Raw genomic sequence first — 112,712 nt, forward strand, 5'->3', positions numbered from 1 at the left:
TTCACGATTCCCGACGGGGACGGACCGCTGGTGGTGGTGTGCCCGTCGACCGCCGCCTCCGGCAGCGATCAGCTCACCCCCGTCGCCCTGGCGGCGCTGGCCGCCCTGGGGCGCCGACGGCCGCTGCGCGTGGTCTATTCGGCACTGGAGCCGCCCCCCGCCACGGCCGAGCAGCCGGTCGGCCTGGTCGCCGGACTGGGCCGGCAGGATCTGCTGCTGGCCCGTGCCGACCTGGTGATCTGCGGGGGCGGTCACGGCTTGCTCGCCAAGGCGCTCTCGGCGGGGGTGCCGGTGGTGACCGTGCCCGGTGGGGGAGACCAGTGGGAGCTGGCGTGCCGGGTCCAGCGGAGCGGGGCCGGCGAACTCGTCCGCCCAGTGACCCGCGACGGGCTGGAAGCGGCGGTACGCGCCGTGCTCGACGGCGGCGAGCACGCCGCGGCGGCCGCCGCGATCGCCGGCACCGCCCGGCAGGTGTGTGACCCGGTGGCCACCGCGCACCGACTGCTGGACCGGCGATCGGTGGATCAGAGACTGGTGGACCGGCGACGGGGGGAGGACGCATGCGGCTGACCGAGTTCACCGAACTCATGCACACCACCTTCGGCCAGCGCACGGCCGATGCCATGCTGCTGGACCACGCGATCCTGGACCTGGGCAGTCGCACCGGGGCGCAGGCGATCGAAGAAGGCGTCGACCCGCGCCGCGTGTGGCGGGCCCTGTGCCGGGATTTCGAGGTTCCGCCCGAGCGCTGGTAGCGCATCCGGCGTGTCGACTTGCACTCGAACACGTGTTCGCTGATGCTTGTAGGGAACCGAACGGGACTCCGCAGCGTCGAATATTCACCGGAGAAGCCGGCCGGTACGGATTTGTCGGAGGGTGCTCGTACGTTGTCGACATCACCGGCACGCAGAGGAACGAGGAAGACCATGGCACTGTCAGCGGATCGCGAGAAGGCGCTCGATGTGGCGCTCGCGCAGATCGAGAAGAACTACGGCAAGGGTTCGGTCATGCGGCTGGGCGAGGACGACCGTCCGCCCATGGAGGTGATCCCCACCGGATCGGTCGCCCTGGACATCGCGCTCGGCGTGGGCGGCCTGCCCCGCGGCCGCGTCGTCGAGATCTACGGTCCGGAGTCGTCGGGCAAGACCACCGTCGCCCTGCACGCGGTCGCCAGTGCGCAGGCCGCCGGCGGCGTCGCGGCGTTCATCGACGCCGAGCACGCCCTGGATCCCGAATACGCGGCCAAGCTGGGCGTCGACGTCGACGCGCTGCTGGTCTCGCAGCCGGACACCGGTGAGCAGGCCCTGGAGATCGCCGACATGCTGATCCGCTCGGGCGCCCTGGACATCCTCGTCATCGACTCGGTGGCGGCACTGGTGCCCAAGGCGGAGATCGAAGGCGAGATGGGCGACAGCCACGTCGGGCTGCAGGCCCGGCTAATGAGTCAGGCGCTGCGCAAGATGACCTCGGGCTTGAACAACTCCAACACCACCGCGATCTTCATCAACCAGCTGCGCGAGAAGATCGGTGTCATGTTCGGCTCCCCGGAGACCACCACCGGCGGCAAGGCGCTGAAGTTCTACGCGTCGGTCCGGCTGGACGTGCGCCGCATCGAGACGCTGAAGGACGGGACGGATGCCGTGGGCAACCGCACCCGTGTGAAGGTGGTCAAGAACAAGGTGGCCCCGCCGTTCAAGCAGGCCGAGTTCGACATCCTGTACGGCCACGGCATCAGCCGTGAGGGCTCGCTGATCGACATCGGCGTCGCCGAGGGCTTCATCCGCAAGTCCGGCTCGTGGTTCACCTACGAGGGCGACCAGCTGGGCCAGGGCAAGGAGAACGCCCGCAAGTTCCTGCTGGAGAACCCGGACATCGCCGCCGAGGTGGAACTGAAGATCAAGAGCAAGCTGGGCATCGGACCGAACCTGGCCGACCTGGACGAGCCGGTGCCGGCGCCGGTCGACTTCTAGCTCCGTGTCCGACGCGACGGGCCCGTCCGCCTGGGATGCCGCACTGCGGCTGCTGGGGGTGCGGGCCCGCAGTCGTGCCGAGATCGCCGACCGGCTGACCCGCCGCGGCTTCGACCCCGAGACGATCGACGGCGTCCTGGAGCGCCTGGAGGCCTCCGGGCTGATCGACGACGGCGACTTCGCGCAGCAGTGGGTGCGGTCCCGGCACGCGCACTCCGGTCGCGGCCGGCTGGCGCTGCGGCGGGAACTGCGTACCAAGGGCGTCGCCGACCACCTGATCGACGACGCCCTGGCCGAGATCGAGCCCGAGGACGAACGCGCTCAGGGCGCCGCGCTGGCGGCGAAGAAGCTCGCGACGTCCTCCCTGGACCTGAACGACGCCGCCGACCGGGCGAAGGCCTACCGCCGTCTGAGCGGGGCGCTCGGCCGCCGCGGCTTCCCGCCGGACGTGATCTCGTCGGTGGTGAGCCAGGCCCTGCGCGAGGCGCGCTGAGCCGCCGGTCCACCAGCGCCCCGCCGCGTCAGAAGCGGCGGTCGTCGTGGTTGGGTCGGAGCGGATGCCCGGTACCGCTGAAGCCCGGCACGTTCTCGGCGGCCTTGAGGTCGGCGACGTCCGGGTCGGGCGCGTCGGTCTTGCGCCGGCCACCGCGCAGCCGCAGCTCCAGGTAGTTCGCCAGCCCGGTGAGGCAGAAGTTGATCACGATCATGATCGCGGCCACCACCAGCAGCGACGGCAGATAGTTGCCGAAGTACGAGCCCACCTTCATACCGGAGCGGACCACCTCGATGTAGCCGATGGCGTAACCGAGGGCGCTGTCCTTCAGTGCGATGACCATCTGGGCGACCAGCGCCGGCAGCATGGCGGTGACCGCCTGCGGCAGCAGCACCAGCCACATGGTCTGCGACTTGCGCAGACCGATCGACTGGGCGGCCTCGGTCTGCCCGCGGGGCAGCGACTGGATGCCGGCGCGGAGGATCTCGGCGAGCACCGACGCGTTGTAGATGGTGAGGCTGAAGACCACCGCGGCGAAGGCCAGCTGCGACGACGGGAACAGCGCGTACGCCGCGAACAGGAAGTACATGAAGTAGATCAGGATCAGCACCGGGATGGCGCGGAAGCCCTCCACCAGGATCGTGCACGGCACCCGGACCCAGGCGTGATCGGAGAGTCGTCCGATACCCAGGAGGGTGCCCACCACGATCGCCAGCACGATCGACAGCGCGGCGGCCTTGATGGTGCCCCACAGACCGGGCAGGAGCCAGGTGGTCCAGGTGGTCCACTGGATGAAGGGCTCCCACTTCTCGCCGGTCAGCTGACCGTTGCCGGCCAGCACGGCGATCACCCAGGCCAGCAGCGCGATCACGGCGACGCCGAAGACCACGGCCAAGAGACGATTGCGCAGCCGCGCCCGCGGGCCGGGGGCGTCGTAGAGAACTGTTGCCTGCGTGCTCATCGCTTGACCGCCCAGCGCTTAGCCGCCCAGCCGAAGAGTGCGCCTTCGGCGAGCGTGATGATCATGAATCCGATCGCGAACACGGCGAAGATCGCCAGGATCTGATCGGAGTAGTTCTCCAGTTCCTCCTTCATCAGCAGGGCGGCCTCACCCACACCGATCACCGACGCGATCGTGGTGTTCTTGGTGAGGGCGATCAACACCGATCCCATCGGCGCGATCACCGCCCGCAGTGCCTGCGGCAGCACCACCAGACCGAAGGTCTGCGGGAAGTTCAGGCCGATGGAACGGGCCGCCTCGGCCTGTCCCAGCGGCACCGTGTTGAAACCGGCGCGCAGCGTCTCGCACACGAACGTCGAGGTGTACAAGATGAAGCCGAGCACCGCGAGCCGGAAGTTGTTGTTGGCGATGAAGTCCGAATTGTCCTGCGCGAGGGTCAGTCCCAGGTTCTGGTACAGCCCGACCGAGCACAGCAGGATGATCAGCGTGAGCGGGGTGTTGCGGACCACGTTGACGTAGCCGGTGGCGAACCAGCGCATCACCGGGACGGGGGACACCTTCATACCCGCCAGCAGCACGCCCCAGATGAGGGAGCCGATCGCGGACCAGAAGGTCAGCTGGATGGTGAGCCAGAAGGCGGGCCACAACTGCGGCCCCATCTCCTGCCAGAGGTCGCTCATCTACTTCGCTCCTTCCGGGCACGGGGTGGGCTCGGCGTCGAGGAAGCTGAGGTCACCGGGGTTCGGGGTGAACACGTACTGGGAGCCGGGCGCGTCGGCGCGGGCGACCATCTCGTCGACGGTCTGATCGCCGAGTTCGGCGCGCAGACTCTGTTCCCAGGGGGACTGGCTCTGCCCGGCGGGCACGGTCATCATCTCCCGCAGCGCCTCGTTGACCTTCACGACCGCCTCCGGATAGTCCTTGGCCATGCCGATGCCGTAGTACTCGGTGGAGAACGGGGTGCCGGCGGTCTTCCACGCGTCGTTGACGCAGATGTCGACCGGATAGGTCATCGGGACCAGCCGGAACTCGTCCGGCCACCGGTTGGAGTAGCCGGCCAGGATCACCTCGTCGGTGGTCATCGCGTCGACCTTGTCGCGGCGCAGGGCCTCGACGCACGACGAGTAGGAGTCGTACTCCTGCAGCTGCACGTCCGGCAGCAGGTTCTTCACGTTCTGGGCCGGGGTGGAGCCGGCCACCGAGCACAGCTTCTTGCCGTTCAGGTCGGTCAGCGAGGTGATGTCCTCGTCGTCGTCACGGACCAGCAGCCCCTGATAGGTGACCAGGTAGGGACCCGCGAAGTCGACGTCCTTCATCCGGTTGGTGGTGATGGAGTAGGTCGCGGCGATGGTGTCGACCTCGCCGTTGCGGATGAAGGTCTCGCGCTGGGCCGACGGCGTCTCCTTCCAAGTGACGTCCGGGTGCGGGACGCCCAATCGGTCGGCGATCTGGTTCACCACGAAGGTCGACACCGTCGCATCGAAGCCGGTGATGTCGCCGCCCGGGTTCTGCAGGCCGAGTCCGGGCTGGTCGAACTTGGTGCCCAGCGTGACGTGACCGCCGCGGATGTCGGCGATCAGGTCCCGCGGACCGGAATCGCCACAAGCGGTGAGCAGCCCGGCCAGCAGGGCGAGGGCGCCAACCAGGCCGGCGAGGCGCGCCGCGCGGCGGCGGCCCGGGGCCGGGCGTCCGGGAGTGGGGGAGGTGCGGGCCGCCATCTCAGTGGCCCAGGATCTTGGAGAGGAAGTCGCGGGCGCGGTCGGACTCCGGACGGGAGAAGAAGCTCTCCGGGTCGGTGTCCTCCACCAGTTCGCCGTCGGCCATGAACAGGATCCGGTCGGCGGCCTTGCGGGCGAAGCCCATCTCGTGGGTCACCACCACCATCGTCATGCCCTCACGCGCCAGCGAGACCATCACGTCGAGCACCTCGCTGACCATCTCCGGGTCCAGGGCGGAGGTGGGCTCGTCGAACAGCATCACCCGCGGGGCCATGGCCAGTGAGCGGGCGATCGCCACGCGCTGCTGCTGGCCGCCGGACAGCTGGGCCGGGTACTTGTCCTTCTGCGACTCGACACCGACGCGCTCGAGCAGTTCGACGGCGCGCGCAGTGGCCTCGTCCTTCTTCAGCTTGCGGACCTTGATCGGCCCCAGCGTCACGTTCTCCAGGATCGTTTTGTGGGCGAACAGGTTGAACGACTGGAAGACCATGCCCACATCCGAGCGCAGCCGCGCGAGATCGCGGCCCTCGGCAGGAAGCAGTTCACCACCGATCCGGATCTCGCCGGTGTCGACCGGCTCGAGCCGGTTGATGGTGCGGCACAGGGTCGACTTGCCGGAGCCTGACGGCCCCAGGACGACGACCACCTGGCCTTTCGGGATCTCGAGATCGATGTCCTTGAGCACGTGCAGGTCGCCGTAGTGCTTCTGCACGCCCGTCATGGCGATCATGGGGGGCTCGGTCGGTGCTGTCATGCGCAGAACTCTAGTGCGCGGCGGACGGTCTGTCGGAGATTCCCCCGCGGGGCGGCGGATCGATTTGCCCCGGGCCGTACCCTGGAGGCGTGAGTAGTGCCCTGCAACAGGATGCCCCGACACAGGTCGGAGCCGCCCAGCGCTCCTATTCGGTGCGCACCTACGGCTGTCAGATGAACGTCCACGATTCCGAGCGCATCGCCGGACTGCTGGAGGAGGCCGGCTACGTGCGTGCCGCGCCCGAAGCGGACGCCGATCTGGTGGTCTTCAACACCTGCGCGATCCGGGAGAACGCGGACAACAAGCTGTACGGCAATCTCTCCCATCTCGCTCCGGTCAAGCAGCGGCGACCGGGAATGCAGATCGCCGTCGGCGGCTGCCTCGCGCAGAAGGACAAGGACACGGTGCTGTCGAAGGCGCCGTGGGTGGACGTGGTCTTCGGCACGCACAACATCGGCTCGCTGCCGGTGCTGCTCGAGCGCGCCCGGCACAACGACGCCGCGCAGGTGGAGATCCTCGAGTCGCTGGAGGCCTTCCCGTCGACGCTGCCGGCCAAACGTGAGTCGGCCTACGCCGGCTGGGTCTCGGTGTCGGTGGGCTGCAACAACACCTGCACCTTCTGTATCGTGCCGTCGCTGCGCGGCAAGGAGGTCGATCGCCGTCCGGGTGATGTGCTGGCCGAGGTCCAGGCACTGGTCGACCAGGGCGTTCTGGAGGTGACGCTGCTGGGGCAGAACGTGAACGCCTACGGCATGTCGTTCGCCGATCCGGACACCCCGCGCAATCGTGGCGCGTTCGCCGAACTCCTGCGCGCCTGCGGCCGCATCGAAGGGCTCGAACGGGTCCGGTTCACCTCTCCGCATCCGGCCGAGTTCACCGACGACGTGATCGAGGCGATGGCGCAGACCCCGAACGTCTGCCCGCAGCTGCACATGCCGCTGCAATCCGGCTCGGACAGGGTCCTGCGCGCCATGCGCCGCAGCTACCGCCGCAGCCGGTTCCTCGGCATCGTCGACCGCGTGCGCGCGGCGATGCCCGAGGCCGCGATCACCACGGACATCATCGTCGGCTTCCCGGGGGAGACCGAGGAGGACTTCCAGCAGACACTCGAGGTGGTCGAGGCCGCCCGGTTCTCCAGCGCCTTCACCTTCCAGTACTCGCCGCGCCCGGGCACTCCGGCGGCCACGATGGACGACCAGGTCCCGCCCGACGTGGTGCGCGACCGCTATCAGCGCCTGATCGACCTGCAGGAGCGGATCTGCCTGGAGGCCGGCGAGGAGCTGATCGGCACCGGCGCCGAACTACTGGTGGTGGCCGGCGAGGGCCGCAAGAACTCGGCCACCGGGCGGTTGACCGGGCGCGCACGCGACGGCCGTCTGGTGCACTTCCGGCCCGGAGAGGTCTCCGGGATCCGGCCGGGCGACGTGGTGCACGCCGAGATCACCGGGGCCGCCCCGCACCATCTGGTCGCCGACGGCGGCGTGACCGCACACCGCCGCACCCGGGCCGGCGACGCCTACGAACGGGGCGCGACCCCGACCACCCCGCCGGTCGGCGTGGGACTGGGCCTGCCCTCGCTCGGCCGACAGGAGGCCGCGCCGCCGGTGAGCGCCTGCGGCGGAGGTGCATGCGGATGAGCGAGTCCGACCAGAACGAGTCAGAACATGAGCCTGGCGCCGCGGAGGCGGGCCCGGAGGGGAGTGAGGAACCGATGAGCGAGAAAGCCGGCGGAAACGGCTCGCAGACGCCGTCGACGGCGAGCCAGGACCGGGAGGCCCTGCGCGCCTACGAGAAGGATCTGCGCAAGGCCGAGCGCACGGTCGCCGGCGAGATCGATCCCGGTGCCCGCGCCATGGTGGTGGCGGTGTGTGTGCTGGTGGCGATGGTCTCGCTGCTGCTGCCGCACGCCGGAGATGCCAGCGGCCTGGACGTGCTCAGCATGTCCACCGCCGCGCACGACCAGCGGATCTCGCTGCCCTCGCAGATCTTCGTCTGGCTGCTGGTGGTCTTCGGGATCTTCGCCTCGATGATCGCCCTGCTGACGCGGCGGTGGGTGCTGGCCTGGATCGCACTGTGCGGCTGCGCCGTCGCGTCGGTGGCCGGTGTGCTCGCGATCTGGACACGCAACACCGTCGGCGTCGGCGGCATCGCGCCGCCCAGTGGTCCCGGAGTCGGCCTGATCCTGGGGTGGGTGGTCGCAATCGTGCTGACCTTCCACTGGTCGCGGGTGGTCTGGGCGCGCAGCTCGTACCAGCTGGCTCTGGAGGCCGAGCGGCGGCAGCAGGCCGCCATCGCCGAGGCCTTCCAGCAGGCTCTGCGCGATCGCCGGGACGGAGAATAGCGTTGCGCCCGGCTGCCGCGGCAGCAGCGGTGGTCGCCGTCGTGCTGGCGCTGCTGCCCGCCGGTGCCGCAGGTGCCGCGGACCGCGAGTGGCGGCTGATCGACGTCGAGGACGTCTCCAGCGCGGTGTACACGCAGGGGCTGGCCAGTGATCACACCGGGCTGCTGCACGGCCGCGGCTACACGACCATCGCCCCGGAGGTGGCGGTCGACGGCTGGACGCACATCGGCGACGGCGACCTGCATCGCGGCCGGATGTACGACGCCTACGAACAGCTGGGCTCCGGCCGCAAGCTGTACACGATCACCGCGCCGGACGGGCGCCTGTCGCGCTACTACCACCGGCTGACGCCGGGGGAGCAGGCCAACAACTCTTTCGTCACGGTCAGCCCGTCGGGCCGGCAGCTGGTCAGCGGTGAATGGTTCACCCAGAAGCGCCTGCTGGTCTTCGACAATCCGGTGGGCCGCCCGAGCGGCTCGGCCCTGCCGCTGGCCGGGACCATCACCCTCGACCGCCCGCTGCAGCATGTGCAGAGCTGCGACTTCGTCGACGCCACCCGCCTGGTGTGCGCGGCGGATCTGCCCGATCAGGCGGTCTACTCGGTGCACCTGGACCATCCGCTCGACGACGGCGCACAAGCGCACGGCACCGTCCGCCGCGAGTTCGCGCTGCCCCAGCTCAGCGCCTGCACCGGCGGAGAGTACGAGGCCGAGGGCATCGACTACGACACCAAGCGCCGCGTGCTCAGCGTCGCGGTGATCGACCCGTCGCCGTGCCTGCTGAACACCAAGATCTTCCGGTACTCGCGGCAGCGGTAGCGTTCAGCGGTCGGCGACGGCCGAGGTGGCCGCCGCGGCCCACTCGTTCCACTGGTCGGCCTGCTCGCGCAGTGTCGCGGCCTCGGCGTCCTTGCCCGCGGCCGCGGCCTTCTCCGCCTGCTCGGTGAGCTTGGCGGCGCGTTCGGTGAACTGCGCCGCGCGGGCGAGGGCTTCGGGATCGGTGCGCGACCACGCGGCGTCCTCGGCGTCGCGGATCCGCTTCTCCAGAGCGCGGGCCCGGCCCTCGAGCGCCTGCATCTGGTCGCGCGGCACCTTGCCGATCTCCTCCCAGCGGTCCCGGAAGGACCGGAACGCACGACGTGCGCCCTCGAGATCCCTGGCCGGATCGATCGTCTTCTCCGCCTCGTCGAGCAGCGCCTTCTTGGCCTGGCCGTTCTGGGTGAACTCGGCGTCCCGTTCGGCGTTGACCGCGTTGCGGGCACCGAAGAAGACGTCCTGCGCCGCCTTGAACCGGGCCCACAGGGCGTCGTCGGCGTCGCGCGGTGCGCGGCCGGCCGCCTTCCACTGGGCCATCAGGTCGCGGTAGCGGGCGGAGGTGGCCGCCCAGTCGGTGGACGACGACAACGCCTCGGCCTCGGCGATCAGCTCTTCCTTGCGGTGCTTGACGCCGGCGCGTTCCCGGTCGAGTTCGGCGAAGTGGGCGCCGCGCCGGCGGTTGAAGGCGTCCCGGGCGCGCGAGTACCGCTTCCAGAGGGCGTCGTCGGTCTTGCGATCGACGCCCTTGATGGTCTTCCACTCCTCCAGGATGGCGCGCAGCCGGTCGCCGCTGTTCTTCCAGTGGGTGGACTCGGCGCCGATCTGCTCGGCCTCGGCCGCCAGCTCCTCCTTGCGGGCCAGCGCCGCGGCCTTGGCGGCTTCCCGTTCGGCCTTCACCGTGCCGGAGAGCTCACCGGCGCGGTCGACGATCTGCTGCAGGCGTGCGGTGAGACCGGCGATGTCGCCGATCGCCTGGGCGGTCGGCAGCGATTCGAGCAGATGCTCGGCCGCGGTCCGGGTCTTGCGCGGATCACCGGAACGGGCGTCGAGGCGCTCCTCGAGGATCTCGGTCTCGGTGGCCAGGTCGGCGAACTTGCGGGAGAAGTGGGCCAGGCCCTCCTCCCGGGTACCGGCCTGCCAGGAGCCGATCTGCCGTTCGCCCTCGGGCGTGGACAGCCAGACGGTGCCGTCGTCGTCGATGCGGCCGAAGGCCTCCGGGTCGCCCACATCGACATGGTGGACGGCGACCGGGGGCCGGTGACCGGCTGCCGGTCCGGGGCGCGGACCCGGTCGGGGGCCGGGACGGGGACCGGGTTTGGGAGTCACCGGGCTGGATTCGGCCGGGCTGGATTCGGCCGGGTTCGATTCCGGGAGAGCCGATTCCGCGGGGGGTGACTCCGCCGGGACCGATTCTGCGGGTGTCGGCTCATTCGGGGTGCTCATCGGGGGTCGCCCTTCCATCGTCGCGCCGCGCGTCACGGCTGCCCGAACCCGGCCGGCGCGGGGCACCGGCCGCCGGGTTCAGCGTTTCCGGTGTTCATTCAAACAGTTCCCCGGATCCCGTGGGGCACCGCGCGGACATTGGACTGTGCAGCGGTAGCGTCGGGGACGTGTTGGCTCAGATCGCGGTGATCCCCAGTGCGCCCCTGTCGGTGCCTGAACTGGCCGGTCCCGCTGCCGTCGACACCGAGCCCATGCGGGCTGCGGTGCTGGCTGCCGGACGGGCATTGGCCGCCGCCGCGCCGCGCTGGGTGGCGCTGGGCGTCGCCGACTCGCCGGGCGCGCCGCTCCAGTGCGCCACCACCGGCGACTTCGGCGGCTACGGCGTGCCGGTACCGGTACGTCTGCCGCACCCGGCACCCGCGCACGCCGCCCCGCCGCCGCTGTCGATGCTGCTCGCCGGCTGGCTGGGCGGGCAGGTGAGGCCGCAGCCCGAGTCGATCACGCCGTTCATCGTCGATCCGGCGTCATCCCCGGACGAGTGCCGAGCCGCCGGCGCCGAGGCCGCGTCGGAGGCCGGCTGCCTCGGCGGCAGCGGCGACGTGGGTCTGCTGGTGATCGCCGACGGTGCCACCGCACTGAGCCCCGGTGCCCCCGGCGGAGGGGAACGCGAATCGGCCTGGGTCGTGCAACGCGCCCTCGACGCGGCCGTCGCCGCCGGCGATGCCGCCGGCCTGGCAGCCCTCTCGGTGGCCGAGTGCGCGGACGCCGGGGTCGGCACCCGCGCCGCGTGGCAGGTGCTCTCCGGGATCCTGGCGCGCCGGCCGGCCGCCGAGATCGACGTGACCTATGCGGCGGCACCGTTCGGGGTCGGCTACACCGTGGCGACCCTGTTCCCGGCGCCCCCGGCCCCGGAGACCCGACGGTGACCGCGCGCCCGGCCCCGATCGCGGTGATCGGACCGACCGCGACCGGCAAGTCCGATCTCGCCCTGGACCTGGCGGAAGCCCTGGGCGGTGAGATCGTCAACATCGACGCCATGCAGCAGTACCGCGGCATGGACATCGGCACCGCGAAGCTGCCGCCCGGCGAGCGCCGCGGCATCGCGCACCATCGCCTGGACGTGCTGGACGTCACCGAGACCGCCACCGTCGCCGCCTACAAGGCCGCCGCCGGCGCGGACGTGGAAACCCTGCTCGACGCGGGCACCGTCCCAGTGATCGTCGGCGGCTCGATGATGTACATCCAGGGGCTCCTCGACGACTGGTCGTTCCCGGCCACCGATCCGCAGGTGCGGGCTCGCTACGAGGCCGAGCTGGACCGGATCGGGGCGGCCGCACTGCACGCGCGGCTGGCCGAGGTGGATCCGGTCGCCGCGGCCACCATCCTCGACACCGACGGCCGCCGCATCGTGCGGGCGCTGGAGGTGGTGGAACTGACCGGCGAGCCGTTCGCCGCCTCGGCCCCACAGATCGGCGAGCCGCGCTGGGGCACGAGGATTCTGGCTCTCGACCGGGAGACCTCCGAACTGGACGAGCGCATCGCGGCCCGCACCGACGCGATGTTCGACGCGGGCTTCGTCGACGAGGTGGTCGCACTGTGCGACCGGGGTCTGCGCGCGGGCAAGACGGCCTCCCAGGCGATCGGCTACGCCCACATCCTGGCCCACCTCGATGGCGAGTACGACCTCGCGCAGGCCCGCGAGCTCACGTTCATCGGCACCCGCCGCTATGTGCGGCGGCAACGGTCCTGGTTCCGCCGCGACCATCGGGTGCACTGGCTCGACGCGGCCGCGCCGGACCTGACCGGGCGGGCGCTGGCCGCACTCGAGTCCGGACGCCCCGAGTAGCCTGTGGGCGTGACTACCGCACCGATGCGCTTCGTCAAGGGGCACGGCACCCAGAACGACTTCGTGATCCTGCCCGACCCGGATGTCGCACTGGCCCTGTCCGACGACCTCGTCGTCGCCCTCTGCGACCGGCAGCGCGGGCTCGGTGCCGACGGCCTGCTGCGGGTCGCGCGGGCCGGGGCACTGCGGCGCGCCGGGGTGCTGACCGCCCTGCCGGACGGGGTGAGCGACGACGACTGGTTCATGGACTACCGCAACGCGGACGGATCGATCGCCGAGATGTGCGGCAACGGCGTGCGCGTCTTCGCGCACTACTGCCGGGCCGCGGGCCTGGTGGAGACCGACCGCTTCGTCGTCGGTTCGCGGGCCGGCGGGCGGGCCGTGCAGGTGCACTCCTGGGAACCCAGCGCCGCCGAGGTGACCGTCGAGATGGGGCCGGCACGCCTGGACGGACAGGCCACCACGCTGATCGCCGGCCGCAAGCTCACCGGCGAGGCGGTGGACGTCGGCAATCCGCACCTGGCCTGCGTCGTGGACGGGCTGACCCCCGCGGACCTGGCGGCGCTCGACCTCACGCAGGCTCCGGTGCTGCCGGCCGGGCAGTTCCCGCGCGGGGCCAACGTGGAGCTCCTCACCCCCCTGCAGGACGCCGACGGCGACCTCGACTTCACCGCGCACCTGCGCGTCTTCGAGCGGGGGGTGGGGGAGACGCGGTCGTGCGGCACCGGCCTGGTGGCCGGGGCCGCGGCAGCGCTGCACGGGGTGGGGCGTGGCGAGGGCACCGTCGGGATCACCGTCCCGGGCGGTGCGGTGATCGTGACGATCACGCCGGAGCAGGCCTGGCTGCGCGGACCGTCGCGGCTGGTGGCCCGCGGTGACCTGATCGACGGCTTCCTCGGCGGCTGACTCCCGGCCCTGGATTTCAGCCCCGGAACTCAGCCCCGGAATTCAGCCCCGAGAAAACTCGGGTGCGCGCGGTGGCCCGGATCGGTCATGATGGTTGACATATGACTGAACTGCATCAACTCCCTGATTCCGACGCGACGCCCACGACGGGCGAACTGGCGCTCGACGACCGCGCCTCCCTGCAACGTGTGGCCGGGTTGTCCACCGAGCTCGCCGACGTCACCGAAGTCGAGTACCGGCAGCTGCGACTGGAACGCGTGGTGCTGGTCGGTGTCTGGACCTCGGGCACCGCCGCCGAGGCGAAGGCCAGCATGGCCGAGCTCGCCGCCCTGGCCGAGACGGCCGGCTCCGAGGTGCTCGAGGCGGTGATCCAGCGGCGTTCCCGGCCGGATGCCTCCACCTACCTGGGATCGGGCAAGGCCGAAGAACTCCGTCAGATCGTGGTCGCCACCGGCGCCGACACGGTGATCTGCGACGGCGAGCTCACTCCGGCCCAATTGACCGCGCTCGAGCGGGTGGTCAAGGTCAAGGTGATCGACCGGACCGCCCTGATCCTGGACATCTTCGCCCAGCATGCGACGTCCCGCGAAGGCAAGGCGCAGGTCTCGCTGGCGCAGATGGAGTACATGCTGCCGCGGCTGCGCGGCTGGGGTGAATCGATGTCCCGCCAGGCCGGCGGCCGCGCCGGCAGCAACGGCGGCGTGGGGCTGCGTGGCCCCGGTGAGACCAAGATCGAGACCGATCGGCGTCGCATTCGTGAACGAATGGCCAAGCTGCGCAAAGAGATCCGTGGCATGAAGACCGCCCGCACCGTCAAACGTGCGCAGCGTCGCCGAGGCGGCGTCCCGGCGCTGACCGTGGTGGGCTACACCAACGCCGGCAAGTCGAGCCTGGTGAACGCGATGACCGGATCGGGCGTGCTGGTGCAGGACGCGCTGTTCGCGACCCTGGATCCGACCACGCGCCGCGCCGAACTCGCCGACGGGCACGAGGTGGTCTTCACCGACACCGTCGGCTTCGTCCGGCACCTGCCGACCCAACTGGTGGAGGCGTTCCGGTCGACGCTGGAGGAGGCTCTGCACGCCGACCTGCTGATCCATGTGGTCGACGGCGCCGACGCCTTCCCCGGCAAGCAGATCTCCGCGGTGCGGCAGGTGCTGAGTGACGTCTTCGCCGAGGAGGGGGCCTCTCCGCCGCCGGAACTGCTGGTGATCAACAAGATCGACGCGGTGGATGCCACCCGGATGACCGCTCTCCGCGGGGAGTACCGCGACGCGGTCTTCGTCTCCGCGAAGACGGGGGAGGGAATCGGGGAACTGTTCGGCCGGATCACCGAGTTCGTGGCCGCCGGCGACGTCGAGGCGACGTTGGAGGTGCCCTTCGCGCGCGGCGAGGTGATGGCCCGCCTGCACGCCCACGCCCATGTCCTGGACACAGAGCACACCGCGTCGGGCACCCGGGTCCGGGTCAGCATGCCGGAGGCGATCGCCGCCGAGTACGCCGACCTCGTCGTCGACGGCGACTGACGCCGGCCCGGCGCCGCCGACCGACCCGCGACGTCGCGCCCCACCTGTGATGTCGCGCCGTCACTGGCGGCTCGACACGCCAGGTGGGGCGCGACTCGGTGGGGACGCCGGCCGTGGCCGGTGGTGTGGCTACTCGGCGTCGAGGTCCTTGGCCACCAGATCGGCGATCTGGTCGACCGCGGCCTGATCGTCGCTCTCCACGATCACGGTGGCGCCCAACTCGGCGCCCAGGGTCATGATCATCAGCGCGCTGCCGGCGTCCACCGGCTCGCCGCCCTCGACGGCGAGAGTGACCGGTGTACCGAGGGCGGAGGCGGCTTCGGCGATGATGGTGGCCGGACGGGCGTGCAGGCCGACGGCGGACCCGACGGTCACTGTTTTGCTGGGCATTCTGTGTCCCTTTCAGTCGTGAAGTTCCGTGGCGAGGGTGCCCGGAGACATCTGGATCGAACTTATTACGCTGCGCGGTCTTATGCAGCGATTGACGCCGATGCCGGCTCGGCCGGCGCGGCGGTCCTGACCTGTTTGGCGATCACCACGGCGATGGCCGAGACGGCGGTGCCGGCGGCGAGGGCGATGAGGAACTTCCACCAGGTGCCGTCGGTCGCGAACATCACGAAGACGCCGCCGTGGGGGGCCCGCAGCTGTGCACCGAAGGCCATGCAGAGGCCGCCGGTGACGGCGCCGCCGAGCATCATCGAGGGGATCACGCGCAGCGGATCGGCCGCGGCGAACGGGATCGCCCCCTCGGAGATGAACGAGGCGCCGAGCAGCCACGCGGCCTTGCCGTTCTCCCGCTCCGGCTCGGTGAACAAGCCCGGGCGCAGCACGGTGGAGGCCAGTGCCAGGGCCAGCGGCGGCACCATGCCGGCGGCCATCACCGCGGCCATGATCTCCCACTGGGGCAGACCGGCACCGGCCAAGCCCAGGCCCGCCACCGCGAAGGCGTACGCCGCCTTGTTGATCGGACCGCCCAGGTCGAAACACATCATCAGGCCGAGTACCACGCCGAGGGCGATCTTGGACCCGCCGCTCATGCTGTTGAGGCCGTCGGTCATCGACTCGTTGAGCCAGCCCAGCGGGCCGCCCAGCAGCATGTACATGATCGCGCCGACGATCAGCGAGGCGCACAGCGGCACGATCACCACCGGCATCAGCCCGGCCGCCCAGCGCGGCAGATTCAGCTTGGTGAACCAGAGCGCGACGACACCGGCGATCAGGCCGCCGATCAGGCCGCCGATGAAGCCGGCGCTGACGGCGAGCGAGACGGCGCCGGCGACGAAGCCGGGAGCGATACCGGGGCGGTCGGCGATGGCGAACGAGATGTACCCGGCGAGCACCGGCACCATGAAGGCCATGGCGAGACTGCCGATGGCGAAGAACACCGCGCCCAGATACTGCATGAGTCCGCCCGGTGGGAGATCCCAGAGCGTGTTGTTGAGCGCGTAGAAGGCCGCATCGCTCATGTCGCCGAGACAGCCGCCCGGATACAGCACGGTGCCCTCGTCGAGTTCGGTGGGCACGCAGACCTTCGCGTTCGCGATCTCGTAGCCGCCGAACAGGAATCCGAGCGCCATGAGCAGACCGCCCGCCGCGACGAACGGGATCATGTAGCTCACCCCGGTCAGCAGCGACTGCTTCAGCCGGCCGCCGATGCCGACACCGGAGCCCTCCGACGACGAGGTGTCGCCGCCTCCGGCGGTGCCGGAGACGCGCCTGGCGTTCGGATCGCCGGCCGCGGCGACGGCCTCGGCGATCATGGTGTCCGGTTCGTTGATCGCCCGTTTGACGCCGGATTCGATCACCGGTTTGCCGGCGAAGCGCTCGCGGCCCTTCACCCCGACGTCGGTGGCGAAGATGACCGCCCCGGCTCGGGCGATGTCGGCGGCGGAGAAGGCGGTGGTGCCCGACGAACCCTGCGTCTCCACCAGGTACTCGACCCCGGCGCGATCGGCGGCGAGTTTGAGGGCGTCGGCGGCCATGTAGGTGTGCGCGATACCAGTGGGGCAGGCGGTGATCGCCAGGATCAACTGGCCGCCCGTGCTGCCGTCCTCGGTGCCGTCGCTTTTGGCAGGCTCATCCGCGGTTTTCCCGTCTCCGGTGCTCGCGGCGGCGGCGCCACCGGCGGCGGCCGCCCCTCCGGTCGCAGCGGCCGGTTCAGGGGCCGGGGCGACGGCCTCGCCGACCAGTTCGACGATCGCCTCGGGATCGGGCGCCGAACGCAGAGCGGCCACGAAGTCCGGGCGCACCAGGGCGCGGGCGAGCGCGCTGAGGAGCTTCATGTGCTCGGCGCCGGCGCCGTCCGGGGCGGCGATCAGGAAGACGATGTCGGCGTCGCCGTCGGGAGCGCCGAACGCCACCGGCTTCGACAACCGGGCCATGGCGAGCGAGGCGGTGCCCACCGACGCCACCCGCGCATGCGGGATCGCCAGTCCCCCCGGTAGACCGGTGGGCGACTTGGCCTCGCGCTCGAGGGCGGCTGCGGCCAGCCGGCCCGGGTCGCTGCAGCGGCCCGCGTCGCCCAGGAGCTGCGCGAGGCGGTTGATCACCGCTTCGGCATCGTCACCCGCGTCGGCGTCCAGGAGGACGAGGTCGGGTGTGATGATCGGATCGGACATGGCAGTTCCTTCGCTCCGGAGCGGTCAGGGGAGGGGCCGGACATGGACGCCGGCGAGGTCGAGTTGGGCGGGAGTGGGCGGGGTGGTGCCCGGCAGTGCGGCGGCGGCGGAGCCGTAGGCGACGGCGGTGCGCAGGCAGTCGGCGGGCTCGTCGCCGCGCTGCTCGGCGATCAGGTAGCCGGCCAGTGAGGAGTCCCCGGCGCCCACGGTGCTGCGGACGCTGACCCGCGGCGCCCGGGCGAACCAGGTGCCCTCGGGAGTGGTCAGCAGTGCGCCGGATGCGCCCAGGGTGGTCAAAACGGCTCCACCGGTGCGTTCGGCCAGGGCCGCCGCCGCGGCGGCGGTCGGCTCGGCATCGCCGTCTGCAGCCGCGGCCTCCAGGAAGGCGCCGTCCCCGCCGGTGAGCTCGGCGAGTTCGAAAGCGTTGGGCTTCAGCAGATCCGGGCGTGCGCCGGCCACCGCGCCGAGGGGCGGTCCCGAGGTGTCCACGGCGACCCGCAGCCGGAGCGCGTGCAGGCGTTCGGCCACGGTGGCGTACCAGTCCGCGGGCACCCCGGGCGGCAGGGATCCGCACAGCGCCACCCAGGCGGCGCCGTCTGCGGCACCGGCGATCAGGTCGGTCAGCTGGGCGATCAGGCCAGCGCTGAGCGCCGCACCCGATTCGTTGATCTTGGTGGTGGTCCCGTCCGGCTCGGCGAGGGTCAGGTTGACCCGGACGGGCCCGTCCGCCTCGATCGTCCGGTACGGCAGGTGCACGGCATCGAGCTGCTCCAGCAGGGGATCCCCGGCTCGTGCCGGAAGCAGGGCGAGGGAGGGCAGAGCGGCCTCGGCCACCACCCGGGCGACGTTGATGCCCTTGCCTCCCGGCTGGCTGCGCACGGTGTCCGCGCGCAGCACCTCGCCGCGTTCGAGCGGTCCGGGCAGTTCGATGGTCCGATCCACGCTGGGATTGGCCGTCACGGTCACGATCATGCGATCACCACTTCGATATCGAGCGCTTGGAGTTCGGCGCGCAGGGAGTCGTCGAGCCCGGGATCGGTCACGAGCGCGTCGACGTCGCTGAGTGCGCCGAAGCTGACCAGATCCTCTCGGTTGAACTTCGAGGAGTCGACGAGCAGCACCACCCGGTCCGCGGCCGCGATCATGGCACGCTTGGCGGCCGCCTCATCGGGATCGGGGGTCGACAGTCCGTGGGTGCGGCTCAGACCGTTGGTACCGAGGAAGGCCACCGAGACGCGGAGCCGCCGGAAGGCGTCGACGGTCTCGACGCCGACGGCGGCCTGCGTCTTACCGCGGATCCGTCCGCCGACGAAGGTGACCTCGCAGCGCGGCAGCGTCGACAGGTGGGCCGCGAGGGGGATCGCGTTGGTCACCACGGCCAGGTCGCGATCCGGATCCAGCGCCAGCGCGGCCCGCAGCGTCGTGGTGCCGGCATCGAAGAGCACCGAGCCGCCGGCGGGCGGCAGGAACGCCTGGGCGGCGGCGCCGATGGCGGTCTTCTCGGCGAGCATGGACTGTTCGCGCTCCTGCAGGTCGGGTTCGGCACCGATCGCGGCGACGTCGGGGCGCACGGCCCCGCCGTGGACGCGCACCAGCAGCCCCTGCTGGGCCAGCGACGCGAGGTCGCGGCGCACTGTTTCGCCGGTCACGTCGAAGCGCTCGGCGAGCTCGGTGACCGCGACCCGGCCGCGAGCGCGCACCTCCCCTGCGATGGCCTGTTGGCGTTCCTCCGCGTACACGTCGCCGTCCTGAGTAGAGTCCTCGAATACGGGCACCGGTGTCCCGAACCCCGTTTGGTTACATCTGTGTTTACCTTCGTATATGTTGACACGTCAAGAGAAGTTTGTAATCTCAGTCACATGAGAAAGGTGGAATCGATGGGATCGGCGGAGAACTTCGGGGCATCACGGGTGGTGCACGGCACGCCGGTCGTGCAGGGACTGGCGTACGGGCCGGTGATCCGGCCGGCCGGGATGCCGGAATTCGACATCGACGCCGCGGCCACGGTGGCACCTGACGACCGCGAGGCCGAACAGGAGAAGTTCAGCGCTGCGGCCACCACCGTGGCCGACCGCTTCTCGGCGCGGGCCTCGGCCAGCACTGGTAGTTCCGCCGAGGTCCTGGCGGCGACCGCCTCCCTGGCCAAGGACCGCGCGTGGCTCGGCACCGCGGGCAAACTGATCGCCGACGGCACCCCCGCCGCCGCCGCCACGGTCGAGGCCATCGACCAGATCGCCGCGATGTTCACCAAGCTCGGCGGCCTGATGGCCGAGCGCGTCACCGACCTCAAGGACATCCGCGACCGTGTGGTGGCCGAGCTCCTGGGCATGCCGGAGCCGGGCATCCCCAATCCCGACGAGCCGTCCATCCTGTGTGCCGACGACTTGGCGCCGGCCGACACCGCGGGCCTGGACCCGGCGCGAGTGATCGCCCTGGCCACCCGTCTCGGAGGCCCGTCGAGCCACACGGCGATCATCGCCCGGCAGCTCGGTATCCCGTGCGTGGTGGCCATCGCCGACCTGAACGACATCCCCGCCGGCGCCACCGCCTTCGTCGACGGCGAACGCGGCGTGGTGGGCATCGACCCCGATCCGAAGACCATCACCTCGGCGGTCGCCGAGGCCGGGCGCGTCGCCGAGGCGGCGGCGTCCTGGCGCGGGCCGGGGCAGACGGCCGACGGGCATCGGGTCCTGATCCTGGCCAACGTGGCCGACGGACCTTCGGCCCGGGCCGCCGCCGAGCGCGGGGTCTGCGAGGGTGTCGGGCTGTTCCGCACCGAGCTCGCCTTCCTGGATCGCTCCGACGAACCGTCGGTGGCCGAGCAGACCGACCTCTACCGCTCGGTGATCGACGCCTTCGACGGCGACAAGGTGGTCATCCGGACGCTCGACGCGGGCTCGGACAAGCCGCTCAAGTTCGTCACCCACCCGGACGAGGCGAACCCGGCGATGGGGGTGCGGGGCAACCGCATCATCCTGTCGAATCCGGAGATCCGCGAGCATCAGCTCGACGCGATCGCCGCCGCGGCGAAGGGCACCTCGGCGGTGCCGTGGGTGATGGCCCCGATGATCGCCACCGTGGGCGAGGCCCGCGAGTTCGCGGCGCTGGTGCGTGCGCGTGGTCTGGTGCCCGGAGTGATGGTCGAAGTACCGTCGGCAGCGGTGCAGGCCGACCAGATCCTGGCCGAGGTCGACTTCGTGTCCATCGGCACCAACGACCTCACCCAGTACACGATGGCGGCCGACCGGATGTCGCCCGAACTCGCTTCGCTGACCGATCCGTGGCAGCCCGCGGTGCTGGCCCTGATCGAGCGCGTCGGCGCCGCGGGTGCCGCGCAGTCCAAGCAGGTGGGGGTCTGCGGCGAGGCGGCGGCAGACCCGCTGCTCGCGTGCGTCCTGGTGGGACTCGGCGTCACCTCGCTGTCGTCGGCCCCGGCGGCCGCGCCCGCGGTGGGCGTGAAGCTCGGCGGCGTCACCCTGGATCAGTGTGTGACGGCGGCCAAGGCCGCGGTCGCCGCGGACAGTACGTCCGCGGCGCGCGATGCCGCCCGCACCGTGCTCGGCTGAGAACACTCCCTGCTCGACCACTGACGAACCGACTCCGCTCGATCACCGAAGAAGCCGGTGGTCGAGCGGAGTCGAGACCCGGCCTGGCGGCAGGTCAGATCCGGCGAAGGACGGTCACGACCTTGCCCAGAACGGCGGCGTCGTCGCCCGGAATGGGTTCGAAGTGCTCGTTGTGGGGCATCAGCCAGACGTGGCCGTCGACTCGCTTGAAGGTCTTGACGGTGGCCTCGCCGTCGATCATGGCGGCCACGATGTCGCCGTTCTCGGCGACGTTCTGCTGGCGGACCACCACCCAGTCACCGTCGCAGATGGCGGCGTCGACCATCGATTCGCCGACCACCCGCAGCAGGAACAGCGAGCCTTCGCCGACCAGTTCCTTGGGGAGCGGGAAGACGTCCTCGACGGCCTGCTCGGCCAGCATCGGGCCGCCGGCGGCGATCCGGCCCAGCACCGGCACGAAGGCCGGAGCCGGCTGGCTCGGATCGGCCCGCGTGTCGTCACCGGACGGGGGCGTGCGATGGTCGTCGCGCACATTCACCGCACGCGGACGGTGCGGATCGCGCTTGAGCAGTCCGCGGCGCTCGAGGGTGCGCAGCTGATGGGCCACCGACGAGGTGGAGGTGAGGCCCACCGCTTCGCCGATCTCGCGGATGCTCGGCGGGTAGCCGCGCTCGCGCACCGAGGACCGGATGTACTCGAGAACCTCTCGCTGCCGCTGCGTCAGAGAGGCCTCCAGGGTCGCGGTCGACAGCAGCGGGTCCACGTTCGACGTGTTCTGCGGTCCGTCCTTCATCGAAGGTTCCTTTCCTCGGGGTGATCCCCAATTTAGTCGAGTAGGTCACAGAATTCAAACAATTGTTCGACGTGTCGCGGAGTTTGTCCGACCCGTGGTGTTAACTATCGAACAAGAGTTCATCGAACACACGAGCGATGGGAGTTTCCGATGACCGAACTGCTGACCACCCGGACCGCGGGGGCTGTGCCGACCGTCGACGCACGGGTGATGACCTGCGATGTTCCGGTCATCCGGACCCGGACCGAACGGCCCGCCGGGCGCCCCGCGCCCTCCTGCCGCCCCACGGGGCGCCGCCCGCACACCCGGTCGAACGGGCCGGCGGTGCCCGCACGGACCCCGATGATCACCCAGCGTGTGGACCTTTACGGCGTTCGAACAAGTGCACGCGCCTCGGGGCGCGCGGAGCGCGCCCGTTCGAACACTCCGCGAGTGTCGGTGCGCCGCCGCTGGGTCGCCGGCGTACTCACCGGACTCGGTCTGGCCGTGTTCGTCTCCGTCCTCGGCATGGTCGGCGACGACTACCAGCATGCGGTTCAGCAGACGCCGTCGGCCACCGAGGTGGTGCACGTGCGCAGCGGTGAGTCGCTGTCGTCGGTGGCCGCTCGGATCGCGCCCGATCTGCCCGCCGCCTCGGTGATCGCCACTGTCCGCGATCTCAACGATCTGCAGAGCACCGGCCTCCGGCCGGGGCAGGCGCTCGTCGTGCCCGCCTACCGCTGACCGCAGGTGACGTGCGTGCGCAGGCCGTCGCGGGCGGGCGGGTACGCTGAGAGCATGCGCTGCCCGTTCTGCAAGAACGACGACACTCGAGTGGTTGATTCGCGAGCTTCTGACGACGGCACGGCCATCCGGCGGCGCCGCGCCTGCGCGGAGTGCGGGCGCCGATTCACCACTGTGGAAGCCGCCGTTCTCGCGGTGGTCAAACGCAACGGTGTCACCGAGCCCTTCAGTCGCGAGAAGGTGATGAAGGGCGTGCGCCACGCCTGCCAGGGACGCCAGGTGAACGAGGACGCACTCGCGCAGCTCGCCGAGGCCGTGGAGAACACGGTCCGTGCCTCCGGCTCGGCAGAGGTCCCCAGCAACGAGGTGGGCTTGGCCATCCTGGGGCCGCTCCGCGATCTCGACGAGGTCGCCTACCTCCGGTTCGCGTCGGTCTACCGGTCCTTCGAGTCCGCCGACGACTTCCAGCGTGAGATCGACGATCTCCGCAAAGACCGCAGTCGCGAACCCGTCGGCTGAGGAATCCAGGTACTCCGGGAAGGCCTCCGCGGGAAGGCTTCAGCGGAAGCTTTCGAGTGCTTTGCTCACCCGCTTCTCCGAGATCGGCCCGTCGGTGCCGAGTTGCTGCGCGAACAGGCTGACCCGCAACTCTTCCACCTGCCAGTGCGCGAGCTCGTTGAGAGCGTCCTGCCGATTGGCCGGAACCTGCGCCAGCCGCTGATTCCACCGCGCGATCACCCGGTCCACGGTGTCGAGTGCGGCGGTGTCCCGGGCCGCCGACCCGGGCAGCGATTCCAGGCGTAGCCGGGCAGCGGTCAGATAGCGCGGCAGGTGCTTGAGCCGACTCAGCGGTGTGACGCCGACGAAGCCGTCGAAGACGAGCTCCGCAAGTTGGTCGGCGACGTCGTCGGCCGCGGTCGAGCCGGCATGCTGGTCGATCTCAGCGCGCAATGGGCCGGTCTCGGCCAGCGCCCGGACCGCGTGCGTGAAGTGCTCCGGGGCGGCGGCACGGATCTGTGGGGACAGCCGCTCGGCGAGCTCACGGAACTGGTCGGGGCTGCGGATCGCCGTCACGCCGGGCTCGGTCAAGGCGTCGGCGACCGCACGCCGTGTGCAGTCGGCCAGCAGCGCCTCGGTGTTCGGGTACGGGCTCTGCGAAAGCACCAGCCGTTCGGCGGGTGGAAGGCTTCCGGTGATCTTCTTGCTCAGCGGTCCGACCGACTGCTCCAACAGCACGGCGATGCCGGCGCGCAATCCCGCGTCGCGGGCCGCGATGGTGGTCGCGTCCACCACACGTACGCCGTCACCGGCCGGTCGCAGCGTCGGATACGTGACGACGGGCTGGCCCGCCACCTGCTCTTCGCGCTGGTCGGCCAGTGTGCCGATGCCGTCGGCCGTCCAGCGGCGGTGGACGGGCGCGGCGTTCGGAGCGGTCGACCGGCCGCCGAACTCGCGGCGGAGCTCGTCGAGCCGGTCGGCGCGCCCGACGATCGCGCCACCCGAGTCCGTGACGGCGAAGTGCATGCGCAGGTGCGCGGGCAGCGTGTCGGTGCGGAAATCGCTGGGGGACAGGCTGATGCGGGCGATGTCTCCGAGTTCCCGGGCGAGGGCGGGCAGGAGTGGTTCGGCTCGGGGCTTGATCCGCTCGAGGACCAGGTCGGCGTACTGCTGCGCCGGCGACAGCGACTTGCGCAGTCCCTTGGGCAGGGAGCGGATCAAGGCGGTGGCCAGCTCGCTGCGCAGCCCGGGGACCAGCCAGTCGAATCCGCCCGCGTGCAGGTGTTCGAGCAGGGGCTGCGGGATGAGGACGGTCACGCCGTCGTCGTCGGCGCCGGGGGAGAAGTTGTAGCGCAGTTCCAGCTGCGTCTGTCCCTGTTGCCAGGCGTTGGGGAAGTCGGCGGCAGCGGGACCGGCGGCTACGGCGGGACCGGCCTCGTCGAGGTGGAGCAGGCGCGGGTTGGCGCGGCTCTCCTTCTTCCACCACGAGTCGAAGTGCCGCGCGGACACCACCTTGGCCGGAACCCGGGCGTCGTAGAAGTCGTAGAGGTCGCCGTCGCTGAGCCGGACGTTGCGCCGGGCACGGTTCTCCAGTTCCTCGGCCTCGGCGAGCAGTGCACGGTTGTGGGCGAAGAATTCGTGACCGGTGCGCCAGCGTCCCTCCACCAGGGCGGCCTGCAGGAAGATCGCCCGCGACTCGACCGGATCGATACGCGCATAGTTGACGCGCCGGGCGGCGACCAGCGGGACGCCGTAGAGGCTCACCTTCTCGTTGGCCATCACCGCACCGCGGCGCGACGACCATGCGGGCTCGCTGTAGGTGCGCGTCACCAGGTCGCCGGCGGCCTCTTCCACCCACTCCGGGTCGATCGAGGCGACGGTATGGGCGAAGAGCCGCGAGGTCTCCACCAGTTCGGCGGCCATCACGAAAGCCGGCGGCTTGGAGGCGAGCGGCGAACCGGGGAAGACGGCGAACTTGGTGCCCCGGGTGCCCAGGAAGTCACGGGTGTCGCCCTGGCGGGCACCGATATTGGTGAGCAGACCGGTCAGCAGGCTGCGGTGGACGGCCGCCGGATCGGACGTCGTCTCGGGCACCTCCCAGCCGAGATCGCGGACGGTCCGGCGCAGTTGGCGGTGCAGGTCGAGCCATTCGCGGATGCGCAGATAGTGCAGGAAGCCGCGTTCGCACTCGCGGCGGAACTGGTTGCCCGACAGCGCCGCACGCCGTTCCTGGAGGTGCTCCCAGAGTTTGAGGCGTCCCAGGAACTCCGAGCCGGGCACCGTGTACTGCCGGTGCGCGGCCTGGGCGGCCTCGCGCTTGTCCGAGGGGAGCTCCCGGACGTCGGGCAGCGACAAGGCCGCGGCGATCACCAGGATGTGGTCCAGGCAGCCGTTCTGGCGGCCGGCCACCAACATGCGGGCCAGCCGCGGGTCGACCGGGAGCCGGGCGAGGGCGCGGCCGACCTCGGTGAGACTCGCATCCGCCGAATCGAGTCCGGTGACGGCACCGAGTTCGGACAGCAGCGCCATCCCGTCGGTGATCGCCCGCTTCTCCGGTGGCTGTACGAACGGGAACTCGGCGACGTCACCGAGCCGCAGGGAGAGCATCGACAAGATGACGGCGGCGAGGTTCGCGCGCAGGATCTCCGGGTCGGTGTACTCGGGGCGGGCGTCGAAGTCGTCCTCGGAATAGAGACGTATACAGATGCCGGGGGCCACGCGCCCGCAGCGGCCGGCCCGTTGCCGCGCACTGGCCTGCGAGATCTTCTCGATCGGGAGCCGGGTCACCTTGGTCCGGGTGGAGTACCGCGAGATCCGCGCAGTCCCGGTGTCGATCACGTAGCGGATGCCGGGGACCGTCAGCGAAGTCTCGGCGACGTTGGTGGCCAGCACGATCCGCCGCCCGTCGGACGGAGCGAAGACCTTCTGCTGTTCGGCTACCGACAGTCGGGCGTACAGCGGCACGATCTGTGCCTCGGTGCGGCGCTTGAGCGCATCGGCGGTGTCCCGGATGTCTCGTTCGGTCGGCAGGAAGACCAGGATGTCGCCGCGTTCGTGCGCCCACAGTTCACCGACCGCCGCATCGATGGCGGCGAGTTGGTCGAGGTCGGTGTGGTCCTCGTCATCGGAGACCAGGGGGCGGTAGCGCACCTGCACCGGATAGGTGCGGCCGGATACCTCGAGGATCGGGACCTCGTCGTCCGGGCCGGCGAAATGCCGGGCGAACCGATCCGGCTCGATGGTCGCCGAGGTGATGATCACCTTCAGGTCGGGCCGGCGGGGGAGGAGACGCTTGAGGTAGCCGAGCAGGAAGTCGATGTTGAGGCTGCGTTCGTGGGCCTCGTCGATGATGATGGTGTCGTAGCGCCGCAGGTCCGGATCCGACGTGATCTCCCGCAGCAGGATGCCGTCGGTCATCACCCTGATCTTGGTCTGCTTGCCGGACTTGTCGGAGAAGCGGACGCTGTAGCCCACCAGGTCGCCGAGCTGTGTTCCCGTCTCGTCGGCGATGCGCCGCGCGACCGAGGTGGCGGCGATCCGGCGCGGCTGGGTGTGGCCGATGGATTCGCGGCCCAGCGCCAGACAGATCTTCGGCAGCTGAGTGGTCTTGCCCGAGCCCGTCTCGCCCGCGATCACCACCACCTGGTGGTCGGCGATCGCCTGGGAGATCTCGTCGCGGCAGGCGCTGACCGGAAGCTCCGGTGGAAAGGTGAGGACGGGGACAGCCATGATGTCCCGATTCTATTGGGCCGTGCGGTTCTGTCGGGCACCGCGTTCCAGCGAGGGGGCGGCGGGCCCACACGGAGGTCCGACACGGAGGGCTCCGGCATGCGATATTGGGAGCCATGGGTTCCCTCTGGCATGGATTCGCCGACATGGGCGCGGTCACCGACACCGGACCGTTCGTGGTGGCGCGCGGCGACGGTGCGCGGATCTACGACGACGCCGGCAACGAGTATCTCGACGCGACGGCGGGACTGTGGTTCACCAACGTCGGTCACGGCCGCACCGAGATCGCCGACGCTGTGGCCCGCCAGTTGTCGACGGTGGCGCACTATTCGAACTTCGGTGACTACGCCGGCGACGTGCTCATCGCCCTCGCCGAGCGGGTGGCCGAGATGGCACCGGTGCCGGGATCGAAGGTCATGTTCACCTCCGGCGGCAGCGACGCGGTGGACACCGCCTGCAAGCTCGCCCGCCGGTACTGGACCGAGCAGGGACGGCCGGAGAAGCGCATCATCGTCTCGCGCACCAAGGCCTATCACGGCATGCACATCGGCGGCACCGCCCTCGCGGGCATCCCGGCCAACAAGGAGGGCTACGGTCCCGGCTTCCTGGCCGATACCGAGACCATCGAGTGGGACGACGCCAAGGCGCTGCTCGGCCTGATCGAGCGGCTGGGGGCCGACAACATCGCGGCCTTCGTCGTCGAACCGATCATCGGCGCCGGCGGCATCTACCTGCCGCCGGACGGCTATCTGCGCGAGGTGCGCGAGATCTGCCGTGATCACGACGTCCTGTTCATCGCCGACGAGGTGGTGACCGGTTACGGCCGCATCGGACACGGACACTGGTTCGCCTCCGGCCGCTTCGGCCTGGAGCCGGACATGATCACCTCGGCGAAGGGTCTCACCAGCGGATACGTACCCATGGGAGCGATGATCGCCGCACCCCACCTGGCTGAGCCGTTCTTCGCCGGCGGCACCTGGTGGCGACACGGGTACACCTACGGCGGTCACTACGGAGCCGCAGCCGCAGCGATGGCGAACTTCGACATCATCGAGCGCGAAGGCTTGCTCGCCGAAGCCACCCGGCTGGAGGGCGACCTGGCCCGCGCGTTCGCTCCCCTGGGAGAGCTCGACGCCGTCGCCGAGGTCCGGACCGGTTTGGGGGCGGTCACCGCGGTGCAACTGGCCGATCCGTCTGACGCTCCGGCCGCGGTCCTGCGGCTGCGCCAGCACGGGGTCGCGGGCCGTGCCGCGGGGGCGGGCGCCCTGCAGATCTCGCCCGCGTTCGTCATGACCACCGACGAGGTCGATGAGATGGCCGCGCGATTCGCGGCTGCGCTGGGGTGACCCACGCACGGGGTTGATCCGGGCGCGGCCGAGGCAGAGACGGGAGTGCCCCGCCGGGATCGCCGGCGGGACACTCTCGTCTTTGAAGCTGCAGTTTCAGCCGAGGGTCAGGGCAGAGCCTCAGCGATGGTGATCGCCTGGGCGACACCCTGCACGATCGAACCGGCCTTGAGGGCCTCGAAGATCGCTTCGCGCTCCACGCCGCCTTCACGCACGACGTTCTCGTGCGCGGCGACGCAGTGCTCACAGCCGTTGATGGCCGAGACGGCCATCGACCACAGCTCGAAGTTCACCTTGTCGACGCCGGGGTTGCCGATGATGTTCATCCGCAGCCCGGGCCGCAGGTCGTCGTACTTTCCACCGAGGAAGCCGCGGCCCCGGTAGAAGACGTTGTTCATGCCCATGATCGAAGCGGCACCGAGGGCTGCGTTGTAGGCCTCGGCCGACAGGTTGTCGGCCGCCTCGTCGGCGATCTCCCGCAGCACGGTGGCGTTGCGGGTCGCCGCGGCGGACGCGAGCAGGGTGCCCCACAGCTGCTCGTCGTTGAGCACGGTGGTGCGTGCCAGCGAGCCGAGGTTGAGCTTGAGGTCCTTCGCGTAGTCGGGAAGGGCTTCCTTCAGATTGTCGATGCTCATCGTGTGAGATCTCCTGAGATCAGTTGGCGGACAGTGGCGTCGACGACGATCAGGCCGAGGCGCTCATCAGTTCGCCGGCGTCGATCGTCGGATCGCCCTTGCGCCAGTTGCAGGCGCACAGCTCGTCGGACTGCAGGGCGTCGAGGACGCGCAGGACCTCGTCGACGTTGCGGCCCACCGAGCCGGCGGTCACCGAGACGAACTGGATCTCGTTGTTCGGGTCGATGATGAAGGTGGCGCGGTCGGCGACGCCGTCGGCGTTGAGCACACCGGTGGCCTCGACCAGCTCACGCTTGAGGTCGCTCATCATCGGGAACGGCAGGGTCTTGAGCTCCTCGTGCTGGGCGCGCCACTGGAAGTGCACGAACTCGCTGTCGATCGAGGCGCCCAGGACCTGGGTGTCGCGGTCGGCGAACTCGTCGTTGAGCTTGCCGAAGGCGGCGATCTCGGTGGGGCACACGAAGGTGAAGTCCTTCGGCCAGAAGAAGACCACGCGCCAGCGGTCCTTGTAGTCGTCGCTGGAGACGTTGGTGAAGTAGTCCTCGGGCTGCTGGGCGTCGACCTTGGAGAGGTCACCGCCGATGACAGCAGTCAGGTTGTACTCGGGGAACTGATCGCCGATGGTAAGCAGCGCCATGTCAAGACTCCTTCGTCGTGGGATGTGAATCACTCTGCCGGAGTGACGCTTTGGCGTCTTCGTCCGGCGGTGACTCCCATTCTGCCTTAAACCTTCTAAAAGCGAAACGTGATTGTAGGCACTATATTGATAAGTATGAGTGATCAGAGTTATCAGCCGTCGATAGGTGGCCTACGGGCCTTCGTGGCCATCTCCAAGAAGCTCCACTTCGGTTCGGCGGCAACCGAACTCGGAGTGAGTCAGCCGTCGCTGTCGCAGGCGCTGGCGGGGCTGGAGAGTGGTCTCGGTGTGCAGCTGGTGGAGCGCACCACGCGTCGGGTGATGCTTACCGCGGAGGGGCGCCGGCTGCTGCCCTCGGCGATGGCTGCGTGTGATGCGATCGACAATTTCCTGTCCGAGGCGGCGGGTGAGGACGACCCACTGCGCGGCCCGCTGCGTCTCGGTCTGATCCCGACCATCGCGCCCTACCTGCTGCCCCGGCTGCTGCGGGGCCTGCCGGTCCGCCGTCCCGAGATGGATCTGCGGGTGGTCGAGGACCAGACCGCGCGCCTGCTGGCGCAACTGCGCGACGGCACCTTGGACGCGGCGGTGATGGCCCTGCCCAACTCGGCTCCCGGAATCGGCGAGATCGCGATGTACGACGAGGACTTTCTGCTCGCCCTTCCGTCCGGTCACCGCCTGGCCGGACGCAAGCGTCTGGCACCGGCGACGCTGGCCGAGCTCCCGCTGCTCCTGCTCGACGACGGGCATTGCCTGCGCGACCAGGCACTCGAGGTGTGCCAGATGGCCGGAGTGGATCCGGACCTGCGGCAGACCCGGGCGGCATCGCTGACCACGGCGGTGCAGTGCGTGGAAGGCGGGCTCGGTGTGACTCTGATCCCGCGCATGTCGGTGGGTGTGGAGACTGCGTCCGGGGAACTGGCGACGGCCGAGTTCGCCGTGCCGCGGCCGGGCCGCCGGATCGGGCTGGTGTACCGGACGTCCTCGGGCCGCGGCGGCGCGTACACCGAGCTGGCCGCCGACATCGCCGCCCTGGCCGCCGAATCCGGGGAGGTCACTCCGGTCTGACGCACCCTGGAAACGGCGGATCAGCCAGACGCGAATCAGCCGGAGACGGTGAGGGTCTCCCACTCGTCGATCAGACTGGAGTCGACGGCGCGGATCAGGTCTCCGAGATTCTCGGTGATGTCCTCGATCTCGTCGGTCACCGCGGACATGGGCAGGCCGCTGCGCAGGGCGCGGTAGCAGTCCGTCAGGTAGCGCAGCACCACGCCCTCGCTCCGCTGCAGTCCGAACTCACTGATCAGCTCGGTGAAGGTCATCGAGCGTTCCAGCATGTAGCGCAGCACCGACTTCGGTGACGGCGGGGTGTTGGCCAGCCACGGATGCGTGCGCTTGTAGGTCTCGTAGGCGAAGGCGATCTCCTCGGCCAGCGGCTGCGGCCAGGTGATCTCCTCGAGCTTGGCCATGCGCTCCTCGTACTCGATGCCGTCGGCCTTCATCTCGGCGACGGCCGCATCGCGGGCGACCTTCCGCTGGGCCATCAGCACCTGGCGCGGATCGTCGAGGGTGGACTCCAGGACTGACACCACGTCCAGTGCGAACGACTCCGCCTGCGGATCGAGCAGTTCGAACGCCGCCACGGCGAAAGCCGACAGGGGATTGGTCAGCGCGAAGTTCTCCGGCAGATCCACCGAGATCTCCACCTTCTTGCCCGTGGCGTCCGGGGTGTCGAGGCGGGTGACGATGCCGGTCTCGACGAGGTCCCGATACAGCGCGATGGTGTGTTTGATGTGGCGCAGCTGCCGTTTGCGCGGCTCGTGATTCTCCTCGAGCAGATGACGCAGCGCGGCGAAGCAGTCCCCGGGTCGCTCGAGCACCTCCATCAGCATCGCCGTGGTGATCTTGAAGTGCGATCGTAGCTGTTCGTCGGGGGCGTCGACCAGCAGCAGGAAGGTCTTCTCACTCCATCCGACGAAACCCTCGGGAGGCTTGCGCCGCACCAGTTTTCGCAGCTTCTTTGGATCGTCACCCGCTTTGGTGACCAGCCGGGCGTTCTCGACGTCGTGGTCGGGGGCCTGTGCGACCACATAGCCGATCGTGTCGTAACCGGCGCGGCCGGCACGACCGGCGATCTGATGGAATTCGCGGGCGCGCAGGCGGCGCACCCGGTGGCCGTCGTACTTGGTGAGCCCGGCGAAGAGCACGGTGCGGATGGGCACGTTGATACCCACGCCGAGGGTGTCGGTACCGGCGACCACCTTCAGCAGTCCGGCCTGCGCCAGGCGCTCCACCAGCCGCCGGTAGCGCGGAAGCATGCCTGCGTGGTGGACGCCGATTCCGGCGCGAAGCAGTTTGGACAGGGTGGTGCCGAAGCCGGTCCGGAATTCGAAGTCGCCGATCGCCTCGGCGATCGCCGCCTTCTCCGCCTTGTCGCAGATCTTCGCCGAGGTCAGTGCCTGCGCGCGCTCGACGGCCTGCGCCTGGGTGAAGTGCACCACGTACACCGGCGCCTGGCCCTTGGTGACCAGTTCCTCGATGGTCTCGTGGATCGGGGTCATCGCGTAGCGGTACTCGAGAGGGACCGGGCGCTGGGCACCGCTCACCTCGACGGTCGGCCGTCCGGTGCGTTCGGTCAGGTCGTCGATGAAGAACGAGACGTCGCCGAGAGTGGCCGACATCAGCAGGAACTGAGTATGTGGGAGCTCGATCAGCGGGACCTGCCAGGCCCAGCCGCGATCGGACTCGCCGTAGTAATGGAATTCGTCGGCCACCAGGACTCCGACGTCGGAGTCGGCCCCGTCGCGCAGCGCGATGTTGGCGACGATCTCGGCGGTCGCGCAGACGATCGGCGCGTCGGCGTTGACGCTCGCATCACCGGTGAGCAGTCCGACGTTCTCGGCGCCGAACTGCTCGCAGAGATCGAAGAACTTCTCGCTGACCAGGGCCTTGATCGGCGCGGTGTAATACGCGCGCCGTCCGCGGCAGCGGGCGAAGTAGATCGCCCCGGAGGCCACCAGCGACTTACCGGAGCCGGTGGGGGTGGCCAGCACCACGTTGCTGCCGGACACCAGCTCCAGCAGCGCCTCCTCCTGGTGCGGATACAACTGGATGCCCCGCGACGCCCACCAGGACAGGAAGTGCTCGAAGGCGGCATCCTCGTCCGTGGTGGGCGTCAGCGGGGTTCCGGTGTCGTCCGGGTCTGCGGCGCGCGGCGGTGCGGTCAGGGGGTGTCCTGCTCGCCGTTGTCGCCGGGCGTTTCCGGTCGGTCGGTGCCCAGATCGAGGCCGTCGAACTCGGCGGAGTGTTCGGCCAGGAACTTCTCGAACTCGGCGCCGAGCTCGTCTCCGGACGGCAGATCGCCGTCGGCGGAAAGCAGTTCACGCTCCGCCTTGGCCTTCATGTACGCGTCGTATTGCTGCTCCAGGGCCTGGACGACGGTGCCGATCTCGGCGTTGCCGGTGACCTCTTCGTCGACCTGATCGCGGACGCGGGCAGCGGCGTTCTCGAGTGCGGCCACCGGCAGATCCAGTTCGGTCACCCGGCTCAGCGCTGCCAGCAACGCGGCCGAGGCGGCCGGATAGTTGGTCTGCGACAGGTAGTGCGGTACGTGCGCCGACAATCCCGCGGTCCGGTAGCCGGCTTCGCCCAGGCGCAGCTCCAGCAGCATCGAGGCGCTCGACGGCAGCTTCATCTCGTTGCCCCAGCGGGGCAGGTCACCCAGCGCCTCGGCATCGTTGCCGTGCGCGATGACCCCCGACGGACGGGTGTGCGGCACCGCCATCGGGATGGAGTTCAGGCCGATCACCTGGCTGACGCCGAAGCGCTCGGCCAGCGCCGAGATGGCCGTGGTGAACTGCTCCCAGCGCAGGTCCGGCTCGGACCCGTCCAGCAGCAGGAACGGTACGCCGGCATTGTCGATCAGGGCGTGCATGGTGAGTTTCGGCATCTCGATGCCGTCGAACTTCTCGCCGGTGAACGAGATCAGCGGCCGCCGGGAGCGGTAGTCGATCAGTTCATCGGTGTCGAACGTCGCTACGAGCTCGCCGTCGAGCGCTTCGCGCAGATGCGTGGCGGCCAGCGTCACGGCGTGACCGGCATCGGCGAAACCTTCGAGGGCGTGGACCAGGACCGGACCATCGCCCTGCGGTCCGGAGACGGCGGGGCCGGGGAACTCGAGCTCGTACAGCGAGCGGTCTTGCTCGTCCATAGGAGGTTCTCCCTTCGGTGGTTGATGAGTTCAGTGTCCCAGGAATCTGGGACTCATGCGTGTAACACCCCGCGGCGGTGGGTCATTCCCGCACCGCGGTGGCAGTTGGTGGCAGAGTGGCGAGAGTGAGAGTTGTAACTTCAGTGGTGGCAGTGGTCGCTGTGGCTTTGCTGGCGGCGGGTTGCTCGGTGTCCGGGACCGGGCAACCGGTGCCCGACTACACGTCCCTGCTCGTGCCCGGCGACAGCTACCCGAACGGCCCCGGTGTGCAGGTCCCCGGCCCCCAGGTCCCCGGAGCCGTCGCCGACATCACCCTGCGCCCGCTGTCCGGCGACGTCGCGCCCGCCGAATGCACACCCGCCGCGGTCGACACCGAGACGGCCGCGGTGATGGTCGGCCCGGGGCCCGCGCCGGGCAGCACCCTGACCGAGATGGTGGTCCGGACCGGCGAATCAGTGAGCAGCCTCGCCGCCGCCGCCCGCGAGTGCCCGGTCTTCACCAGCGGTGCGACGGGCACTCAGGAGGTCCGGACCCAGGTGACCGGTGAGCCCAGGTCCGACGGCGGGGTGGAGCGATTGCGCTTGACACGCACCCTGACCACGGCCGGCTCGGAGACCGCCGTCGTCCTGGAGCAGTGGGTGGCCCAGCGGGGTTCGACCCGGGTGGTGGTCCAGGTGCGCTCGATGGCGCCGGTGGGAGAGGCCGAACGGCAGAGGGCCGAGGAGTTCTTCACCGCGGCGATCGACCGCGCCTTCGGCGACGGCAACTGATCCCGCGCACGTGACCTGCGACGGGCGACCCGCCCGCCGCTGACGCAGCAGGAGGGCCGTTGCCCGCGCCGATGCTAGGGCTCGCGACACCGCGGCCCCAGGCGCGGCGATCCGGCGCTGTGGGGGAGCGGCGCTGTCCACAGCCGCCCGAGCGGCGCATTCTGCCGCGGGCGCCGGCAGCGGAGCGTGGACGCCATGACATCGATACCGCATCCGCTGCCCGACGGCTCGGCCGTCCTCATCGATCCGGATCCGCTGCTGGCGGCGGTGCCCGGACTGCTGGGGTTCACGCCCGAGAGATCCATCGTGTTGCTCGCGTTCGCCGACGCGCGCACCCTGATCGCCACCATGCGCCACGACCTGACGCTGACCGGGGCGGGCCGGCCGGACACGGCGATGCGGCGGCAGCTGGCGCAACTCGGGCGGATCGTCGCCGGATACGGTGCCGCCGGGGTGGTCTGCGTGATCGCCGACGACCGCTTCGCGGCGGCCGAGCCGGTCGCCGAACTGATCCGGTACCGGGCGACGTTCCGGGCGGTCGAACGCAGCTTCAACGCCTCCGGCGGCCTGTCGGCCGGATTCGTGCTGCCCGGATTCTCCGCGGGCGCCCGGTGGTTCACCGGATGGGAGCCCCGCGCCCGGCCGGGACGGGAGCGGCCGCCGGCGCCGTTCGGCGGCGACGTGGCCGATTCCGGTCTGCTCAGCGACCCGCGGCTGTCGCCGGTGGCCCTCGAACGCGCGGTCTACAGCGGCCGTCCGCTGCTGCCGCGGCGGGAGGACCTGCGCGCCGCGCTCGAGCCGCGCGCGCACTGCGACTCCGCGGTGTGCCGACCCATCGAGCCGGCGGTGCCGCCGGCACCACCCGGTCCGCGGGAGACCAGCGGGGCGCGGCTGGTGCTGTCCCGGATTCGCGAGGGCGCGTCGGGACGTCTCGAGTGCGGCCAGGTGAACGCTCTCGGCGAGGCGTTGTGCTCGGTGCACACCCGCGACATCCTGCTGGCGCTGGCGCTGACCGATCTGCGCGACGCCGCCGAGCAGTTGTGGATCCGGTTGGCGCGCAGCCTGTCCGGCCGAGCCGGGGCGGCCGCGGCCACGCTGCTGGGCCACCTGCACTACATGGCCGGCGAAGGCGCCTTCGCCTCGGTCGCCGTGGAGCGCGCCCTGGAACTGGATCCGGACTACTACCTCGCCCGGCTGCTCAGCACCGCGCTGTTGCACGGGATGCGGCCGGCCGGGCTGGCCGAGGTGGTGGCCTATTCGTTCACCCTCGGCCGCGAGCTCGGAGTCGGACTGCCGGAGCAGACCCGCGTACCCGCAGGCTGAGTCAGACGCGCTCGACGAAGACGGCGTGCGCCATCTCCGAGGAGAGTGTCAGGCCTTCGTGACCGGGGGTGCTGATCTGAACCGATCGCGGACTGACCACCACGTTGACGCGCGCATTCGGCACCACGCCGGCCTCGCGCAACTCGGTGATGAGCTCGGGATCGGCCTGCACGTGCTCGGCCATGCGGCGCACGATCACCACCGACTCGCCGGCCGGCATCTCCACCAGCCGCTCGGCCTTGTCCACGGGCAACTGGATCTTGACACCGAGCTCGTCGAGCCCGGGGATCGGGTTGCCGTACGGGGAGGTGGTCGGATTGTCGAGGACCTCCAGGAGACGGCGCTCGACGTTCTCGCTCATCACATGCTCCCAGCGGCAGGCTTCGTCGTGCACCTCGTCCCAGGGGAGTCCGATGACATCGACCAGGAGCCGCTCGGCCAGGCGGTGCTTGCGCATCACCGAGACGGCCAGCGCACGGCCCTCGTCGGTGAGCTGCAGGTGCCGGTCGCCGGCCACTCGCACCAATCCGTCACGTTCCATCCGTGCCACCGTCTGCGAGACGGTCGGCCCGCTCTGGTCGAGCCGCTCTGCGATCCGCGCGCGCAGCGGGATGATCCCCTCCTCTTCGAGGTCGTAGATCGTGCGCAAGTACATCTCGGTAGTGTCGACGAGTTCGTTCACGTGTGCCTCAGTCCTTTCGCCAACGTCCAGATTACCTGGATACCGTGACTTCGGAGGCACTAGCGTTCCTGGTGTGATGTGCGAAGGGGTCAGACGGTGAGTACAGCGGTCATTTGGAGCGACGAGTTCCTCGATTACAAGTGGGCGTACACCCACCCGATGAGCCCCATCCGCCTGGCTCTGACGATGGACCTGGCCAGGGGTTTCGGGGTGCTCGACGGAGTGGAGGACACGCCGCCGCTGCCGGTGGACGACGACCTGCTGCGCACGGTGCACACGCAGGGGTACATCGACGCGGTGCGTGCGGTCGGCTCGGGCACGGCGTCGCTCGGCGGCCCCATGCTCGAGCGCCTGTTCGGCCTTGGGAGCGAAGACAATCCGGTGTTCGACCGGATGCACGACGCGGGCGCGATGCTGGTCGGCGGCACGCTCGCCGCCGCGCAGGCGGTGCACTCGGGAGCAGTTCAGCGTGCGGTGAACATCGGTGGCGGCATGCACCACGCGATGGCCGGTCACGCCGCCGGTTTCTGCATCTACAACGACGCGGCGGTGGCCATCAAATGGCTGCTGGAGCAGGGCTACGACCGCATCGCCTACGTCGACATCGATGCCCATCACGGCGACGGCGTGCAGGTGCAGTTCGAGCACGACCCGCGCGTGATGACCATTTCGCTGCACCAGCATCCGGCCACCCTGTGGCCGGGCACCGGCTGGCCCACCGAGGTCGGCACGGACGCCGCGGCCGGTACCGCGGTGAACGTGGCGCTGATGCCAGGCACGCAGGACCGCTTGTGGCTCAGGGCGTTTCACGCCACGGTGCCGTCGATGATCGCCGCTTTCAAGCCGCAGATCATCCTCACCCAGGTCGGTGTGGACAGCCACCGCGCCGATCCGCTGACCGACCTCGCGCTGACCGTCGACGGCCAGGCGGCCGCCATGCGGGCCCTGCGCGACCTGGCCGACAAGTACTGCGAAGGCCGGTGGATCGCGGTCGGCGGCGGTGGCTACGGCGTCATCAACGTGGTGCCGCGCGCCTGGACCCATCTGCTGGCGACGGCACTCGACCGCGACATCGATCCCGCCACGCCGATCGGCGCGGAGTGGATGGCCAGTGCCATCGACCTGTCCGGGAAGGTGCATCCGGACTATGCGCGACCGCCGGTGGGCATGATGGGCGACAACGGCGACGTCGACTTCGTCCCGTGGGACGGGGACGCCGGTGCGACGCCGCCGGAGGGCGTCACCGATGCCGCCCAGCAACAGACCGATCGCGCGATCCTGGCGACCCGCCGCGCGGTCTTCCCCCTGCACGGACTCGACCCGGAGGACCCGCGTGACTGACACCCAGACCCCAGAGCCCGAGGAGCCCACCGCCGTGGAGGATCCGGGCCGCGACGGCGAGCCGCCGGAGTTCGGCGGCGCGGGAAAGTACCCGCGGCACTGGGCCGCCGATGTGCTGGCCTCCGACGGCGGGGTGGTACACCTGCGGCCCATCACCCCCGCCGACGCGGATGCCCTGGTGCGCTTCCACGAAGGCCTCTCCGAGCGCACCCGCTATCTGCGGTACTTCGGTCCCACCCCGACGCTGCCGCCCCGCGAAGTGGTTCGGATGACCACCGTCGACTACCGAAACCGCGTGGCGCTGCTGGCCTGGCTGGGCGACGAGGTGATCGCGATGGGCCTCTACGAGGGGCTCGGGGAGACCGGCAAACCGTATTCGGCCGAGGTGGCCTTCGTGGTGGCCGACGGGCACCAGGGGCGCGGGCTCGGTCCGATCCTGCTCGAGCACCTGGCCGGCGCCGCTGCGGAGAACGGTTTCGTCAAGTTCGAGGCCGAGGTGCTCTCGGAGAACCCGAACATGGTGGCCGTGTTCCGCGACGCCGGCTACCAAGTCAGCCGGGCGTTCGACGGCAGCACAGTGCACGTGGAGTTCGAGATCGACCCGACCGATGCGCTGACCTCGGTGCGCAACGCCCGCGAGCGCGCCTCGGAGGCGCGCAGCATCGCGAACCTGCTGCGGCCGCAGTCGGTCGCCGTGATCGGTGCGTCGTCGGACCCCAAGAAGGTGGGGCACGTGCTGCTCGCCAACGCGATCGCCGCCGGTTTCACCGGGCCGGTGTATCCGGTGAACGGTCCGGGACAGACCCGGTCGGTCCGCGGCATCCGCGCCTACGAGCGCGTCATCGACATCCCCGACCCGGTGGACCTGGCCGTGGTCGCGGTCCCGGCATCCGGGATGACCGAGGTGCTCGACGACTGTCTGGTCAAGGGGGTCAAGACCCTGGTGGTGGTGTCCGCCGGATTCGGCGAACTCGGCGACGAGGGGCTGGCCGCCGAACGTGCCCTGGTGCAGCAGGTCCGGGCGCACGGCATGCGTCTGGTGGGACCCAACGCGCTCGGCGTGGTGAACAACGCCCCGGAGATCGCCCTCAACGCGACCCTGGCCCCGCGCATCCCCGGCCCCGGACGGGTCGGCTTCTTCTGCCAGTCCGGCGCCCTGGGCATCGCGATCCTCGACCACGCGGCCCGTCGGCGACTGGGGCTGTCCACCTTCGTGTCGGCCGGTAACCGGGCCGACGTGTCCGGCAACGACGTCCTGCAGTACTGGGACACCGACGAGGCCACCGACGTGGTGCTGTTGTACCTGGAGAGCTTCGGCAATCCGCGCAAGTTCGGTCGCATCGCCCGCCGGGTCACCAGGAACAAGCCGGTGGTGGCCATCAAGTCCGGACGCGGCGCGATGACCCGCGTGGGCGAGCAGAAGGAGCGCTTCGGCGCCGTCGACGACCGCATCGCGCAGATGGTGCTCGCCCAGGCCGGTGTGCTCCAGGTGGACACCCTGTCGGATCTGTTCGACGCCGCCACCGTGCTGGCCTACCAGCCGCTGCCGGTGGGACCGCGGACCGCGATCGTCGGCAACTCCTCGGTGATCGCCTCGCTGGCCGCGCACACGGCCCGCAGTTCCGGTCTCGACGTGGTCTCCATGGTCGACCTCGGGCCGGCCGCACCCCAGGAGGAGCTGACCGCCGCCGTGTCCGAGGTCCTCGACGATCCCGGAGTGCACGCGGTGATCGTGGTCTTCGTGCCGCCGGTCGCGGTGGACACCGCCGAATACTCGCGGGCGCTGATGACCGCCGCCGCCGAGTGCGCCGAACCCGGCACCAAGCCCATCGTGACCACCTTCCTGGCGGTGGAGGGCATTCCAATCGGGCTGTCGGTGGCCGGGCCGGGAGGAGTGCCCACCCGCGGTTCCATTCCGTCGTATCCCACCCCGGAGCGGGCGGCACATGCGCTCGCCCTGAGCTGGCGGTACAGCGAATGGCGGGCACGCCCGGACGCCGCCGAAGTGGAACTGTCCGGGATCTCCGCCGAACACGCCCGCAGCTTCGTCCGCGAAGTGATGGGCGACGGCACCCGGGAACTGTCCGCGGTCGAGGCGGCGACAGTGCTGAACTGGTTCGGCATCGACCTGGTCGATTTTCGCGAGGTGCACACCCTGCACGAGGCCTCAGCCGCCGCGCGCGAGTTCGGCTTCCCCGTGGTGGTCAAGGCCGCCGGGGCGGACTGGGTGGGGCGCCTGGACCGTGAAGGCGCTCGGCTGGACCTGTCCGACGCCACCGCGGTGATCACGGCTTTCGCCGAACTGCAGGCGCTGACCGGGGAGAGCGCGCTCCTGGTGCAGAAGATGGCGCCGAAGGGCCTGGGCGTCTGCATCAACGTGATCGAGAGCGAGTCCTTCGGGCCGATCGTCTCGTTCGGGCTGTCCGGCCGGCTGTTCGAATCGCTCGGCGATCGCAGTTACCGGGCCGTGCCGCTGACGATCGAGGACGCCCGCGACCTGGTGGCCGAGCCGCGCTCGGCCGAACTGCTGGGCGGACGCGTCGGGGAGCGGCCCGCGGACGTCGAAGCGCTCATCGACCTGCTGCTGCGGGTGTCGGCGCTGGTGGAGCAGATCCCGGAGATCCGGGGCGTCAGCCTGGACCCGATTCTGTCCTCGGCCGAGGGGACCTCGGTGCTGGCCGCACGCATCACGGTCGGACCGGTGCCGACACTGGCCGACACCGGTCCTCGCCGTCTGGGCTGACCGCCGGGGGGCGGGTCAGCTGGCGTACGCGCGCAGCTTGTCGGCGCGATCGCCCTCGCGCAGCTTGCCCATCACCTCACGCTCGATCTGGCGCACCCGCTCGCGGGAGAGGCCGAAGGAGCGTCCGATCTGGTCCAGGGTGCGGGGCTGACCGTCTTCCAGGCCGAAGCGCAGGGTGATCACCTGGCGCTCGCGCTCGTCCAGGGTGGACAGCACGGTGCGGATGTCCGAGTGCAGCAGGCTCGCGATCACCACGCTCTCGGCGGAGGTGGCCTCGGCGTCTTCGATGAAGTCCCCGAGCGGTGCCTCCTCGTCGTTGCCGACCGGCATGTCCAGGCTCACCGGATCGCGGCTGTGGTCCATCAGGTCGGCGATCTTCTCGGCCGGGATGCCGGTCTCGGCGGCCAACTCGTCGTCGGTGGCCTCGCGGCCGAGTTGCTGGTGCAGCTCGCGGCGGATCCGGGAGATCTTGTTGACCTGCTCCACCAGGTGGACGGGGAGCCGGATGGTGCGGCTCTGATCGGCCATTCCACGGCTGATCGCCTGGCGGATCCACCAGGTCGCGTAGGTGGAGAACTTGAAGCCCTTGGCGTAGTCGAACTTCTCGACGGCGCGGATCAGGCCGAGGTTGCCCTCCTGGATCAGGTCGAGCAGCGGCATGCCCCGGCCGGTGTAGCGCTTGGCCAGCGACACCACCAGGCGCAGGTTGGCCTCGAGGAGGTGAGCGCGGGCGCGTTCGCCCTCGCGGACCAGGATCGCCAGGTCGCGCTTGCGGGCCGGGCCCATGCGCTTGCGGGTTTCGAGAAGATGCTTGGCGTACAGGCCGGCTTCGATCTGCTTGGCCAGCACCACTTCTTGCTCGGCGTTCAGCAGGGCGGTGCGGCCGATCCCGTTCAGGTAGACGCGCACCAGGTCGGCGGACGGGGACTGGGCGTCCAGATCTTCCTTGGTGGGGACGGGACGGGTGCGGGTGGCGGTGGACATGCGGCCTCCTCGTTCGGCGACGGAACTACCAATGCATTCATCAGGTCCAACGCCGCGGGCCTGCAGAAGGTTCCCGGACAGACTGAGAAGTCTCTGAGGAAGGCCGAGTCCGCCGGTTCAGCCGGATTCGTCGTCGCCGTCGGTGCCCACGGGGCCGTCGTCGCTGTCGCCGGACGAGGCGGGAGCGTCGGGGTCGATGACCGGTCCGGACGGGTCAGGTGCCGGCGGCGGCGCGGGCTCGGCGGCGAGCTCGCGTGGCCCCACGGTGTGCCCGGGCCCGAATCGGTAGTACTGCACCTCGCCGCGTTCACGGGGCGGCCGGTCGTTGGCGATCAGCACGGCCATCCAGGGGAGGGGAATGGAGAACAGGATGATGCCCACCGCCCACCAGGCGTTCTCGGTCCAGATGTAGACCAGGCTGGCCACCAGGAGCGCGGGTACCCGGAAGCTCATCATCCAGAGGTACTTCCGGACCCGGGCGCGGTGCTGCTCGTCCAGGCTGGTCTCGGCGCGGGTGATCAGAAAGGCCTCCGACGGGCTGTCGTGCCGCCCGCCGCCGTCCTGAGTGTCTCGTGCCATGACTCCACTGTTCCACTTGCCGCACGCGGGTGCACAGCCGGGCACACCCGGTGCGCGCCGGGACCGTCGTGCGTCAGAATGGAGGGCATGACTACCAAGACGATCGAACGCCCGGATCTCGACGAGCGGACCGAACAGGACGACGACACTCCGAAGGTCTTCCACTACGTCAAGAAGGACAAGATCACCGAGAGCGCTGTGACCGGCACCCACGTGGTGGCGCTGTGCGGCGAGGTCTTCCCGGTGACCAAGTCGGCGAAGCCGGGCTCGCCGGTGTGCGAGCGCTGCAAGAAGGTCTACGCCAAGATGAAGAAGTAGCCGGGACGAGCCTGCAGCCGCCGGTCACCGCGGCGGTTCGGCCTGCTCACCGGGAGGTTCGGGCCGGCGCCGGGCGCCCGGGCGGATCGCCCGGCGGCGCAGGGTATCGGTGATCTCGGTGGTCTGCGTCGACACCCACTGGCGCACCACGGGACCGTCGGCCTCGGTAGGCCACAGTTCCTGGATCGCGGCATTCAGTTCGGCTCCCACCACGATGGAGAAGCCGAGGAAGAAGCCGAACAGCAGGAAGGCGATCGGCGTGGCCAGCGCGCCGTAGGTGTAGCCGACGTTGGCCAGCGCGGTCAGGTAGGCGCGGAGGATGTAAGTCGCCAGCCAGAAGAAGACCCCGGCCAGGAACGCCCCGGGTACCAGCCGCAGCCACGGCAGCGGGTACGGCAGGGCGAAGCGGTACAGCAGGACCAGCACGCCGATCAGCAGGAGCCCGACGAACGGGAAGTAGCCCCAGTCGATCAGGACGTTGACGGCGTTGCCCCAGTCGTTCGGCACGATCTGGCGGAGGTACGTCGGTCCCAGCGCCACCAGCGGCAGCACCAGGACAGCCGAGATCAGGAAGAAGATGTAGATGATCAGTGCGAAGATCCGCTGCCACACCGGATTGCGCACCTGATGCTGGTCGTGCGCGGTGACGATCGCGGCCACGAAACAGCTCATCGCCGAGGATCCGGCCCACAAGGACATGACGAAGCTCAGTGAGATGATCGCACCGCGGCCCCGGCCCAGCACGTTCTCCACGGTGGGCGCGATCAGATCGGTGACCACCTGCTCGGTGAAGATGCTGCCGGCGAAAGAGATGATCCGGTCGCTGATGATCTGCACGGTGTCCGGACCGAACCAGCCGCCGATGTATCCGAGGCTGCCGAGCACGCCCAGCAGCAGCGGAACCAGCGACAGCGACTGCCAGAAGGCCGCCTGCGCCGACCAGCCGATGATGCCGTCGTCCCAGGACTTGACGGTGGTCCGCCACACCAGCTGCCAGCTCTTGCGCAGCACTCCGGCCCGGGCGTCGGGCGGGGGCCCGGAGTCCGGCGTCGACAGTGGCGATCGATCGGTGCTGATGGATACCAGCATGGCCGATCACCGTGAACGGGCCGGAGACCGGGCCGGTGTGCGGCGTGGCGGGGATCGTCGGCGGCACGGGCTAGAATCGAGCCCGCTATGACTGAACCGGGGCCGACTTCCACCATCACCGATGACGCTACGACTGACGCCTCGCAGGTGGGCGGTAGCCGTCCGGCGCAGACCGGCACCCTTCGCGCCTGGCAGCGCCGGGCGCTCACCAAGTACCTCACCTCGCGTCCTCGGGACTTCCTCGCCGTCGCCACGCCCGGTGCCGGCAAGACCACCTTCGGGCTGCGGGTGGCCGCCGAACTGCTGGCCGACAGGACGGTGGAGCGGATCACCGTGGTGGCGCCCACCGAGCACCTCAAGCACCAGTGGGCCGAGGCGGCCGCGCGCGCAGGCATCGCCCTGGACCCGAACTTCTCCAACTCCACCGGCGCCACCAGCGCGGACTTCGACGGTGTCGTGCTGACCTACGCGCAGGTCGCGGCGCACCCGCACCGCCACCGTGAGCGCACCGTCCGCCGCCGGACGCTGGTGATCCTGGACGAGATCCACCACGGCGGCGACGCCAAGTCGTGGGGCGACGGCATCCGGGAGGCCTTCGAGGACGCCGAGCGGCGGCTGGCGCTGACCGGCACCCCGTTCCGCTCCGACGATTCGCCGATCCCGTTCGTCACCTACGAGCCGGAGCCCGGCGGTGGGGCGCGCTCGCGGCCCGACCACGCCTACGGCTACGCCGACGCGCTGCGCGACGGTGTGGTGCGGCCGGTGGTCTTCCTGGCCTACTCCGGTGAGGCCAGCTGGCGCACCAGCGCCGGCGAGGAGTTCACCGCCCGCCTGGGCGAGCCGCTGTCGGCCGCGCAGACCGCGCGCGCCTGGCGGACCGCTCTGGACGCGCACGGGGACTGGATCCCGGCCGTGCTCGGCGCCGCCCACCGCCGCCTGCAGAAGCTGCGGGCGTCGGGGGTGCCCGATGCGGGCGGTCTGGTGATCGCGACCGACCAGGACAGTGCACGCGACTACGCCGAACTGCTCGAGTCCATCACCGGCAGCAAGCCGACCCTGGTTCTGTCGGACGAAGCGGGCTCCTCGGCGCGGATCGCACGGTTCTCCGCGTCCGACGACGAATGGATGGTCGCGGTCCGCATGGTCTCCGAGGGGGTGGACGTGCCGCGCCTGGCCGTCGGCGTCTACGCCACCAACGCCTCGACGCCCCTATACTTCGCGCAGGCCATCGGCCGGTTCGTGCGCTCGCGCCGCCCGGGGGAGACCGCCAGTGTCTTCCTGCCCTCGGTGCCGGTGCTGCTGCAGCTGGCCGGTGAACTGGAAGCACAGCGCGACCACGTCCTGGGCAAGCCGCACCGCGAAGAGACCGGGCTCGACGATGCGGCGCTGAACGAGGCGAACAAGCGCGAGGACGAAACGGGCGACGACGAGCCGGCCTTCCAGTCACTGCACGCGAGCGCCGAGCTCGACCAGGTGATCTACGACGGCGCGTCCTTCGGGACGGCGACGGGGTCGGGGTCCGACGAGGAGTCGGACTATCTTGGGCTGCCCGGACTGCTCGACGCCGAGCAGGTGCGGACCCTGCTGCAACAGCGTCAGGCCCAGCAGGTCTCCAAGCGATCAGCGGTGGTGCGCCCGGCCGACGACGCGGCCGGTCAGGCGGCGCCGAACGCGGCCGAGAGAGGCACGGGGGAGAATCTGCACTCCCTGCGCAAGGAGCTGAACACCCTGGTCGCGCTGCATCATCACCGCACCGGGCGGCCGCACGGTCAGGTGCACAACGACCTGCGGCAGCGGCTCGGCGGTCCTCCGACGGCGATGGCGACCGCCGAGCAGCTGCGCGCGCGGATCAAAGACCTGCGCACCTGGCGGTAGCCAGGTGCGCAGGTCGCGGTCCGACCGCAATGGTCAGGCCGTCGTCGTCAGACCGTAGCGGTCAAGACGTAGTGGTCAAGACGTAGTGGTCAAGCGTGGACCACGGCGCCCATCTCGACCAGACGGCTTTCGTGGGCGTTGTAGTGGTGGCGGCAGAAGAGCAGCTCACCGCCGCCGCTGAGGGTGGCGCGAACCTTGGCCGCGGCACCGCAACGGTCGCAGCGGTCGGCGTTGGTCAACGGGGTGGAGACGATCGTGGTCGTGGCATTGTCGGTCATGGAATTTCCCCTGCCCTTTCATTCACTCGCCTGCAGAGCGCGCCCGATGCGGACGTCTCGCCTATCACTCTGTCAGACGTTCGGGAGGGCTGCTTTGTTCCCCAGGCCGTTCGGGTGTGTCGCGGGCCACCGGATCAGTCCGGCCGGGCCTCCACCATTCGCAGGGCCAGATCGGCGTACGAGTCGGCGAGCGAGTCCGGTTTCATGCTGCCGCCGTCGACGTACCAGCGGGCGATGTCGATGTTCATCGACAGGATCGCCAGCGTCACCGCGCGCGGATCGGCGGTCGCGAAGGCACCCGCGGCGACACCGTCGTCGATCACCGCGCGCACCCGCCGGGTGATCTCCCGGCGCAGGGTGCGGATCTCGGCCAAGTGCTCCGGTGCCAGGGAAGACAACTCGTAGTTCACGATGCGGGCGGTGGTGTGATCGGCCGCGTGATGCAGGGCGAACGCTCTGATCAGCCGATGCAGGCGAGTGGCCGGTGCGGCGCCGGAGTCGTCGTGCTCGTCGATCAGTGCGAGCGTCTTGCGGTGCCCGGCGAGGGACAGTTGATACAGCAGGTCCTCTTTGGACGGGTAGTGGACGTAGACGGCGGCGGGGCTCATCCCGGCGGCCGCAGCGAGGTCACGGGTGGTGGTGCCGTGGAAGCCGCGTTCGGCGAAGGCCTCGACGGCCGCACGCAGCAGCCGGCCCCGGGTCTGTTCGGCCTTGGAGGAGCCTTCAGTCACTTTCCTCATCTCTCTGCCGGTACCGCCGTCTTCCTGGTGGAGTGGAGTCGAACACCCCGTCGCCGACGGTTGACGTGTACTGCCTACCTCGGGCAGAGTAGAGCACCAATAACTAAGCGAGCGCTTAGTCTGTAGATTCGATGGGAACGAGGTTCGTCGTACCGATGAGTGAGAAGCGTTTTGCGGGTCAGACCGCGATTGTGACCGGAGCCAGTCGTGGCATCGGCCTGGCGATCGCCCAGCGACTGGTCGACGACGGTGCCCGGGTGGTGATCACCGCTCGCAAACAGGAGGCGCTCGACGAGGCCGTGGCCGCACTCGGCGGGGAAGAACATGCGCTCGCGGTGGCCGGACCGGCCGACGACCCCGACCACCAGGACGCCGCCATCGGTGCGGCGCTGAACACCTTCGGTTCAGCGGATCTGCTGGTCAACAACACTGGGATCAACCCCGTCTTCGGACCGCTGATGGACCTCGACGTGGCGGCCGCGCGCAAGATCATGGACGTCAACGTGTTGTCGGCGCTGTCGTGGGCGCAGAAGGCGCACGCCGGGTGGATGGCCGAGCACGGCGGGGCCATCGTCAACGTGGCATCGATCGCCGGTCTGCGACCGGCCCCCGGGATCGCCTTCTACGGCGTCTCCAAGGCGGCCGTGGTGCACCTGACCGAGGAGCTCGCGGTGGAACTGGGGCCGGACATCCGGGTGAACGCGGTGGCCCCGGCGGTGGTCAAGACCCGTTTCGCCACCGCCCTGTACGAAGGGCGCGAGGAGGAGGTCGCCGCGCCGTATCCGCTCAAGCGCCTCGGTGTGCCCGACGACATCGGCTCGGTGGTGGCGTTCCTGCTGTCACGAGACGCCGGCTGGATGACCGGGCAGACCCTGGTCGTGGACGGCGGCGTACTGCTGGCAGGTGGAATGTGAGCGCCTTCGAGCCGGACGGCGCCTGCGTCGTGGTGACCGGCGCGGGCAACGGAATCGGCGCGGCGCTCGCGACCGGGCTGGCCGGCCGCGGCGCCCGCGTGGTGGTCGCCGACCTGGATGCGGACGGGGCGGCCCGGACCGTCGCGGCGATCGAGGCCGCGGGCGGGCAGGCGATCGCCGCCCCCGGCGATGCCGCCTCCGAGGAGGGGATCGCCGCCCTGATCGCCGCCGCGCGGGACGCGTACGGCCCGATCGGGGCGTGGTTCGCCAACGCCGGCGTCGATCGGGGGCGCGGCCTGGACGCGTCCGAGGCCGACTGGGCGTTGTCGCTGGACGTGAACGTGATGGCGCACGTGCGCGCCGCCCGGCAACTGGTGCCCGACTGGCTGGCCGCCGACGGCGGCCGGTTCGTGGTGACCGCCTCGGCCGCCGGCCTGCTGACCATGCTCGACGCCCCGGCGTACTCGGTGACCAAGCACGGCGCGGTGGCCTTCGCCGAATGGCTCTCGGCCACGTACCGGCACCGGGGGATCGTCGTGCAGGCGATCTGCCCGCAGGGCGTGCAGACTCGCATGCTCGACGAGGCAGGCCCGCTGCAGGAGGTGCTCAGTCACGACACGGCGCTCACCGCAGAACAGGTCGCCGACGGCGTGATCACGGCTCTCGGCGGGGACGAGTTCCTGATCCTGCCGCACCCGGAGGTGGCCGGCTACTACGCCGCCAGAGCCACCGCGACCGACCGCTGGCTCGGCGGCATGAACCGTCTGCAGCAACGTCTGGACCAGCACGATGGCTGACGCCGCGACCGGAGGGGAACTCCCCATGAGCGAGGATCGGCCGGGCGAGGATCTGCCGGGGCTGGACCTGTCGGCGCTGAGCGGGTGGTTCACCGAACACATCGGCCGACCGGACGGCGCACTGACCGCCGAGCACATCGCCGGCGGCAAATCGAACCTCACCTACCGGCTGCGCGCCGGAGACGGGGAGTGGATTCTGCGCCGGCCGCCGGTCGGCCGGTTGCTGGCCACCGCGCACGACATGGGGCGCGAGTACACCGTGATGTCCGCGCTGGCCGGCACCGGTGTCCCCGTCCCACAGATGTACGGGCTCTGCACCGACGAGACGGTGCTCGGTGCGCCGTTCTACGTGATGGAGGCCGTCGAGGGCACGCCCTACCGGCGCGCCGCCGAGCTCTCCGCGCTCGGACCGCAGCGGACTCGGACGATCTCCGAGCGGCTGATCGACACGCTCGCCGCCTTGCACGCGGTGGACCCGGCCGAGGTCGGCCTGTCCGGTTTCGGCCGTCCCGAGGGCTTTCTGGGGCGCCAGGTGAGCCGCTGGCGCGCGCAGTTCGAGGCCGCCCACACCCGCGACCTGCCCGACATGGAGGCCCTGCACGCCGCATTGGCCGCGGCCGTGCCTGCCGACGGGCCGCCCGGCATCGTGCACGGCGACTTCCGCCTCGACAACGTCCTCTTCGACGACGCCGACCGGCCGGCGGCGGTGATCGACTGGGAACTGTCGACCCTCGGCGACCCGTTGACCGATCTTGCTCTGCTGGGCGTCTACGACCGCATGGGTCAGGCCTCGGCGGGTGCGGTCAGCGACGTCGCCGCCGCGCCCGGCTACCTGTCCGGTCCCGGTGCGGTCGCCCGCTACGCCGCGTCCTCTGACCGCGACCTGTCCGATTTCGGCTTCTACATCGGCCTGGCCTGCTTCAAGCTCGCCGGCATCGTCGAAGGCATCCACTACCGGTACGTCAACGGACAGACCGTCGGCGACGGCTTCGCCACCCTCGGCGAGGCCGTCCACCCGCTGCTGAGCGCCGGCCTGGACGCCCTGAACCAGAACTAGCCCGATTCCGCCGCCCCGGCGGCACCGACCACCGTAAAGGGAGCACTGTCATGGATTTCACCTTCGACGCCACCACGCAGGAGTATCGCGAGAACCTGCTCGGCTTCATGGACGAGTTCGTCTACCCGGCCGAGCCGGTCTTCGAGGAGCAGCTGGCCGAGCTGACCGACCCGTGGGACTGGGACTCGGTTCCAGTCCTGGCCGAGCTGCGCGGGCAGGCCCGGCAGCGCGGTCTGTGGAACCTCTTCCTGCCGGGGGCCCGCGGCGCCGGTCTGACCAACGTGCAGTACGCGCCGCTGGCCGAGATCACCGGCCGCAGCCCGCAGCTGGCCCCCGCCGCACTCAACTGCGCGGCCCCGGACACCGGCAACATGGAGGTGCTGGCCGAGTTCGCGAACGCCGAGCAGCAGGAGCGCTGGCTCACCCCGTTGCTGAACGGTGAGATCCGGTCGGCCTTCGCCATGACCGAGCCCGACGTGGCCAGTTCCGACGCCACCAACGTGGAGCTGTCGATCGTGCGCGACGGTGACGAGTACGTGATCAACGGTCGCAAGTGGTGGATCACCGGTGCGATGAGCCCGAATGCGAAGGTCTTCATCGTCATGGGCAAGACCGACCCGTCGGCCGATCGGCACCGGCAGCAGTCGATGATCCTGGTCGAGCGGGACACACCCGGTCTCGAGGTGGTGCGCGGCATGCGTGTCCTCGGCTACGACGACCGCAGCCACGGCGGTCACGCCGAGCTGTCGTTCACCGACGTGCGCGTGCCGGCGGCCAATCTGATCGGGGCCGAGGGCGACGGCTTCGCCATCGCGCAGGGGCGTCTGGGGCCGGGCCGCATCCACCACTGCATGCGATCGATCGGTATCGCCGAGCGCGCGATGGAGTTGATGTGCGATCGGGTGTCGAGCCGGATCGCCTTCGGTAAGCCGCTGTCCGAGCAGGGCGTGATCCGTGATTGGATCGCCGAATCGCGGGTGCAGATCGAGCAGCTGCGCCTACTGACTCTGAAGGCCGCCTGGCTGATGGACACCGTCGGAAACCGTAAGGCGCACACCGAGATTCAGGCCATCAAGATCGCGACGCCGCGCACCGTGGAAGCGATCCTGGATAAGGCGATCCAGGCGCACGGCGCCGGGGGACTGTCCCAGGACTTCCCGCTGGCCGAGATGATCGCGGGCGTCCGGTCGCTCCGGTTCGCCGACGGCCCCGACGAGGTGCACAAGAACGCGCTGGCCCGCACCGAACTCCGCAAGCAGGCCGCGCGGCACGGCTGACCAGGTGGCACTGGCGAGCACCTCGGGCTAGCCGGGTCCGGTACAACGCCACTGGGGCGCCCCGCACCGTGCGGGGCGCCCCAGTGGCATCGACGTGGGAGGAGCCTAGTCCAGGTAATCCCGGAGGACCTGGGAGCGGCTCGGGTGCCGCAGCTTGCTCATGGTCTTGGACTCGATCTGGCGGATGCGCTCGCGGGTGACGCCGTACACCTGCCCGATCTCGTCCAGGGTGCGCGGCTGGCCGTCGGTGAGGCCGAAGCGCAGCCGGACCACGCCCGCCTCGCGCTCGGACAGCGTGTCCAGCACGTCCTGCAGCTGATCCTGCAGAAGCGTGAAGCTCACCGCGTCGACGGCCACGACGGCCTCGGAGTCTTCGATGAAGTCGCCGAGCTGGCTGTCGCCCTCGTCGCCGATGGTCTGGTCCAGGGAGATCGGCTCACGCGCGTACTGCTGGATCTCCAGCACCTTCTCCGGCGTGATGTCCATCTCCTTGGCGAGCTCCTCGGGCGTGGGCTCGCGGCCCAGGTCCTGCAGGAGTTCGCGCTGGATCCGGCCGAGCTTGTTGATCACCTCGACCATGTGCACCGGGATACGGATGGTGCGGGCCTGATCGGCCATGGCTCGGGTGATGGCCTGACGGATCCACCAGGTCGCGTAGGTGGAGAACTTGTAGCCCTTGGTGTAGTCGAACTTCTCGACCGCACGGATCAGGCCCAGGTTGCCCTCCTGGATCAGGTCCAGGAAGGCCATGCCGCGGCCGGTGTACCGCTTGGCCAGCGACACCACCAGGCGCAGGTTGGCTTCGAGCAGGTGATTCTTGGCGCGGTTGCCGTCGCGCGAGATCCAGTTGAGGTCGCGTCGCTGCGCCACCGGAAGCTTCTCGCCGGCCTCCATCACGCGGCGCAGCTTCTCGGTCGCGAACAGGCCGGCCTCGATCCGCTTGGCGAGCTCGACCTCCTCTTCGGCGTTGAGCAGTGCGACCTTGCCGATCTGCTTCAGGTAGGCGCGCACCGAGTCGGCCGACGCCGTCAGCTCGGCATCCTTGCGGGCCTGCCGCAGTGCCTCGGACTCGTCTTCGTCCCACACGAAGTCGCTCGACGACTTCGCCTCGGGTTCGTCCTTGGCCTTGGCGGCCGCCTTGCCCTTGGTCTTGGCGGGAGCCTCGTCGACGACGTCCAGGTCCTCGGCGGCCAGATCGATGTCGGCGTCCTCGAGGTTCTCCGGCGCGTCCTCGTCGACGTTCTCGTCGGTGATCTCGTCGCCGGCGGTCGCCGGGGAGGCCTTGCGGGTCGACGCCTTCTTGGCGGCGGTCTTGCGGGCGGGGGCCTTCTTGGCGGCGGTCTTGCGCGCAGGCGCCTTCTTCGCGGCGGTCTTGCGTGCCGGCGCGGCGTCGTCGGTACCGGCCTCGGCGGCGGTCTTCTTGGCGGCGGTCTTCTTGGCGGCAGCCTTGCGGACAGGGGCCTTCTTCGCGGGCGCCTTCTTGGCGGCCGTCTTGCGGGTCGGCGCGGTCGCCTCGCCGGCGGCTGCCTCGGCGTCCGGGGTCTTTGTGGTTGCCACGTACGACCTTTCACACACTCATCTGCGGCACGACACGCGTCGGGGCGGCATCGCAGGGACATCGCGGAGGCGATGGCACCGGCTGCGCCGCTCGGGGGCGTCGTGCCCGGTTAGGGGAGTCGATCGGGCGGAGCTGGACCGACGTGTTCCATTGTAACGAAACTCTGCCTTCGCCGGGCACTCCGGTGGCCGGTTCGCACCCCGTCAGAGGTCGTCGGCCACCGCCATCGCCGCTCCCACGATGCCCGCGGTGTTGCGGAGACGGGCCGGGACGACCGGCGTGGTGTTGGTCAGTCGGGGGATCCACTTGTCGGCTTTACGGCTGATCCCGCCGCCGACGATGAACAGGTCGGGAGTGAAGAGCCGCTCATAATGCGTGAGCACCGTGGACAGGTGGCCGGCCCAGGTGTCCAGCGACCAGCCACGGTCCTTGCGGACCTTCGCCGAGGCCTGCTTCTCGGCGATCTCGCCGTCCACCTCGATGTGGCCGAACTCGGTGTTCGGGATCAGCGTGCCGTTGTAGAGCATGGCCGAGCCGATTCCGGTGCCGAGCGTGAGCAGGATGACCAGCCCCTCCGAGACGTGCGCGCCGCCGCCGTACTCGAGTTCGGCCAGGCCCGCGGCGTCGGCGTCGTTCAGCACGGTGACCGGCCGGCCTCCGAGGGATTCGCTGAACAGCCCGCGCAGGTCGGCGCCGACCCACGACTGATCGATGTTCGCGGCGCTGCGCATGATCCCGTCCTTGACCACGCCGGGGACCGTGACGCCGACGGGGCCGGTCCAGCCGAAGTGGTCGACGATCTCGGCGACGGTGCGCTCGACGGCTTCCGGGGTGGCCGGCTGCGGTGTGTCGATCCGGTGGCGCTCGCCGACGAACTGCCCGGTGCGCAGGTCGACGATCGCGCCCTTCACGCCGGTGCCGCCGATGTCGACCCCGAAGCTCAGGCCGGATCCGGGACTCGGGGCGCGGTCGGCGCCGAGATAGGTGACATCGGACATGGCGGTTCCTGTTCTGGCGGCGGTGCGTCGGCCGTTGACGGGCGTGTCCCCGGTAGCTTACGGCGAGACCGCGCCCGGCGGCGGTCCTAGCCGCGGGCGTCGAGCACCTAGACTCGGGCCCGTGAGTCGAGTCGCCGAAAACCCGTCCGCCACACCGCGGGAACTGTCCCAGATCGCCCGCCGCGTCGCCGAGGAGGCCGCCGTTCACGTCCGTGCCCGCCGGGTGGAGCTGTTTCCCGCCTCCGGACACACCGGCGGTGCCGGCGCGGTGAGCACCAAGTCGACGCCGACCGACCCGGTCACCGTGGCCGACACCGAGACCGAGCAGCTGATCCGCGGGCTCCTGGCCCGCGAACGTCCCGGCGACACCGTGCTGGGCGAGGAGGAGGGCGGCTCCGACGAGATTCCCGACGGCGTGCGCTGGGTGGTGGATCCGATCGACGGCACCGTCAACTTCCTGTACGGCGTGCCCGCCTATGCGGTCTCGGTGGCCGCCCAGGTCGACGGGGTGTCGCTGGGCGGGGCGGTGGTGGACGTCGCCCGCGAGCGGACCTACTGGGCCGCCGTCGGCGAGGGCGCCTGGTGTCAGGACCGCGGTGAGGCGTCGCCGCGGCGCCTGCAGGCCAATCCGGTCGACGACGTCTCGCTGGCGCTGATCGCCACCGGCTTCGCGTACTCCGAGGGGCGCCGCCGCGCGCAGGGCGCCGTGCTGGCCGGTCTGCTGCCGCAGGTGCGGGATCTGCGGCGGATGGGGGCGGCCGCACTGGACCTGTGCATGGTGGCCGCGGGCGCGGTCGACGGGCACTTCGAGCACGGCCTGTCGCCGTGGGACTGGGCTGCCGGGGCCCTGATCGCGGCGGAGGCCGGGGCCGTCGTGGTGCTGCCGCCGGCCACCTCGCGCGGGTCGGACGGCTATCCGACGGTCGCGGTCGCCCCAGGGATCGCGCAGGAGTTCCTGGCGCTGCTCGAGGAGTGCGGGGGCACCGTGTGCCTGCCCGAATAGCCGGACGCCGGGCGGCCGGCTGACAGCCGGGCGGGTCGGGGTCAGCAGGGCTGGGCGTGCACCGCTTCGATCAGTGAGCGGTCCACCCCGGACTTCGGGTTGCGTGGATCCACCGACCGCAGAGACTCCAGCGCGGCCTGGACGTCCTGGCTCGGCCGGCTGCCCGTGTAGAACTCGCCGAGGGCGACGTCGACGTCGGTCCCGGACCGGCCGTCGTTGACCAACTGGGCGCACGGCATGGCCAGCCAAACTGCGGCGGCGGCGGCTTGGCCGCCCTGTCCGAACCGGATCTGGGCGACGCAGTGCAGGTCGCGGTCGGTGTAGACGGTGTCGTCGCCGTACGCGGGTTCGCCTGCGGCGAAGCCCTGGGCCACCAGGTCTTCCGAGGCCGATCGGGCCTGGCCCCGCGCGGCGGCCGAGTTCAGCACGGTGACCTGGAACGTCGACTGGGCAGCGGGTGCCACACTCAGCATGTCGCCGCGGCCGACCACCTGCATCGAGGGGGCGTCGGCCGAGGTCGGGAGCGCGCAAGCGGTGGGATAGGTCTTCTCTTCGTTCCCGGTCAGGGCGAAGGCCCAGGCGGTGATCGCGACCACCGCGAGGACCGTGCCGATCACGATCGCAGGGGTGAGATTGCGCCGCTGAAAGGGGCGGCCCTGCGCATCGGTCGCGTAGCCGGTGGCGAACTTGGAGACCATGTGCCCACTGTAAAGGCAGTCGGCCCGCAACCCGGGGATCCGGCGCCCGCGCCGCCGGATCGGCATGCCTGTTGACTCGGGGGATGAGATGGCCTAGTATTCGGGCGCCTAAAGCGTTTCAGAACGCTTGTTCGGGTTGAGGAGACGGGCCACAAGCGACGGTCTCCGATGAGATGGAACGCACTACGACACTCAGGGTGAGGCACAATATGGCTACCGATTACGACGCCCCACGGCGCAGCAACGACGAGGATCTGGCGACTGATTCGCTGGAAGAGTTGAAGGCCCGTCGCAACGAGGCGAGCAAGGCCGATGTGGACGTCGACGAGACCGAAACCGCCGAGTCCTTCGAGCTGCCCGGTGCCGATCTGTCCGGTGAAGAACTGTCCGTGCGCGTGGTGCCCAAGCAGGACGACGAGTTCACCTGTTCGAGCTGTTTCCTGGTCTACCACCGCAATCGTCTCGCCGAGGAGCGCGGCGGTCAGCTGATCTGCGTCGACTGCGCCTGAGTGAGCGAACGCCGGTCGCGGCATCGAACCCACGACGACGGCCTGCCCGGATCCGGGCAGGCCGTCGTCGTGTCTGAAGCCCCAGGGAGGGGGCGTCTGCGCGCGGGGGCGGTCAGTTCTGGCCGGTGTCGGGCGTCGCGGGCGCCGCTGCGGCGTCGGTGATCCCCATCGCGGCCAGCACCTTGTCGGGATGGCGGGTGGAGATCAGCCAGTACGGTGTCGGGTCGTCCGGATCGTCGAGCACCAGCAGAACCATCGGCTTGATCCACGACCGGTAGACCAGGAAGGCGGCCGGATCGAGCTGGCGGCCCATCGCGGCACTGCGGGCCGACGGCGGGACCGTCGCGCCGCGGGCCACCACATCGGCCGGGAGCAAGGCCTTGTGTGCGTGCAGCGCCCCGTCGGCGTCGACGCGGATCTTCATGCGGCTCATGGAGAACAGCAGCCAGGCGGTGAGGACGCCGAACACGGGATAGAACAGATAGCTCCAGCTCTGCATGTAGGCGGCCAGCTGCACCTGATACCCGAGCAGCGCCACCAGGCCGGCCGCCAGGAACCACCACCACAGCGGCACGGTCAGCCGTTCGGAGTACCGGTCGGCGCTCGACCGGGAAGCGGAGTCGGAATCGTTCACGGCGTCCAGCCTACTGTCGTGCCGGTGGTCACTTCGCGCTGACCTCGCCCGAGTAGTCTGCGGGAGTGACCTCCCAACCCATCACCGACGAGCCGTTGCGCATGGTCCGCTTGGACCCCGATCTGCCGCTGCCCGCGCGCGCCCACCCGGGCGACGCCGGCATCGACCTGTACTCCACCACGGACCTGGAGCTGGCTCCCGGCCGCCGCCAGGTGGTGGGCACCGGAATCGCGGTGGCGCTCCCGTTCGGCACGGTGGGCCTGGTGCATCCGCGGTCGGGTCTGGCCGCGCGCGCCGGCCTGTCGATCGTCAATGCGCCCGGCACCATCGACGCGGGCTACCGCGGCGAGATCAGGGTCTGCCTGATCAACCTGGACCCGGAGGCGCCGATCGCGATCTCCCGAGGCGACCGGATCGCGCAGCTGCTGGTGCAGAAGGTGGAACTGCCCGAGGTGGTCGAGGTGAGTGAACTCGACGACACCGAACGGGGCGACGGCGGCTACGGCTCCAGCGGGGGACACGCGATTCTGCATTCGGCGACCGACACTTCGGAGGCATGACGGCGATGGCGACCACGGACAGCAGGCATCGGATCGGTGATACGGCCGGACCCTACGACCTCGATCAGCTGGACACTCCGGCCGACGAGCTCGCCAACTCCCACCTCGACCTGGGCTCGGTCCTGGTCCCGGTGGTGGAGGGCGGTCAGGTGACCGTCGAGATGTCGGCGGCGCACGAGCCCGAGGCGGTCTACCTGGTGACCCCGGTCGGCCGGATCGGCGTGCACGCCTTCGCCGCCCCGCGCAGCGGGGGACTGTGGCGCGAGGTGGTGCGCGAGCTGGCCGAATCGCTGCGCGCGGAAGGAGCTCAGACCTCCATCGAAGACGGTCACTGGGGCCGCGAGGTGCTCGCGAAGGTGCCCGGCGGCGAGCACCGTTTCATCGGAGTCGACGGCCCGCGCTGGATGGTGCGTTGCGTGGCCAGCGGCCCCGACGGCGACAGTGCGCAACTCGCGCAGCTGGCCCGCGCGGTGCTGGCCGAGACCGTCGTCCGGCGCGGGAAGGAGCCCTTCCCGCCGCGCGAGGTCCTGCCGCTGGTGCTGCCTCCGGTGCTGGCCGATCAGGTGGCGACGGCGCAACAACAGATGGCGACCGAGAACGGTCTCGGGCCGGACGGGACGGCCCCGGCCTCCCCGCTCGACGCGGCACCGGCGCCCGCGGCGCCGACCGTGCCCGACGTGGTCCCCGGCGGCGCGGTGGAGCAGGCCGCTGCGGCGACGGTCTTCACCGAAGACCTGCCCGCCGGCGAGCCGGAGCTCCTCGAAGACGGTGCGGCCGACGACGGTGCAGCCGACGACGAAGCGGCGGTTCCGCCGCCCTCGGAGGGGTCTGCCATGCAGCGGCTGCGTGGCCGCAAGCGCCGCCGCCGCTGATCAGTCGCCGAGTCGGCGCCAGGCGACGGCCATCGCGTGCCCGAGCCGGGCCGGCTCGGGACCCCATTCGGTCAGCGGGCACTCCTCGAGTGCGGCGCGCGGGGCGGCTCCGGCCCACGCGCGGGCCACACCGATCGGATGGAGCGGATCGTCGGGTGCGGCGACCACCGCCAGCGGCACGCGCAGCCCGGCGATCTCGCCGGGCTCCGGCGCGTCGCAGGCGGCGGCGATGCGGAGTTGTCCCACCAGATCACGGTCGGCCAGCGCCCGCCACGACCGCGACAGTTCCGCGGCCAGCCACGCCGGGCTGGTGGCCGACATGGCCTCGATGGCCGACTCCAGACCGTCGTTCTCGATGGCGTCGGCGGTGAGTCGGGCACTGGCGGCGGCGACGCTGCTGCGCACCGGACCCGACCAGGGCGGCAGCGCGGCGAGGACCCCGGCGCAGCCGTGGCCCTCCGAGTCCAGGGCCCAGCGCAGGGCGACGACGGCGCCCAGCGAGACGCCGCCGACCAGGAACGGCCGACCGGTGCCGACGGCCCGCGCGGCGGCCTCGTCGAGGGCCCTCCGGTAGTCGTCGATCAGGTGGGCCGACGGTGGCAGGGCGAGCAGTTCGCCGCCGGCGGACGACACCGCCGGACCGAACGATCGGCGCAGGTAGTCGTCGTCGGAGCCGGTGCCGGCCATCATGATCACCGCGGGCATGTGGGGGCCTTCCGATGCGTTGTACAGTGTGGGTCGCACTGGACCGAATGTCTCGGAGGTCGACATGGGTACATCAGGACTGATGAAGCGCCTGGGACGGCTGCTCACCGAGGACCCGGAGGTCCTCGACGAGGATCGTATCGAACGCGAGTGCCGGACCGAGGGGGCGCAGCGCGCGAAGGACTGCCGGCGCGGTGACGAGGCCGTCATGGTCGGTGAGCTCCGCGCGGTGCAGACCTGTGCGCGCAGCGCCAAGACCGGCGTGGTGGCAGAGTTCTTCGACGGCAGCGACACCGTCCTCCTCAAGTGGCTGGGTCGGAGCCGGATCCCCGGCATCGAGCCCGGCCGCAAGATCACCGTTCGGGGACGGGTCGCCACCGCCGACGGGATGAAGGTGGTCTACAACCCGTACTACGAACTGCACTCAGACCAGGAGTGAGACGCCCGCAGTCAGCAGCGCGGCGACCTTGATCACCTCGAAGCCGACGTACCAGAGGTGGACGCGGCTGCGGTGCTCGGGCACGTTCTCCGGGTCGGCCAGCACCGCGTCGGTGCGCTTGGACAGCGCCGGGCGCACCGCACCGACCTGGGCGGCCAGCGCCGCGACGGCCACCCCCAGTCCCGCGTAGGCCGCGACCGGCCAGCCGTCACCGACCACGGCCAGCACGATCAGCACGACGGCCAGGACGCCCTCCACCGAGTTCAGGGCCCGGAAGACCAGCCGGCCGATGCCCAGCCCCAGCGGGATCGTGATGCCGGGCGCCTGGAACTTCAGCGGGGCCTCGATGAACGAGATGGCCACCACCAGCCCGAGCCAGAAGAAGACCAGGGCAATCCCGGTCGCCACGGCGCCGGTCATGCCGCCCCGCCGTCGGAGGCGCCGGCGTCGCCGCCGCGGCCGCCGACCCGGACCAGTTCCGGTCCGAAGGTCTCGTAGTGGATCCGGTCCTCGGACAGGTCCTTGTCCAGCAGCGAGCCCCGGATCGAACTGAGAAAGCCGGCCGGACCGCACAGCAGCGCCACCGTCTCCGGATCGATGGGGATGTCGTCGAGGGACATCAGCCCGATCCGGGAGCCGTCGCCGGCGTCGTAACCGGTCTCGTACCACTGCCGGAGGCTGGCACCGGGGAGCTGATCGACCAGTTCGGCCAGTTCGCCGCGGTGCGGCTGGCGCGAACGCGAGCGGTCGGCGTGCAACACCTGCACCGGGCGGTCGTCTCCGGTCTGCACCAGATGGTGGAGAAGCCCGATCACCGGGGTGCAGCCGATCCCCGCCGACGCCAACAGCAGCGGCGCGTCGCCCTCGGGCAGGGCGAGATCGCCGAACGGGGTACTCACGTGCAGATCGTCGCCCTCGAAGAGCCGCTCGTGGAGGTACGTCGAGACCTCGCCGTCCCGCTTCACCGAGAAGCGCCACTGCGGTTCGTTCGGCGCACCGGTCAGGCTGTACTGCCGGATCTGGTGGGCGCCGTCGTCCAGGGGCACCTGGACCGAGATGTACTGGCCGGGGGTGAAGGCCGGCAGCCTGCCGTCGGCGGCCGCCACGGTGAACGACACCGCATCCGGGGAGACCTGGTCGCGGCCGATCACCACCACGTCGCGCCAGACGTCGCCGGGGACCACGCCGGCCGCGGCGTACAGTTCGTTCTCCCGGCCGATCAGGGTGTCGGCCATCTCCCAGTAGAGCTCGTCCCAGGCGGCCGCGACCTCCGGGGTCACCGCCTCGCCGAGGACGTCGACGATCGCCGCGAACAGATGCTTGTGCACGATCGGGTACTGGTCGGCCACCACCCCGAGGGATGCGTGCTTGTGCGCCACCCGGTCGATGATGAACTTCTGCTGTGCGGCATCGGGTATCAGCTGCAGACGTGCGAAGGCGGCGATGGAGCCGGCCAGCACCTTGGGCTGCGTGCCGATCTTCTGGTTGGCGCGATTGAACAGGTCGTCGAGCAGTTCCGGGTGCGCGGCGAACATGCGCCGGTAGAACAGTGGCGTGATGTCGTCGAGAGCGCCCTCGACGGCGGGCAGGGTGGCCGCGAGCACCTCGCGGGTCGGATCGGAGATCATCATCGATTCCTGTTCTCTGCAGGGGTGGAGCGGGAACCGACGTCGGCGGTCCCGGCCCGCGCCGGATCGGCGCGGGAGATCAGGGGGAGGATATGGGCGGAGTCGCCGACCACGAGGTCGGCGACGGTGAGCGCGTCCAGGCTCTCGTAGAAGGCGTTCTGAGCGGCGGCCAGTGCGCCGCGCAACCGGCACACCGGCCGCAGCGGGCAGGGCGCCGGATTCTCGCAGTCGACCACCTCGGCGTCGCCCTCCAACCGACGGGTGACCCAGCCGACGCCCGCGGTGCGGCCGAGGGGAGTGATGGTCAGCCCGCCGGCGCGGCCGCGGCGGGCGTGCACCACGCCCATCTCCGCCAGCCGACTCACCACTTTCGCCACATGGGCGTAGGGGACCGCGAGTTCGGCGGCCAGGCCGCGGGCGGTGTGCACGGTCTCGCCCTCGTCGGCGGCCAGGCGCATGAGTACCCGAAGGCCGATGTCGGTGAAGCGCGTCAGTTGCACGCGTTGATCAGAACATAATCGGCATGCTGGATGCGCATTTACGTGGCGAAGCTCTCACAGGGACGAAAGTCCTTGTCAGGCAGGGGAATACGGGCCGTTCCGGGAGGTGAAAGAGTGTTCTACTCCGGCAGGCGCATGCGGCGCTGGAGTTCGGACTCGGCCTCCTCGGGGGCGATGAAGATCAGCTCGTCTCCGCCTTCGATGGGATCATCGGCCTGGGGAACGATCACGCGGCGTCCCCGGATGATGGCCACCAGAGCCACGTCGCGCGGCAACTGCAGTCGGCGCACGGGCTTACCGGCGAGCGGGGTGTCGTCGGGCAGGGTCAGCTCGACGAGGTTGGCCTGTCCCTGCCGGAAGGTCATCAGCCGCACCAGATCTCCGACGCTGACCGCCTCCTCGACCAGCGCGGCCATCAGCCGCGGCGTGGACACGGCGACGTCGACGCCCCAGTCGTCGTTGAACAGCCATTCGTTGCGGGGGTCGTTGACCCGGGCGACCACGCGGCTGACCGCGAACTCGGTGGTGGCGAGCAGACTCACCACCAGATTCGCCTTGTCGTCGCCGGTGGCGGCGATCATCACGTCGTACTCCTGGAGACGGGCCTTCTCCAGATCCTGGAGTTCACAGGCGTCGGCCTGCACCCACTCCACCTCCGGCAGCGAGTCCGGGTCGATGTGCCGCGTCTCCTTCTCGAAAAGGGTGACCTGGTGCCGGCCGACCAGCAGTTCCCGGGCGATGGCCCGGCCGACGGCTCCGGCCCCGGCGATGGCGACCTTCATTCACCGGCTCCTTCGGTGGGCGGCTGCGAGGCCGTGACGCGGGCCTGATCGAGGTTCGCCGCCGGAGTGGCGACGAAGAGCTCGTCCTCGGCCTGCAAGACACTGCGCGGCTCGGGCAGGACGGGGCTGCCCAGACGCTGCAGAAAAGCGATCCGTGCACCGGTCAGCTCCTGGAACTTGGCACAGGCCACCCCGTACCAGTCGTCGTGCACGTCGAGCCGGGCGATCACCAGTGAACCGGTCGGGTCCTGCCAGAGCGGCGCCCGGGGCGTCTCACCGAGCGCGGTGATGAACCGCTCGGTGGTCCAGGGCACCGTCGCGACGGTCGGGATGCCCAGACGCTCGTAGACGGCGGCGCGCTTGGCGTCGTAGATCCGGGCCACCACGCGATCGATCCCGAAGGTCTCGCGGGCCACTCGCGCGGAGATGATGTTCGAGTTGTCGCCGGAGGACACCGCGGCGAACGCCTCGGTGGTCTCGATCCCGGCTTCGACCAGGACGTCGCGGTCGAAGCCGACGCCGCAGACCGTCCGGCCGGTGAAGTCCTCGCCGAGCCGGTGGAAGGCACTCGGCTCGCGGTCGATGACGACCACCTGATGGCCGCGACGGGACATGGCCGTGGCCAGGCCGGCTCCCACGCGACCGCAGCCCATGATGATTACCCGCACCCGATGGACGTTACCCGGCGCCGGGCCTACTGTTGCGGGGTGTCCGGATTGACGACGGGGAGCATAGCGGTCAAACGACTGCTGCTCGGCAAGCCGTATCGCAGTGATCGATTGAACTCGAGGCTGCTGCCGAAGCGTATCGCCCTGCCGGTCTTCGCCTCCGATGCGATCAGTTCGGTGGCGTACGCGCCGCAGGAGATCTTCCTGGTGCTCTCGGTGGCCGGCATCAGCGCATACTCGTTCGCGCCGTGGGTGGGACTGGCCGTCGCCGCGGTCATGGTGGTGGTGGTCGCCAGCTACCGGCAGAACGTGTACGCCTATCCGTCCGGTGGCGGCGACTACGAGGTGGCCACCACCAACATGGGGCCCAACGCCGGGGTGACCGTCGGCGCGGCCCTCCTGGTGGACTACGTCCTCACCGTGGCGGTCTCGGTGACGGCCGCCGCCGAGAACATCGGCTCGGCGGTGCCCTTCGTCCACGAACACAAGCTGCTCTTCTGTGTTCTGGGGATCGCGCTGGTGGCCGCGGTGAATCTGCGCGGCATCCGGGAGTCCGGGGTGCTGATGTCGGTGCCGACTTACGCCTTCATCCTGGGGGTGATGGTGATGCTGGTGTGGGGCTTCGTCCAGTTGTTCGTCCTGGGCCGGGATCTGCAGGCGTCCACCGCCGGATACGAGCTGGTGGCCGAGCAGCAGAACGACCTGACGGCGCTGGCGATGGTCTTCCTCGTCGCCCGCTCCTTCTCGTCCGGCTGCGCCGCGCTGACCGGCGTGGAGGCCATCAGCAACGGTGTGCCGGCGTTCCGGAAACCCAAGTCGCGCAACGCTGCCAGCACGCTGCTGATGCTGGGCGCCTTCTCGATCGTGCTGTTGATGGGCATCGTCGTCCTGGCGCAGAAGCTGCACGCGAAGTACGTGATCGACCCCGGCACCGAACTGAGCGGGCTGCCCGAGAACTATCAGCAGAAGTCGGTGCTGGCCCAGCTCGCCGAGAGCGTCTTCGCCGGATTCCCGGCCGGTTTCTACCTGATCGCCGTGGTGACCGCGCTGATCCTGCTGCTGGCCGCCAACACGGCCTTCAACGGCTTCCCGGTGCTCGGCTCGGTGCTGGCGCAGGACCGCTATCTGCCGCGGCAGCTGCACACCCGCGGCGACCGGCTGGCCTTCAGCAACGGCATCGTCTTCCTGGCGCTGGCCGCGCTGGCCTTCGTGGTGGCCTTCGACGCCGAGGTGACCCAGCTGATCCAGCTGTACATCGTGGGCGTCTTCGTCTCGTTCACGCTCAGCCAGACCGGCATGGTCCGGCACTGGACCCGGCTGCTGCGCACCGAGACCGATCCCGATGCCCGCCGCCGCATGGTGCGGGCCCGCGTGGTGAACGCCGTCGGCATGGTGATGACCGGCACCGTCCTGGTGGTGGTGCTGGCGACCAAGTTCACCTCGGGGGCATGGATCGCCGTGGTCGTGATGGTGGTGCTGTTCGTGCTGATGAAGCTGGTGCACCGCCACTACCGGTCGGTGGAGCTGGAGCTGGAGGAGGCCGCGGCGGAGGACGACGGCGTCCTGCCCAGCCGGACGCACTCCATCGTGCTGGTCTCCTCGATGCTGATCCCCACGCTGCGGGCACTGCGGTACGCGCGCGCCACGCGCCCGGACGTGCTCGAGGCGGTGACGGTGAACGTCGACGACCGCAGCACCCGCACCCTGGTGTCGCGGTGGGAGGAGAGCGACATCGACGTCCCGCTCAAGGTGATCGCCTCGCCGTACCGCGATGTGGCGCGGCCGGTGATCAACTATGTGCGCCGGATCCGCCGGGATGCTCCGCGCGACGTGGTGACGGTCTTCATCCCCGAGTACGTGGTCGGTCGCTGGTGGGAGCAGATCCTGCACAATCAGTCGGCCCTGCGGCTGAAGACGCGCCTGCTCTTCGAGCCGGGGGTGATGGTGACCTCGGTGCCGTGGCAGCTCGACTCGTCGAACCGCGCGGCCCGGCGCAGCGACGCGCAGTACATCGCGCCCGGCGACACGCGCCGCGGCTTCGGTGCCTCCTCGCCGGGGGACGACCGATGACGCCGCACACCGCCGAACTGACCGTCACCGGCTACGCCAACGGCGGTGCCGGCGTGGCCCACGACGCCGACGGCCGGGTGGTGTTCGTCGCCGGCGCCCTGCCCGGTGAACGGGTCCTGGCCCGGTTCGACGAGCAGCGGACGTCCTATGCGCGGGCACACACCGCGGCGGTCCTGGAAGCCTCACCGGAGCGCGTGCATCCTCTGTGTCCGGCGGCCGCCGCCGGCGCCGGCTGCTGTGACCTGGCGTACACCGGTGCCGGCTACGCCGCACAGCTGCGGGCGGGCGCTCTCGCCGACGTGCTCGAACGCATCGGCCGGCTGGGGCCGCAGGCGCCGCAGCCGCCGGCGGTCACCGCGCTGGGACCGGAACCGACCGGTTGGCGGGTGCGGACCCGGCTGGCCGTCGGCGACGACGGTGCTCCCGGCCTGCGGGTGCGGGGATCGTCCCGGATCGTCACCGAACCGTGCGCCGGTCCGGTGAGCGGTCTGCTCGACGGCCTCGGCGATCTCGGGGCCGTCGCCGCAGGCGACCTGGTCGTGGCGGTGGGCTCGGATGGGGCGCGGCACGTGGTGGAACTGGCTCCGGTCCCCGGCGGCGGCCGCGGCCGCGGCGCCGCACAGCGCTCCCGCAGCCGCAGGTCCCGTCCGCGGGCGGAGCGGCTGATCGAGGGCCGGGCGCTGGTGACCCAGCAGCTCGGCGGGCACACCTGGCAGCTGCCGGTCACCGGGTTTTGGCAGGCGCACCGAGAGGCGCCGGCGACCTATGCCGCCACGGTGCGCGACTTCGCGGGCCGGGCCGGCGGACTGCGTGCGGGCATGCGCGTATGGGATCTGTACGGCGGCGCCGGGATTCTGGGGGCGGCGTTGCTCGACGGCGGCGGGCAGGTACCGCCGGTCGGCGCCGTCGACCTGGTGGAGACCGACCCGGGCGCGCTGGCGGCCGCCGACGCGGCGCTGACCGCCGACCCGGTGCACCTCCATCGCGGTGACGTCGCCGGAGTGATCGCGGGCCTCCCCGCGCCGGACCTGGTGATCGCCGACCCGCCGCGGCGCGGCGCCGGGGGCGAGGTGATCGCGGCGATCGCCGCCGCGGGGCCGCGTGCCGTGGTGCACGTCGGCTGCGATGCGGGGGCCTTCGCGCGTGATCTGCGCGACTATGTGAGCCGCGGATTCCGGGTGACGGACTGGCGTGCCTTCGACGCCTTCCCGCTCACCCACCATGTGGAGGCGATCGCGCTACTGGAGAGTCCGTAGACTGTTCGCATCGGCGCCGAAGCCCCGGCGCCTCCGGACGCACGCGTCGACGTGGAGGAGGATCGCATGGCTGTGCTCGATCGGGTGGATGCGCCTGCGGATCTGCGCGCCCTGAGCGCGGACGAGATGGTCGAACTGGCCGCCGAGATCCGCGCCTTCCTGATCGAGAAGGTGGCCGCCACCGGCGGCCACCTCGGCCCCAACCTGGGCGTGGTGGAGCTGACCCTGGCCCTGCACCGCGTCTTCGACTCGCCGGTGGACCCGATCCTGTTCGACACCGGCCACCAGTGTTACGTCCACAAGATCGTCACCGGCCGCAAGGACCGCTTCGACACCCTGCGTCAGCGCGGCGGCCTCACCGGCTACCAGGATCGCAGCGAGAGTCCGCACGACTGGATCGAGTCCTCGCACGCCTCGGCGGCACTGTCCAACGCCGACGGGCTGGCCAAGGCCTTCGAGCTGAGCCACGCCGACCGCACCGTGGTGGCGGTGGTCGGCGACGGGGCCCTGACCGGCGGCATGTGCTGGGAGGCGCTCAACAACATCGCCGAGGGCGAGCGGCCCGTGGTGATCGTGGTGAACGACAACGGGCGGTCGTATGCGCCCACCATCGGCGGGCTGGCACGCCACCTGGCCCGGCTGCGGCTGCAGCCCGGGTACGAGAAGTTGCTGGCCGGGGGCCGGCGGGTACTGCAGAACACGCCGGTCGTCGGCGACGCCGCATACGCGGTCCTGCACGGGCTCAAGAGCGGAGTGAAGGATCTGGTGGCTCCGCAGGCCATGTTCGCCGATCTGGGCATCAAGTACGTCGGCCCGGTCGACGGCCATCACCTGGAATCGCTGGAAGAGGCGTTCGCGCAGGCCAAGGCCTTCGGTGGACCGGTGATCGTGCACACCGTCACCCGCAAGGGCATGGGGTACGCGCCTGCCGAGAACGACGTCGCCGAGCAGATGCACGCGACCGGCAAGATGGATCCGGCCACCGGGCTCGCGCACGCCGCCTCCGCCGAGGACTGGACGTCGGTGTTCTCCGCGGCGCTCGTCGAGGAGGGGGAGCGGCGCTCGGACGTGGTCGCCATCACCGCCGCCATGCCCGGTCCCACGGGTCTGCGCGCCTTCGGGGAACGCTTCGGCGACCGCATGTTCGACGTCGGCATCGCCGAGCAGCACGGCATGACCTCGGCGGCCGGACTGGCCCTGGGCGGCATGCACCCGGTGCTGGCCATCTATTCGACCTTCCTCAATCGGGCCTTCGATCAACTCCTGATGGACGTGGCGCTGCTGAAGCTGCCGGTCACCGTGGTGCTCGATCGGGCCGGTCTCACCGGACCGGACGGGCCCAGCCACCACGGCATGTGGGACCTGTCGCTGATGTCGATCGTCCCGGGGATGCGGGTGGCGGCACCCCGTGACGCGCAGCGGGTGCGTGAGGAACTCGCCGAAGCGCTCGCCGTCGCCGACGGCCCGACGGCTCTCCGGTTCTCCAAAGGGGCTGTCCCGCAGGACATCCCCGCGATCGAACGACATTCCGACGGCGTGGACGTGCTCCACGGAACCGTCGACGGAACCGCGGACGTGTTGCTGGTGGCCGTCGGCGCCTTCGCGCAGCTCGGCGTGGACGTGGCCACCGAACTGGCGGGGCAGGGCATCACGGCCACCGTGGTGGATCCGCGGTGGGTGTTCCCGGTCCCGGGGTCGATCGTCGAGTCGGCAGGCCGGCACCGCCTGGTGGTGACGCTGGAGGACGGCGGCGTGCACGGCGGCGTGGGCGCGGCGGTGCACGAGGCGCTGTCGGCGGCGCTGGTGGACGTGCCGGTGCGTCAGCTCGGGGTGCCGCAGCAGTTCGTGACGCACTCCAGCCGCGACGAGCTGCTCGCCGACTTCGGTCTCACGACCGCCGAACTGGTCAAGACGATCGGGGCGGATCCGACGCTCGGCTGAGGGCCTCGGCGATCGGGGGCGACGCCAGCTCGCGCTGCCACGGCCGCGCGCCGTGGGTGGCGAGCCAGTCGTTCACTTCACCGGGCTCGCTGCGTTCGACTCCCTGCCAGCACAATTCGCGCACCACGTCGGGGGCCAGCAGGTTCTCGGCGGGCACTTCGAGCGTTTCGGCCAACGTTTTGACGGCCGGGCGGACCTCGTGGGCGCGGCGGGCCGCGGCGGGGTTGCGCTGATCCCAGCGGTTGATCGGCGGCGGTCCGACGGCCGGCTGTTTCCGTGGCGGCAGTTCGCCCTCCTGGAGTGCGCGGGCGCGATCGATCGCTCCCATCCACACGTCAGCCTGCCGGCGCTGGCGGGGCCCGCCGAAGACCGGCAGCCGGGTGAGTGCCGACACCGACTCCGGGGCGGCGGTCGCCGCGGTGATGATGGCCGAGTCCGGCAGGACGCGGCCGGGGGCCACGTCGCGGCGGGCGGCGAGCTTCTCCCGGGCGGTCCAGAGCTCCCGCACGATCGCGAGTTGCCGCTGATCGCGCAGCGTGTGGATGTTGGAGGTCCGGCGCCAGCGGTCGGTGCGCGGCGGGGGCGGCGGTTTGCGCAGCTCGTGGTCGAACTCCTGCAGGGCCCAGTCGAGGCGATCGGCGTCGGCCAGCGCCGCATGCATGGCGTCGCGCAGTTCCACCAGGACTTCCACGTCCAGGGCGGCGTAGTTGAGCCACTCGTCCGGCAGTGGGCGATGCGACCAATCAGCGGCGCCGTGTCCTTTGGCGAGGCCGAGTTGCAGGAACTCGGCGACCATCGCCGCCAGGTTCACCTTCGGCAGGTTCAGCAGCCGGCCCGCGAGTTCGGTGTCGAACAGGTGCGTGCAGCGGAAGTCCAGCTCGGTGAGGCACGGCAGGTCCTGATCGGCGGCGTGCAGGATCCATTCCGGTCCGTGCATCACCTCGATCAGCGGGGTCAGCGCCCCCGGGTGCTCGATCGGGTCGATCAGGAAGCTGCCCGATCCGCTGCGGCGGATCTGTATCAGATATGCGCGCTGGGAGTAGCGGTAGCCGCTGGCCCGCTCGGTGTCCAGGGCGATGGGCCCGGTGCCGGCGGCGAGCCGGTCGGCCGCGCGCGCGAACTCGTCGGGGGTGCTGAGCAGATCGGGAACACCGTCGGCGGGCGCCAGCAGGGGAGTGATCTCCACCTCCGGCTCCGCGGAGGCATCGTCGTGCGGCGCGGTCACTGCGGTGCGGGCCGGCCGAGGGAGGCCACTCCGGCCGGGGGCAGTCCGGCAGCGCTGGCGAGGACCTCGCAGAAGGCCTCCAGGTGTCCGGTCAGAGCGCTGCTGCCGGCGGTCCAGGAGGCGCGCAGCTCGAGCTGGTGGGCGCGCGGGGGGCCGGCGATGTCGCCGTAGCGCACCGAGGTGGTGGCGGTCACCGTGCCGCCGAGCGCCAGCACCGACGGCACATCGCTGCCCAGCGGGGGCAGCGATTCGGTGCTGCCGGTGGGGACGCCGAGGGCTTCGGTGAGCCACTCCCAGGCCACCTCGGGCAGCAGCGGATCGGTCGCCAGGTCGGCCTCCACTTCGGCCTGGACGAAGGCGACCAGGCGGAAGGTGCCGTTCCACGCCTCCTGCCCGGCCGGGTCGTACAGCAGTACCAGGCGGCCGAACGCGCTCCCGGAGGAGTCGGTGGGCACCAGCGCGGGATCGTCGGGGTCCGGCGGCGCCACCTCGACGCCGAGGGCGTAACTGTACGGGGCGAGGCGCTGCGGCGGCCGGATCGAGCCCACTTCGATCTCTGGACGCACCGCGGCGGCGTGCAGGGACTGCACCGCATCGGTGAAGTCGGCCGGTTCCGTATGTGCTCCTGTTGTCACACGCGTCACAGTAAACTCTTGCCCGCGGCGGGGCCCGGAGGCGCGCCGCGTGCGACGAGCGTCACTCGGCGCGCCGGACCCGCGCGGCGGTGCCGGCTGGTTCTTGCGCCGCGGCCCGACATGGCACAGTGGAGCCTATGAGTCAGGTGCATAAAGTGCGGCGGGCCGGGGACAGGATGCCGCTGATCGCGGCGGCGACGGGCGAACAGCCGTCCCGCCGGCCGGTGTGGTTCATGCGTCAGGCGGGCCGGTCACTGCCCGAGTACCGCGAGATCCGGGTCGACCGGGGGATGCTCGAATCGTGTTTCGACCCCGAGCTGGTGTGCGAGATCACCATGCAGCCGGTCCGACGGCACGACACCGACGGCGCGATCCTGTTCTCCGACATCGTCGTGCCCTTGCGGGCGGCCGGCGTGGATCTGGACATCGTCGCCGGAACCGGTCCGGTGATCGCCGAACCGGTGCGCACCGCGGCGGACGTCGCGGCACTGCCGCGACTGGAGCGCGACGAGGTCGGGGCGGTCACCTCGGCGATCTCGATGATCCTCGGTGAACTGCCCGACTCGGTGGCGCTGATCGGCTTCGCCGGTGCGCCCTTCACTCTGGCGTCGTATCTGATCGAGGGCGGCCCGAGCCGTACCTACGAGCGCACCAAGACCATGATGCGCGCCGACCCGGAGCTGTGGAATCAGCTGATGGGCAAGCTGACCGACATCACCATCACCTCGCTACAGGCCCAGCTCGACGCCGGCGTCGACGCCGTGCAGCTGTTCGACTCGTGGGCCGGTGCGCTCTCGGTGGCCGACTACCAGGCCTATGTGGCGCCGCACTCCTCGCGCGTGATGGCCGAGATCGCCGACTACGGGGTGCCCCGCATCCACTTCGGTGTGGGCACCGGTGAGCTGCTCACCGCGATGACCCAGGTCGGCGCCGACGTGATCGGCGTGGACTGGCGAGTCCCGCTGGACGTGGCCGCCCACCGCGTCGGCTACGGCGTCGCCGTCCAGGGCAACCTGGATCCGACCGTGCTGATGGCCGGTGACGCGGTCATGGAGCGGGAGCTCCGGCGCGTCTTGGGCGAGGGCGAGCGGGCCGTCGCCGCCGGGGCGCTCGGGCACATCGTCAACCTCGGGCACGGCGTGCTGCCCAACACCGACGCCGAGGCCGTCACCCGCGCCGTCGAATTGATTCACACGCTGTGACCGTGCGGCTGGCGGTGATCGGCGGGGGAGTCTCCGGCCTCACCGCCGCCCACGCGGTGCGCCGGGGGCTCGGCGACGAGGCCCTCATCGACGTCTGGGAGGCCAGCGAGCGGGCGGGCGGGCTGCTGTACACCCGCGAGCTCGGCGCGACGGCCCTCGACGTGGGTGCCGAAGCCTTCATCGTGCGCCGGCCCGAGGCGCTGGCCCTGATCGACGAACTGGGTCTGGCCGATCTCGTGGTCTCGCCCGGCCCGTTGCGGCCGGCGATCTGGTCGGGCGAGCGTCTGCATCCGCTGCCGTCGCCCGCGGTGATGGGGATCCCGGCCGGCTCCGCCGCGCTCGGCGAGCTGATCGGTCGCGCCGGCCGTGACCGCATCGACGCCGAACCGGAGCGGGGGTGGACGCGCCGCCCGGGGCCGGCGACCTCGGTGGGTGAGCTGGTCCGCGACCGCTTCGGCGACGCGGTGACCGCGCGCAGCGTCGATCCGATGCTGGGCGGTGTCTACTCGGCGCGCGCGGACGACCTGGGGCTGGCCGAGACCATCCCCGCACTGGCCGCCGCCCTCGACGACGGCGCGCCGTCCCTCACCGCCGCGGTGACTTCGCTGAGTGCCGCCGCGACCGCGGCGGCCGGACCGGTCTTCGGGGCGCTGCGCGGCGGATACCGCGCCCTGGTCGCAGCCCTGACGGCTTCCTCGGGCGCGACGATCCGGACCGGCGCCGAGGCCGTCGCCATCGGCCACGGCGCCGGCGGCTACGCCGTGACCGGCGCCGACGGCACCGGCGCGGACTACGACGCCGTGATCGTCGCCGTCCCGGCGCACCGGGCGGGTGCGCTGCTGGCGGATGTCGCCGGAGGCGCCGCATCCACCCTCGGTGCGGTCCGCCCGGCCGGGTCCGCGGTGGTGGCGTGCGAGCTGGCTCCCGGGGTGCAGGTGCCCGCCAACTCGGGGATCTTGGTGGCCACCGATTCGGATCTGCGGATCAAAGCGGTCACCCTGTCCACGCAGAAGTGGCCGCACCTGGCCGCCGGTGGCCCGCCGGTGCTCCGAGTGTCCTTCGGTCGACTCGGCGAACCGGTCACCGGCGCCGATACCGAACTGATCGCTACGGCGGCCGGCGACCTGGCCCGTCTCTTCGCCGCCGCCGGGCTCCCGGCGCCGGAGATCACCGGTGCCGTCGTGCAGCGGTGGCCGGAGGGGTTGCCGCACTACGCCCCCGGGCATCTCGCCGCGGTGCGCAAGGCGCTGGCGGAGCTGCCGCCGGGACTGGCCGTCGCCGGCGCCGCGGTGAACGGCGTCGGGGTGCCCGCGTGTATCGGCTCGGCCCGCCGGGCCGCCGACGCGGTGACGGCCCACCTGAGCGGCGGAGGTACCGCCGCCGCCCGCTGAACGGCCGTCCGCCTGACCTGGCCGGGAATCGATCGGACCGCAGTGGCACTATGGGTCTCATGGCACGCCTGGACTACGAAACTCTCAACGCCACCGTCCGCTACCTGATGTTCTCGGTCTTCAAAGTCCGGGCCGGGGAGCTGCCCGAGGACCGGGACGAGGTGATCGCCGACCTGAACCGATTCCTCGACGAGGTGGCCGAGCAGGGCGTGGTGGTCCGCGGCCTCTACGACATCGCCGGCATGCGGGCCGATGCGGACTTCATGATCTGGTGGCACGCCGAGACCATCGAACAGCTCCAGCACGCCTACAACTCCTTCCAGCGCACCACCGTGCTGGGCCGGATCAGTGAGCCCACGTGGAGCGGCGCTGCGCTGCATCGTCCGGCGGAGTTCAACAAGAGCCACATCCCCGCCTTCCTCGCGGGTGAAGAGGCCGGCGCGTACATCTGCGTGTACCCGTTCGTGCGGTCGTACGAGTGGTACCTGCTGCCCGACGAGGAACGGCGCAAGATGCTCGCCGACCACGGAAAGGCCGCCCGCGGCTACAAGGACGTGCGCGCCAACACCGTCCCGGCGTTCGCGCTCGGCGACTACGAGTGGCTGCTGGCCTTCGAGGCGCCGGAACTGCACCGCATCGTCGACCTGATGCGCGACCTGCGCGCCACCGAGGCGCGGTACCACGTGCGCGTGGAGATCCCGTTCTTCACCGGCCCCCGGGTGGAGCCTGCAGCGCTGATCGCCAGCCTCCCGTAGGGCCGGCTACTCGGAGTCGAGCGTCAGGCTGATCGAGTTGATGCAGTAGCGCAGATCGGTGGGGGTGTCGTAGCCCTCCCCGGCGAAGACGTGGCCCAGATGGCTGTGGCAGTTGGCGCACAGGATCTCGGTCCGGGCCATGCCCAGCGATTCGTCCCGGCGCTCGATCACCGCGTCCCCGGCCAGCGGGGTGAAGAATGACGGCCAACCGCAGTGCGAGGCGAACTTGGTGTCCGAGCGGAACAGCTCCGCGCCGCAGGCCCGGCAGCGATAGACTCCCGTCTCGGTGGAGTCGGTGTATTCGCCGGTGAACGGCGCCTCGGTACCGGCCTGTCGCAGCACCCGGAACTCTGCCGGACTCAGGCGCTGCCGCCAGTCCTCGTCGGTGAGCGCCTGGGGATCGGCGGGGAAATCGTCACTGGACTGCGTCATGTTCTCCACGGTAGCGCGCATCGTCGGCGGCGTGCGGCGGGCCGGTCAGGGGGAGCTTTCCGGGCTGGGTTAGCTTGTGATCGTGGGTACGACGGCGCGCAGCTATTTCACCAGAATCGACGATCATTCGTTCCTGCCGACCGAGCATGCCGGCGGTGCCTGGCGAGACGACGAACTGCACCTGGCCCCGGTGGCCGGGCTGGTGATCGACCATCTGGAACGCTGGCGGCGCGAGCATGCGCCGACGCTGGTGTTCAGCCGGTTCAGCCTCGAGGTGCTCGGTCAGATCGCCCGTGACCGGATCGACCTGGACATCGAGGTGATCCGGCCCGGCCGCACCATCGAGCTGCTCGAGACGACGGCGGTGATCGGCGGACGCACCACCGTCCGCGCCCGCGCCTGGCTGTTGCAAGCGTCGGACACCTCCCAGGTGGCCGAGCACGAGTTCGACGCGTTGCCGCCGCCGGAGGAGTTCACCGAGACCGCGTGGCTCAAGCGATGGCGCGGCGGCCTGATCGCCGGCCTCGAGGCGCGTCAGTCCGGCGACACCCGGCCCGGCCGGGCCAAAGTCTGGGTCACCAGTGACGTGGACCTGATCGCGGGGGAGCAGTCCACCGAGCTCGGCGCCATCGCCAAGTTCTTCGACACCGCGAACGGCGTCTCGATGCGGCAGGACCCGCAGGTGTGGATGTACCCGAACGTCGACCTGACCGCGCATCTGTTCCGGCAGCCGTCCGGGCCCTGGCTGGGGCTGGACACCCGCGTCGCCTTCGGCGCCGGCGGCATCGGCCAGACGAATTCGGTGCTGCACGACGCCGACGGCCCGTTCGGCACGCTGGCTCAGTCGCTCACGCTGAGGCCGAACATGATCGGGTGACGCGGATCAGGCGGAGGCCGGGGCGACCGGCCGGGGAGAGTCGCTGCCGTCCTCGGCGCCCTCGTCGGCGGCGGCACGCAGGTCGAGCCAGCGGAACAGCAGGACGCAGAAGGTCACCACCATCAGCAGCGACCAGCCCAGGGTCACCTTGTTGTACTCGAGGTACCGGCCGAACGGTTCCCACTCCCGGGAGCCGAAGCTGTCGAAGGCCATGCACCCGTACACCGCGAGCCAGGCCGGCCAGTTCCGCATCACCGACCCGGCGAGGAATACCGTCATCAGCATTGGGAACAGCAGCATCGAGTAGTAGCCCTGGCCCAGGGAACTGCACAGGAACAGCGTGGTCAGCAGGACGCCCGACGAGGTGGTGAGCCACAGCAGTTCGTCGGTGCGGCTGTAGTAGCGATACAGGAACCACAGCGAGAAGATCGCCATCGCGACGAAAGCGATCCGCAGCACGATCACCAGCCAGTCGGCGACGCCGAAGTACAGGCCGTTCCCGGAGATGGAGCTGTTGTAGTAGTCGCGGGTCGCGAGCAGGTACGGCGCGGTGCGGTCGATGAACGAGCGGGCATCCACCAGCAGCGGCCAGGCGGCGATGTTCAGCAGCAGCGGCACCCCCACTGCCGTGACGAACACCTTCCAGCGCAGTTGGAGCAGGGGCAACAGCAGCAGCGGTGCGAGTACCGGCTTCACCGCCAGAGTCAGGCCGATGAACACCCCCGCCCACAGGTCGTTGCGGCTGCGCATCAGCATCAGGAAGGCCAGCATGCCGAGCAGGACGAAGGCGTTGAAGTTGGTGAAGATCAGCGTGTTCGCCACCGTCTCGGTGCTGAAGAAGAACAGCACCACCGCCGGGAACACCCAGGAGGCGGCACTGTAACCGAACATGCGGGTCAGCAGATACGCGCACAGCACCAGCACGGCGACGGAGACGGCGATGAACGTCCAGCGGGCCTGATCGGGATTGAGGTAGGCCAGCGGCGCCATGAGCAGTGTGCCCGACGGCGGATACAGGTAGTGCGGGTCCACCGTCGTGTAGTTCTCGGCGTACACCGGCTGCCGGTTCAGGAAGTTCAGCGAGGCGTTGTAGACGGTGGTGAAGTCGTCGGTCCGGGCGCCGTTGACCGCGAGGATCACCGATTTGTGGAAGATCATCATGATGCTGATCGGCCACAGGATCATCGTCAGGATGCGCGGGGTCTCCACACGCGGATACAGGTACCGATCCATCACGCTCACCTGAGCGAACCTACTACAGTCGACCGGCTCGACCGGAGTCCACCGGCGCGACTAGGCGGGGCATGCCCGCTCGGCGGGGCCGGTGAGCTTCTCGTCACCGAGATAGTCCACCACCAGCAGCGCCGCACAGTCACTGCGGCCGAGCACCGAATAGCCCAGCCCGTCCCAGCTGACCGTGGTGGCGTCGGCGCCCGTCGTCACCAGGAGTGGGGCCAGCGATTCGGCGGCCTTGAGGCCGTTGATCGGGTCGTTCTGGCCCAGGAGCACCAGGGGAGCCACCGGGAACGACATCGGCCCCGGCGCCGGGTCGGCCACGCCCCATCCGTCGCAGCGCGCCAGCGAGAGAGCCGCGGTGTTGGCGGTCATCGGCGCGTCTTTGCCCCACGTCTGCGCCAGGCCGGGGATCTCGTCCAGTCCGGGGCGGCCGACCAGGTCGTTGCACCGGGAGACCTGCTGGCCGTCGGCGTCGCGTACCTCCTCGGCGGTGCGGACCAGGGCGTTCATCGGGCCCACCTGGCCGCGGTCGGCGTCGGTGATCGCATCGGCGAGCTTCTTGAGGCCGTCGGGATCGGTGTCGCCGAGGGCCAGCGCGGTGGTGATCGCGGTCAAGATGGTGGTGTCCGACAGTCCGGGAAGCGCACCGCTGGCACCGGCATGGATCACCCGGTTGAGGGTGGCGGTGCCGTTGGCGCCCAGCGAACAGCCGACATTGGCACAGCGGTCGGCGAAGGTGGCCAGGGAGTTCTGTACTCCGGCTGCGCGGGCGGCCGCCGCCTGTGTGGCCTGCACGTTGAGGCCGACCGGGGAGTCGAGGATCAGCCGGCCCACGTTGTCGGGGCGTGCGGCCAGGTACGCCAGCGCCACCGACGAACCGCTGCCCACCCCGATGAGCCCGAGACGGTCCACCTGCCAGCGGTTCCGGAGCTGTTCCAGATCGGCCGCCGCATCGGCGTTGGCGAACTTCAGCTGGTCGGGGGAGAGGGTGTCGTTGCAGATGTCGGCGCCCTTGCGGGCGGTCTCGGCCAGGGCTCCGGCGCGGGCGGCCACGTCGCGGCCACGTCCGGCGCCGTCGTCGGCGATGGTCTCGCGCTGCTCCCGCGTGAGACAGTCCAGGGCGGCTGAGCGGCCGATCCCACGGCGGTCGACGGCGACGATAGGGTGCTTGGCCAGCAGCGGTTCGATGGCATCGGAACCGAAGGTCATGGCCAGCCGGGAACTCGGCAGGTCAGTGCCGGTGGTCAGTACCAGCGGCACGGCGTCGGCGGGGGTGTCGGCGAGCGTTGCCCGGACGGCGGTGATGGTCAGCGGATCGCTGTCGGGGTTGCCGGGGTCGATCGGCACTTCGAACGACGCGCAATCGAGCCGCAGACCCGACGGGGCCGCGGTGTCGTAGGCCTCGGCGAGGCGGGGGCCGCATGCCGAATAGTTGAGGTCGCGCTGCGGTGCCTCGAGGGTGGGGAGCCCATCCTGCGGGGGGCCGTCGTCTCCGCCGTCGCCGTGCACCACCTTGGGGCCCGGTTCCGGACCGGCGGTGCAGCCGGTCGCCAGCACCGCGGCGGCGACCAGAATCGCGAGCATGCGGGATCGCGAGGAGCGCAGGGACATGACCGCGAGCCTAGTCGTCGGCGGCGCGCCCGGCGGCGGCGCCGGTGTCCCACAGGAAGTAGAGGAAGCCCTCGTCGTCCCCGATCAGGTGATGCAGGCGCGCCGGCGCCAGTCCGTCCCCGGGGGAGGCCCCGTGCGCGATCCGCGGGCCGTTGCCGCCGGCGAGGCTCGGCCCGAGGGTCACCGCGAGTTGATCGAGGGCGCCGGCGGCGACGAACTCGGCCAGCAGCCGGGGGCCGCCCTCGCAGATCACGCGGCGTCGGCCGCGATCGCCGAGTGCGGCGACCAGCCGGGCCGGTTCCACGGTGTCGGCCCCGCAGTCGATCAGGGTGGCGCCGAGCTCGGTGAGCCGGGCCCGCTGCGGTGTGGGCGCCTGCGCGCAGGTGGCGATCAGCGTTCGGCTGTCGAAGGCGGGGGCGTAGTCGTCGGGGATGCTGAGCGAGCGGGAGGCCAGGACAAGGGCAGGCCGGGTGCCGTCCGCCGCGGGCTCGGGCAGACCGTAGTCCTCCTTCAATGCGGTGCTGGCACCGATCAGAACGGTGTCGGAGATCTCGCGGAGGAGCTGGAACAGCATGCGATCCCCGGGCGAGCCCAGGCCGCCGGAGCGGCCGTCGGCGGTGGCGGCGCCGTCGATCGTGGTCACCATGTTGGCGCGCACGTGGGGCAGTCCGTCGGTGCGGTCGGGCGGATAGGCGTACTGTTCCCGCAGCCAGGCGGCGACGTCGTGGCCACTCGTGGAGGCCGGACCAGCTGTGACGTCAGTCGCTTTCTGCAGAAGGTGCATGCTTCCACTCCTACCCGAGTGGTTACGCTTCCCGCATGGTGGCACGACTCTCGGACAAGAACCCGGTGATCCCGGGGGACGCGCTGATCGGCGAAATGGTCCCTCCCCCGATGTTCGACGAGGTCAGTTTCGACTCGTACATCCCGGACCCGAACGAGCCGAGCCAGGCCGCCGCCGTCGCGGCGGCCCGGGACTTCGTCGCCCGCGCCTCGAAGGTGCGCGGCGGCAAGCGCGGCTTCTTCCGCAAGTCGGCACCCCCGCAAGGCATCGGTCTGTACCTGGACGGCGGCTTCGGCGTCGGCAAGACGCACCTGCTGGCGTCGATCTACCACTCCATGCCCGAGCCCAAGGCCTTCGCCACCTTCGGTGAGGTGACCAACCTGGTGGGAGCTCTCGGCTACGCCGACGCGCTCGAGCGGCTGTCCGGGCACAGCGTGCTGTGTATCGACGAGTTCGAGCTGGACGATCCCGGCGACACGATGGTGGTCTCCCGGCTGCTCAGCGAACTCAGCGCCCGGGGAGTCTCGATCGTGGCGACCTCGAACACCCTGCCCGGTCAGCTCGGGGAAGGCCGGTTCGCCGCCGCGGACTTCCTCCGCGAGATCCAGAAGCTGGCCGGCATCTTCGAGAGCATCCGGGTCGACGGCCCCGACTACCGGCACCGCGATCTGCCGCCGGCCCCCGAGCCGTCCAGCGATGCCGCACTGCTCGAGCAGGCCGAGAACACTCAGAACGCCACCCTCGACAGCTTCGACGAGCTCACCGCGCACCTGGCCACGCTGCACCCGTCCAAGTACAAGTCACTGGTCGACGGCGTCTCGCTGGTGTGCGTGAGCGACGTCCACCCGGCTGCCGACCAGGCCGTCGCCCTGCGCCTCGTGGCGCTCATCGACCGGCTGTACGACGCGGACATCCCGGTGGTGACCTCGGGCGTGAAGCTGGACGAGCTGTTCACCCCGGAGATGGTGGCCGGCGGCTATCGCAAGAAGTACCTGCGCGCCACCTCCCGCCTGCTGGCGCTGTCCCGCTTCGCCGAAACCGCCGCCTGAGACTACTTCCCGCAGCAGTTGCACCCGGAGGCGCAGGAGCAGTTCGGGCCGCACTCACAGGGATCGCAGTTGCACTTGGGATTGCTACATTCTTTGTTCGTCATGCCCTGAACCCTATGCGCCTGAGCGCATGGATTGGGAGATTCTAAGGTCCCGGTTTCGCGGTCACAGTTCTTGCGCCATCACATAGTCGTGCTCGACGGCGCCGTTCATGGTGAAGGTCTTGATGCCCGCGTGCCGAAAGCCCATCTTGCGGTAGTACTTCTGGGCGCGCTCGTTGAGCTGGTTGACGCCGAGCCACACGGTCTGTGAGCCGCGGTCGTGCGCGGCGGCCAGGGCGGCCGCCATCAGACGGTGCGCGGGCCGCTCGTCGTGCACCGTGCCGTGGTGATCGGGGAGCACGTACATCTTGGAGATCTCGGTGACGGCGTCGCCGACGACCACGGCGGCCACATCGGCGTCGGCGGGCGGCGCGTGCACCAGCAGGGCGTAGCCGATCACCCGCCCGCTCAGCCGGGCGACGATCACCTCGTGCACGTCGTCGCCGATCCATTCGGCGAAGTTCTGCGACGACAGCACGGCCGAGATGTGGGCGGCGATGTCCTCGGGGGACGAATGCGGGGGACAGGCAAGTGGGAACGTCTCCGCGGCCACGTCGGCAACGGCGGGTGCGAGCGCGGGATCGGTGACGGTCTCGATGACGAGGGACATGTCGTCGGGCATGGTTTCATCGTGCCGTACCGGGTGGGGTCAACCCCCGGCTGGATCCGGCAGGTGACCGGATTCACCGACGCGCCGCGGTGCGGGACCCTGAAGGGGTGACTACACGCGAAGTGACTGTCGGACCGCCGACGCTGACCCGTGGATATCGCGCCCTGTGGCGCCGTACGCCGGGAACCGTGCTGTACGTGTTCGCCGTATCGGTGCTGGCGGTGACGGCGTTCTCGGTTCTCCTGACGGGACTGGCGGCCGGCGTCGGCCTGCTGGTGATCGTGGTCGGTCTGGCCGTGCTGGTCGCCACGATGTGGGTCGCGCGGGGTTTCGCGATGGCCGACACCGGGCTCCTTCGATTGACCGGACTGCCGCCGATTCCGGAGCCGGAGTGGGACCGCTCGGTTCGCGGCCCGCTCGATTCGGGGGTGCGGCGGTTCCTGGCGCCGCTGGGCAGCCCCCGCTACTGGTCGGCGCTGGTCCACCAGCTCGTGGTGGAGCCGGTGATCGCGCTGTTCACCTTCGTCGCGATGACGTGCTGGCTCGCCCTCGGTGCCGGCGGGCTGACCTACTTCGCCTGGCGGGGGCCGCTGATCCGGCTGGACGAGGCCAACCAGCCCGACGGCGAACTGTGGGGCGGCCCGGTTCAGCTGTTCGGCGGGATTCCCGTGGATCTGGAACCGACGCAGATCGCTTGGGTCGAGTCGCTGATCGGTGTCGCGCTGGGGCTGGTGTGCCTGCTCACCCTGCCGTGGGTGGCGGCCGGGTGCGCTCACCTCCACTACTGGCCTGCCCGGATGATGCTGGGGCGCTGGACGTCCGACGATCTGGTCGTACAGCTGCGGGAGGAAGGCCTGGCCCGCGAGGCGGCGATCAGAGCGGAGGATCGGTCTCTACATCGTCTGGAGCGCGACCTGCACGACGGTCCGCAGCAGCGCCTGGTGCGTCTCCAGATGGATCTGGCCGCGCTGGAGAGGCGCGTCGCCGCCGACGACCGGGACGGGGCCGGTGAACTGGCCACGGAGGCACGCGCGCAGGCGCAGGCCGCGCTGGACGAGTTGCGTGCGCTGTCGTCGGGAGTGGCGCCGCCGTTGCTGACCGATCGCGGGTTGACCGCCGCCCTGGAGGCCCTGGCCGCTGGCTGCAGCGTGCCGGTCACGGTGGACCTCGAGCCCGGATTGGACGACGCGGTGGGGTCGGAGGTGTCCCGCGCCCTGTACTTCGTGGTCGCGGAGTTGCTCACCAACGTCGTGAAGCACTCGGGAGCCGCCTCGGCGCGGCTGCGCGTGGTGCGCCCGGAGCAGCATCGTCTGCTGGTCGAGGTGAGCGACGACGGCCGCGGCGGCGCCCGCCTGACCGGGGGACACGGTCTGGCCGGTCTGGCCGACCGGATCCACGGGCTGCGCGGCGTGCTCGCGATCGAAAGTCCGGACGGCGGCCCCACCAGCGTCCTGGTCACCGTCGAACTGCCGGAGCCTACGCTGAGTCGGTGACCGAACCGCTGCGCGTCCTGATCGTCGAGGACTCCGTCCTTCTGCGCGAAGGCCTGACGCGATTGCTGGACGAGGCCGGCTACCTCACCGTCGGCGCCCTCGGCGATGCCGTGGGCCTGGAGGAGCAGGTGGCCCGGGCACGTCCGGACGTGGTGGTGCTGGACGTGCGTCTGCCGCCGGACTTTCGGGACGAGGGCCTGCGGGCCGCGAGAGCCCTGCGGGCGCGCTCTCCGGAGATCGGCGTGCTGGTGCTGAGCCAGTACGTGGAGACGCTCTACGCCGCCGAGCTGCTGAGCGGGGGGACCGGGGGCGTCGGCTACCTGCTGAAGGACCGCGTCGCCTCCCTGGACGAGTTGCGGGAGGCGATCGAGCGGGTGCACATCGGTGGGACCGTGCTCGATCCGCAGGTGGTAGCCGCGATGCTCACCGCCCGCACCGACCCGCTGTCCACGCTGACACCTCGCGAACGCGAGGTGCTCGATGTGATGACACAGGGGCGCACCAATCGGGCCATCGCCGAGCAGCTGGTGATCGGCGTCGGTGCGGTCGAGAAACACGTCACATCGATCTTCGCCAAGCTCGGCCTGCCGGTGTCCGACGACGACCACCGCCGGGTGCTGGCGGTGCTCCGCTACCTCGATGTCGCACGCTGACCCGCCGGACAACAGACCGCTCGTTGAGCCGGGCGAGCCGTTAGGCGAGCGCGAGTCGAAACGCTTTGGTGCGCTGGTGATCTCGACTTCGCTCGATCGGCGAAGGAGTCCCGATCGACGAAGGAGCTCAGCCGATCCAGTCGACGAGGCGCGTGCCGATCTGCGGGTCGTTCAGGAGGCTGAAGTGGTGGCTGCGGCCGACGTGGAAGCCGTTGTCGGGGTTGTAGCCGATGTGCCGGGTGGAGTTTTTGCCTCCCGCGCTCTGGTGCAGGACGAGGCCGTCACCGATCACGCGACTGAGCGGATGATTCGGATCGCGTGTCACGGTCGCCGAGACGAAGTAGTGCTCGGCGCCCGGCAGCAGCGGGATCTCGGCGGCGATCGCCGCGGCCAGCTCGTCCGGGTCACGGTCGGCCCAGTCCTCATCCACCAGGGAGCCGATCCGCAGATCGCGGATACCGCCGGACCGGCGCCGTAGCAGCCGCCCGAAAGCGCTGGTCTCCGGCCGCGCGGTCAGCCACGCGCTCGCGTGGTGCGCCAGATTCTCCAGCGGCGCACCGAGATGCGGGACGCCCAGGCAGATGGTGGTGGTGACTTTCCGGGTCCACACGTGGCCCGACTCGTGACCGTGATGCGAGGCGCTGCGCAGCACCAGGCCGCCCATCGAGTGGCCGATCAGGATCACCTCGTCGACGTCCGTGGGCCAGAAGCGCACCAGGTCGTCGAGCAGTTCGGCGATGTCGTGGCCGTTGGTGGAGATCCGGCGGCCCGTGTTGTAGCGCAGGAAGACGTTGGTGACGCCGTTGGCCCACAGGCGATGCTCGTAGGGGGCGCTGGTCCGCTGACCGACGCGCCAGGCGTGTTCGGTCTCCACCAGGCCATGTACGTAGACGGCGATCCGCCGCGTCGCGCGCGGGAAGGCTGCGGCCAGACCGGCGGAGTCCGGGGTCACCGGCCGGCCGGCCACCCGGATGGAGATGTTCTCCTGAGTCAGCGGTGACTGTTTGCCGTCGAGTTCGTCGCCGATCAAGCCGTTGACCACGCCGATGATTCCGGCGCCGACCGTCGTCGACGACACCGGGGACGCCAGCGGCAGATCGGCGACGCGGCCGCTGACCTTGCCTGCGGTCGTGGTGGAGCCGGTGATCACGCGGTACACGGTGTCGGTGACGCCGTCGTGCATCGCCTTCACCGGGACGACCGAGGTGCCGAGACCGCGGCGCACCACCGCGAAGACGCGGTCGGACACGGCGCGATGCGTCTCGTGTACACCTGCCGAGGCTTTGGCCAACTCGGTGAGGCCCAGTTCGGAGAGGGCCCGCACTTCCTGCCTGCGCGTATCCGCCGTCATCGTCATGCGGTGAGTGTACATATGTGCACTCACTGCCGGGAATGGATGTCGCGAGAATCACCGCACAGTCGGTCAGCCGATGACGGTGGCCACGCCCGCGATCGCCGCCGGGAGAAGCAGCAGCGCGGCCAGGCCCTTGGGGCTCAGTTGGGCGCGGAGATGGAAGCCGTAGTCGCCCCAGCCGGCGCAGTCCTGCGTCCCGGGGATCACCACCCACGCCGGTCGCAGACGGCAGATGACGAGCCAGTCGACCCACCAGGAGGTCGATGGCGCTGAACGCGACGATGACGGCCGCCGCCATCAGGTAGGCGGACCAGAATCCGCGGGCGGGATCGACGTGGATCCACGACCAGCTCGCGTAGCCGGCCACGCCGAGCAGTGAGATCAGGAACGCCGGCCCCAGCACGCGCCCGCGAAGGACGTCGCCCCGGCCGAACTCGGGCAAGGCTGCCCGAATGTCGGGTGGGTAGTCCTCGGCGAAGGCGGAACGGCCCCAGCGCAGCGCGACCAGGAGCAGGGCGGTCGGGATCACGAGGGGGACGAACCCGTAGAGGAGGAAGTGGGTGAACCAGGGGGACACGCGCCGAGCGTAACTTAGGGTGACCTAAGGGACACGTCGCCGGGTCGAGAGGAGATGGCGAACGACGAAGGCCCGGGATACTCCCGGGCCTTCGATTCGGTGCGCGATACAAGGATTGAACTTGTGACCTCTTCCGTGTCAGGGAAGCGCTCTCCCACTGAGCTAATCGCGCGGGACTATGGAGTTGTCGTTCACTCGTGGAGGTGGCGACGGGAATCGAACCCGTGTGCACGGCTTTGCAGGCCGTTGCCTCACCACTCGGCCACGCCACCACAAGGAGACTCGCGGTAGAACTCTGCGAGAAGAACTCGCTCCGAGCGGATGACGGGATTCGAACCCGCGACCCTCACCTTGGCAAGGTGATGCGCTACCAGCTGCGCCACATCCGCATGTCGGTGAGCGCGTCCTGTGGACGTCTGTTGCTCACCGGCGACACCAAACATTAGCGGCCCGGCTGCGGCATTTGCAAACCGGGTCGCAGTGACGGGCAGGGTGTTCCTGTGACCAGTTGGTATGCCCCTGTCGCACGGTCTCTGTCGTGCGTTCCTCGGGCCGCGGACGACGAAGGCCCGGGGTAGACCCGGGCCTTCGATTCGGTGCGCGATACAAGGATTGAACTTGTGACCTCTTCCGTGTCAGGGAAGCGCTCTCCCACTGAGCTAATCGCGCGGGACTATGAAATTGATCGCCGGACGGGCGCCGGGTCGGGGACGCGAGAGGTGTGGAGGTGGCGACGGGAATCGAACCCGTGTGCACGGCTTTGCAGGCCGTTGCCTCACCACTCGGCCACGCCACCACAGTCGAGGAACTCGCACGGCGAGCCACACTCGCTCAGAGCGGATGACGGGATTCGAACCCGCGACCCTCACCTTGGCAAGGTGATGCGCTACCAGCTGCGCCACATCCGCACGCTGGTGAACTTCCGTCTTGTGGACTACCGCTCACCAACGGAATAGAACATTAATCACCCGGCCGGTGGTTGCACAAACCGACTGGTCAGAGACTCACACCAGTGTGTTTCTGCTGGGTAAGCGCCGATCGGGGCGCTGGAAGCGCCGCGATAGGCAGACGGGTCCTGGGTCGAGGGACGATTTGGCTCCGCGTTGGCGGGTGTGTAATCTTCTCCCTCGTGTGAAGCGCAATGCGCAGCACGCCGATACGGTCCCGTGGCTCAGTGGAAGAGCGTCCCGTTCACACCGGGAAGGTCGCTGGTTCGATCCCAGCCGGGACCACAAGACAGAGCAAGTTTGAGGCCCTTTCCGCTCCGGTGGAGGGGGCCTCATTCGCGCATGTGGAGTCTGACCAGCTCCGCCAGTCGCACGCCGACCTCGTCCACCGGCTGTGTCGACCGCTGAGCTTGTGCGATCACCACCGCGCCTTCGATAGCGGACAGGATCGTCACCGCCAGCGACTCGGCGATAGCGGGCTCGATGCCTCGGTCGACAAGGAGGTGCGCGATTCGATCGCGCCAGCTGGCGAAGATGTTCCCGGCCTGGTCGGCGGCCTGCGGTGCTTCCGATCGTGCCAGCGCGGCAGCGACGATCGGGCAGCCGGCATCGAAGTCCGTCTCCGTCAGCAGGGCCGACCACATCTGTGTGAATTCCGTCAGGGGGTCCTCCGTCGCGAGGACGGCGTCCAGTGCTTTCGTGAGCTCCTCGCCGGAAGCGCGTGTCGCCTCATCGACGAGTTCCAGCTTCCCGCCCGGGAAATTGAGGTAGATCGAGCGCCGCGAAACGCCGCTGCGCGTCAGGATCTCGGATACGGCAGTGCCGGCCACGCCGTGTCGGCGCATGAGTTCACTGGTGGCGATCAACAGTCGATCTCGAACCCGGAGTGACATCGCTCGCCCCTCTCTTCATGCTCTGCTCGCCGCGGACCGCGTCGATCAGGGGCAACGGCCTTGTCCTCCGGGCCGACGAGCTCCGCTCATGGATCTGGATATACCGATAGTTCTACCTTACGTCGGGAACACTTGCGGTAGACCGATCGGTATATGTAGCGTCGTTCGTGATGAGACCGGTCGGTGTAGTTCGGCCGGTCGGCAACAGGAGGAACACCATGCCGGAGCGCACCAACCCGACGCTGGCCACACCACTGACACTGCCGTCCGGGCAGGTCCTGCCAAATCGCCTCATGAAGGCCGCCCTCAGCGAAGGGCTCGCCGATGACGCCGGTGGACCGGACGATCGGCTGCCGCGGTTGTACTCGCGGTGGGCCGACGGTGGCTACGGGCTGATCATCACCGGCAACGTGATGGTCGACGGCCGCCACCTCGGCGAACCCGGCAATGTGGTCGTCGAGGACGAGCGTCACCTCGATGGTCTCAGCCGGTGGGCGAAGACGACGCAGGACGGCGGGGCGAAAGTCTGGTTGCAGCTGAATCATCCTGGCCGCCAAGCGAATCCGATCCTCGGTTCGGGAGCGACCGTGGCGCCGTCAGCGATCGGGGTATCGATCCCCGGCGTACCCGCACCGCGAGAACTCACCGGCGACGAGATCGGGGAGATCGTGCAACGGTTCGCGACGGCTGCGAACGTGGCCGAGACGGCCGGTTTCGACGGCGTTCAGATCCATGGCGCACACGGTTACCTGGTGTCGCAGTTCTTGTCGCCGCTGAGCAATCAGCGCACCGACGAGTGGGGCGGCGGCATCGAGAACCGCGCACGATTCCTGCTGGAGATCATCCGCGCCATCCGGGCTGCGGTGCGACCCGGATTCGGCCTGGGCCTCAAACTGAACTCGGCGGACTTTCAGCGCGGCGGATTCTCCGAGGACGATTCACGTGCCGTCGTCGCGATGGTGTCGGCCGAAGAGGTCGACCTCGTCGAGATCAGCGGCGGCAGCTACGAATCGCCTGCGATGATGGGCCGGCCGGTGGTCTCGTCGAGCACCCGGGCGCGCGAGGCGTACTTCTTGGCGTACGCCGAGACCGTCCGCGCGATCGCGGCGGACATCCCGCTCGCGGTGACGGGCGGCTTTCGGACTGCAACGGCGATGGCCGATGCCGTCGCCGAGGGCCATTGCGACATGGTGGGCCTCGGACGACCGGCGATCGTCGCCCCGAATGCAGGCAGGCTACTGGCCGACGACGGCGCGACGGTACTGCCGTCGCAGTCCATCGGTTTGCCGATCCCGGCCCGGGTCCGGGCGTCCGTTCCGACGATCAAGACGCTCGAAGGCGCTCTCGATCTGCAATGGCACACCGACCAACTGCACCGGATGGGCGCCGGTCTGGAGCCGGACGAGTCGCGCCCGGTGTGGCGTACGGCGGTCAGTGCGACCCGGCGCAACGGCATAGATGCGTTTCGGAGCCGACGGGGTGCGACTTCCGGCGGCGAGGCCGGGTCGGGCCCGGACAGCAAGGCATTGCGGAAGTTCCGGATGGAACGGGCGATCGGCAGGCACGTCGCCAATCCGACCGTCGCCTTCGCGAGCCGGATGGGACTCGTGTCGACGCTGGCGACGCAGCTCGAGACCACCGGCCGCAAGTCCGGTCGGACCCGGACGATTCCGGTGGCCGCGTCGTTCGACGACACCGGCGCGTGGCTCATCAGTCAGCACGGCGCGCGAGCCGGATGGACTCTGAACATCGAGGCCGACCCTCGTATCCGCATCCGGCACGGCGACCGTTGGCGTACCGGTGTCGCCGAGATCATGCGCGACGACGACGTCGAGGCGCGCACCCGAACGTTCGCCCCACATCCCGCACTGGGCGGAGTCACCGCCGTGGTCTTCCGGACCCTGCAAAGCGATCCGGTCTCGGTGCGGATCACCTTCGACGACGCGTGACCGCCGCGGGACGTCGTTCGGATATGCGTCTTGTGACAGCCGGTCACCCCGATCGGGCGTAAAGTGCACTTTGTGAAACTCCGCAGGTCAGCCCTGAGAGTCACCGCAGTCCTCGGGGCCGTGATCATCGGCCTCGGAATCGTCGCGTGTTCCTCGCCCGACACCGATCCGGATCCGTCACCTGCCGCCGGCGCTTTGCAAACCGCGGTCGACGGCCTGGTCGGTGCGTCCGACGGGCCACCGGGCGTGCTCGCGCTGGTCGACCGCGGAGCGGGGGCGGAAACCTACACCGCCGGTACCGGCGACACCGACACCGGCGTTCCGATCGCCGTTGACGACGTCACCCGGATCGCCAGTGTCTCCAAGGCCTTCGCCGGCGCCGCAGCCCTGGACCTGATCGATGACGGCAGACTCGAACTCGATTCCACCATCGGCGCATCGGTGACGGGGATGCCCGAAGCGTGGTGGTCGGTGACCGTCGCGCAATTGCTCCAGCACACCGCCGGCATACCTGACTACATCCGCACGCCCGAGTTCCTGGAAGCGCTGACGTCGGATCCGGGCCGGTCTTGGGAGCCACGACAACTCATCGAGTTCGTCGCCGATCAGCCGCTGGAGTTCGCGCCCGGCAGCGAATACCGATACTCCGACACCGACAACATCGTCATCGGGCTCATCGTCGAACAGGCGGGCGGCGAGCCCTATGCGACAGCTCTCCGGAACCGCATCTACGAGCCCCTCGGACTCGCCGCCACGTCGCTGCCGTCGACGACGGACCTGCCCACCCCGCACGTCAACGGCTACGACCGCAGCGAGTCCGGCGACACGGAGAACGTCAGCGAGCTGATCAGTCCGACGGGCGCCTGGGCATCGGGCGGGATGCTCTCGACTGCCGCAGACCTCAACACCTTCGTCCGGGCCTATGTCTCCGGTGAACTGATCGGCCCGGCGCAGCACGAGGCGCAGTTCACCTTTGTGCCCGGGGCCGGCGGACCGCCGGGACCCGGTGAGAACGAAGCCGGTCTCGCGGTCTACCGGTACACCACCGAGTGCGGGGTGGTCTACGGCCACACCGGCAACTTCCCCGGATATACGACCTTCATCGCGGCGTCCGAGGACGGAACGAGATCTGCCGTCGTGCTGGTCAATACCCAGATCAACGACGCCGAGCCGGATCTCTTCCAGCATTTGACCACGGTCTTCGAAGCGGCTGCTTGCGCGCTGCTGGATTGATCCGCCGGATTCTCACCGCTCTGGGGGAGCGGGTACGCGAACCAGCGCCATGCAGTAGTCAGTGCATGCCTGCGCGAGTTCGGCTGCAGTCGTGTCCTGCTCCACGAGCCACCCGGCGATCAGCCGGTTGACGCCACCCACGACGAATCGGGCCCGACGTCGAGATTCGGAATCGCCTGGTATCTCGACGCCCGGGACTTCGGCGCCGAACTTCACCATCGAATCGGCGATGAGGTCGAGGGTCTCGTGCTCCCAGGTCTCGAGCCCGGCGATACCGGTCTTGTCCGTGGTCATGATGCGATGGAACTGAGGGTCCTCGCAGAAGGCGTGCAGGTACATGGTCAGGGCGGCGCGGAAGCGCTGGTCCACCGACCCTCCGGTCGCCGTGCTCTGGTCGAGCATCATCTGCACGAGTTCCTCGCGCACCTGACCGGCGACCGCAACGAGGAGCTCCTCCCGCCCGGAGAAGTGCTCGTAGAAGTAGCGGTGTGTCAGCCCGGCTGCGGTGCAGACGCCGCGAACGCTCACCGCGTTGAGCCCTTCGTTCCCCCACAGAGTGCGGCCGGCATCGATCAGCCTGCGGCGCCGCATGTCTCGCCGCTCCTGTGCGCTCACTCCGCCGTAGTCGCGGATCACCGCCTCGCGTCCCATTGACAACACTTTAGTCATCTCGTTACCGTTTGGAACACAGTCGTGTTCCAAACGAGCGCGAACCGCTAGGGAAGGATCCCTCATGCTCCAGACCCCGCCGACCGACGTCCGTCCGCTGCCGAGTCGCTTTCCGGACGAACCGGTCCCCGTGGCCGCAGGCATGCGCGTGATCGGTCGCATGCTCGGTGTGGCCGCAGTGCCCACCAAGACCGAGTTCGACAGACTCGGGCACCTGCTCTACGCAGGCGATCAGGACATGGATGCACTCGTCGACTGGATGTTCGACGGGGGAGGGAAGGAACGAAAGCGGCTGTTCCAACAGGCCGTCGACGAGGGAATCGACGCTGTCGCCGACGCCCCCGAACCGCTGCGCTCCTTCTTCGAAAAGTACGAGCCCGTGCCCCAGTGGGTCGACGAGCAGAAGCTGACTCTCGCGGCGACGGTGTTGCGGGCCGGCGGAGCCGACGGGTTCTCCATCTCCCGCGACGTCGCCCTGATGGGCGGCTACCAGTACTCCGGTTTCAACCAGACGCTGCTGCGCACCGGTGCTCTCGAGAAGGGATCCAATCAGCGCTTCGCCGAAACAGCCCAGTGGGCACTCGACGTGATCGCGCCGGGTGAACTGCACCCGGCCGGTAGAGGCTACCGGTCCACCCTCCACGTCAGATTCATCCACTCGATGGTCCGCCGGCACGTCGGGGCCATGCCTGACTGGGACGACCGCAAATGGGGAGTGCCGATCAACCAGACCGACATGGCCGCCACCCTGGTCGGCGCACTCGTCGCCCCCACGGTCGCCGGAATCGGAATGGGGATGATCGTCCGGCCGCGCGACTACGAGGCGATCGCCCACCTGACGCGATACGTCGGCTGGCTGATCGGGGTACAGGAAGACGTGCTTCCACTCAGCTTCCGGGACGCGGTGCGCGCCCTCATTCACACGTCGGCCGTACTCGCCGTGCCGGACGAGACGTCGAAGCTGCTCGCCCGGCCGATGGCCGAGGACCCCGGTGAGTGGCACTACGACAGGGCGCCTCGGCTTCGTCGCCGACTCGCCCGAAGCCAGCACCTGTCCATCACCGCCGCGTTCCTGGGGCCCCGAGCCATGCGCAATCTGGGGCTGAATCCCTTTGTGGCCCCCTGGTATCCGCTGCTGCGAATCCCCGTGCACCTCTTCCGGTCCGTCGCCATGCTGAGACCCGGCGGCCTCGAGCACGCGGCCCGGCGCGGCGAACGAGAGATGACGACCTTCATGCGCACGATGTCCGGCGACGAGGTCACCATCGGCGCCGCCTCCGAGGTGGCCTCCGAGGCTGCTTGACCCGACGCTCAGGCGGCTGCCGCGGCCTCGTCGGCGGCGGCCTGGCGCAGCCGCTGCATGCGATAGGTGAACACCGCGAGAGCCAGCAGTCCCACGGCGACGTTGATCAGGGCGCCGAACTCCTGGGCCACGAAGTTGAATACCTCGGTCAGCAGGATCGTGATCAGCGCGGCCAGCCGGAGCAGCCGCACCGGGCCGATGGTGCCGCGGCGCAACAGCGGCAGGCAGATAGAGCACAGCGCCGCGGCGAGTGCGGAGCCGAGGAACTGGCCGACCGTGACGATTCCCGGGCCGAGCCCGCCGCTGACGTCCTCGGTGATCGTCACGACGGCGCTGACCACGCCGGCCCAGGAGAACAGGGCGAGCAGCCCTGCGGCCACTAGGGTCATGCGGGCGCCGCCGAGGTCGGCGACGGGGTGAGCGCGGAACCAGGCCGACACCCGCTCGGCGCGGCTAGGCGCCGACTGCGGGCAGGCATCGAGCATGGTGACGGTGGCGGCGATGGAGCGGGCGTCGGCGCCGCCGTCCCCGGCCGTCGCGAGCAGGCGCTTGGCGCGCCGGTACTCGGCGGGGGTGAGGCCGGACATCAGTCCCTCCTGGGCGATCGCCGCGGCGCTGCCCAGCGAGGCGGCGGGCGACAAGCCGAGGCGGTCCAGAATCTCATGATTGACCAGGAGGATCACCACGAGCACGACGTACATGATCGACACCGACGGGGCGAAGAAGTAGTCGTTGGTCTTGGTGACGAACTTGCCCACCTCGTCGAGGAAGAGGCCGAAGCCGATGCCGCCGATCAGCACGGCGAAGTGCCGGGGACCGCGGCCCAGCAGCGACAGCACCGCGACCAGTGCGATCACCATCCCCGCGCCGCCCCACAGTGCGTGGGCGATGTGCAGGTCGCCCCCGCCGATCTGCGGATAGCCGGTGGCGGCGAGGTATGCCCGCGTGACCAGGATGGTGATCACCGCGATCACCACCATGGCTTCGACGTACTGTCCGCCGTTGGAGCGACGAACGAGCCGGCGACGTGGACGCTGCGACATGGGCGATGCTCCTGAACCTTGCGGTGGCCACCGTGTGGGCGGGTGTCCCAAGCGACCGTGCTCCTAAGTGTCTACCACTGCTATCTATCACGTGTCAGAAAGCGAGATCACCGGTACGCGGCGTCCCCGGGACGTCCGATGTCCGCGACGTCGGACACGGTCCGCGACATTTCGGGCAGAATGGCCTTCCGGGGGGACGGCCGGTGCGGCCGCGGCCGCAGCAGAAGGGGACCTGAGTTGACCGCTACACGGCGACATCAGCGCTGGCTGCGCGTCAAGATCCGGCTGCGTCAGGAGCGCTTCAAAGTCCGGCAGAACCCGCACTGGAATCGCGCCTACCGGGCAGGTGTCGGCGCCGTGGGCACCCTGATGATCCTGTGCGGCGCGGTGATGGTGCCGCTGCCGACTCCCGGCTTCGGCTGGATCCTGATCTTCCTCGGCCTCGGGCTGATGTCCACAGAGTTCGTCTGGGCCAAGAAGCTGACGCACTGGGTCCACCGCGGCTACGACATGGTCCGGCACTGGTTCGCCCGGCGTTCGACGGCAGAGCGCGTGAGCATGATCAGTGCGCTGGTCGTTCTGGCGGTCGGCGTGCTGTGGCTGTCCGGGATGATGGGGACCGCCGCGTCCTGGGCGGGGGTGGAGCACAGTTGGTGGTCCGGGCCCATCCGCGGGCACTGACCACCGGCAGCGTTCAGCGGCGCGTCCCGGGACGGTCCGCCGCCGACCGGCGTAATCTCAGGCCGTGCCTGACGAGGATCTGCCCGAGCGACCGCTGCGCACCGTAGCGAGGTCGGTGGTAGTCGTCTCGTGCGCCCTCGCCGCTGGCGCGATCGCCTGGCATCTGCTGGTGATGCCGATCTACGAGCACGGCTACGGACTGTTCACCAACGGTATCGACACCAAGGTCTACCGGGGCGCCGCGCAGGCGGTCTTGGACGGACGGCCGCTGTACGACGAACCGGTGTTCAAGGTGTGGCGCTTCACCTACGCCCCGTTCGGGGCCTTGGTGATGCTGCCGCTCGGACTGCTCGGCCGTTGGGAAGCGATGCGGGTGATGGAGGGCGTCAATGTGCTCTGCCTGGCGCTTCTGGTGTTTCTGAGCCTGCGCGCGCTCGGCCTGCGTCGCGACGACGCCCGCTTCTGGGGCACCACGGCAGCACTCACGATCGCCGTCTCTGTGCTCGAACCGGTGCGCACCACCATCTGGAACGGCCAGATCAATCTGGTCCTGGCGGTGCTGGTGGTCGGCTGCCTCACCCTGCCGCTGGGGCGCTGGCGGGGGATCGGCGTCGGCGTGGCGGCCGGAATCAAGCTGACCCCGCTGTTCTTCCTCTGCTACCTGGCCGTCACCCGGCAATGGCGCGCCGCCGTGGTCGTGCTGGCGACCTTCGCGGCGACCGTGCTGATCGGGCTCGCGGTGCTGCGGGACGAAGCCTGGCGGTTCTGGACCGGCACGTTGAACGACACCTCCCGGATCGGGCCCCTCGACGCGATCGCGAACCAGTCATTCCACGGCTTCTTCGTTCGGCTGGGCACCCTCGGGGTGTGGCAGGCCCCCGACTGGTTGTGGCTGCCGGTGGGGGTGGTGCTCGCAGTGCTGGGGCTGTACACCGTGTGGCGGGCGCACCGGGCCGGAGCGACGCTGCTCGCGGTGACCCTGACCGGCATGACCGCCTGCGCCGTCTCCCCGTTCTCGTGGGGACACCACTGGGTCTGGGTGGTGCCGCTGATGGTGATCGCCCTGGTGACCGCCGGTGGCGCCGCCCGCCGGGACCGGCCGGTCACCTGGTTGTGGTGGCTGCTGCCGGCCGGGATCGCCGCGGCGATGTTCTCCTGGCACGTGCAACTGATGGAGGATGGGAGGGCGGTCTACCGCTTCGGCAGCTACCGGCTGTTCTGGCAGGTGGACGCCCACGGGTGGCACGCGGCGGCCGCAGTGATCGGTTCCGGGGCCTACCTCTGGGTCTTCCTGGCGGCGCTCGCGGTCACGCTGTGGTGGACCGGCCGCGTGGACCCGATACGATTCAACCCGAACGCCGTCACGCCCGCCGAGACGGCGCGCTGACGACCGCATCCACCCGAGGAGCCCCCGCTGTGCCCGACCACGCCGCGCCCGAACGAGTCGAACTACCGGAGTCCTTCCGGGTCCCGGCCGGCACTACTGCGGGCGAGGCCATGCGGGAGCTGGCGCTGCCGAACAAGGGCCCGCAGGCGATCGTCGTAGTCCGCGAGGCCGACGGCACGCTGCGCGATCTGTCGTGGGCGCCCGACGCCGACGCCGACGTGGCTCCGGTCCCGGCCGACTCCGAGGACGGCCGCAGCGTGATCCGGCACTCCGCGGCGCATGTGCTGGCACAGGCCGTGCAGTCGGTGAACCCCGACGCCAAGCTGGGGATCGGGCCGCCGATCAAGGACGGCTTCTACTACGACTTCGACGTCGAGCAGCCGTTCACCCCCGAGGACCTCAAGGCCCTCGAGAAGAAGATGAAGCAGATCATCAAGTCCGGGCAGCGCTTCTCCCGACGCGTCTACGACTCCCAGGAGGCCGCGCGCGAGGAACTGCAGTCCGAGCCGTACAAACTGGAACTGATCGACGACAAGGGCGCCGCCGACGACGACGAGATCATGGAGGTCGGCGGGGGAGAGCTCACCGCCTACGACAACCTCAACCCGCGCACCGGGGAGCGCGTCTGGGGCGACCTGTGCCGCGGCCCGCACGTGCCCACCACCAAGTACATTCCGGCCTTCGCCCTGACCCGCAGTTCGGCGGCCTACTGGCGCGGTGACCAGAGCCTGGCCGACCTGCAGCGCATCTACGGCACCGCCTGGGAGTCCACCGAGGCGATGGACGCCTACCTGGACATGCTGGCCGAGGCCGAGAAGCGCGACCATCGCCGGCTCGGCGCCGAACTGGACCTGTTCAGCTTCCCCGACGAACTGGGCTCGGGCCTGCCGGTCTTCCACCCCAAGGGCGGCGTCATCCGCCGCGAGATGGAGGACTACTCGCGCGAGCAGCACGCGGCCGCGGGCTACGAGTTCGTCAACACCCCGCACCTGACCAAGGGCCACCTGTTCGAAGTGTCCAAGCACCTCGACTGGTACGCCGACGGCATGTTCCCGCCGATGCACCTGGACGCCGAGTACAACGACGACGGGACGGTCCGCAAGCCCGGCCAGGACTACTACGTCAAGCCGATGAACTGCCCGATGCACAACCTGATCTACCGGTCCCGCGGACGGTCGTACCGGGAGTTGCCGCTGCGGCTGTTCGAGTTCGGCTCGGTGTACCGCTACGAGAAGTCCGGAGTGGTGCACGGGCTCACCCGGGCCCGCGGCTTCACCCAGGACGATGCGCACATCTACTGCACCCAGGAGCAGGTGGTCGAAGAACTCACCGACACCCTGAACTTCGTCCTTCAGCTGCTCAAGGACTACGGCCTCGACGACTTCTACCTGGAGCTGTCGACCAAGAACCCGGAGAAGTACGTCGGCTCCGACGAGGTGTGGGACGAGGCCACCGAGACGCTGCGGCGCGTGGGCGAGGCCTCCAACCTCGAATTGGTGCCCGATCCCGGCGGCGCCGCCTTCTACGGTCCCAAGATCTCGGTCCAGGTCAAGGATGCGCTCGGGCGCACCTGGCAGATGTCCACGCTGCAGCTGGACTTCTTCGAACCGGACCTGTTCGAACTCGAGTACACCGCCAGCGACGGCACCAAGAAGCGGCCGGTGATGATCCACCGCGCCCTGTTCGGCTCCATCGAGCGTTTCTTCGGCGTGCTCACCGAGCATTACGGCGGCGCCTTCCCGGTGTGGCTGGCCCCCGTGCAGGTGGTCGGCATCCCGGTGGCCGAGGCCTTCGCCCCGCACCTGCAGACGGTGGTCAACCGGCTCAAGGGCCGTCGGGTACGCGCCGAGGTGGACTACTCCGACGATCGGATGCAGAAGAAGATCCGCACCCACACCACCGCGAAGGTGCCGTTCATGCTGCTGGCCGGTGAACGCGATGTCGAAGCCGGGGCGGTCAGCTTCCGGTTCCGCGACGGCACCCAGCTCAACGGTGTGCCCGTGGACGACGCCGTGGTGGCGATCGACGAGTGGGAGGAGTCGCGACGCAACGATTCGCCCTCCGCCGAGACGATGGGCGCGGTGCTCGACGCGGCGAGGAAGCGCCGATGACAGATCCGCTGCAGCGGCTGTGGACACCGCACCGGATGAGCTATATCACCGCCGAACAACCGCGCACCACCAGCGACGGCGACGCGCTGAGCGGCCATCCGTTCCTCGACATCCCGCGGATGACCGACGAAGACGGCCTGATCGTGGCCCGGGGCACCACGGTGTACGCGGTGCTGAATCTGTATCCGTACAACCCCGGCCACACCATGGTGGTGCCCTACCGTCAGGTGGCCGACCTGGAAGACCTGACCCCGGCCGAATCGGCCGAGCTGATGGACTTCACCCAGCGCACCATCCGCACCATCAAGTCGGTGTCGAACCCGGACGCCTTCAACGTCGGACTGAACCTCGGTGCGGCCGGCGGCGGCTCGCTGTCCGAGCACCTGCACCAGCACATCGTGCCGCGCTGGACCGGCGATGCGAACTTCATCACCGTGGTCGGCGGCACCAAAGTGATTCCGCAATTGCTGCAGGACACTCGCAGTCTCCTCGCGCAGGCCTGGCTGGCACTGGAGGACGACCGGTGATCAGCTTCAAGGGCCGCGAGGTTCTCTCCAAGGTGACCGGTCCGCTGGGCCGGGCGCTGCTGAAGCTCGGTCTGACCCCGGACATGATGACCCTCGCCGGGACCGTGGTCACCGTCGCCGCGGCGATCGGGCTGTTCTCGCAGGGCTACCTGTTCATCGGCGCCCTGGTGTGCTGGGCCTTCGTGATGTTCGACATGGTCGACGGCGCCATGGCGCGCGCCCGCGGCGGCGGCACCCGATTCGGTTCGGTCCTCGACGCCACCTGCGACCGGATCGCCGACGGCGCGATCTTCGGTGCGCTGGCCTACTGGGCGGCCGTCGCCGAACCGCATTCGCTGCTGCTGATCGCGACGCTGATCTGCCTGGTCACCTCGCAGGTGATCTCCTACGCCAAGGCCCGCGCCGAGGCCGCCGGTCTGCACGGCGACGGCGGGCTGATCGAGCGGCCCGAACGGCTCATCATCGTGCTCACCGGTGCCGGCCTCACCGACTTCCCGGGGTTGCACTGGCACTGGGCCATCCACATCGCCATGTGGGCCCTGGCCGTGGCCAGTGTGATCACCGTCGCCCAGCGCATGTGGTCGATCTACACCTCGCCCGGCGCGCGGGATCTGATTCCCATGACCGGCGGCGCTGCCGCCGGGCCGAACGGGTCCGACGACGATGCGCCGGCCGGCCCGGCACCGCAGGGGACCTGAGATGGCGAGCTGGCAGGACCGTGCGGCCGACCTGGGGTACCGGGCGGGCTGGGCGGCGGTGCGCTACGCCCCCGAGTCCGTGGCGCGCCGCGCCTTCGACGCGGCCGGCACCGTGGCCGGCAGACGTGGCGGGGGGCCGGATCAGCTGCGCGCGAACCTGTCCCGGGTGATCGGCACCACGCCCGAGCAGGTCCCCGACGAACTGGTCACCGCCGCGGTGCGTTCTTACGCCCGCTACTGGCGCGAGGCCTTCCGCCTCCCGTCCACCGATCCCGCGCAGATCGTGGCCTCCACGGTGATCTCGGACTACGACGCGGAACTGGTGGATCGGCTGTCCGCAGCCGGACGGGGCCTGATCTTCGCGCTGCCGCACTCGGGCAACTGGGACACGTGCGGGGTGTGGCTGGTCGATCGCCAGGGACAGTTCGCGACCGTCGCCGAACGGCTGGAGCCGGAGTCGCTGTTCGACAGGTTCGTCGAGTACCGCGAGTCCCTGGGCTTCGAGGTGTTCCCGCTCACCGGCGGTGAGCAGCCGCCCTTCCAGGTGCTGTCGCAGCGGCTGCGCGACGGTGGCCTGGTCTGCCTGCTCGGCGACCGCGACCTGTCCCGGCACGGCGTCCCGGTCACCTTCTTCGGCGAGCCCACCCGGATGCCCGCCGGCCCGGCCAAACTCGCCGTCGAGACCGGTGCGGCGCTGCTCGCCGTGCACCACAGCTACCCCGACGCCGACACCTCGAAGATCGTGCTCACCGAGATCGAGGTGGACGACGTGCCGCGCACCACGCAGCGGCTGGCCGACGCCTACGCCGCTGGCATCGCTACGGCGCCCGCGGACTGGCACATGCTGCAGCCGCTGTGGGAGGCGGACTGGTCCGACCGGCGCAGGGAGGCGCTGCGATGAAGATCGGCATGATCTGCCCGTACTCGTTCGACGTCCCCGGGGGCGTGCAAGCCCACGTGATCGAACTGGCCGAGGTCTTCATCCGCCGCGGCCACGAGGTCCGCGTGCTGGCGCCCGCCGCGCTGGAGACCGATCTGCCCGACTACGTGGACTCGGCCGGCCCCGCGCTGGCGATCCCGTACAACGGCTCGGTCTCGCGAGTGAACTTCTCGCCCAAGGGATTTCACCGCCTCCGCAAGTGGATCGACGACAACCAGTTCGACGTGTTGCACGTGCACGAACCGAACTCGCCGAGCCTGTCCATGTTGTCGCTGATGGTCGCGACGGGACCGATCGTCACCACTTTCCACACCGCGACCACCAAATCGCTGTGGCTGTCCACGTTCGACAGCATGCTGCGCCAGTTCCGGGAGCGGATCGCCGGCAAGATCGCCGTCTCCGAACTCGCGCGCCGCTGGCAGATGGAGTCGCTCGGCAACGACGCGGTGGAGATCCCCAACGGCATCAACGTCGCCCAGTTCGCTCAGGCGCAGCCCTTGGAGGGCTATCCGCGGCCCGGACGCACCCTGGTCTTCCTCGGCCGGTTCGACGAGCCGCGCAAGGGGATCGACATCCTGATGCGGGCCCTGCCACGCATCGTGGAGCAGTACCCGGACATCACCGTGCTGGTGGTCGGCGACGGCAACGAGAAGGCCCTGGCGCGGCGCGCGGGCGACCTCTCCGGTCACCTGGAGTTCCTCGGCATGGTCGACGACGTGACTAAGGCCCGGGCGCTGCGCAGCGCCGACGTCTACGTGGCGCCCAACCTGGGCGGCGAAAGCTTCGGCATCGTGCTGGTGGAGGCGATGGCCGCCGGCGCAGCAGTGGTCGCCAGCGACCTGGTCGCCTTCTCCCGGGTGCTCGACGACGGTGCCGCCGGCGCACTGGTGGAGACCGGCTCCCCGGTGGCGCTGGCCGAGGCCGTGATCGAACTGCTCGACGATGACGAGACCCGCGCAGCCCTGGTCGAGCGCGGCCGGCGCCGCGCCGACCTGTACGACTGGTCCCGGATCGCCGATCAGATCGAGACGGTGTACGAGACGGTCACGCTGGGCGCGGGTCCCGTGGTGGTGTCCGATTGAGGCCGACCGCAGTACCCGGTGACAGCGATCGGTGGACCAGCAGTGACGGACAGACGGCAGTGACGGGCGGACAGCGGTGACGGGCGAACAGCGGTGACGGGCGGACAGCGGTGACGACGGGCGGAGAGTGGGCGACGGCCGTGGTGATCGCGGTGATCGTCGTCGCCCTGATCTGGCTCGCCATCCTGGCCGCGACCCGCGCGACCCGACTGCACCGGCTCAACATCCGCGTCGATCTGGCCCGCACCTCGCTGCTGGCGGCCCTGGATCGCCGCGCGGTGGTGGCCCGGGTGATCGCCGCGTCGTACCCGGACCAGGCGCTGGCCGCAGCGCTGACCGCCGCCGCCGACGGCGCCGAGGACGCCGAGTCGGGCGACCGCGAACCCGCCGAGAACCGGCTGGCGATGGTCCTGGCCCAGACCGATCCGGAGGCGCGCCCGGCGGCCCTGACGGCCGAATTGGCCGACGCCCAGGCGCGGGTGAGCATCGCGCGCCGGTTCTACAACGATTCGGTGCGGGACGCCCGCACTCTGGGGGAGCGGCGCATGGTGCGATTCCTCCGCCTCGGCGGGCACGCCGAGCTCCCGGAGTACTTCGAGATCAGCGAACGCGTGTCCCAGGACTGACCCACCTGCACCGGTGAGGCTCCTCATCGGGAATACTGGTCCCACACAGCTTGCGCTCAGGTCTTCCCGGCCCGGGCGGAACACCCACCAGGCGGCGCGTGCCGCACAGCAGATCTCAGGAGTATTGAGTGACCACCGAGCCCGCCAACACCCCCACCACCGGCACTGCTCGCGTCAAGCGCGGCATGGCCGAGATGCTCAAGGGCGGCGTGATCATGGACGTGGTGACCCCCGAGCAGGCGAAGATCGCCGAAGACGCCGGCGCCGTTGCGGTCATGGCGCTCGAACGGGTGCCCGCCGACATCCGTGCCCAGGGCGGCGTCTCGCGGATGAGCGATCCGGACATGATCGACGGGATCATCGAGACCGTCTCCATTCCGGTGATGGCCAAGGCGCGGATCGGTCACTTCGTCGAGGCCCAGGTGCTGCAGAGCCTCGGCGTGGACTACATCGACGAGTCCGAGGTGCTCACCCCGGCCGACTACACCAACCACATCGACAAGTGGGCGTTCACGGTGCCCTTCGTCTGCGGCGCCACCAACCTGGGCGAAGCGCTGCGCCGCATCACCGAGGGCGCGGCCATGATCCGCTCCAAGGGCGAGGCCGGTACGGGCGACGTCTCCAACGCCACCACCCACATGCGGAAGCTGCGCGACCAGATCCGGTGGCTCGGCTCGCTGCCCGAAGACGAACTGTTCGTCGCCGCGAAAGAACTGCAGGCCCCGTACGACCTGGTGGTCGAGGTGGCTCGCGAAGGCAAGCTGCCGGTCACCCTGTTCACCGCCGGCGGCATCGCGACCCCGGCCGATGCGGCGATGATGATGCAGCTCGGCGCCGAGGGCGTCTTCGTCGGCTCGGGCATCTTCAAGTCGGGCAACCCGGAGCAGCGTGCGGCGGCGATCGTCAAGGCGACCACCTTCTACGACGACCCCGACGTGCTCGCCCAGGTCTCCCGCGGTCTCGGTGAGGCGATGGTCGGCATCAACGTCGACGACATCCCGCAGCCGCACCGGCTGGCCGAACGCGGCTGGTGATCGGCCGAGCGGCGCGGAAACTGCGAAGAGGGGACGGGGCGATGAGCGAACCGATGATCCTGCGGGACGTCGTGAGCACCGGCACCGACGAGGTCGGTGACCTGCGTCTGGACTGGGCGGTGGCCTGCCACGTGGGCAGTGTCCGTCCGGCCAACGAAGACGCGGCCCTCGCCCTCGACGGGCGGTACCTGCTGGCCGACGGCATGGGCGGCCATGAGAGCGGCGAGCTGGCCAGCGAGGCCGCACTGCAGACGCTGGCCTCCGCCCCGGTGGGACGGTCGCTGGCCGAGACCTCCGGCGCCCTGGAAGGACTCCTCGTCGAAGCGCAGGACCGGATCGGCGCCCTCGACGGCGAATCCGCCCGGCGCGCGGGGACCACGGCCACCGGCGTCGTCCTGGCGACAGAGCACGACACCCCGCACTGGGTCGCCTTCAACATCGGCGACTCGCGTACCTACCTGATCACCGGTGGCCGGCTCGTCCCGGTCAGCATGGACCACTCCCAGGTCCAGGAACTGGTCAACAGCGGAGTCCTCACCGCCGAACAAGCGCGCGTGGATCCGCGCCGTAATGTGATCACCCGCGCCCTCGGCGCCGGGATGGCCGCGCCGCAGGCCGACTTCTACGCCTTCCGCGCGCGTCCCGGCGATGCCGTCCTGTTGTGCTCGGACGGTCTCAACGGGGAGCTCACCGACGCCGAGATCGAGACCGTGGTGACCGCCGCGGAGGGCGATCTGGAGGTCGCCGCCGAGGCGCTCATCGAATGTGCACTGGCCAGCGGCGGGCACGACAACATCACCGTGCTGCTGGTCCGCATCGCCGACTGACGGCCGTACGGTGCGGGAGCTCGCGACGGCGGGAGCCCCCGCACCGCTCAGACTGTCGCCGCGTCGCTGGTGAGCATCGGCACGTCCAGGGCCACTTCGGGCACCCCGAACGCATCCACCAGATCGCCGGCCACCGGCCGGAGCCGGGCGCACAGCTCGTTGACTCCGCGGCGGATCGCCTTGCCGCGCTCCACCGAGACGTGCCGGTGCATCAGGTACCAGCCCAGGTTGTCTTCCAGGGTGGAGTAGACGAACAGATCCCGCACTGTCTCGAGAGTGTCGCGGGCCGGTGACTCGGGGAGTTTTTCGATCGCGTCGACCAGCGCCTGCAGCGCCAGCAGGTCGATGTGCGCCCGGCCCACCTGCAGCAGGTGGTCCTGCGTCTGGGTGAACACCTCGAATTCGTCGGCGTCGTCGTCGTTCGCGCGGCGCAGACGGGCCGCCACGGTCCGCACCAGATGGTCCTCGCGGGCGGTGAACAGCCGGAGCTGCGTCTCGGGATTGGTCAGATCGCTGTCTTCGGGGTCCTCGCCGGAGGAGTCCAAGACGGTCTGCACCACCTGGCGGACCGCCGATTTCTCCAGTGCCACGTCGCGGGCCATCGCCGCGGCGAACCGCACCCACCCGACGGTGTCGAGCTCGTCGACCTCCGAGGCGTAGGAGGTCAGCAGATGCTTGGCGACCAGCTGGGTGAGCACCAGGTTGTCGCCCTCGAAAGTGGTGAAGACGTCCAGGTCGTCGCGGATCAGCGGCAGCCGGTTCTCGGACATGTAGCCGGCGCCGCCGCAGGCGGTGCGCGCCTCGATGGCCGCATACGAGGCCAGATCGGTGTGACCCACCTTGATCGCGGCCGCCATGGTCTCCAGGCGCCGCACGTGGTCGGGGTCGGCGTCGCCCGGCGGCACCGACTGGATCTCGTGCAGTTGCTCGGTGACCTCGTTCTGCGCCACGGCGAAGGCGTAGGCGCGGGCCACCAGCGGCAGCAGCCGGCGCTGGTGTGCGCGGTAGTCCAGCAGCAGCAGCTCCCCGTCGTCGCCGGGGCTCTCGAACTGGCGCCGCCGCAGTGCGTACTTGACCGCGATGGCGAGGGCGAGCCGTCCGGCCGCGCCGCCGGAGGCGCCCACGGTCACCCGGCCCCGCACCAGCGTGCCCAGCATGGTGAAGAAGCGGCGGTTGTCGGACTCGATGGAGCTCGAATAGGTGCCGTCCTCGGCCACGTCGGCGTAGCGGTTGAGCAGCGCTGTCCGGGGGATGCGGACGTGGTCGAAGAGGATCCGGCCGTTGTCCACCCCCGGCAGGCCGCCCTTGTAGCCGCAGTCCGACGTGGTGACGCCGGGCAGATCGTCGCCGTCGGCGTCCCGGATCGGTACCACGAAGCAGTGCACGCCGTGGCTGACCGGCTCCTCGCCCGGGCCTGCGGTGATCAGCTGCGCGAAGAGCGCCGCGTAGCGGGCGTGCTCGCCTGCCCCGCCGATGTAGTCCTTGCGCGACGACGGCGTGGGTGAATTGATCTCGAACTCGCCGGTCTCCGGCAGGTAGGTGGCGGTGGTCTCCAACCGCTGGACGTCCGAGCCGTGCCCGGACTCGGTCATCGCGAAACAGCCGATCACGTCGAGGTCGATGAGTCCCTGCCGGTACTGCTCGTGATGGCTCTCGGTGCCCAGGTTCTCCACGGCCCCGCCGAACAGGCCCCACTGCACGCCGGCCTTGACCATCAGCGACAGGTCGCCGTAGCCGAGGGTCTCGATCGCGGTGATCGCCGCACCCGGATCGCCGGGGTCGCCGTCTGCCGACGAGAATCCCTGCGCCGGGAAACCGAGCGGCACCATCGCCCGCATGTGCTCGAGCATCTCCGCCCGGTATTCCGCCAGCGGCACCCCCGCTTTGGGCACCAGGCCGCGGGTCTGGATGTGCTCGCGCACCAGATCGCGGGTATCGGCCCATCGGCCGTCGAGGACGGCACGGAGATCATTGCTGAGAGAGTTCTCGGTGGCTCGGGTCATCCTCACAACCTACCCACGACTCCCGCCCCGTCCCGGCCGCGGCGCACCGGGGTGCGATAATCGGCAGGTGCCGAGAATCGAGGAGATCCTTGCCGTCGAGCGGATCGACAACGACATCTACCGAGGTGGGGTGTTCCCCAGTGGGCTGCGCCGGACGTTCGGCGGACAGGTGGCCGGCCAGGCGCTGATCTCGGCGACCAAGACCGTCGACCCGGATTTCGCCGTGCATTCACTGCACGGCTACTTCCTGCGGCCCGGCAAACCGGACCGGCCGGCGGTGTTCCTGGTCGACCGGATCCGGGACGGACGTTCGTTCGTGACCCGCCGGGTGACCGGCGTGCAGAACGGGGAGGCCATCTTCTCCATGTCGGCGTCCTTCCACATCACCGGCGACGAGGGGATCGATCACCAGGACTCGGTGCCGCCCGCCGTGGACCCTGCGACGCTGCCCGACGAGATGGACGTCGACGACCCGGTGAAGCGTGACCTCTTCCGGGAGTGGGAGAACTTCGACGTGCGGATCGTCCCGCGCGACCAGCTGGTGACCGGCTCGAGTTTCGCTGCGCAGCAGCGCGTCTGGTTCCGATACCGGGACCCGCTGCCCGACGACCAGTTGCTGCACGTCTGCACTCTGGCCTACATGAGCGACATGACGCTGCTGGGCTCGTCGAAGGTGCCGCATCCCGGCGTCCAGGCGCAGACCGCGTCGCTGGATCACGCCATGTGGTTCCTGCGCCCGTTCCGCACCGACGACTGGCTGCTCTACGACCAGACCTCGCCGTCGGCTACCGGCGGCCGCGCTCTGACCCAGGGACGCATCTTCGACCGCGCCGGCCGCATGGTCGCCGCCGTGACGCAGGAGGGCCTCACCCGCACCAACGTGCCCGCCGATCAGATCTCGATCATGAAAGCCGGCTCGTGACGGCAGTGGTCGGCGTGTTGGCGCTGCAGGGTGACGTGCGTGAGCACCTGCAGGCGCTGACCGCCTGCGGGGTCGAGGCGGTCCCGGTCCGCCGGGAGTGCGAACTGAGCGAGCTCGACGGCATCGTGCTGCCCGGCGGGGAGTCGACGACGATGAGCAAGCTGCTCGGCGTCTTCGGTCTGTTCGACCCGCTGAGGACGGCGATCGGCGCCGGTCTGCCCGCCTACGGCTCGTGCGCGGGCATGATCTTGCTGGCCTCGACGATCCTGGACACCCGCCCCGATGCGCGGCATCTGGACGCGCTCGATGTGACCGTGCGCCGCAACGCCTTCGGCCGGCAGGTCGAGTCCTTCGAGACGGATCTGGATTTCACCGGGATCACCGGCGACGGCGAGCCCCCGCTGCGCGCCGTCTTCATCCGCGCACCGTGGGTCGAAGCTGCCGGGCCCGGCGTGCAGATCCTGGCCACCGTGCCGGACGGACCGGCGGCGGGGCGTATCGTCGCTGTTCGTCAACGGAACGTGCTGGCCACATCGTTCCACCCGGAGGTCACCGGCGATCTCCGCGTCCATCGCTACTTCGTAGACATCGTCAAGGAAGGGAGACCCTCATGAGTGGACACTCCAAATGGGCCACCACCAAGCACAAGAAGGCCATCATCGATGCCAAGCGCGGCAAGATGTTCGCCAAGTTGGTGAAGAACATCGAGGTCGCTGCGCGCACCGGGGGCGGCGATCCGGCAGGCAACCCGACGCTCTTCGACGCCATCCAGAAGGCCAAGAAGTCCTCGGTCCCCAACGACAACATCGAGCGCGCCCGTAAGCGCGGCGCCGGCGAAGAGGCCGGCGGCGCCGACTGGCAGAACATCACCTACGAGGGATACGGGCCCAACGGCGTGGCCGTCCTGATCGAGTGCCTCACCGACAACCGCAACCGGGCCGCCAGCGAAGTCCGGACCGCGATGACCCGCAACGGCGGCAACATGGCCGATCCCGGATCGGTCTCGTACCTGTTCACTCGCAGGGGGGTGGTGACCCTGGAGAAGGCCGACCAGACCGAGGACGACATCCTGATGGCGGTGCTCGACGCCGGCGCAGACGAGGTCAACGACCTCGGCGAGAAGTTCGAGGTGGTCTGCGAGCCGACCGACCTGGTGGCGGTGCGCACCGCGCTCCAGGAGGCGGGTATCGACTACGACTCGGCCGAGCCGGACTTCCGCGCCTCCGTCGAGGTGCCGGTCGACGCCGACGGGGCCCGCAAGGTCTTCAAGCTGGTCGACGCGCTGGAGGACTCCGACGACGTCCAGGACGTGTACACCAACGTCGATCTCAGCGACGAGGTCCTGGCCGAACTCGACGAGGACTGATCCGCCGGGCCGGAGCGCCCATCGTTCGCGGTGCTCAGCGCCGGTGCCGGCGCGTGTCGCCGCCGGTCCGTGACACCCCCGTACGTTAGAATGTCGAACAGTTGTTCGTAGTCTGATGGAAGGTGGCGGCGGTGCGCGTCATGGGTGTGGATCCCGGGCTGACCCGGTGCGGTATCGCTCTGGTGGAGTCCGGTGCCGGCCGCGCGGTGACCGCACTGGACGTCGACGTGGTGCGCACACCGGCCTCGATGGAACTGCCCGAACGTCTGCTGGCGATCCACGCCGCCGCCGAACACTGGATGGACGTGCATTCTCCGGACGTGGTGGCCGTCGAACGCGTCTTCGCGCAGCGGCAGGTGAGCACCGCGATGGGCACGGCCCAGGCCGCCGGGGTGGTGGCGCTGGCCGCGGCCCAGCGCCGGGTGCCCGTGCGCTTCCACACGCCGAGCGAGGTGAAAGCCGCGGTCACCGGCTCCGGCCGCGCCGACAAGGCCCAGGTCACGATGATGGTGACCCGCATCCTCGGGATGCAGCAGGCGCCCAAACCGGCCGACGCCGCCGACGCCCTCGCGCTGGCGATCTGCCACTGCTGGCGCGGTGCGGCGGGCGAGCGGATGGCGGCCGCGGCCGAGAAGGCCCGCGTCGCCCAGGAAGCCCACCGGCGGCGCCTGGCTGAGGCACGAACAGAACAGGCACGAGCAGAGCAGGCACGACAGAAGGCGGGACAGAAGTGATTTCGTCGGTCTCCGGAGAGATCATCGACATCGCGCTCGACCACACCGTGGTCGAGTGCGCCGGCGTGGGTTACCGGGTACTCGCCACGCCGCCGACGCTCGCGACCCTGCGCCGCGGCGACCGAGTTCGTCTGATGACCGCGATGGTGGTCCGCGAGGACTCGATGACGCTGTACGGCTTCACCGATCCCGATGCGCGCGAACTGTTCGGCGTCCTGCAGACGGTCACCGGGGTAGGACCGCGGCTGGCGATGGCCACGCTCGCGGTGCTCGAACCCGACCATCTGCGGCGGGCGCTGGCCGATTCGGACGTCAAAGCACTGACCACCGTGCCCGGGATCGGCAAGCGCGTGGCCGAGCGCCTGGTGGTGGAACTGCGCGACAAGGTCGGCGCGCCCACCGGCACCGCCGGCACGGCCGCGCCCGGCGCCGTGGGCGGTGTCGGCGGCCAGGTGACCGAGGCGCTGGTGGGCCTGGGCTTCACCGAGAACGCCGCCGAGCGTGCCGTCGCGACCGTCCTCGCCGAGCAGCCCGACGCCGACTCCCAGACGGCACTGCGCGCAGCCCTGGCCGGACTCGGTCCCCGGCGATGAACGGGGACTTCGGGGACACGGGGGAGTTCGGGGACACGGGGGAGTTCGGGGACGAGGAGTTGCTGGCGCCGTCGACGGTGCCCGGCGACACCGAACTCGATGCGAGCCTGCGGCCCCGGACACTCAGTGAGTTCATCGGCCAGGCCAAAGTACGCGAGCAGTTGGAGCTGGTGCTGCACGCGGCCCGCAACCGGGGCCGCACCCCCGACCACATCCTGCTGTCGGGCCCCCCGGGACTGGGGAAGACGTCGCTGGCGATGATCATCGCCGCCGAACTGGGAGCGGCCATCCGGATCACCTCGGGCCCGGCCCTCGAACGCGCCGGAGATCTGGCGGCGATGTTGTCGAACCTGGTCGAGGGCGACGTGCTGTTCATCGACGAGATCCACCGGATCGCGCGGCCCGCCGAAGAGATGCTGTACCTGGCGATGGAGGACTTCCGCGTCGACGTGGTGGTCGGCAAGGGCCCCGGCGCCACCTCGATCCCGCTCGACGTGGCTCCCTTCACCCTGGTCGGTGCCACCACCCGGTCCGGGGCGCTCACCGGTCCGCTGCGCGACCGATTCGGCTTCACCGCCCACATGGAGTTCTACGAGAGCACGGAGCTGGTGCGGGTACTGCGCCGCTCGGCCGCCATCCTGGGCATCGCCCTGGCTGAGGAGGCCGCCGCCGAGGTGGCGAGCCGTTCGCGAGGCACGCCGCGCATCGCCAACCGGCTGCTGCGCCGGGTCCGCGATTACGCCGAGGTCCGGGGCGACGGGCAGGTCGACGTCGCCAGCGCCCGGGCGGCCCTGGCCGTGTACGACGTCGACGAGCTCGGGCTGGACCGCCTGGACCGCGCCGTGCTCGGCGCCCTGGTGCGAGGCTTCGGCGGCGGACCGGTCGGGGTGTCCACCCTGGCCGTCGCCGTAGGGGAGGAGCCGGCCACCGTCGAAGAGGTCTGCGAACCGTTCCTGGTGCGGGCCGGGATGATCGCCCGGACCCCGCGCGGCCGGGTGGCCACCGCCGCGGCCTGGCGTCACCTGCACCTGACGCCCCCGGCGGGCGCCCTCAACCAGACCATCGGCGTGCGGGCACGCGAGGAGACCGGCCCGACGCTGTTCGGCGACCCGGAGGTCTGAGCGGACCGCGCCGGCGTTCCGGCCACCCTGGCGACGACCGCGAGGACCCACGCCTGGCACTATGGAGCGCATGGATGGACTCTTCCTGCCCCTGATCCTCGCCCTCGCCGTGGCGTTCCTCTTCATCAGCTTTCGCAACCAGAAGAAGCGCACCGCGGCGATGGCCGAGCTCAAAGCCCAAGCGGTGCCCGGTGCCCGCGTTCAGCTGAGCTGCGGCCTGTTCGGCACCCTGCACAGCGACGACGGCGGCGACACCGTGGACGTGGAGATCGCGCCCGGCGTGATCACCACCTGGAATCGCCTGGCCATCCGCGAGGTGGTCGCCGAGCAGCCCGCGCCGGGTCTGGACGACCTCGACGACTCCGTGGCCGGCGACTCGGTGCCCGACGACGCCAGCAGCATCTTCGGCGACGACGCCCCGGCCGGCGAGAACCCGGCGGACGAGAACCCGGCCGGCACCGAGGACGTCGCGTCGGACGACTCGCCGGTGTCGCCCGACGATAACGATTCGAAGGACAAGTAGGCTTTCCGCCCGTGAGCAATCCCACCCCACGTCCGCGCCGGACCACGGCGCGACACGGCGTTCCGCCGTGGCAGCCGCTGACAGCGTTCATCGTGCTGCTCGGTCTGATCTACGCACTGGTGTTCTTCACCGGAGACGGCAAACCGGAACCCAAGCTCGGCATCGACCTGCAGGGCGGCACCCGAGTGGTCCTGACCGCCCGGACCGACGACGGGCGGGCGCCGCAGCGCGAACAGCTCGATCTGGCCCGCCAGATCATCGAGCAGCGCGTCAACGGCCTCGGCGTCGGCGGCTCGGAAGTGGTGGTGAACGGCAACAACATCGTCATCACCGTCCCCGGTGACGACGGCAAGCAGGCCCGTGCGCTGGGCCAGACCGCCCGCCTGTACATCCGGCCGGTCGAACCGTCCCTCGGCCGCATCGAGGCCGTGCAACAGCCGGAAGCGCAGGGCCCCCGGCCCGCGGAGATGACGGCCGCCCAGCAGGCCGAAGCGATCGACGAGGCCCGCAAACTCCGGCAGGCCCCCGCCGACGCCGACGAGGCCCGGCTGCAGCAGCTGCGCGAGCAGATGGGCAAGCTGAACTGTTCGGCCGAAGCCAACGATCCGCTGATCGGTCACGACCGCCCGGACGAGTACCTGGTCACCTGTGACGAGGACGGACAGTACGTCTACCTGCTCGAGCCGATGATCATCGACGGCCGCGACGTGGAGAAGGCGGCGGCCAACCAGAACCAGACCGGCGCCTGGGTGGTGACCGTCGACTACAAGGGCGAGGGCCGCAAGACCTGGGCCGAGTACACCGGCGCCAACATCGGCCGGGACACCGCCGTGACTCTGGACTCGCAGGTGGTCAGTGCGGCCACCATCCGGTCGCAGATCAGCGGCAGCACCGAGATCAGCGGCGACTTCACTCAGGAAGAGGCCACCGCGCTGGCCAACGCCCTCAAGTACGGTTCACTGCCCCTGTCGTTCACCGCGTCCGAAGCCGAGACGGTGTCGGCCACCCTGGGCTGGCAAGCCCTGCGCGCCGCGCTCATCGCCGGCGTCATCGGCCTGATCGCCGTGCTGATCTACTCACTGGCCTACTACCGGATGCTCGGCTTCCTGGCGGCCGGCTCGCTGATCCTGGCCGGCGCCATGGTCTACGGCATCATGGTGCTGCTCGGCCGATGGATCGGCTTCACCCTGGACCTGGCCGGCATGGCCGGTCTGATCATCGGTATCGGCATGACCGCCGACTCGTTCGTCGTCTACTTCGAGCGCATCAAGGACGAGATGCGCGAAGGCCGCAGCTTCCGGTCCGCGGTACCGCGTGGTTGGTCCAGCGCTCGCCGCACCATCTGGACCGGTAACGCGGTCAGTTTCATCGCCTCGGTGGTGATCTATGTGCTGGCCGTCGGCGAGGTCCGCGGCTTCGCCTTCACTCTGGGCCTGACCACCGTTCTCGACGTCCTGGTGGTGTTCATGGTGACCCATCCGCTGGTGGAACTGGCGACTCGATCGGAGTTCCTGTCCAGACCCAGTATCAACGGTCTCGGCGCGGTCAGCGAGGTGGCACGCGAACGCCGCCAGGCCGCCGCGCGCAAGCGTTCGGATAAGGAGTCGGTCTGATGACCCACGAGCAGCCACCGGCCCAGACCGAGACCCTCGACACCTCACCGACCACCGACTGGTCCGACGACGACTACCGGGCCGACAAGAAGCGCGGCTTCTTCTCCCGCCTCTACAGCGGAACCGGCGCCTTCGACATCATCGGCAAACGGCGACAGTGGTACATCGTCTCCGGACTGATCCTGCTGATCTGCATCCTGTCGATGGTCTTCCGCGGTTTCACCTTCGGTATCGACTTCGAGGGCGGTACCCAGATCTCGCTGCCCAACAAGGCGCCGCTGACCACCTCGTCGGTGGAAGAGGTCGTCACCGATGCGCTCGACATCGCACCCCAGCAGGTGCAGACCGCCGGCACCGGCGCCGCCTCGACCATCCAGGTCCGCATCGAGCACCTGGACCAGGCGCAGACCGTCCAGGTCTCCGAGGCGCTGGCCGACGCCTTCGCCCCGGCGATCGGGGTGGCCGACGTCAGCAGTTCCGACGTCAGCAGTACCTGGGGCGCCGAGATCACCCGCAAGATGGTGATCGCCCTGATCGTCTTCCTGGTGATCGTCTTCGTCTACATCGCCGTGCGGTTCGACAGAGAGATGTCGGTCGCGTCGATGGCCTCGCTGTTCTTCGACCTCGTGGTGACGGCCGGCATCTATTCGCTGGTCGGATTCGAGGTGACCCCGGCGATGGTGATCGGGCTGCTGACCATTCTGGGCTTCTCCGTCTACGACACCGTGGTGGTCTTCGACAAGGTGGAGGAGAACACCCGGGGCGTCCTGGCGACCCGGCGAAGAACCTATGCCGAACAGACCAACCTCGCCGTGAACCAGACGTTCATGCGCTCGATCAACACCACCGTGATCTCGGTGCTGCCGATCATCGCGCTGATGGTGATCGCCGTCTGGATGCTGGGCGTGGGCACCCTGAAGGACCTGGCACTGGTGCAGTTGGTCGGCGTCATGGTGGGCACCTTCTCGTCGATCTACCTGGCCTCGCCGCTGCTGGTCACGCTCAAGGAGCGCCGCAAGGACATCAGCGACCACACCCGCAAGGTGCTGGCCCGGCGGGAGCGGAGCGCGGCGTGACCGCGCGCCGGGGGGCCCGGGGCAGGCGCGCCCTGGTGAAGGGAACCGTCGTCGGTCTCGCGGCCGTCCTGGCGGCCACCCTCGCCGCGTGCGGCGACGGCGAACGCGACCAGATCGACTACCTGGTCGACGCCGGCGTCAGCAACTACAACGTCAACACCGTGGACGGCTACGCCTCCGGCGCCGTCATGGCGCTGGCCCGGGTGCAGCCCGGCTTCAGCTATCTCGGTCCGGACGGACAGGTGGTCGCCGACCGCGACATCGGCACCGTGAACGTCGAAGACGGGGCCTCGCTGACCCTCCGGTACACCTTCGCCGAGACCGCCGAGTACTCCGACGGCCGGCCCATGGTGTGCGACGACATCGTGCTGGCGGCCACCGCGATGGGCGGCAAGGTCCGCGGCTTCGCCACCGCCACCACGGCCGGGTACCGCGACATCGCCTCCGTCGACTGCACGCCGGGGGATAAGACGGCCGTGGTCACCTTCGCCCGCGGCCGCGACTACGCGCAATGGCCCGCACTGTTCGGGGTGGGCAGCATGCTTCCGGCGCACGTGGTCGCTCGAAAGGCCGGGGTGACCGATCTGGTCGGGGTGCTCGGCTCCCGGGATCAGGACGCCATCGGCAAGATCGCCGACGCCTGGAACACCGGCTTCGCCCTCGCCCCGGGCCAGGAGATCGATCAGGACGAGTTCGTCTCGGCCGGTCCGTACCGCCTGTCCCGCTACACGCCGGAAGAAGGCCTGGAACTGGTCGCCAACGACGCGTGGGGCGGCGACCGGCCGGTGACGACGCACGTCACCGTCTGGCCGCGCGGCACCGACGCGGACTCGGCCATCGGCGACGGCCGGGTGGAGGTGGTCGACACCTCCGACCTGAGCACCGGTGACCGGGTGCTCGGCCGGGCGACCGCCGAGTACAACGGCCAGGAGAACCGCGCCGGTGCCAAAGACCCGTCGCCGCTGTCGGTGACGCAACTCGTTCCCGCCGCCCGCGGTGTCATGAACGACCTGCTGGTGCGCCGCGCCTTCGCCAGTTGCGTGCCGCGCGACAGCCTCGCCCGCCGATTCGGCTCCAACGGACTGGTCTGGTCGCTGCGGACCGTGGCGCCGGGAGACTCGCTCGGCGGCGCCCTGAACGAGCAGTACGCCCGCCGCTATCCGCGGGCGGACATCAAGCGCGCGCGGGACCTGCTCGACGAGCGGCCCGCCGGCGAGAACGGCAGGCGTCCCGCCGTCACCGTCCGCCTCGGCTACGTCGGACCCGACCCGGTAGCGCAGGCCGTGGTCGCCGAGATCGCCGGCTCCTGCCGCGCGGCGGGCATCACCGTCACCGACGCGGCCGCGCCCGACCTCACCCCGGGCGCACTCGGCCGCGACGTCGATGTGCTGCTCACCAACGGCGCCACCGGTTCGGCAGCCGCGGGCACCGCCTCCGGGTTTCCCGACGCCTACCAGCTCTTCGGCGGCGATCCGCTGAACCTGACCGGCCTGCGCAGCCCGCGGGCATCCGGCGCGATCGCCGATCTGTCGCTCACCCAGTCCGACAGCGCCCGCCTGCCGCTGATCCGCACCGCGGAGACGGCGGCCTGGGACGCGCTGGCCTCCATCCCGCTGTACGGCACCGTCCGGTCCCGCGAACACACCGGCAAGGTGAGCCAGGTGGTACCGGGGCTGGCCCGCACCGGCACCGGCTGGAACATGGACCGCT

General features: G+C 70.0%; 108 protein-coding genes and 7 tRNA genes (2 of these 115 running past the window's edge). 65 read left to right on the plus strand and 50 right to left on the minus strand.

The annotated features are described in order from the left end of the window. The 4 genes from ABD732_RS10075 to ABD732_RS10090 form a co-directional block, all read left to right on the plus strand. Positions 1-570, plus strand: partial view of a glycosyltransferase gene (locus ABD732_RS10075; protein ID WP_344783207.1) — the end only. 636 nt of this gene lie to the left of the window's left edge; 570 of the gene's 1,206 nt are visible here — the last part of the coding sequence; its start codon lies off the left edge, out of view; the stop codon is at positions 568-570. Next, positions 561-755, plus strand: coding sequence for a DUF3046 domain-containing protein (locus ABD732_RS10080; RefSeq protein ID WP_344783209.1), 195 nt, complete (start codon positions 561-563; stop codon positions 753-755). The genes ABD732_RS10075 and ABD732_RS10080 overlap by 10 nt, the downstream gene beginning before the upstream one ends. 171 nt (positions 756-926) lie before the next feature. Then, positions 927-1,970, plus strand: coding sequence for a recombinase RecA (gene recA / locus ABD732_RS10085; RefSeq protein WP_344783211.1), 1,044 nt, complete (start codon positions 927-929; stop codon positions 1,968-1,970). A gap of 4 nt (positions 1,971-1,974) precedes the next feature. Beyond that, on the plus strand, positions 1,975-2,463 hold the full coding sequence (locus tag ABD732_RS10090) for a regulatory protein RecX (protein ID WP_344783213.1): 489 nt from the start codon (positions 1,975-1,977) through the stop codon (positions 2,461-2,463). A gap of 28 nt (positions 2,464-2,491) precedes the next feature. On the opposite strand, the gene ABD732_RS10095 is transcribed toward ABD732_RS10090, so the two are convergent. Genes ABD732_RS10095 through ABD732_RS10110 form a run of 4 tightly spaced genes read right to left on the minus strand, consistent with a single transcriptional unit; the run spans position 2,492 to position 5,872 of the window. After that, complete coding sequence (locus ABD732_RS10095) at positions 2,492-3,424, minus strand: amino acid ABC transporter permease (RefSeq protein WP_344783215.1); 933 nt, start codon at positions 3,422-3,424, stop codon at positions 2,492-2,494. Next, positions 3,421-4,104: an amino acid ABC transporter permease gene (locus ABD732_RS10100; RefSeq protein ID WP_344783217.1), complete on the minus strand. Its 684-nt coding sequence runs from the start codon at positions 4,102-4,104 to the stop codon at positions 3,421-3,423. Before ABD732_RS10100 ends, ABD732_RS10095 begins: the two co-directional genes overlap by 4 nt. Beyond that, positions 4,105-5,142 (minus strand): glutamate ABC transporter substrate-binding protein, encoded by a 1,038-nt coding sequence (locus tag ABD732_RS10105; RefSeq protein WP_344783219.1) that lies wholly within the window; start codon positions 5,140-5,142, stop codon positions 4,105-4,107. Between the two features lies 1 nt (position 5,143). After that, positions 5,144-5,872, minus strand: a complete 729-nt coding sequence (locus ABD732_RS10110) for an amino acid ABC transporter ATP-binding protein (protein WP_344783501.1) — start codon at positions 5,870-5,872, stop codon at positions 5,144-5,146. Positions 5,873-5,985: 113 nt separating this feature from the next. On the opposite strand from ABD732_RS10110, the gene miaB reads away from it, so the two are divergent. The 3 genes from miaB (at position 5,986) to ABD732_RS10125 (ending at position 9,055) form a co-directional block, all read left to right on the plus strand. Next, complete coding sequence (miaB, locus tag ABD732_RS10115; RefSeq protein WP_344783221.1) at positions 5,986-7,533, plus strand: tRNA (N6-isopentenyl adenosine(37)-C2)-methylthiotransferase MiaB; 1,548 nt, start codon at positions 5,986-5,988, stop codon at positions 7,531-7,533. Between the two features lie 74 nt (positions 7,534-7,607). Next, positions 7,608-8,237, plus strand: coding sequence for an Rv2732c family membrane protein (locus ABD732_RS10120; RefSeq protein WP_344783223.1), 630 nt, complete (start codon positions 7,608-7,610; stop codon positions 8,235-8,237). 2 nt (positions 8,238-8,239) lie between these two features. After that, positions 8,240-9,055, plus strand: a complete 816-nt coding sequence (locus ABD732_RS10125) for a hypothetical protein (protein ID WP_344783225.1) — start codon at positions 8,240-8,242, stop codon at positions 9,053-9,055. Between the two features lie 3 nt (positions 9,056-9,058). On the opposite strand, the gene ABD732_RS10130 is transcribed toward ABD732_RS10125, so the two are convergent. Beyond that, positions 9,059-10,495 carry a DUF349 domain-containing protein gene (locus ABD732_RS10130; RefSeq protein ID WP_425553020.1) on the minus strand — a complete coding sequence of 479 codons (1,437 nt, stop codon included), beginning with the start codon at positions 10,493-10,495 and terminating at the stop codon, positions 9,059-9,061. A gap of 167 nt (positions 10,496-10,662) precedes the next feature. Between ABD732_RS10130 and ABD732_RS10135 the strand changes: the two genes are divergently transcribed. The 4 genes from ABD732_RS10135 to hflX all read left to right on the plus strand — a co-directional run bounded on the left by ABD732_RS10135 (position 10,663) and on the right by hflX (position 14,773). Next, positions 10,663-11,421 carry a class III extradiol ring-cleavage dioxygenase family protein gene (locus ABD732_RS10135; protein ID WP_344783229.1) on the plus strand — a complete coding sequence of 253 codons (759 nt, stop codon included), beginning with the start codon at positions 10,663-10,665 and terminating at the stop codon, positions 11,419-11,421. Further along, complete coding sequence (gene miaA, locus ABD732_RS10140; RefSeq protein WP_344783231.1) at positions 11,418-12,341, plus strand: tRNA (adenosine(37)-N6)-dimethylallyltransferase MiaA; 924 nt, start codon at positions 11,418-11,420, stop codon at positions 12,339-12,341. Before ABD732_RS10135 ends, miaA begins: the two co-directional genes overlap by 4 nt. A 9-nt stretch (positions 12,342-12,350) precedes the next feature. Beyond that, on the plus strand, positions 12,351-13,247 hold the full coding sequence (gene dapF, locus ABD732_RS10145) for a diaminopimelate epimerase (RefSeq protein WP_344783233.1): 897 nt from the start codon (positions 12,351-12,353) through the stop codon (positions 13,245-13,247). A gap of 101 nt (positions 13,248-13,348) precedes the next feature. After that, positions 13,349-14,773, plus strand: coding sequence for a GTPase HflX (gene hflX / locus ABD732_RS10150; protein ID WP_344783235.1), 1,425 nt, complete (start codon positions 13,349-13,351; stop codon positions 14,771-14,773). A gap of 129 nt (positions 14,774-14,902) precedes the next feature. Here the strand turns inward: hflX and ABD732_RS10155 are convergent, their stop codons facing one another. The 4 genes from ABD732_RS10155 to ABD732_RS10170 form a co-directional block, all read right to left on the minus strand. Further along, positions 14,903-15,163, minus strand: coding sequence for an HPr family phosphocarrier protein (locus tag ABD732_RS10155; RefSeq protein WP_344783237.1), 261 nt, complete (start codon positions 15,161-15,163; stop codon positions 14,903-14,905). Between the two features lie 80 nt (positions 15,164-15,243). Beyond that, on the minus strand, positions 15,244-17,391 hold the full coding sequence (locus tag ABD732_RS10160) for a PTS fructose transporter subunit IIABC (RefSeq protein WP_344783239.1): 2,148 nt from the start codon (positions 17,389-17,391) through the stop codon (positions 15,244-15,246). 24 nt (positions 17,392-17,415) lie between these two features. Continuing rightward, on the minus strand, positions 17,416-18,363 hold the full coding sequence (locus ABD732_RS10165; RefSeq protein WP_344783241.1) for a 1-phosphofructokinase family hexose kinase: 948 nt from the start codon (positions 18,361-18,363) through the stop codon (positions 17,416-17,418). Further along, on the minus strand, positions 18,360-19,130 hold the full coding sequence (locus ABD732_RS10170; protein WP_344783503.1) for a DeoR/GlpR family DNA-binding transcription regulator: 771 nt from the start codon (positions 19,128-19,130) through the stop codon (positions 18,360-18,362). Before ABD732_RS10170 ends, ABD732_RS10165 begins: the two co-directional genes overlap by 4 nt. Positions 19,131-19,250: 120 nt before the next feature. On the opposite strand from ABD732_RS10170, the gene ptsP reads away from it, so the two are divergent. Beyond that, positions 19,251-20,957, plus strand: coding sequence for a phosphoenolpyruvate--protein phosphotransferase (gene ptsP, locus ABD732_RS10175; RefSeq protein WP_344783243.1), 1,707 nt, complete (start codon positions 19,251-19,253; stop codon positions 20,955-20,957). Between the two features lie 94 nt (positions 20,958-21,051). On the opposite strand, the gene lexA is transcribed toward ptsP, so the two are convergent. Continuing rightward, positions 21,052-21,750, minus strand: a complete 699-nt coding sequence (gene lexA / locus ABD732_RS10180) for a transcriptional repressor LexA (RefSeq protein ID WP_344783245.1) — start codon at positions 21,748-21,750, stop codon at positions 21,052-21,054. Positions 21,751-22,182: 432 nt separating this feature from the next. On the opposite strand from lexA, the gene ABD732_RS10185 reads away from it, so the two are divergent. Next, positions 22,183-22,473, plus strand: a complete 291-nt coding sequence (locus tag ABD732_RS10185) for a LysM peptidoglycan-binding domain-containing protein (RefSeq protein WP_344783247.1) — start codon at positions 22,183-22,185, stop codon at positions 22,471-22,473. A 54-nt stretch (positions 22,474-22,527) separates the two neighbouring features. Next, positions 22,528-22,992: a transcriptional regulator NrdR gene (nrdR, locus tag ABD732_RS10190; protein WP_344783249.1), complete on the plus strand. Its 465-nt coding sequence runs from the start codon at positions 22,528-22,530 to the stop codon at positions 22,990-22,992. A gap of 39 nt (positions 22,993-23,031) precedes the next feature. Here nrdR and hrpA read toward each other — a convergent pair whose 3' ends face one another. Further along, entirely contained in the window at positions 23,032-26,700 is a 3,669-nt protein-coding gene (gene hrpA, locus ABD732_RS10195; RefSeq protein WP_344783251.1) for an ATP-dependent RNA helicase HrpA, read from the minus strand. A 116-nt stretch (positions 26,701-26,816) separates the two neighbouring features. Between hrpA and ABD732_RS10200 the strand changes: the two genes are divergently transcribed. Next, the gene (locus ABD732_RS10200; RefSeq protein ID WP_344783253.1) at positions 26,817-28,046 is read left to right on the plus strand and encodes an aminotransferase family protein; all 1,230 of its coding nucleotides are present in this window, start codon (positions 26,817-26,819) and stop codon (positions 28,044-28,046) included. 107 nt (positions 28,047-28,153) lie between these two features. Here ABD732_RS10200 and ABD732_RS10205 read toward each other — a convergent pair whose 3' ends face one another. Then, positions 28,154-28,681, minus strand: a complete 528-nt coding sequence (locus ABD732_RS10205; RefSeq protein ID WP_344783255.1) for an alkyl hydroperoxide reductase — start codon at positions 28,679-28,681, stop codon at positions 28,154-28,156. Positions 28,682-28,730: 49 nt separating this feature from the next. Further along, positions 28,731-29,318, minus strand: coding sequence for a peroxiredoxin (locus tag ABD732_RS10210; RefSeq protein WP_344783257.1), 588 nt, complete (start codon positions 29,316-29,318; stop codon positions 28,731-28,733). Between the two features lie 135 nt (positions 29,319-29,453). Here ABD732_RS10210 and ABD732_RS10215 point away from each other — a divergent pair, with 135 nt between their 5' ends. Then, entirely contained in the window at positions 29,454-30,386 is a 933-nt protein-coding gene (locus ABD732_RS10215; RefSeq protein WP_344783259.1) for a hydrogen peroxide-inducible genes activator, read from the plus strand. A gap of 35 nt (positions 30,387-30,421) precedes the next feature. Here ABD732_RS10215 and ABD732_RS10220 read toward each other — a convergent pair whose 3' ends face one another. Next, positions 30,422-32,545 carry a DEAD/DEAH box helicase gene (locus ABD732_RS10220; protein ID WP_425553028.1) on the minus strand — a complete coding sequence of 708 codons (2,124 nt, stop codon included), beginning with the start codon at positions 32,543-32,545 and terminating at the stop codon, positions 30,422-30,424. Continuing rightward, complete coding sequence (locus ABD732_RS10225; RefSeq protein WP_344783260.1) at positions 32,542-33,528, minus strand: proteasome assembly chaperone family protein; 987 nt, start codon at positions 33,526-33,528, stop codon at positions 32,542-32,544. Before ABD732_RS10225 ends, ABD732_RS10220 begins: the two co-directional genes overlap by 4 nt. A 152-nt stretch (positions 33,529-33,680) precedes the next feature. Between ABD732_RS10225 and ABD732_RS10230 the strand changes: the two genes are divergently transcribed. Together ABD732_RS10230 and ABD732_RS10235 are read left to right on the plus strand one after the other, a co-directional pair. Beyond that, positions 33,681-34,298 carry a hypothetical protein gene (locus ABD732_RS10230; RefSeq protein WP_344783262.1) on the plus strand — a complete coding sequence of 206 codons (618 nt, stop codon included), beginning with the start codon at positions 33,681-33,683 and terminating at the stop codon, positions 34,296-34,298. 195 nt (positions 34,299-34,493) lie between these two features. Continuing rightward, positions 34,494-35,621, plus strand: a complete 1,128-nt coding sequence (locus tag ABD732_RS10235; protein WP_344783264.1) for a DUF4192 domain-containing protein — start codon at positions 34,494-34,496, stop codon at positions 35,619-35,621. A 1-nt stretch (position 35,622) separates the two neighbouring features. Here ABD732_RS10235 and ABD732_RS10240 read toward each other — a convergent pair whose 3' ends face one another. Then, positions 35,623-36,303 carry an iron-dependent transcriptional repressor DtxR gene (locus ABD732_RS10240; protein WP_344783266.1) on the minus strand — a complete coding sequence of 227 codons (681 nt, stop codon included), beginning with the start codon at positions 36,301-36,303 and terminating at the stop codon, positions 35,623-35,625. A 96-nt stretch (positions 36,304-36,399) separates the two neighbouring features. Here ABD732_RS10240 and ABD732_RS10245 point away from each other — a divergent pair, with 96 nt between their 5' ends. Together ABD732_RS10245 and ABD732_RS10250 are read left to right on the plus strand one after the other, a co-directional pair. Continuing rightward, positions 36,400-37,644 (plus strand): acetoin utilization protein AcuC, encoded by a 1,245-nt coding sequence (locus tag ABD732_RS10245; RefSeq protein ID WP_344783268.1) that lies wholly within the window; start codon positions 36,400-36,402, stop codon positions 37,642-37,644. Continuing rightward, positions 37,637-40,387, plus strand: coding sequence for a bifunctional acetate--CoA ligase family protein/GNAT family N-acetyltransferase (locus ABD732_RS10250; protein ID WP_425553022.1), 2,751 nt, complete (start codon positions 37,637-37,639; stop codon positions 40,385-40,387). The genes ABD732_RS10245 and ABD732_RS10250 overlap by 8 nt, the downstream gene beginning before the upstream one ends. A 15-nt stretch (positions 40,388-40,402) precedes the next feature. Here the strand turns inward: ABD732_RS10250 and ABD732_RS10255 are convergent, their stop codons facing one another. Next, positions 40,403-41,371, minus strand: a complete 969-nt coding sequence (locus ABD732_RS10255) for a sigma-70 family RNA polymerase sigma factor (protein WP_344783270.1) — start codon at positions 41,369-41,371, stop codon at positions 40,403-40,405. 117 nt (positions 41,372-41,488) lie between these two features. Further along, on the minus strand, positions 41,489-41,950 hold the full coding sequence (locus ABD732_RS10260; protein WP_344783272.1) for a DUF3099 domain-containing protein: 462 nt from the start codon (positions 41,948-41,950) through the stop codon (positions 41,489-41,491). Between the two features lie 87 nt (positions 41,951-42,037). Between ABD732_RS10260 and ABD732_RS10265 the strand changes: the two genes are divergently transcribed. Then, complete coding sequence (locus tag ABD732_RS10265) at positions 42,038-42,268, plus strand: DUF3039 domain-containing protein (RefSeq protein ID WP_344783274.1); 231 nt, start codon at positions 42,038-42,040, stop codon at positions 42,266-42,268. A 24-nt stretch (positions 42,269-42,292) separates the two neighbouring features. Here ABD732_RS10265 and ABD732_RS10270 read toward each other — a convergent pair whose 3' ends face one another. After that, positions 42,293-43,357 carry a YihY/virulence factor BrkB family protein gene (locus ABD732_RS10270; RefSeq protein WP_344783276.1) on the minus strand — a complete coding sequence of 355 codons (1,065 nt, stop codon included), beginning with the start codon at positions 43,355-43,357 and terminating at the stop codon, positions 42,293-42,295. 87 nt (positions 43,358-43,444) lie between these two features. Here ABD732_RS10270 and ABD732_RS10275 point away from each other — a divergent pair, with 87 nt between their 5' ends. Then, positions 43,445-45,232, plus strand: coding sequence for a DEAD/DEAH box helicase (locus ABD732_RS10275; protein ID WP_344783278.1), 1,788 nt, complete (start codon positions 43,445-43,447; stop codon positions 45,230-45,232). Between the two features lie 89 nt (positions 45,233-45,321). On the opposite strand, the gene ABD732_RS10280 is transcribed toward ABD732_RS10275, so the two are convergent. Together ABD732_RS10280 and ABD732_RS10285 are read right to left on the minus strand one after the other, a co-directional pair. Then, positions 45,322-45,510, minus strand: coding sequence for a DUF7455 domain-containing protein (locus tag ABD732_RS10280; RefSeq protein ID WP_344783280.1), 189 nt, complete (start codon positions 45,508-45,510; stop codon positions 45,322-45,324). Positions 45,511-45,644: 134 nt separating this feature from the next. Next, entirely contained in the window at positions 45,645-46,250 is a 606-nt protein-coding gene (locus ABD732_RS10285) for a TetR/AcrR family transcriptional regulator (protein ID WP_344783282.1), read from the minus strand. Positions 46,251-46,405: 155 nt separating this feature from the next. On the opposite strand from ABD732_RS10285, the gene ABD732_RS10290 reads away from it, so the two are divergent. From ABD732_RS10290 to ABD732_RS10305, 4 genes are read left to right on the plus strand one after another with little or no spacing between them, the layout of a single operon-like run. After that, complete coding sequence (locus ABD732_RS10290; RefSeq protein ID WP_344783284.1) at positions 46,406-47,164, plus strand: SDR family oxidoreductase; 759 nt, start codon at positions 46,406-46,408, stop codon at positions 47,162-47,164. Then, entirely contained in the window at positions 47,161-47,961 is an 801-nt protein-coding gene (locus tag ABD732_RS10295) for an SDR family NAD(P)-dependent oxidoreductase (RefSeq protein WP_344783286.1), read from the plus strand. The genes ABD732_RS10290 and ABD732_RS10295 overlap by 4 nt, the downstream gene beginning before the upstream one ends. A 25-nt stretch (positions 47,962-47,986) precedes the next feature. Then, a complete protein-coding gene (locus tag ABD732_RS10300; protein WP_344783288.1) occupies positions 47,987-49,018 on the plus strand; it encodes a phosphotransferase family protein in 1,032 nt (343 codons plus the stop codon). A 50-nt stretch (positions 49,019-49,068) separates the two neighbouring features. Next, positions 49,069-50,295 carry an acyl-CoA dehydrogenase family protein gene (locus tag ABD732_RS10305; RefSeq protein WP_344783290.1) on the plus strand — a complete coding sequence of 409 codons (1,227 nt, stop codon included), beginning with the start codon at positions 49,069-49,071 and terminating at the stop codon, positions 50,293-50,295. A gap of 105 nt (positions 50,296-50,400) precedes the next feature. On the opposite strand, the gene ABD732_RS10310 is transcribed toward ABD732_RS10305, so the two are convergent. Beyond that, positions 50,401-51,852, minus strand: a complete 1,452-nt coding sequence (locus ABD732_RS10310; protein WP_344783292.1) for an RNA polymerase sigma factor — start codon at positions 51,850-51,852, stop codon at positions 50,401-50,403. Between the two features lie 204 nt (positions 51,853-52,056). Further along, positions 52,057-52,851 (minus strand): polyphosphate--glucose phosphotransferase, encoded by a 795-nt coding sequence (gene ppgK, locus ABD732_RS10315; RefSeq protein WP_344783294.1) that lies wholly within the window; start codon positions 52,849-52,851, stop codon positions 52,057-52,059. Between the two features lie 121 nt (positions 52,852-52,972). On the opposite strand from ppgK, the gene ABD732_RS10320 reads away from it, so the two are divergent. After that, a complete protein-coding gene (locus ABD732_RS10320) occupies positions 52,973-53,854 on the plus strand; it encodes an inositol monophosphatase family protein (protein ID WP_344783296.1) in 882 nt (293 codons plus the stop codon). Between the two features lie 41 nt (positions 53,855-53,895). Here the strand turns inward: ABD732_RS10320 and cei are convergent, their stop codons facing one another. Beyond that, entirely contained in the window at positions 53,896-54,552 is a 657-nt protein-coding gene (gene cei, locus ABD732_RS10325; RefSeq protein WP_344783298.1) for an envelope integrity protein Cei, read from the minus strand. A 209-nt stretch (positions 54,553-54,761) separates the two neighbouring features. Here cei and ABD732_RS10330 point away from each other — a divergent pair, with 209 nt between their 5' ends. Beyond that, positions 54,762-55,061, plus strand: a complete 300-nt coding sequence (locus tag ABD732_RS10330) for a DUF4193 domain-containing protein (RefSeq protein WP_344783300.1) — start codon at positions 54,762-54,764, stop codon at positions 55,059-55,061. A 112-nt stretch (positions 55,062-55,173) separates the two neighbouring features. Here ABD732_RS10330 and ABD732_RS10335 read toward each other — a convergent pair whose 3' ends face one another. Then, positions 55,174-55,695: a DUF3093 domain-containing protein gene (locus ABD732_RS10335; protein ID WP_344783302.1), complete on the minus strand. Its 522-nt coding sequence runs from the start codon at positions 55,693-55,695 to the stop codon at positions 55,174-55,176. Between the two features lie 101 nt (positions 55,696-55,796). Here ABD732_RS10335 and dut point away from each other — a divergent pair, with 101 nt between their 5' ends. Both dut and ABD732_RS10345 read left to right on the plus strand, forming a co-directional pair. Continuing rightward, the gene (dut, locus tag ABD732_RS10340) at positions 55,797-56,255 is read left to right on the plus strand and encodes a dUTP diphosphatase (RefSeq protein WP_344783509.1); all 459 of its coding nucleotides are present in this window, start codon (positions 55,797-55,799) and stop codon (positions 56,253-56,255) included. Next, positions 56,252-57,127, plus strand: a complete 876-nt coding sequence (locus ABD732_RS10345; protein ID WP_344783304.1) for a DUF3710 domain-containing protein — start codon at positions 56,252-56,254, stop codon at positions 57,125-57,127. Before dut ends, ABD732_RS10345 begins: the two co-directional genes overlap by 4 nt. Here the strand turns inward: ABD732_RS10345 and ABD732_RS10350 are convergent, their stop codons facing one another. Further along, positions 57,128-57,832 carry an alpha/beta hydrolase gene (locus ABD732_RS10350; protein WP_344783306.1) on the minus strand — a complete coding sequence of 235 codons (705 nt, stop codon included), beginning with the start codon at positions 57,830-57,832 and terminating at the stop codon, positions 57,128-57,130. A 64-nt stretch (positions 57,833-57,896) separates the two neighbouring features. Here ABD732_RS10350 and ABD732_RS10355 point away from each other — a divergent pair, with 64 nt between their 5' ends. Beyond that, positions 57,897-58,271: an OB-fold nucleic acid binding domain-containing protein gene (locus tag ABD732_RS10355; RefSeq protein ID WP_344783308.1), complete on the plus strand. Its 375-nt coding sequence runs from the start codon at positions 57,897-57,899 to the stop codon at positions 58,269-58,271. Here ABD732_RS10355 and ABD732_RS10360 read toward each other — a convergent pair. The 5 genes from ABD732_RS10360 to ABD732_RS10380 form a co-directional block, all read right to left on the minus strand. Beyond that, a complete protein-coding gene (locus ABD732_RS10360) occupies positions 58,257-58,691 on the minus strand; it encodes a hypothetical protein (protein ID WP_344783310.1) in 435 nt (144 codons plus the stop codon). The two genes, ABD732_RS10355 and ABD732_RS10360, sit on opposite strands and share 15 nt — an antisense overlap. Beyond that, positions 58,688-59,899 (minus strand): globin domain-containing protein, encoded by a 1,212-nt coding sequence (locus ABD732_RS10365; protein WP_344783312.1) that lies wholly within the window; start codon positions 59,897-59,899, stop codon positions 58,688-58,690. Before ABD732_RS10365 ends, ABD732_RS10360 begins: the two co-directional genes overlap by 4 nt. After that, a complete protein-coding gene (locus ABD732_RS10370; RefSeq protein ID WP_344783314.1) occupies positions 59,899-60,399 on the minus strand; it encodes an RrF2 family transcriptional regulator in 501 nt (166 codons plus the stop codon). Before ABD732_RS10370 ends, ABD732_RS10365 begins: the two co-directional genes overlap by 1 nt. Before the next feature lie 119 nt (positions 60,400-60,518). Further along, a complete protein-coding gene (locus ABD732_RS10375; RefSeq protein WP_344783315.1) occupies positions 60,519-61,181 on the minus strand; it encodes a potassium channel family protein in 663 nt (220 codons plus the stop codon). Continuing rightward, the gene (locus tag ABD732_RS10380; protein ID WP_344783317.1) at positions 61,178-61,849 is read right to left on the minus strand and encodes a potassium channel family protein; all 672 of its coding nucleotides are present in this window, start codon (positions 61,847-61,849) and stop codon (positions 61,178-61,180) included. Before ABD732_RS10380 ends, ABD732_RS10375 begins: the two co-directional genes overlap by 4 nt. Before the next feature lie 39 nt (positions 61,850-61,888). On the opposite strand from ABD732_RS10380, the gene ABD732_RS10385 reads away from it, so the two are divergent. From ABD732_RS10385 to dxs, 3 genes are all read left to right on the plus strand, one after another. Continuing rightward, positions 61,889-63,919, plus strand: coding sequence for an APC family permease (locus ABD732_RS10385; protein ID WP_344783319.1), 2,031 nt, complete (start codon positions 61,889-61,891; stop codon positions 63,917-63,919). Further along, entirely contained in the window at positions 63,916-65,175 is a 1,260-nt protein-coding gene (locus ABD732_RS10390; RefSeq protein ID WP_344783321.1) for a class I SAM-dependent RNA methyltransferase, read from the plus strand. Before ABD732_RS10385 ends, ABD732_RS10390 begins: the two co-directional genes overlap by 4 nt. A 66-nt stretch (positions 65,176-65,241) precedes the next feature. Continuing rightward, positions 65,242-67,116: a 1-deoxy-D-xylulose-5-phosphate synthase gene (dxs, locus tag ABD732_RS10395; protein WP_344783323.1), complete on the plus strand. Its 1,875-nt coding sequence runs from the start codon at positions 65,242-65,244 to the stop codon at positions 67,114-67,116. Here dxs and ABD732_RS10400 read toward each other — a convergent pair. Next, complete coding sequence (locus ABD732_RS10400) at positions 67,082-68,302, minus strand: HRDC domain-containing protein (RefSeq protein ID WP_344783325.1); 1,221 nt, start codon at positions 68,300-68,302, stop codon at positions 67,082-67,084. The two genes, dxs and ABD732_RS10400, sit on opposite strands and share 35 nt — an antisense overlap. Before the next feature lie 35 nt (positions 68,303-68,337). After that, complete coding sequence (locus tag ABD732_RS10405) at positions 68,338-68,976, minus strand: DUF3000 domain-containing protein (RefSeq protein ID WP_344783327.1); 639 nt, start codon at positions 68,974-68,976, stop codon at positions 68,338-68,340. A 176-nt stretch (positions 68,977-69,152) separates the two neighbouring features. Here ABD732_RS10405 and hemE point away from each other — a divergent pair, with 176 nt between their 5' ends. The 3 genes from hemE to hemQ are packed head-to-tail and all read left to right on the plus strand — an operon-like array spanning position 69,153 to position 72,324. Beyond that, complete coding sequence (gene hemE, locus ABD732_RS10410; RefSeq protein ID WP_344783511.1) at positions 69,153-70,178, plus strand: uroporphyrinogen decarboxylase; 1,026 nt, start codon at positions 69,153-69,155, stop codon at positions 70,176-70,178. Continuing rightward, positions 70,175-71,569 (plus strand): protoporphyrinogen oxidase, encoded by a 1,395-nt coding sequence (gene hemG, locus ABD732_RS10415; protein ID WP_344783329.1) that lies wholly within the window; start codon positions 70,175-70,177, stop codon positions 71,567-71,569. The genes hemE and hemG overlap by 4 nt, the downstream gene beginning before the upstream one ends. 59 nt (positions 71,570-71,628) lie before the next feature. After that, entirely contained in the window at positions 71,629-72,324 is a 696-nt protein-coding gene (hemQ, locus tag ABD732_RS10420) for a hydrogen peroxide-dependent heme synthase (RefSeq protein ID WP_344783331.1), read from the plus strand. 6 nt (positions 72,325-72,330) lie between these two features. Here the strand turns inward: hemQ and msrB are convergent, their stop codons facing one another. Beyond that, positions 72,331-72,756 (minus strand): peptide-methionine (R)-S-oxide reductase MsrB, encoded by a 426-nt coding sequence (gene msrB / locus ABD732_RS10425; protein WP_344783333.1) that lies wholly within the window; start codon positions 72,754-72,756, stop codon positions 72,331-72,333. A gap of 82 nt (positions 72,757-72,838) precedes the next feature. On the opposite strand from msrB, the gene ABD732_RS10430 reads away from it, so the two are divergent. After that, positions 72,839-73,633 carry a thioesterase family protein gene (locus ABD732_RS10430; protein WP_344783335.1) on the plus strand — a complete coding sequence of 265 codons (795 nt, stop codon included), beginning with the start codon at positions 72,839-72,841 and terminating at the stop codon, positions 73,631-73,633. Between the two features lie 6 nt (positions 73,634-73,639). On the opposite strand, the gene ABD732_RS10435 is transcribed toward ABD732_RS10430, so the two are convergent. The 3 genes from ABD732_RS10435 to ABD732_RS10445 are packed head-to-tail and all read right to left on the minus strand — an operon-like array spanning position 73,640 to position 77,264. Then, entirely contained in the window at positions 73,640-74,875 is a 1,236-nt protein-coding gene (locus ABD732_RS10435; protein WP_344783337.1) for a glycosyltransferase family 87 protein, read from the minus strand. A gap of 51 nt (positions 74,876-74,926) precedes the next feature. Beyond that, a complete protein-coding gene (locus tag ABD732_RS10440; RefSeq protein WP_344783339.1) occupies positions 74,927-76,480 on the minus strand; it encodes an alpha/beta hydrolase in 1,554 nt (517 codons plus the stop codon). Positions 76,481-76,490: 10 nt separating this feature from the next. Next, positions 76,491-77,264: a dihydrofolate reductase family protein gene (locus ABD732_RS10445; protein ID WP_344783341.1), complete on the minus strand. Its 774-nt coding sequence runs from the start codon at positions 77,262-77,264 to the stop codon at positions 76,491-76,493. 35 nt (positions 77,265-77,299) lie between these two features. On the opposite strand from ABD732_RS10445, the gene zapE reads away from it, so the two are divergent. After that, positions 77,300-78,313 carry a cell division protein ZapE gene (gene zapE, locus ABD732_RS10450; RefSeq protein ID WP_344783343.1) on the plus strand — a complete coding sequence of 338 codons (1,014 nt, stop codon included), beginning with the start codon at positions 77,300-77,302 and terminating at the stop codon, positions 78,311-78,313. 165 nt (positions 78,314-78,478) lie between these two features. On the opposite strand, the gene ABD732_RS10455 is transcribed toward zapE, so the two are convergent. Beyond that, on the minus strand, positions 78,479-79,036 hold the full coding sequence (locus tag ABD732_RS10455; protein WP_344783345.1) for a GNAT family N-acetyltransferase: 558 nt from the start codon (positions 79,034-79,036) through the stop codon (positions 78,479-78,481). A 95-nt stretch (positions 79,037-79,131) separates the two neighbouring features. Here ABD732_RS10455 and ABD732_RS10460 point away from each other — a divergent pair, with 95 nt between their 5' ends. Continuing rightward, a complete protein-coding gene (locus ABD732_RS10460; RefSeq protein WP_344783347.1) occupies positions 79,132-80,517 on the plus strand; it encodes a sensor histidine kinase in 1,386 nt (461 codons plus the stop codon). Positions 80,518-80,525: 8 nt separating this feature from the next. Continuing rightward, complete coding sequence (locus ABD732_RS10465; protein ID WP_344783513.1) at positions 80,526-81,170, plus strand: response regulator; 645 nt, start codon at positions 80,526-80,528, stop codon at positions 81,168-81,170. Positions 81,171-81,297: 127 nt separating this feature from the next. Here ABD732_RS10465 and ABD732_RS10470 read toward each other — a convergent pair whose 3' ends face one another. The 8 genes from ABD732_RS10470 to ABD732_RS10505 all read right to left on the minus strand — a co-directional run bounded on the left by ABD732_RS10470 (position 81,298) and on the right by ABD732_RS10505 (position 84,009). Continuing rightward, entirely contained in the window at positions 81,298-82,527 is a 1,230-nt protein-coding gene (locus tag ABD732_RS10470; protein WP_344783349.1) for an esterase/lipase family protein, read from the minus strand. Between the two features lie 66 nt (positions 82,528-82,593). Beyond that, positions 82,594-82,731 carry a hypothetical protein gene (locus ABD732_RS10475; protein WP_344783351.1) on the minus strand — a complete coding sequence of 46 codons (138 nt, stop codon included), beginning with the start codon at positions 82,729-82,731 and terminating at the stop codon, positions 82,594-82,596. Positions 82,732-83,201: 470 nt separating this feature from the next. Continuing rightward, positions 83,202-83,273 (minus strand) — tRNA-Val (locus ABD732_RS10480). Positions 83,274-83,299: 26 nt separating this feature from the next. After that, a tRNA-Cys gene (locus tag ABD732_RS10485) sits at positions 83,300-83,373 on the minus strand. A 44-nt stretch (positions 83,374-83,417) separates the two neighbouring features. Further along, a tRNA-Gly gene (locus tag ABD732_RS10490) sits at positions 83,418-83,490 on the minus strand. A 208-nt stretch (positions 83,491-83,698) separates the two neighbouring features. Beyond that, a tRNA-Val gene (locus ABD732_RS10495) sits at positions 83,699-83,770 on the minus strand. Between the two features lie 53 nt (positions 83,771-83,823). After that, positions 83,824-83,897, minus strand: a tRNA-Cys gene (locus tag ABD732_RS10500). A 39-nt stretch (positions 83,898-83,936) separates the two neighbouring features. After that, positions 83,937-84,009: transfer RNA gene (locus tag ABD732_RS10505), tRNA-Gly, on the minus strand. Between the two features lie 252 nt (positions 84,010-84,261). Here ABD732_RS10505 and ABD732_RS10510 point away from each other — a divergent pair. Continuing rightward, positions 84,262-84,333 (plus strand) — tRNA-Val (locus ABD732_RS10510). 47 nt (positions 84,334-84,380) lie between these two features. Here the strand turns inward: ABD732_RS10510 and ABD732_RS10515 are convergent. Then, a complete protein-coding gene (locus ABD732_RS10515; RefSeq protein WP_425553023.1) occupies positions 84,381-84,914 on the minus strand; it encodes a TetR/AcrR family transcriptional regulator in 534 nt (177 codons plus the stop codon). 245 nt (positions 84,915-85,159) lie between these two features. On the opposite strand from ABD732_RS10515, the gene ABD732_RS10520 reads away from it, so the two are divergent. After that, complete coding sequence (locus tag ABD732_RS10520; RefSeq protein ID WP_344783355.1) at positions 85,160-86,890, plus strand: nitroreductase/quinone reductase family protein; 1,731 nt, start codon at positions 85,160-85,162, stop codon at positions 86,888-86,890. 72 nt (positions 86,891-86,962) lie between these two features. Then, positions 86,963-88,123 carry a serine hydrolase domain-containing protein gene (locus ABD732_RS10525; protein ID WP_344783357.1) on the plus strand — a complete coding sequence of 387 codons (1,161 nt, stop codon included), beginning with the start codon at positions 86,963-86,965 and terminating at the stop codon, positions 88,121-88,123. A gap of 12 nt (positions 88,124-88,135) precedes the next feature. Here ABD732_RS10525 and ABD732_RS10530 read toward each other — a convergent pair whose 3' ends face one another. Continuing rightward, positions 88,136-88,774, minus strand: a complete 639-nt coding sequence (locus tag ABD732_RS10530) for a TetR/AcrR family transcriptional regulator (RefSeq protein WP_344783359.1) — start codon at positions 88,772-88,774, stop codon at positions 88,136-88,138. Between the two features lie 82 nt (positions 88,775-88,856). Between ABD732_RS10530 and ABD732_RS10535 the strand changes: the two genes are divergently transcribed. Continuing rightward, on the plus strand, positions 88,857-90,095 hold the full coding sequence (locus ABD732_RS10535; RefSeq protein WP_344783361.1) for an oxygenase MpaB family protein: 1,239 nt from the start codon (positions 88,857-88,859) through the stop codon (positions 90,093-90,095). 8 nt (positions 90,096-90,103) lie between these two features. On the opposite strand, the gene ABD732_RS10540 is transcribed toward ABD732_RS10535, so the two are convergent. After that, entirely contained in the window at positions 90,104-91,138 is a 1,035-nt protein-coding gene (locus ABD732_RS10540; RefSeq protein WP_344783363.1) for a hypothetical protein, read from the minus strand. Positions 91,139-91,375: 237 nt separating this feature from the next. Between ABD732_RS10540 and ABD732_RS10545 the strand changes: the two genes are divergently transcribed. The 10 genes from ABD732_RS10545 to ABD732_RS10590 all read left to right on the plus strand — a co-directional run bounded on the left by ABD732_RS10545 (position 91,376) and on the right by ABD732_RS10590 (position 101,051). Then, positions 91,376-91,819 carry a TIGR02611 family protein gene (locus ABD732_RS10545; RefSeq protein WP_344783365.1) on the plus strand — a complete coding sequence of 148 codons (444 nt, stop codon included), beginning with the start codon at positions 91,376-91,378 and terminating at the stop codon, positions 91,817-91,819. 64 nt (positions 91,820-91,883) lie between these two features. Continuing rightward, positions 91,884-93,206 carry a glycosyltransferase 87 family protein gene (locus ABD732_RS10550; RefSeq protein ID WP_344783367.1) on the plus strand — a complete coding sequence of 441 codons (1,323 nt, stop codon included), beginning with the start codon at positions 91,884-91,886 and terminating at the stop codon, positions 93,204-93,206. 29 nt (positions 93,207-93,235) lie between these two features. Continuing rightward, positions 93,236-95,317, plus strand: a complete 2,082-nt coding sequence (thrS, locus tag ABD732_RS10555; protein ID WP_344783369.1) for a threonine--tRNA ligase — start codon at positions 93,236-93,238, stop codon at positions 95,315-95,317. Next, the gene (locus ABD732_RS10560) at positions 95,314-95,844 is read left to right on the plus strand and encodes an ATP adenylyltransferase (RefSeq protein ID WP_344783370.1); all 531 of its coding nucleotides are present in this window, start codon (positions 95,314-95,316) and stop codon (positions 95,842-95,844) included. Before thrS ends, ABD732_RS10560 begins: the two co-directional genes overlap by 4 nt. Continuing rightward, positions 95,841-96,542, plus strand: a complete 702-nt coding sequence (pgsA, locus tag ABD732_RS10565) for a phosphatidylinositol phosphate synthase (protein WP_344783372.1) — start codon at positions 95,841-95,843, stop codon at positions 96,540-96,542. The genes ABD732_RS10560 and pgsA overlap by 4 nt, the downstream gene beginning before the upstream one ends. Position 96,543: 1 nt before the next feature. Next, positions 96,544-97,443: a phosphatidylinositol mannoside acyltransferase gene (locus ABD732_RS10570; RefSeq protein ID WP_344783374.1), complete on the plus strand. Its 900-nt coding sequence runs from the start codon at positions 96,544-96,546 to the stop codon at positions 97,441-97,443. Further along, a complete protein-coding gene (locus tag ABD732_RS10575; RefSeq protein ID WP_344783376.1) occupies positions 97,440-98,564 on the plus strand; it encodes a glycosyltransferase family 4 protein in 1,125 nt (374 codons plus the stop codon). The genes ABD732_RS10570 and ABD732_RS10575 overlap by 4 nt, the downstream gene beginning before the upstream one ends. 110 nt (positions 98,565-98,674) lie before the next feature. Beyond that, a complete protein-coding gene (locus ABD732_RS10580; RefSeq protein WP_425553024.1) occupies positions 98,675-99,190 on the plus strand; it encodes a LemA family protein in 516 nt (171 codons plus the stop codon). Positions 99,191-99,318: 128 nt separating this feature from the next. Next, complete coding sequence (gene pdxS, locus ABD732_RS10585; protein ID WP_344783378.1) at positions 99,319-100,224, plus strand: pyridoxal 5'-phosphate synthase lyase subunit PdxS; 906 nt, start codon at positions 99,319-99,321, stop codon at positions 100,222-100,224. A 41-nt stretch (positions 100,225-100,265) separates the two neighbouring features. Further along, positions 100,266-101,051, plus strand: a complete 786-nt coding sequence (locus ABD732_RS10590) for a PP2C family protein-serine/threonine phosphatase (protein ID WP_344783380.1) — start codon at positions 100,266-100,268, stop codon at positions 101,049-101,051. A gap of 47 nt (positions 101,052-101,098) precedes the next feature. Here ABD732_RS10590 and ABD732_RS10595 read toward each other — a convergent pair whose 3' ends face one another. After that, positions 101,099-103,054, minus strand: coding sequence for an acyl-CoA dehydrogenase family protein (locus tag ABD732_RS10595; protein WP_344783382.1), 1,956 nt, complete (start codon positions 103,052-103,054; stop codon positions 101,099-101,101). Positions 103,055-103,121: 67 nt separating this feature from the next. Here ABD732_RS10595 and ABD732_RS10600 point away from each other — a divergent pair, with 67 nt between their 5' ends. The 10 genes from ABD732_RS10600 to ABD732_RS10645 all read left to right on the plus strand — a co-directional run. Continuing rightward, positions 103,122-103,976 carry an acyl-CoA thioesterase gene (locus ABD732_RS10600; RefSeq protein ID WP_344783384.1) on the plus strand — a complete coding sequence of 285 codons (855 nt, stop codon included), beginning with the start codon at positions 103,122-103,124 and terminating at the stop codon, positions 103,974-103,976. Further along, complete coding sequence (gene pdxT, locus ABD732_RS10605) at positions 103,973-104,590, plus strand: pyridoxal 5'-phosphate synthase glutaminase subunit PdxT (protein ID WP_344783386.1); 618 nt, start codon at positions 103,973-103,975, stop codon at positions 104,588-104,590. The genes ABD732_RS10600 and pdxT overlap by 4 nt, the downstream gene beginning before the upstream one ends. Then, the gene (locus ABD732_RS10610; protein ID WP_344783388.1) at positions 104,587-105,342 is read left to right on the plus strand and encodes a YebC/PmpR family DNA-binding transcriptional regulator; all 756 of its coding nucleotides are present in this window, start codon (positions 104,587-104,589) and stop codon (positions 105,340-105,342) included. Before pdxT ends, ABD732_RS10610 begins: the two co-directional genes overlap by 4 nt. 131 nt (positions 105,343-105,473) lie before the next feature. After that, on the plus strand, positions 105,474-106,076 hold the full coding sequence (gene ruvC, locus ABD732_RS10615) for a crossover junction endodeoxyribonuclease RuvC (protein WP_344783517.1): 603 nt from the start codon (positions 105,474-105,476) through the stop codon (positions 106,074-106,076). Beyond that, a complete protein-coding gene (ruvA, locus tag ABD732_RS10620; RefSeq protein ID WP_344783390.1) occupies positions 106,073-106,669 on the plus strand; it encodes a Holliday junction branch migration protein RuvA in 597 nt (198 codons plus the stop codon). Before ruvC ends, ruvA begins: the two co-directional genes overlap by 4 nt. Further along, positions 106,666-107,790: a Holliday junction branch migration DNA helicase RuvB gene (gene ruvB, locus ABD732_RS10625; protein ID WP_344783392.1), complete on the plus strand. Its 1,125-nt coding sequence runs from the start codon at positions 106,666-106,668 to the stop codon at positions 107,788-107,790. Before ruvA ends, ruvB begins: the two co-directional genes overlap by 4 nt. Positions 107,791-107,860: 70 nt before the next feature. Then, positions 107,861-108,313 (plus strand): preprotein translocase subunit YajC, encoded by a 453-nt coding sequence (locus ABD732_RS10630; protein ID WP_344783394.1) that lies wholly within the window; start codon positions 107,861-107,863, stop codon positions 108,311-108,313. Positions 108,314-108,324: 11 nt separating this feature from the next. After that, positions 108,325-109,926, plus strand: coding sequence for a protein translocase subunit SecD (gene secD / locus ABD732_RS10635; RefSeq protein ID WP_344783396.1), 1,602 nt, complete (start codon positions 108,325-108,327; stop codon positions 109,924-109,926). Continuing rightward, positions 109,926-111,002, plus strand: a complete 1,077-nt coding sequence (gene secF / locus ABD732_RS10640) for a protein translocase subunit SecF (RefSeq protein WP_344783398.1) — start codon at positions 109,926-109,928, stop codon at positions 111,000-111,002. Before secD ends, secF begins: the two co-directional genes overlap by 1 nt. Positions 111,003-111,037: 35 nt before the next feature. Further along, positions 111,038-112,712 carry the 5' portion of an ABC transporter substrate-binding protein gene (locus tag ABD732_RS10645; protein ID WP_344783400.1) on the plus strand. Its footprint extends 14 nt past the window's final position, so the window shows 1,675 of its 1,689 coding nt (coding positions 1-1,675); it begins with the start codon at positions 111,038-111,040; the stop codon falls past the right edge of the window.

The organism is Gordonia caeni, assembly GCF_039537105.1.
GTDB classification, from domain to species: Bacteria; Actinomycetota; Actinomycetes; order Mycobacteriales; family Mycobacteriaceae; genus Gordonia; species Gordonia caeni.

What these genes read in the sequence shown, in the direction of transcription:
- ABD732_RS10165 (WP_344783241.1), bottom strand. Translation starts at nt 18,363, where the DNA reads ATGATCGTGACCGTGACGGCCAATCCCAGCGTGGATCGGACCATCGAA.
- ABD732_RS10260 (WP_344783272.1), bottom strand. Translation starts at nt 41,950, where the DNA reads ATGGCACGAGACACTCAGGACGGCGGCGGGCGGCACGACAGCCCGTCG.
- hemE (WP_344783511.1), top strand. Translation starts at nt 69,153, where the DNA reads ATGCCGCTGATCGCGGCGGCGACGGGCGAACAGCCGTCCCGCCGGCCG.
- ABD732_RS10290 (WP_344783284.1), top strand. Translation starts at nt 46,406, where the DNA reads ATGAGTGAGAAGCGTTTTGCGGGTCAGACCGCGATTGTGACCGGAGCC.
- ruvB (WP_344783392.1), top strand. Translation starts at nt 106,666, where the DNA reads ATGAACGGGGACTTCGGGGACACGGGGGAGTTCGGGGACACGGGGGAG.
- hrpA (WP_344783251.1), bottom strand. Translation starts at nt 26,700, where the DNA reads ATGGCTGTCCCCGTCCTCACCTTTCCACCGGAGCTTCCGGTCAGCGCC.
- cei (WP_344783298.1), bottom strand. Translation starts at nt 54,552, where the DNA reads ATGGTCTCCAAGTTCGCCACCGGCTACGCGACCGATGCGCAGGGCCGC.
- ABD732_RS10630 (WP_344783394.1), top strand. Translation starts at nt 107,861, where the DNA reads ATGGATGGACTCTTCCTGCCCCTGATCCTCGCCCTCGCCGTGGCGTTC.
- ABD732_RS10560 (WP_344783370.1), top strand. Translation starts at nt 95,314, where the DNA reads ATGACAGATCCGCTGCAGCGGCTGTGGACACCGCACCGGATGAGCTAT.
- ptsP (WP_344783243.1), top strand. Translation starts at nt 19,251, where the DNA reads ATGAGAAAGGTGGAATCGATGGGATCGGCGGAGAACTTCGGGGCATCA.
- ABD732_RS10360 (WP_344783310.1), bottom strand. Translation starts at nt 58,691, where the DNA reads ATGACCGGCGCCGTGGCGACCGGGATTGCCCTGGTCTTCTTCTGGCTC.
- ABD732_RS10205 (WP_344783255.1), bottom strand. Translation starts at nt 28,681, where the DNA reads ATGAGCATCGACAATCTGAAGGAAGCCCTTCCCGACTACGCGAAGGAC.
- ABD732_RS10280 (WP_344783280.1), bottom strand. Translation starts at nt 45,510, where the DNA reads ATGACCGACAATGCCACGACCACGATCGTCTCCACCCCGTTGACCAAC.
- ABD732_RS10305 (WP_344783290.1), top strand. Translation starts at nt 49,069, where the DNA reads ATGGATTTCACCTTCGACGCCACCACGCAGGAGTATCGCGAGAACCTG.
- ABD732_RS10350 (WP_344783306.1), bottom strand. Translation starts at nt 57,832, where the DNA reads ATGCCCGCGGTGATCATGATGGCCGGCACCGGCTCCGACGACGACTAC.
- ABD732_RS10300 (WP_344783288.1), top strand. Translation starts at nt 47,987, where the DNA reads ATGAGCGAGGATCGGCCGGGCGAGGATCTGCCGGGGCTGGACCTGTCG.
- ABD732_RS10470 (WP_344783349.1), bottom strand. Translation starts at nt 82,527, where the DNA reads ATGACGATGACGGCGGATACGCGCAGGCAGGAAGTGCGGGCCCTCTCC.
- lexA (WP_344783245.1), bottom strand. Translation starts at nt 21,750, where the DNA reads ATGAAGGACGGACCGCAGAACACGTCGAACGTGGACCCGCTGCTGTCG.
- dxs (WP_344783323.1), top strand. Translation starts at nt 65,242, where the DNA reads ATGGCTGTGCTCGATCGGGTGGATGCGCCTGCGGATCTGCGCGCCCTG.
- ABD732_RS10120 (WP_344783223.1), top strand. Translation starts at nt 7,608, where the DNA reads ATGAGCGAGAAAGCCGGCGGAAACGGCTCGCAGACGCCGTCGACGGCG.
- ABD732_RS10520 (WP_344783355.1), top strand. Translation starts at nt 85,160, where the DNA reads ATGCCGGAGCGCACCAACCCGACGCTGGCCACACCACTGACACTGCCG.
- ABD732_RS10080 (WP_344783209.1), top strand. Translation starts at nt 561, where the DNA reads ATGCGGCTGACCGAGTTCACCGAACTCATGCACACCACCTTCGGCCAG.
- hemQ (WP_344783331.1), top strand. Translation starts at nt 71,629, where the DNA reads ATGGCACGCCTGGACTACGAAACTCTCAACGCCACCGTCCGCTACCTG.
- zapE (WP_344783343.1), top strand. Translation starts at nt 77,300, where the DNA reads ATGGTGGCACGACTCTCGGACAAGAACCCGGTGATCCCGGGGGACGCG.
- ABD732_RS10225 (WP_344783260.1), bottom strand. Translation starts at nt 33,528, where the DNA reads ATGGACGAGCAAGACCGCTCGCTGTACGAGCTCGAGTTCCCCGGCCCC.
- recA (WP_344783211.1), top strand. Translation starts at nt 927, where the DNA reads ATGGCACTGTCAGCGGATCGCGAGAAGGCGCTCGATGTGGCGCTCGCG.
- ABD732_RS10210 (WP_344783257.1), bottom strand. Translation starts at nt 29,318, where the DNA reads ATGGCGCTGCTTACCATCGGCGATCAGTTCCCCGAGTACAACCTGACT.
- ABD732_RS10390 (WP_344783321.1), top strand. Translation starts at nt 63,916, where the DNA reads ATGACGCCGCACACCGCCGAACTGACCGTCACCGGCTACGCCAACGGC.
- ABD732_RS10365 (WP_344783312.1), bottom strand. Translation starts at nt 59,899, where the DNA reads ATGATCTCCGATCCGACCCGCGAGGTGCTCGCGGCCACCCTGCCCGCC.
- nrdR (WP_344783249.1), top strand. Translation starts at nt 22,528, where the DNA reads ATGCGCTGCCCGTTCTGCAAGAACGACGACACTCGAGTGGTTGATTCG.
- ABD732_RS10105 (WP_344783219.1), bottom strand. Translation starts at nt 5,142, where the DNA reads ATGGCGGCCCGCACCTCCCCCACTCCCGGACGCCCGGCCCCGGGCCGC.
- dut (WP_344783509.1), top strand. Translation starts at nt 55,797, where the DNA reads ATGGTCCGCTTGGACCCCGATCTGCCGCTGCCCGCGCGCGCCCACCCG.
- ABD732_RS10255 (WP_344783270.1), bottom strand. Translation starts at nt 41,371, where the DNA reads ATGTCCACCGCCACCCGCACCCGTCCCGTCCCCACCAAGGAAGATCTG.
- ABD732_RS10345 (WP_344783304.1), top strand. Translation starts at nt 56,252, where the DNA reads ATGACGGCGATGGCGACCACGGACAGCAGGCATCGGATCGGTGATACG.
- ABD732_RS10160 (WP_344783239.1), bottom strand. Translation starts at nt 17,391, where the DNA reads ATGTCCGATCCGATCATCACACCCGACCTCGTCCTCCTGGACGCCGAC.
- ABD732_RS10440 (WP_344783339.1), bottom strand. Translation starts at nt 76,480, where the DNA reads ATGTCCCTGCGCTCCTCGCGATCCCGCATGCTCGCGATTCTGGTCGCC.
- ppgK (WP_344783294.1), bottom strand. Translation starts at nt 52,851, where the DNA reads ATGTCCGATGTCACCTATCTCGGCGCCGACCGCGCCCCGAGTCCCGGA.
- ABD732_RS10540 (WP_344783363.1), bottom strand. Translation starts at nt 91,138, where the DNA reads ATGTCGCAGCGTCCACGTCGCCGGCTCGTTCGTCGCTCCAACGGCGGA.
- ABD732_RS10575 (WP_344783376.1), top strand. Translation starts at nt 97,440, where the DNA reads ATGAAGATCGGCATGATCTGCCCGTACTCGTTCGACGTCCCCGGGGGC.
- ABD732_RS10285 (WP_344783282.1), bottom strand. Translation starts at nt 46,250, where the DNA reads ATGAGGAAAGTGACTGAAGGCTCCTCCAAGGCCGAACAGACCCGGGGC.
- ABD732_RS10355 (WP_344783308.1), top strand. Translation starts at nt 57,897, where the DNA reads ATGGGTACATCAGGACTGATGAAGCGCCTGGGACGGCTGCTCACCGAG.
- ABD732_RS10200 (WP_344783253.1), top strand. Translation starts at nt 26,817, where the DNA reads ATGGGTTCCCTCTGGCATGGATTCGCCGACATGGGCGCGGTCACCGAC.
- ABD732_RS10455 (WP_344783345.1), bottom strand. Translation starts at nt 79,036, where the DNA reads ATGCCCGACGACATGTCCCTCGTCATCGAGACCGTCACCGATCCCGCG.
- secF (WP_344783398.1), top strand. Translation starts at nt 109,926, where the DNA reads ATGACCCACGAGCAGCCACCGGCCCAGACCGAGACCCTCGACACCTCA.
- ABD732_RS10100 (WP_344783217.1), bottom strand. Translation starts at nt 4,104, where the DNA reads ATGAGCGACCTCTGGCAGGAGATGGGGCCGCAGTTGTGGCCCGCCTTC.
- ABD732_RS10535 (WP_344783361.1), top strand. Translation starts at nt 88,857, where the DNA reads ATGCTCCAGACCCCGCCGACCGACGTCCGTCCGCTGCCGAGTCGCTTT.
- ABD732_RS10215 (WP_344783259.1), top strand. Translation starts at nt 29,454, where the DNA reads ATGAGTGATCAGAGTTATCAGCCGTCGATAGGTGGCCTACGGGCCTTC.
- ABD732_RS10445 (WP_344783341.1), bottom strand. Translation starts at nt 77,264, where the DNA reads ATGCACCTTCTGCAGAAAGCGACTGACGTCACAGCTGGTCCGGCCTCC.
- ABD732_RS10270 (WP_344783276.1), bottom strand. Translation starts at nt 43,357, where the DNA reads ATGCTGGTATCCATCAGCACCGATCGATCGCCACTGTCGACGCCGGAC.
- ABD732_RS10595 (WP_344783382.1), bottom strand. Translation starts at nt 103,054, where the DNA reads ATGACCCGAGCCACCGAGAACTCTCTCAGCAATGATCTCCGTGCCGTC.
- ABD732_RS10530 (WP_344783359.1), bottom strand. Translation starts at nt 88,774, where the DNA reads ATGGGACGCGAGGCGGTGATCCGCGACTACGGCGGAGTGAGCGCACAG.
- ABD732_RS10375 (WP_344783315.1), bottom strand. Translation starts at nt 61,181, where the DNA reads ATGAAGGTCGCCATCGCCGGGGCCGGAGCCGTCGGCCGGGCCATCGCC.
- msrB (WP_344783333.1), bottom strand. Translation starts at nt 72,756, where the DNA reads ATGACGCAGTCCAGTGACGATTTCCCCGCCGATCCCCAGGCGCTCACC.
- ABD732_RS10155 (WP_344783237.1), bottom strand. Translation starts at nt 15,163, where the DNA reads ATGCCCAGCAAAACAGTGACCGTCGGGTCCGCCGTCGGCCTGCACGCC.
- ABD732_RS10275 (WP_344783278.1), top strand. Translation starts at nt 43,445, where the DNA reads ATGACTGAACCGGGGCCGACTTCCACCATCACCGATGACGCTACGACT.
- ABD732_RS10570 (WP_344783374.1), top strand. Translation starts at nt 96,544, where the DNA reads ATGGCGAGCTGGCAGGACCGTGCGGCCGACCTGGGGTACCGGGCGGGC.
- ABD732_RS10330 (WP_344783300.1), top strand. Translation starts at nt 54,762, where the DNA reads ATGGCTACCGATTACGACGCCCCACGGCGCAGCAACGACGAGGATCTG.
- ABD732_RS10235 (WP_344783264.1), top strand. Translation starts at nt 34,494, where the DNA reads ATGACATCGATACCGCATCCGCTGCCCGACGGCTCGGCCGTCCTCATC.
- ABD732_RS10610 (WP_344783388.1), top strand. Translation starts at nt 104,587, where the DNA reads ATGAGTGGACACTCCAAATGGGCCACCACCAAGCACAAGAAGGCCATC.
- ABD732_RS10130 (WP_425553020.1), bottom strand. Translation starts at nt 10,495, where the DNA reads ATGAGCACCCCGAATGAGCCGACACCCGCAGAATCGGTCCCGGCGGAG.
- hflX (WP_344783235.1), top strand. Translation starts at nt 13,349, where the DNA reads ATGACTGAACTGCATCAACTCCCTGATTCCGACGCGACGCCCACGACG.
- ABD732_RS10590 (WP_344783380.1), top strand. Translation starts at nt 100,266, where the DNA reads ATGAGCGAACCGATGATCCTGCGGGACGTCGTGAGCACCGGCACCGAC.
- ABD732_RS10095 (WP_344783215.1), bottom strand. Translation starts at nt 3,424, where the DNA reads ATGAGCACGCAGGCAACAGTTCTCTACGACGCCCCCGGCCCGCGGGCG.
- ABD732_RS10110 (WP_344783501.1), bottom strand. Translation starts at nt 5,872, where the DNA reads ATGATCGCCATGACGGGCGTGCAGAAGCACTACGGCGACCTGCACGTG.
- ABD732_RS10265 (WP_344783274.1), top strand. Translation starts at nt 42,038, where the DNA reads ATGACTACCAAGACGATCGAACGCCCGGATCTCGACGAGCGGACCGAA.